The sequence below is a fragment of the Allobosea sp. 05L423 genome, assembly GCF_056397745.1.
Map to the genome: position 1 here is coordinate 1 of NZ_JBFTOA010000010.1, position 115082 is coordinate 115082.

Annotated in this window: 95 protein-coding genes, 1 tRNA gene and 3 pseudogenes (1 of these 99 running past the window's edge); 49 read left to right on the top strand and 50 right to left on the bottom strand. The window is 65.9% G+C overall.

What is annotated here, in order from left to right; all coding sequences use genetic code 11:
* Positions 1-350 precede the first annotated feature (350 nt).
* Positions 351-1217, bottom strand: a complete 867-nt coding sequence (locus AC1DNE_RS19910) for a LysR substrate-binding domain-containing protein (RefSeq protein ID WP_441473020.1) — start codon at positions 1215-1217, stop codon at positions 351-353.
* 202 nt (positions 1218-1419) lie between these two features.
* On the opposite strand from AC1DNE_RS19910, the gene ilvD reads away from it, so the two are divergent.
* The 3 genes from ilvD to AC1DNE_RS19925 all read left to right on the top strand — a co-directional run bounded on the left by ilvD (position 1420) and on the right by AC1DNE_RS19925 (position 5580).
* The gene (gene ilvD, locus AC1DNE_RS19915; RefSeq protein ID WP_441473021.1) at positions 1420-3261 is read left to right on the top strand and encodes a dihydroxy-acid dehydratase; all 1842 of its coding nucleotides are present in this window, start codon (positions 1420-1422) and stop codon (positions 3259-3261) included.
* A gap of 197 nt (positions 3262-3458) precedes the next feature.
* On the top strand, positions 3459-4565 hold the full coding sequence (locus AC1DNE_RS19920) for an HPP family protein (protein WP_441473022.1): 1107 nt from the start codon (positions 3459-3461) through the stop codon (positions 4563-4565).
* A 79-nt stretch (positions 4566-4644) separates the two neighbouring features.
* On the top strand, positions 4645-5580 hold the full coding sequence (locus tag AC1DNE_RS19925; protein WP_476765581.1) for a hypothetical protein: 936 nt from the start codon (positions 4645-4647) through the stop codon (positions 5578-5580).
* Between the two features lie 218 nt (positions 5581-5798).
* Here the strand turns inward: AC1DNE_RS19925 and AC1DNE_RS19930 are convergent, their stop codons facing one another.
* Positions 5799-6284 (bottom strand): hypothetical protein, encoded by a 486-nt coding sequence (locus AC1DNE_RS19930; RefSeq protein ID WP_441473024.1) that lies wholly within the window; start codon positions 6282-6284, stop codon positions 5799-5801.
* A gap of 232 nt (positions 6285-6516) precedes the next feature.
* On the opposite strand from AC1DNE_RS19930, the gene AC1DNE_RS19935 reads away from it, so the two are divergent.
* Together AC1DNE_RS19935 and AC1DNE_RS19940 are read left to right on the top strand one after the other, a co-directional pair.
* Positions 6517-6960, top strand: a complete 444-nt coding sequence (locus AC1DNE_RS19935; protein WP_441473025.1) for an Lrp/AsnC family transcriptional regulator — start codon at positions 6517-6519, stop codon at positions 6958-6960.
* A gap of 188 nt (positions 6961-7148) precedes the next feature.
* Positions 7149-8279, top strand: a complete 1131-nt coding sequence (locus tag AC1DNE_RS19940) for a saccharopine dehydrogenase family protein (RefSeq protein WP_476765582.1) — start codon at positions 7149-7151, stop codon at positions 8277-8279.
* 38 nt (positions 8280-8317) lie between these two features.
* Here AC1DNE_RS19940 and AC1DNE_RS19945 read toward each other — a convergent pair whose 3' ends face one another.
* On the bottom strand, positions 8318-8932 hold the full coding sequence (locus AC1DNE_RS19945; RefSeq protein ID WP_476841163.1) for an HAD family hydrolase: 615 nt from the start codon (positions 8930-8932) through the stop codon (positions 8318-8320).
* Positions 8933-9057: 125 nt separating this feature from the next.
* Between AC1DNE_RS19945 and AC1DNE_RS19950 the strand changes: the two genes are divergently transcribed.
* Both AC1DNE_RS19950 and AC1DNE_RS19955 read left to right on the top strand, forming a co-directional pair.
* Positions 9058-9930, top strand: a complete 873-nt coding sequence (locus tag AC1DNE_RS19950; RefSeq protein WP_476765583.1) for a protein-methionine-sulfoxide reductase heme-binding subunit MsrQ — start codon at positions 9058-9060, stop codon at positions 9928-9930.
* A gap of 79 nt (positions 9931-10009) precedes the next feature.
* Complete coding sequence (locus tag AC1DNE_RS19955) at positions 10010-11740, top strand: MFS transporter (protein WP_441473029.1); 1731 nt, start codon at positions 10010-10012, stop codon at positions 11738-11740.
* A 198-nt stretch (positions 11741-11938) separates the two neighbouring features.
* Here AC1DNE_RS19955 and AC1DNE_RS19960 read toward each other — a convergent pair whose 3' ends face one another.
* Entirely contained in the window at positions 11939-12736 is a 798-nt protein-coding gene (locus tag AC1DNE_RS19960; RefSeq protein WP_441473030.1) for an undecaprenyl-diphosphate phosphatase, read from the bottom strand.
* A gap of 258 nt (positions 12737-12994) precedes the next feature.
* Here AC1DNE_RS19960 and AC1DNE_RS19965 point away from each other — a divergent pair, with 258 nt between their 5' ends.
* The 3 genes from AC1DNE_RS19965 to AC1DNE_RS19975 are packed head-to-tail and all read left to right on the top strand — an operon-like array spanning position 12995 to position 15686.
* Positions 12995-13687 carry a glutathione S-transferase family protein gene (locus AC1DNE_RS19965; protein WP_441473031.1) on the top strand — a complete coding sequence of 231 codons (693 nt, stop codon included), beginning with the start codon at positions 12995-12997 and terminating at the stop codon, positions 13685-13687.
* The gene (queG, locus tag AC1DNE_RS19970) at positions 13585-14823 is read left to right on the top strand and encodes a tRNA epoxyqueuosine(34) reductase QueG (RefSeq protein WP_441473032.1); all 1239 of its coding nucleotides are present in this window, start codon (positions 13585-13587) and stop codon (positions 14821-14823) included. Before AC1DNE_RS19965 ends, queG begins: the two co-directional genes overlap by 103 nt.
* Positions 14820-15686, top strand: coding sequence for an SDR family oxidoreductase (locus tag AC1DNE_RS19975; protein ID WP_476765584.1), 867 nt, complete (start codon positions 14820-14822; stop codon positions 15684-15686). Before queG ends, AC1DNE_RS19975 begins: the two co-directional genes overlap by 4 nt.
* Positions 15687-15692: 6 nt before the next feature.
* On the opposite strand, the gene olsB is transcribed toward AC1DNE_RS19975, so the two are convergent.
* The 3 genes and pseudogenes from olsB to AC1DNE_RS19990 all read right to left on the bottom strand — a co-directional run.
* Positions 15693-16565, bottom strand: a complete 873-nt coding sequence (gene olsB / locus AC1DNE_RS19980) for a l-ornithine N(alpha)-acyltransferase (protein WP_441473125.1) — start codon at positions 16563-16565, stop codon at positions 15693-15695.
* A gap of 183 nt (positions 16566-16748) precedes the next feature.
* Positions 16749-18836, bottom strand: coding sequence for a hybrid sensor histidine kinase/response regulator (locus AC1DNE_RS19985; RefSeq protein ID WP_476765585.1), 2088 nt, complete (start codon positions 18834-18836; stop codon positions 16749-16751).
* A gap of 165 nt (positions 18837-19001) precedes the next feature.
* Positions 19002-19925 (bottom strand): annotated as a pseudogene (locus AC1DNE_RS19990) (YifB family Mg chelatase-like AAA ATPase); the annotation flags it as partial.
* 48 nt (positions 19926-19973) lie between these two features.
* On the opposite strand from AC1DNE_RS19990, the gene AC1DNE_RS19995 reads away from it, so the two are divergent.
* The gene (locus AC1DNE_RS19995) at positions 19974-21788 is read left to right on the top strand and encodes a recombinase family protein (protein ID WP_476841164.1); all 1815 of its coding nucleotides are present in this window, start codon (positions 19974-19976) and stop codon (positions 21786-21788) included.
* 645 nt (positions 21789-22433) lie between these two features.
* Entirely contained in the window at positions 22434-23741 is a 1308-nt protein-coding gene (locus tag AC1DNE_RS20000) for a hypothetical protein (RefSeq protein WP_476765587.1), read from the top strand.
* An 81-nt stretch (positions 23742-23822) separates the two neighbouring features.
* Here AC1DNE_RS20000 and AC1DNE_RS20005 read toward each other — a convergent pair whose 3' ends face one another.
* The 6 genes from AC1DNE_RS20005 to AC1DNE_RS20030 all read right to left on the bottom strand — a co-directional run bounded on the left by AC1DNE_RS20005 (position 23823) and on the right by AC1DNE_RS20030 (position 31680).
* Complete coding sequence (locus AC1DNE_RS20005) at positions 23823-25142, bottom strand: DNA cytosine methyltransferase (protein ID WP_476765588.1); 1320 nt, start codon at positions 25140-25142, stop codon at positions 23823-23825.
* A 998-nt stretch (positions 25143-26140) separates the two neighbouring features.
* Positions 26141-26452, bottom strand: coding sequence for a hypothetical protein (locus AC1DNE_RS20010; RefSeq protein WP_476765589.1), 312 nt, complete (start codon positions 26450-26452; stop codon positions 26141-26143).
* Between the two features lie 471 nt (positions 26453-26923).
* Complete coding sequence (gene nhaA, locus AC1DNE_RS20015; protein WP_476765590.1) at positions 26924-28729, bottom strand: Na+/H+ antiporter NhaA; 1806 nt, start codon at positions 28727-28729, stop codon at positions 26924-26926.
* A gap of 70 nt (positions 28730-28799) precedes the next feature.
* The gene (locus AC1DNE_RS20020) at positions 28800-29465 is read right to left on the bottom strand and encodes a trimeric intracellular cation channel family protein (protein ID WP_476765591.1); all 666 of its coding nucleotides are present in this window, start codon (positions 29463-29465) and stop codon (positions 28800-28802) included.
* Positions 29466-29559: 94 nt separating this feature from the next.
* Positions 29560-30840, bottom strand: a complete 1281-nt coding sequence (locus tag AC1DNE_RS20025; protein WP_476765592.1) for a M20 family metallopeptidase — start codon at positions 30838-30840, stop codon at positions 29560-29562.
* Between the two features lie 84 nt (positions 30841-30924).
* Complete coding sequence (locus tag AC1DNE_RS20030) at positions 30925-31680, bottom strand: SDR family oxidoreductase (protein WP_476765593.1); 756 nt, start codon at positions 31678-31680, stop codon at positions 30925-30927.
* A 165-nt stretch (positions 31681-31845) separates the two neighbouring features.
* Between AC1DNE_RS20030 and AC1DNE_RS20035 the strand changes: the two genes are divergently transcribed.
* The 12 genes and pseudogenes from AC1DNE_RS20035 (at position 31846) to AC1DNE_RS20090 (ending at position 41906) form a co-directional block, all read left to right on the top strand.
* Complete coding sequence (locus tag AC1DNE_RS20035) at positions 31846-32610, top strand: helix-turn-helix transcriptional regulator (protein ID WP_476765594.1); 765 nt, start codon at positions 31846-31848, stop codon at positions 32608-32610.
* A gap of 352 nt (positions 32611-32962) precedes the next feature.
* Positions 32963-33373 carry a DoxX family protein gene (locus tag AC1DNE_RS20040; RefSeq protein ID WP_476765595.1) on the top strand — a complete coding sequence of 137 codons (411 nt, stop codon included), beginning with the start codon at positions 32963-32965 and terminating at the stop codon, positions 33371-33373.
* Positions 33374-33423: 50 nt separating this feature from the next.
* Entirely contained in the window at positions 33424-33933 is a 510-nt protein-coding gene (locus tag AC1DNE_RS20045; RefSeq protein WP_476765596.1) for a sugar dehydrogenase complex small subunit, read from the top strand.
* 9 nt (positions 33934-33942) lie between these two features.
* Entirely contained in the window at positions 33943-35577 is a 1635-nt protein-coding gene (locus AC1DNE_RS20050; RefSeq protein WP_476765597.1) for a GMC family oxidoreductase, read from the top strand.
* Entirely contained in the window at positions 35574-36989 is a 1416-nt protein-coding gene (locus AC1DNE_RS20055) for a c-type cytochrome (RefSeq protein WP_476841165.1), read from the top strand. The genes AC1DNE_RS20050 and AC1DNE_RS20055 overlap by 4 nt, the downstream gene beginning before the upstream one ends.
* Before the next feature lie 1033 nt (positions 36990-38022).
* Positions 38023-38373 carry a hypothetical protein gene (locus tag AC1DNE_RS20060; RefSeq protein ID WP_476765599.1) on the top strand — a complete coding sequence of 117 codons (351 nt, stop codon included), beginning with the start codon at positions 38023-38025 and terminating at the stop codon, positions 38371-38373.
* A gap of 43 nt (positions 38374-38416) precedes the next feature.
* Positions 38417-38755 carry a hypothetical protein gene (locus AC1DNE_RS20065; RefSeq protein WP_476765600.1) on the top strand — a complete coding sequence of 113 codons (339 nt, stop codon included), beginning with the start codon at positions 38417-38419 and terminating at the stop codon, positions 38753-38755.
* Positions 38752-39153 carry a hypothetical protein gene (locus AC1DNE_RS20070; RefSeq protein ID WP_476765601.1) on the top strand — a complete coding sequence of 134 codons (402 nt, stop codon included), beginning with the start codon at positions 38752-38754 and terminating at the stop codon, positions 39151-39153. The genes AC1DNE_RS20065 and AC1DNE_RS20070 overlap by 4 nt, the downstream gene beginning before the upstream one ends.
* A gap of 85 nt (positions 39154-39238) precedes the next feature.
* A pseudogene (locus AC1DNE_RS20075) lies at positions 39239-39526 on the top strand (relaxase/mobilization nuclease domain-containing protein); the annotation flags it as partial.
* Between the two features lie 487 nt (positions 39527-40013).
* Complete coding sequence (locus tag AC1DNE_RS20080; RefSeq protein WP_476765657.1) at positions 40014-40274, top strand: hypothetical protein; 261 nt, start codon at positions 40014-40016, stop codon at positions 40272-40274.
* Between the two features lie 11 nt (positions 40275-40285).
* Complete coding sequence (locus AC1DNE_RS20085) at positions 40286-41449, top strand: hypothetical protein (RefSeq protein WP_476765658.1); 1164 nt, start codon at positions 40286-40288, stop codon at positions 41447-41449.
* 1 nt (position 41450) lies between these two features.
* Entirely contained in the window at positions 41451-41906 is a 456-nt protein-coding gene (locus AC1DNE_RS20090; protein ID WP_476765602.1) for a hypothetical protein, read from the top strand.
* Between the two features lie 393 nt (positions 41907-42299).
* Here AC1DNE_RS20090 and AC1DNE_RS20095 read toward each other — a convergent pair whose 3' ends face one another.
* Both AC1DNE_RS20095 and AC1DNE_RS20100 read right to left on the bottom strand, forming a co-directional pair.
* Complete coding sequence (locus AC1DNE_RS20095; protein WP_476765603.1) at positions 42300-42713, bottom strand: hypothetical protein; 414 nt, start codon at positions 42711-42713, stop codon at positions 42300-42302.
* 95 nt (positions 42714-42808) lie between these two features.
* Positions 42809-44128, bottom strand: coding sequence for an aminotransferase class I/II-fold pyridoxal phosphate-dependent enzyme (locus tag AC1DNE_RS20100; protein WP_476765604.1), 1320 nt, complete (start codon positions 44126-44128; stop codon positions 42809-42811).
* A gap of 136 nt (positions 44129-44264) precedes the next feature.
* Here AC1DNE_RS20100 and AC1DNE_RS20105 point away from each other — a divergent pair, with 136 nt between their 5' ends.
* Positions 44265-45353, top strand: a complete 1089-nt coding sequence (locus AC1DNE_RS20105) for a helix-turn-helix transcriptional regulator (RefSeq protein ID WP_476765605.1) — start codon at positions 44265-44267, stop codon at positions 45351-45353.
* 146 nt (positions 45354-45499) lie between these two features.
* Here AC1DNE_RS20105 and AC1DNE_RS20110 read toward each other — a convergent pair whose 3' ends face one another.
* The 6 genes and pseudogenes from AC1DNE_RS20110 to AC1DNE_RS20135 form a co-directional block, all read right to left on the bottom strand.
* Positions 45500-46327 carry a hypothetical protein gene (locus AC1DNE_RS20110; protein WP_476841166.1) on the bottom strand — a complete coding sequence of 276 codons (828 nt, stop codon included), beginning with the start codon at positions 46325-46327 and terminating at the stop codon, positions 45500-45502.
* Between the two features lie 380 nt (positions 46328-46707).
* Entirely contained in the window at positions 46708-48417 is a 1710-nt protein-coding gene (locus tag AC1DNE_RS20115; RefSeq protein WP_476765607.1) for an ATP-binding protein, read from the bottom strand.
* Positions 48414-49457 carry an SIR2 family protein gene (locus AC1DNE_RS20120; protein ID WP_476765608.1) on the bottom strand — a complete coding sequence of 348 codons (1044 nt, stop codon included), beginning with the start codon at positions 49455-49457 and terminating at the stop codon, positions 48414-48416. Before AC1DNE_RS20120 ends, AC1DNE_RS20115 begins: the two co-directional genes overlap by 4 nt.
* A 234-nt stretch (positions 49458-49691) precedes the next feature.
* Positions 49692-50333 (bottom strand): annotated as a pseudogene (locus AC1DNE_RS20125) (magnesium chelatase domain-containing protein); the annotation flags it as partial.
* A 116-nt stretch (positions 50334-50449) separates the two neighbouring features.
* Positions 50450-51106, bottom strand: coding sequence for a peptide-methionine (S)-S-oxide reductase MsrA (gene msrA / locus AC1DNE_RS20130; protein ID WP_441473036.1), 657 nt, complete (start codon positions 51104-51106; stop codon positions 50450-50452).
* Positions 51107-51188: 82 nt separating this feature from the next.
* On the bottom strand, positions 51189-51449 hold the full coding sequence (locus AC1DNE_RS20135; RefSeq protein ID WP_441473037.1) for a hypothetical protein: 261 nt from the start codon (positions 51447-51449) through the stop codon (positions 51189-51191).
* 231 nt (positions 51450-51680) lie between these two features.
* On the opposite strand from AC1DNE_RS20135, the gene AC1DNE_RS20140 reads away from it, so the two are divergent.
* Positions 51681-51770: transfer RNA gene (locus AC1DNE_RS20140), tRNA-Ser, on the top strand.
* A 180-nt stretch (positions 51771-51950) separates the two neighbouring features.
* Here the strand turns inward: AC1DNE_RS20140 and AC1DNE_RS20145 are convergent.
* Positions 51951-53402, bottom strand: a complete 1452-nt coding sequence (locus AC1DNE_RS20145; protein WP_476765610.1) for an aromatic amino acid lyase — start codon at positions 53400-53402, stop codon at positions 51951-51953.
* Between the two features lie 228 nt (positions 53403-53630).
* Between AC1DNE_RS20145 and AC1DNE_RS20150 the strand changes: the two genes are divergently transcribed.
* The 5 genes from AC1DNE_RS20150 to AC1DNE_RS20170 all read left to right on the top strand — a co-directional run bounded on the left by AC1DNE_RS20150 (position 53631) and on the right by AC1DNE_RS20170 (position 58235).
* The gene (locus AC1DNE_RS20150; RefSeq protein WP_476765611.1) at positions 53631-54500 is read left to right on the top strand and encodes a fumarate hydratase; all 870 of its coding nucleotides are present in this window, start codon (positions 53631-53633) and stop codon (positions 54498-54500) included.
* Positions 54500-55138: a fumarate hydratase C-terminal domain-containing protein gene (locus AC1DNE_RS20155; RefSeq protein ID WP_476765612.1), complete on the top strand. Its 639-nt coding sequence runs from the start codon at positions 54500-54502 to the stop codon at positions 55136-55138. The genes AC1DNE_RS20150 and AC1DNE_RS20155 overlap by 1 nt, the downstream gene beginning before the upstream one ends.
* Complete coding sequence (locus AC1DNE_RS20160; protein ID WP_441473041.1) at positions 55135-56118, top strand: NAD(P)H-quinone oxidoreductase; 984 nt, start codon at positions 55135-55137, stop codon at positions 56116-56118. The genes AC1DNE_RS20155 and AC1DNE_RS20160 overlap by 4 nt, the downstream gene beginning before the upstream one ends.
* Before the next feature lie 242 nt (positions 56119-56360).
* Positions 56361-57164, top strand: a complete 804-nt coding sequence (locus tag AC1DNE_RS20165) for a DNA-binding transcriptional regulator (RefSeq protein WP_441473042.1) — start codon at positions 56361-56363, stop codon at positions 57162-57164.
* A gap of 84 nt (positions 57165-57248) precedes the next feature.
* Positions 57249-58235, top strand: a complete 987-nt coding sequence (locus tag AC1DNE_RS20170) for a Bug family tripartite tricarboxylate transporter substrate binding protein (RefSeq protein ID WP_441473043.1) — start codon at positions 57249-57251, stop codon at positions 58233-58235.
* 193 nt (positions 58236-58428) lie between these two features.
* Here AC1DNE_RS20170 and AC1DNE_RS20175 read toward each other — a convergent pair whose 3' ends face one another.
* The 3 genes from AC1DNE_RS20175 to AC1DNE_RS20185 are packed head-to-tail and all read right to left on the bottom strand — an operon-like array spanning position 58429 to position 61105.
* On the bottom strand, positions 58429-59361 hold the full coding sequence (locus AC1DNE_RS20175) for a DUF6282 family protein (protein WP_441473044.1): 933 nt from the start codon (positions 59359-59361) through the stop codon (positions 58429-58431).
* 11 nt (positions 59362-59372) lie between these two features.
* Positions 59373-60293, bottom strand: a complete 921-nt coding sequence (locus tag AC1DNE_RS20180) for a cupin domain-containing protein (RefSeq protein WP_441473045.1) — start codon at positions 60291-60293, stop codon at positions 59373-59375.
* Between the two features lie 11 nt (positions 60294-60304).
* Positions 60305-61105 carry an HpcH/HpaI aldolase family protein gene (locus AC1DNE_RS20185; RefSeq protein WP_441473046.1) on the bottom strand — a complete coding sequence of 267 codons (801 nt, stop codon included), beginning with the start codon at positions 61103-61105 and terminating at the stop codon, positions 60305-60307.
* Between the two features lie 185 nt (positions 61106-61290).
* On the opposite strand from AC1DNE_RS20185, the gene AC1DNE_RS20190 reads away from it, so the two are divergent.
* From AC1DNE_RS20190 to AC1DNE_RS20225, 8 genes are all read left to right on the top strand, one after another.
* Positions 61291-62301 (top strand): amino acid ABC transporter substrate-binding protein, encoded by a 1011-nt coding sequence (locus tag AC1DNE_RS20190; RefSeq protein WP_441473047.1) that lies wholly within the window; start codon positions 61291-61293, stop codon positions 62299-62301.
* Between the two features lie 91 nt (positions 62302-62392).
* Entirely contained in the window at positions 62393-63484 is a 1092-nt protein-coding gene (locus AC1DNE_RS20195; protein WP_441473048.1) for an Ldh family oxidoreductase, read from the top strand.
* Positions 63485-64077: 593 nt separating this feature from the next.
* Positions 64078-65820 carry an alkaline phosphatase gene (locus tag AC1DNE_RS20200; RefSeq protein WP_476765614.1) on the top strand — a complete coding sequence of 581 codons (1743 nt, stop codon included), beginning with the start codon at positions 64078-64080 and terminating at the stop codon, positions 65818-65820.
* A 28-nt stretch (positions 65821-65848) separates the two neighbouring features.
* Complete coding sequence (locus AC1DNE_RS20205; RefSeq protein ID WP_476841167.1) at positions 65849-66316, top strand: hypothetical protein; 468 nt, start codon at positions 65849-65851, stop codon at positions 66314-66316.
* On the top strand, positions 66294-66995 hold the full coding sequence (locus AC1DNE_RS20210) for an ABC transporter ATP-binding protein (protein WP_476765616.1): 702 nt from the start codon (positions 66294-66296) through the stop codon (positions 66993-66995). The genes AC1DNE_RS20205 and AC1DNE_RS20210 overlap by 23 nt, the downstream gene beginning before the upstream one ends.
* Positions 66992-68293, top strand: coding sequence for an FtsX-like permease family protein (locus AC1DNE_RS20215; protein ID WP_476765617.1), 1302 nt, complete (start codon positions 66992-66994; stop codon positions 68291-68293). Before AC1DNE_RS20210 ends, AC1DNE_RS20215 begins: the two co-directional genes overlap by 4 nt.
* A gap of 179 nt (positions 68294-68472) precedes the next feature.
* Positions 68473-69405 carry an acetamidase/formamidase family protein gene (locus AC1DNE_RS20220; RefSeq protein WP_476765618.1) on the top strand — a complete coding sequence of 311 codons (933 nt, stop codon included), beginning with the start codon at positions 68473-68475 and terminating at the stop codon, positions 69403-69405.
* 45 nt (positions 69406-69450) lie between these two features.
* Positions 69451-70725, top strand: a complete 1275-nt coding sequence (locus AC1DNE_RS20225; protein WP_476765619.1) for a M20/M25/M40 family metallo-hydrolase — start codon at positions 69451-69453, stop codon at positions 70723-70725.
* A 3-nt stretch (positions 70726-70728) separates the two neighbouring features.
* Here the strand turns inward: AC1DNE_RS20225 and AC1DNE_RS20230 are convergent, their stop codons facing one another.
* The 5 genes from AC1DNE_RS20230 to AC1DNE_RS20250 form a co-directional block, all read right to left on the bottom strand.
* Positions 70729-71766: an aldo/keto reductase gene (locus AC1DNE_RS20230; protein WP_476841168.1), complete on the bottom strand. Its 1038-nt coding sequence runs from the start codon at positions 71764-71766 to the stop codon at positions 70729-70731.
* Between the two features lie 201 nt (positions 71767-71967).
* Positions 71968-72798: an ABC transporter permease gene (locus AC1DNE_RS20235; RefSeq protein ID WP_441473056.1), complete on the bottom strand. Its 831-nt coding sequence runs from the start codon at positions 72796-72798 to the stop codon at positions 71968-71970.
* Positions 72795-73631 (bottom strand): ABC transporter permease, encoded by an 837-nt coding sequence (locus AC1DNE_RS20240; protein WP_441473057.1) that lies wholly within the window; start codon positions 73629-73631, stop codon positions 72795-72797. Before AC1DNE_RS20240 ends, AC1DNE_RS20235 begins: the two co-directional genes overlap by 4 nt.
* A 184-nt stretch (positions 73632-73815) precedes the next feature.
* Positions 73816-74946 (bottom strand): ABC transporter substrate-binding protein, encoded by a 1131-nt coding sequence (locus AC1DNE_RS20245; protein WP_441473058.1) that lies wholly within the window; start codon positions 74944-74946, stop codon positions 73816-73818.
* Between the two features lie 15 nt (positions 74947-74961).
* Positions 74962-76029: an ABC transporter ATP-binding protein gene (locus tag AC1DNE_RS20250; protein WP_441473059.1), complete on the bottom strand. Its 1068-nt coding sequence runs from the start codon at positions 76027-76029 to the stop codon at positions 74962-74964.
* A gap of 171 nt (positions 76030-76200) precedes the next feature.
* Between AC1DNE_RS20250 and AC1DNE_RS20255 the strand changes: the two genes are divergently transcribed.
* Positions 76201-76716 (top strand): hypothetical protein, encoded by a 516-nt coding sequence (locus tag AC1DNE_RS20255; RefSeq protein WP_441473060.1) that lies wholly within the window; start codon positions 76201-76203, stop codon positions 76714-76716.
* A gap of 131 nt (positions 76717-76847) precedes the next feature.
* On the opposite strand, the gene AC1DNE_RS20260 is transcribed toward AC1DNE_RS20255, so the two are convergent.
* Together AC1DNE_RS20260 and AC1DNE_RS20265 are read right to left on the bottom strand one after the other, a co-directional pair.
* Positions 76848-78638 (bottom strand): chloride channel protein, encoded by a 1791-nt coding sequence (locus AC1DNE_RS20260; RefSeq protein WP_441473126.1) that lies wholly within the window; start codon positions 78636-78638, stop codon positions 76848-76850.
* A gap of 115 nt (positions 78639-78753) precedes the next feature.
* On the bottom strand, positions 78754-79233 hold the full coding sequence (locus AC1DNE_RS20265) for an Lrp/AsnC family transcriptional regulator (RefSeq protein ID WP_441473061.1): 480 nt from the start codon (positions 79231-79233) through the stop codon (positions 78754-78756).
* A gap of 100 nt (positions 79234-79333) precedes the next feature.
* On the opposite strand from AC1DNE_RS20265, the gene AC1DNE_RS20270 reads away from it, so the two are divergent.
* Genes AC1DNE_RS20270 through AC1DNE_RS20280 form a run of 3 tightly spaced genes read left to right on the top strand, consistent with a single transcriptional unit; the run spans position 79334 to position 82449 of the window.
* The gene (locus tag AC1DNE_RS20270; protein WP_441473062.1) at positions 79334-80521 is read left to right on the top strand and encodes a diaminopropionate ammonia-lyase; all 1188 of its coding nucleotides are present in this window, start codon (positions 79334-79336) and stop codon (positions 80519-80521) included.
* Positions 80518-81195 (top strand): glutathione S-transferase family protein, encoded by a 678-nt coding sequence (locus AC1DNE_RS20275; RefSeq protein WP_441473063.1) that lies wholly within the window; start codon positions 80518-80520, stop codon positions 81193-81195. The genes AC1DNE_RS20270 and AC1DNE_RS20275 overlap by 4 nt, the downstream gene beginning before the upstream one ends.
* A gap of 57 nt (positions 81196-81252) precedes the next feature.
* The gene (locus tag AC1DNE_RS20280) at positions 81253-82449 is read left to right on the top strand and encodes a multidrug effflux MFS transporter (protein WP_441473064.1); all 1197 of its coding nucleotides are present in this window, start codon (positions 81253-81255) and stop codon (positions 82447-82449) included.
* A 185-nt stretch (positions 82450-82634) separates the two neighbouring features.
* Here AC1DNE_RS20280 and AC1DNE_RS20285 read toward each other — a convergent pair whose 3' ends face one another.
* Positions 82635-84785 (bottom strand): transglycosylase domain-containing protein, encoded by a 2151-nt coding sequence (locus AC1DNE_RS20285; protein ID WP_476765622.1) that lies wholly within the window; start codon positions 84783-84785, stop codon positions 82635-82637.
* Between the two features lie 266 nt (positions 84786-85051).
* Between AC1DNE_RS20285 and AC1DNE_RS20290 the strand changes: the two genes are divergently transcribed.
* A complete protein-coding gene (locus AC1DNE_RS20290) occupies positions 85052-85444 on the top strand; it encodes a DoxX family protein (protein ID WP_441473066.1) in 393 nt (130 codons plus the stop codon).
* A gap of 234 nt (positions 85445-85678) precedes the next feature.
* Here the strand turns inward: AC1DNE_RS20290 and trxA are convergent, their stop codons facing one another.
* The 13 genes from trxA to AC1DNE_RS20355 all read right to left on the bottom strand — a co-directional run bounded on the left by trxA (position 85679) and on the right by AC1DNE_RS20355 (position 104104).
* On the bottom strand, positions 85679-85999 hold the full coding sequence (trxA, locus tag AC1DNE_RS20295) for a thioredoxin (protein ID WP_038366779.1): 321 nt from the start codon (positions 85997-85999) through the stop codon (positions 85679-85681).
* Positions 86000-86117: 118 nt separating this feature from the next.
* Positions 86118-86774: a DUF1345 domain-containing protein gene (locus tag AC1DNE_RS20300; protein WP_476765623.1), complete on the bottom strand. Its 657-nt coding sequence runs from the start codon at positions 86772-86774 to the stop codon at positions 86118-86120.
* The gene (gene addA, locus AC1DNE_RS20305; protein ID WP_476841169.1) at positions 86771-90271 is read right to left on the bottom strand and encodes a double-strand break repair helicase AddA; all 3501 of its coding nucleotides are present in this window, start codon (positions 90269-90271) and stop codon (positions 86771-86773) included. Before addA ends, AC1DNE_RS20300 begins: the two co-directional genes overlap by 4 nt.
* A complete protein-coding gene (gene addB / locus AC1DNE_RS20310) occupies positions 90268-93378 on the bottom strand; it encodes a double-strand break repair protein AddB (RefSeq protein WP_476765625.1) in 3111 nt (1036 codons plus the stop codon). The genes addA and addB overlap by 4 nt, the downstream gene beginning before the upstream one ends.
* Positions 93371-94075, bottom strand: a complete 705-nt coding sequence (locus AC1DNE_RS20315) for a nucleotidyltransferase family protein (protein WP_476765652.1) — start codon at positions 94073-94075, stop codon at positions 93371-93373. The genes addB and AC1DNE_RS20315 overlap by 8 nt, the downstream gene beginning before the upstream one ends.
* Positions 94076-94138: 63 nt before the next feature.
* Positions 94139-95695: a tRNA (adenosine(37)-N6)-threonylcarbamoyltransferase complex ATPase subunit type 1 TsaE gene (gene tsaE / locus AC1DNE_RS20320; RefSeq protein WP_441473070.1), complete on the bottom strand. Its 1557-nt coding sequence runs from the start codon at positions 95693-95695 to the stop codon at positions 94139-94141.
* On the bottom strand, positions 95692-98172 hold the full coding sequence (locus AC1DNE_RS20325; protein WP_476841170.1) for a sensor histidine kinase: 2481 nt from the start codon (positions 98170-98172) through the stop codon (positions 95692-95694). Before AC1DNE_RS20325 ends, tsaE begins: the two co-directional genes overlap by 4 nt.
* Positions 98173-98569: 397 nt before the next feature.
* The gene (ahcY, locus tag AC1DNE_RS20330) at positions 98570-99964 is read right to left on the bottom strand and encodes an adenosylhomocysteinase (protein WP_441473072.1); all 1395 of its coding nucleotides are present in this window, start codon (positions 99962-99964) and stop codon (positions 98570-98572) included.
* A 259-nt stretch (positions 99965-100223) separates the two neighbouring features.
* Complete coding sequence (locus tag AC1DNE_RS20335; protein ID WP_441473073.1) at positions 100224-100538, bottom strand: HPr family phosphocarrier protein; 315 nt, start codon at positions 100536-100538, stop codon at positions 100224-100226.
* 24 nt (positions 100539-100562) lie between these two features.
* Positions 100563-100964 carry a PTS sugar transporter subunit IIA gene (locus tag AC1DNE_RS20340; protein WP_149131162.1) on the bottom strand — a complete coding sequence of 134 codons (402 nt, stop codon included), beginning with the start codon at positions 100962-100964 and terminating at the stop codon, positions 100563-100565.
* A gap of 109 nt (positions 100965-101073) precedes the next feature.
* Positions 101074-101544, bottom strand: a complete 471-nt coding sequence (locus AC1DNE_RS20345; RefSeq protein ID WP_441473074.1) for an HPr kinase/phosphorylase — start codon at positions 101542-101544, stop codon at positions 101074-101076.
* Positions 101534-103333, bottom strand: a complete 1800-nt coding sequence (locus AC1DNE_RS20350; RefSeq protein ID WP_441473075.1) for a stimulus-sensing domain-containing protein — start codon at positions 103331-103333, stop codon at positions 101534-101536. The genes AC1DNE_RS20345 and AC1DNE_RS20350 overlap by 11 nt, the downstream gene beginning before the upstream one ends.
* A gap of 69 nt (positions 103334-103402) precedes the next feature.
* A complete protein-coding gene (locus AC1DNE_RS20355; protein ID WP_441473076.1) occupies positions 103403-104104 on the bottom strand; it encodes a response regulator transcription factor in 702 nt (233 codons plus the stop codon).
* 142 nt (positions 104105-104246) lie between these two features.
* Between AC1DNE_RS20355 and AC1DNE_RS20360 the strand changes: the two genes are divergently transcribed.
* The 3 genes from AC1DNE_RS20360 to AC1DNE_RS20370 all read left to right on the top strand — a co-directional run bounded on the left by AC1DNE_RS20360 (position 104247) and on the right by AC1DNE_RS20370 (position 107996).
* A complete protein-coding gene (locus AC1DNE_RS20360) occupies positions 104247-105008 on the top strand; it encodes a HugZ family pyridoxamine 5'-phosphate oxidase (RefSeq protein ID WP_476765629.1) in 762 nt (253 codons plus the stop codon).
* A 257-nt stretch (positions 105009-105265) separates the two neighbouring features.
* A complete protein-coding gene (locus AC1DNE_RS20365) occupies positions 105266-106876 on the top strand; it encodes a phosphoenolpyruvate carboxykinase (protein ID WP_476765630.1) in 1611 nt (536 codons plus the stop codon).
* A 109-nt stretch (positions 106877-106985) separates the two neighbouring features.
* On the top strand, positions 106986-107996 hold the full coding sequence (locus AC1DNE_RS20370) for an Lnb N-terminal periplasmic domain-containing protein (RefSeq protein WP_476765631.1): 1011 nt from the start codon (positions 106986-106988) through the stop codon (positions 107994-107996).
* 170 nt (positions 107997-108166) lie between these two features.
* Here AC1DNE_RS20370 and AC1DNE_RS20375 read toward each other — a convergent pair whose 3' ends face one another.
* The 3 genes from AC1DNE_RS20375 to AC1DNE_RS20385 all read right to left on the bottom strand — a co-directional run bounded on the left by AC1DNE_RS20375 (position 108167) and on the right by AC1DNE_RS20385 (position 112029).
* Positions 108167-109585: a sodium:proton antiporter gene (locus tag AC1DNE_RS20375; RefSeq protein WP_476765632.1), complete on the bottom strand. Its 1419-nt coding sequence runs from the start codon at positions 109583-109585 to the stop codon at positions 108167-108169.
* 15 nt (positions 109586-109600) lie between these two features.
* Positions 109601-111271 (bottom strand): TRAP transporter large permease, encoded by a 1671-nt coding sequence (locus AC1DNE_RS20380; protein WP_476765653.1) that lies wholly within the window; start codon positions 111269-111271, stop codon positions 109601-109603.
* A 158-nt stretch (positions 111272-111429) separates the two neighbouring features.
* Positions 111430-112029, bottom strand: a complete 600-nt coding sequence (locus AC1DNE_RS20385; protein ID WP_476765633.1) for a TRAP transporter small permease subunit — start codon at positions 112027-112029, stop codon at positions 111430-111432.
* 287 nt (positions 112030-112316) lie between these two features.
* Here AC1DNE_RS20385 and AC1DNE_RS20390 point away from each other — a divergent pair, with 287 nt between their 5' ends.
* Positions 112317-113105: a class II glutamine amidotransferase gene (locus AC1DNE_RS20390; RefSeq protein WP_476765634.1), complete on the top strand. Its 789-nt coding sequence runs from the start codon at positions 112317-112319 to the stop codon at positions 113103-113105.
* Positions 113106-113183: 78 nt separating this feature from the next.
* On the opposite strand, the gene AC1DNE_RS20395 is transcribed toward AC1DNE_RS20390, so the two are convergent.
* Positions 113184-113417, bottom strand: coding sequence for a hypothetical protein (locus AC1DNE_RS20395; protein WP_441473083.1), 234 nt, complete (start codon positions 113415-113417; stop codon positions 113184-113186).
* 281 nt (positions 113418-113698) lie between these two features.
* On the opposite strand from AC1DNE_RS20395, the gene AC1DNE_RS20400 reads away from it, so the two are divergent.
* Positions 113699-115082: the 5' portion of an acetolactate synthase large subunit gene (locus tag AC1DNE_RS20400; protein ID WP_476765635.1), read on the top strand. 272 nt of this gene lie beyond the right edge of the window; the window shows 1384 of its 1656 coding nt (coding positions 1-1384); it begins with the start codon at positions 113699-113701; its stop codon lies beyond the right edge, outside the window.

Genomic DNA, 115082 nt, shown 5'->3' on the forward strand with positions numbered 1-115082 from the left:
TCTTTCTGTCTTCAATTTTCAAACAGCGTGCGCTCTACAAATTCCGACAGGAACTCGCCCGGTGTCCCGGACGTCAGCCCCAGCCTCATCAGGAAGCGCAGAAGAGGCGCCGCTCAGCGGCGGCGCCGTCTCGATGGGTGGCTTATAGGGCGCGCCCCTTTTCGCTGTCAACGGCGATTTTGAAAGTTTTTCGACAGAGCCAGATTTTTTCGTGAATTCAATGAGTTATCCGGACTCCTGAGTTTTCCACAAGCCGGAGAGCGCCATTCTCGTCCGCTCCGGGGCCAATCCGGCGCCATCCGTCATCAGGCCAGGCGGAAGATGCCAGGAGAGCGCGAGGTCCCGTGCCTTCAGGACGCAGCCGGCGCATCGCTCAGGGCTTCGGCCAGGAAGTCGCTCAGCGCCGCCACCGCCGCCGTTGCGCGCCCCGGCGCCTGGTGCAACGCGATCTCGGAGGCAGGCAAAGCCGGCAGCCCCTGCTCCGGTCCCAGCAATTGCAGCTCGGGGCGAGCGGTGCCCGCCTTGACCACGGTCAGCGCCGCCCCTGATGCCGCCATCGCCTCGACGGCGCCGATGCTCGATGACGAGAACAGGACGCGCCAGCGCAGCCCCGCCTCGTTCAGCGCCTCGAGCGCCCATTCGCGGAACATGTTGGGCGCCTTCAGCAAGGCGAGCTGCAGCGGCTCCTCCAGCGCAAAGGCGGCGCGGTCCGAGCAGGCCCAGGCGGTGTGTTCCCGGCGCAGGACCTGACCACGACCATCACCGGCCTTCTGTGTGGCGAGAACCAGATCGAACTCTTCGCCGAGGCTGTTCAGCAGGTCGCGGGTGAAGCCCGTCGTGACCTCGAGCTCCACCTCGGGATGGGAGCGGGCAAAGCGGGCGAGCGTCTCCGGCAAGACGATCGTGGCGTAGTCGTCCATCACGGCGAGCCTGACGCGGCCGCTCACACTCTGCGCGTTGATGACGTCGAGCGCCTCGTCATGCAGGGCGACGATCCGGCGGGCATAGCCGAGGAACTGTTCGCCCGCGCGCGTCAGCAGCACTTCCTGCGGCGAACGCTGCAGCAGCGTCTGCCCGGCCAGTTCCTCGAGGCGACGGATCTGCGTGCTGACCGTCGACTGGCTGCGGAACAGCGCGGCCGCCGCGCGCGTGAAGCTGCGCAGCTCCGCGACGGTGACGAAGCTGCGCAGCAGATCGACGTCGATATTGCGCAGCATGGCGCAGCGCCCTCAGCTCATTGCAATCCAGCGGCAGCCGTTATGCCAATTCGGAAACCATCTGTCCCGCATGCAGGGGTGGATGGCCGCCATGCGCGGCGCCGATCATGGAAATCGAAGAATTCAATTTTGTCGCAAGGCGCGGCGACGATAGTTTGCCGCCCAACGGGACGCCAGGAGCCCGAGACCGGAGACGCATGAGATGCCCAGGCTGAGATCAGCAACCTCCACCCACGGCCGCAACATGGCCGGCGCCCGCGGCTTGTGGCGTGCCACCGGCATGAAGGACGGCGACTTCGGCAAGCCGATCATCGCGGTGGTCAACTCCTTCACGCAGTTCGTGCCGGGCCACGTCCATCTCCAGGATCTCGGCCAGCTCGTCGCGCGCGAGATCGAGAAGGCCGGCGGCGTCGCCAAGGAATTCAACACCATCGCGGTCGATGACGGCATCGCCATGGGCCATGACGGCATGCTCTACAGCCTGCCCTCGCGCGAGCTCATCGCCGACAGCGTCGAGTACATGGTCAACGCCCATTGCGCCGACGCGATGGTCTGCATCTCCAACTGCGACAAGATCACGCCGGGCATGCTGATGGCGGCGATGCGCCTGAACATCCCGACCGTGTTCGTCTCGGGCGGGCCGATGGAGGCCGGCAAGTTCATCGCCGAGGGCGTGCTGAAGAAGGTCGACCTCGTCGATGCGATGATCGCGGCCGCCGACGACAAGTACACCGATGCCGAGGTCGACGTGATCGAGCGCTCGGCCTGCCCGACCTGCGGCTCCTGCTCGGGCATGTTCACCGCCAACTCGATGAACTGCCTGACCGAGGCGCTCGGCCTCGCGCTGCCCGGCAACGGCTCGACGCTCGCCACCCACGCAGACCGCAAGCGCCTCTTCGTCGAGGCCGGCCATCTGATCGTCGATATCGCGCGCCGCTATTACGACCAGGACGACGAGAGCGTGCTGCCGCGCAATGTCGGCTCGTTCAAGGCGTTCGAGAACGCGATGACGCTCGACATCGCCATGGGCGGCTCGACCAACACGGTGCTGCACCTGCTGGCGGCGGCCCATGAGGCCGAGATCGACTTCACCATGGCCGATATCGACCGGCTGTCGCGGCGCGTGCCCGTGCTGTGCAAGGTCGCGCCCGCCGTCGCCGACGTGCATATGGAAGACGTCCACCGGGCCGGCGGCATCATGGCGATCCTCGGCGAGCTCGACCGCGCCGGGCTGATCGACACTTCGCTGCCGACCGTCCACAGCGCGACGATGGCCGAAGCTCTCTCGCGCTGGGACATCACGCTGACGCAGAGCGAGGCGGTGCGCTCCTTCTACAGCGCTGCGCCCGGCGGCGTGCCGACCCAGACCGCCTTCAGCCAGGACCGGCGCTTCGCCGAGCTCGACGACGACCGCGAGAAGGGGGTGATCCGCAGCGCCGAGCATGCCTATTCCAAGGATGGCGGATTGGCCGTGCTGTTCGGCAACATCGCGCTGGACGGCTGCATCGTGAAGACGGCGGGCGTGGATGCCTCGATCCTGAAATTCTCCGGTCCGGCCGTGATCTTCGAGAGCCAGGACGCGGCGGTCGAAGGCATCCTCAACCGCAAGGTCAACCCCGGCGACATCGTGCTGATCCGCTATGAGGGGCCGCGCGGCGGGCCGGGCATGCAGGAGATGCTCTATCCGACCAGCTATCTGAAGTCGAAGGGCCTCGGAAAAGCCTGCGCGCTGATCACGGACGGGCGCTTCTCGGGCGGCTCGTCCGGCCTCTCGATCGGCCATGTCTCGCCGGAAGCGGCCGAGGGCGGCGCGATCGGCCTCGTCGAGAGCGGCGACATCATCGCGATCGACATCCCGAACCGCTCGATCGAGCTCAAGGTTCCGGACGAGGAGCTGGCGCGGCGCCGCGCGGCAATGGAGGCCAAGGGCAAGGACGCCTGGAAGCCGGCCGCCCCGCGCAAGCGCAAGGTCTCGACCGCGCTCAAGGCCTACGCCGCGACGACGACGAGCGCCGCCAAGGGCGCTGTGCGCGTGGTCGACTGATCGTCCTCAGGTCGACCGGCCAACCCGGCCGGTCGACCTTTTTTCACAGAGATCAAATTTCCAAGGCCCGTCACGCGAAGAGCGATTTCTGCTTTTCCCATCTCCGGACTCGGGCGCGGCAGCAGAATCGCATTGTCCGGCCACCTTCTCGGGCGTATTGAGCCTGCCGAAATTTTGAGCAGCGCCAGCCGAGTTCAATGCCCCTCCCCGTTCTCGAACCACAGACCGGCCAGCGCCGGCGCGGCAAGCTCTTCGCGCCGATCCTGGCCGGCGCGACCTGGCGCGACCGGCTCATCGCCTGCCTGGGCGCGCTGATCGGCGTCGGCGCGACCGGGCTGATTTGCGGACTTCTGCTCGGCAACGACCCGCATTTGCCGCTGCTCGCCGCGCCGATGGGTGCCTCGGCCCTGCTCCTCTTCGCGATACCGTCGAGCCCGCTCGCGCAGCCCTGGTCGATCGTCGGCGGCAATACCGTCTCGGCCCTGATCGGGCTCATGGTCGGCCGCTATGTTCCCGAGCCTGCCATCGCGGCCGGCAGCGCCGTCGCGCTCGCCATCGCCGCCATGTCGCTGCTGCGCTGCCTGCATCCGCCGGGCGGGGCGGCGGCGCTGACGGCAGCGCTCGGCGGCCCTCTCGTCTCCGCCTATGGCCTCGGCTTCGCCTTTGTGCCGGTCGGGCTGAATGCGCTGGTGCTGACCTTGCTCGGCATCCTGTTCCACCGCTTTTCCAGCCACAGCTATCCGCATCGTCCTGCGGCCGCTGCCAATCCGCACGGAACGAACGACCCGCCGGCCAGCCAACGTATCGGCTTCAACGAGGCCGATATCGATGCGGCGCTCGGCGATCTCGGCGAGGCCTTCGACATCGACCGCGGAGATCTCGACCAGCTGCTGCGGCGTGTCGAGATGCATGCGCTCTCGCGCTCGCGCGGCCTGCCGCGCTGCGCCGACATCATGTCCCGCGACATCGTCCGGATCGACCGGCACGGTGAGATCGAAGCCGCACGTGCGCTCCTGCTCGAACACGGCGTTCGCGCCCTGCCCGTCGTCGATCACGACAACCGGCTGCTCGGCATCGTCGGGCTGCGCGAGCTGACGCGGCCGGGCCTGCGCGTCGGCGACGTCATGACGCCGGCCCATACCGCCAGCCCCGATGCGCCCGCCGTGGAGCTGATCGGGCCGTTGACGGATGGCCGCCACCACGCCGTGGTGATCGTCGACGAAACGCAACGCCTGCTCGGCCTGGTGACGCAGAGCGACCTGCTCGCCATGCTCCTCAAGCCGTTGCGGCAGGAAGCCGCCTGACCCCGGACTGCGCCAAAAAACGTTCCCCCTTTTGCCCGTCCTCCTTTAGCTTGCCGCCAATCTCATCGGAGGAACCACAATGCGGGCCGCGGCCGTCGCCTTGATCAGCCTTTTGTCGCTTCCCGCGGAGGCTGCCGGCCCGTTCGGCAAGATCGTCGTCGGCAACTGGTCGGGCGGCACCTTCACCAACGACCAGACGGGCGCCTTCTCGCATTGCGCCGTCAGCGCCCGCTACAAGAGCGGCGTGACGATGCTGACCTCGGTGACGGCGCAGTATTCCTGGCTGCTCGGCTTCACCAAGCCGGACTGGAAGCTCAGGACCGGCGAGACGCTCAATCTCCGGCTCGTTTTCGACCGCAGCTCGACCATCGACGTGACGGCGAACATCAAGACGCCGACGCTGCTGACCATCGCTATGCCGGCGCAATCCAACCTGATCAACGCCTTCCGCCAGGGCCGCTACCTCGAACTGATCGCCAATGACGCGCGCTATACCTTCGCGCTCACCTCGACCGGCGAGATGCTGCCGGCTCTGGTCGAATGCGTGAAGCAGAGCGCCAATGCGCGCGGCCCGGTGACACCCGGCGCGCCCGATCGGGCTCAGACGCCCGAGGCGACGGAGAGGGAGCGCGCGGCGCGGACCGAAAAGAAGGCGCTGCTGGAGAAGACGCGCGACCTGATCCGCAGCAAGATGCTGGCCTGCATCAGCCGGGAAGGCGCGCCGATGCTGCTGACCGACGAGAAGGCGGAGGTCGTGGCCAAGGCGGCGATGCTGTTCTGCAAGGGCGATGTCGACGCACTGACCAACGCCACGATCGAGCTGATCGAGACCGAGGAAGGCCGCCCCGCCAACCGCGGCGTCGTCCGCGAGGCCGCGGAAAAACGGGTTCAGGAGGTGGTGACGGCGCATATCATCCGCGCCCGCGGCGAGATGCTCGGCAGGGGGCAGAGGCCGTCCGATCCGCCGCCGGCGCGGCAGTCTGACCCCGCTTCTCGTCCGTCGCAGATGCTTTAGTTACCGCCGCTCGCACACGGAGCCGCGCCGCCATCCCGAACAAGCCGCGTCAGCGGCGCCGATCCGTGATCCATCGTCAGGCTTCGCTGCGCCAGGATGGATTCCGGGTCTGCGCTTCGCTCAGGAATGACGGTGCGATCCGGCACCGACGCAGCATACCCCGAAACGGAAAACGCCGCGCCCTGCGGCGCGGCGTTCCGAACAAGCCCGGAAGAGGTTCAGCTCTTGAGCTTGGTATTGCACTGGCTCCAGTAGCCGCCACCCTTCTCGATCCATTTCAGGTCGCCATTGGCGTTGGCCGCCTTGTTGGCGTTGTACTGGTCGACGCAGGTCTTGAGGCGCGCCTTGCCGGCGGTCTCGTTCGAATACTTCTGCGAAACGGCCCTGGGGAACACCGCCGCCTTGGCCTTGCCGGCAGGCATCGCAGCAGGCTTGGCGGCCGGAGCGGCCGTCGTCGCCGCCGTTGCGGCAGGCTTCGCCGGCTCGGCCGGCACCGCAGCCGCGGCCTCGTCGTCGGCGGCATCGTCGTCACCACACTGGGCCTTGCGGAAATCGTTCCACTTCTGGCCCTTGAGCGCATTGGCCTTCTTGGCGTCCTGATACTTGACGCTGCACTCCTTCATCGTCAGCGCCGAGGCCGGCGTCGCCGCGAAGGAAGCAAGAGCAAGGGCCGATGCGGATGCGAGAATGAATGTCCTGAACATGACCTTCTCCATGGCAAAGCGTGCTGCCGCCGGTCGGCATGCCACTCCGATTTGCGCCCCGAGGCAAGCCCTTTCCGGCGCGCCGAATTACCTTTCGCCTGCAAAATGTTCCTTTGTAGGCAAGCCCTTGCGCCGATCGCGGAGGGAAAGCCCGGCGGATCTTTCATGCCGGCCTTGCCGGGCTGCACGATTTCCCTGCTATATGACGGCCCATCTCACACCCGGAGACGATATGGCACGGCCCTCCGACGCCGCGAAGGACCGCGAGCTCATCCGCATTCTGACTGAAAATGCCCGGCTTCCCCTGTCCGACATCGCGAAGCAGCTCGGTGTCTCGCGGGCGACCGCGCAGGGGCGGCTGGCCCGGCTGGAACGCGACGGCGTGATCGCGGGCTACACCACGATCCTGGGCAAGGCGACCCGGCCGGCCACCACGATCTCCGCCCTCATCCTGATCGAGCTCGAGGTGAAGCAGCAGGGCGGCGTGGTCGCAGCCCTGAAGAAGCGCCCTGAAATCGTGCAATGCCACACGTTGAGCGGCCATTTCGACCTGTCCGTCAAGATCGAGTGCGAGACGGCGAGCGACCTCGACACCATCATCGACTGGATCGCCGAGATGGAAGGCGTCCGGCGCACGACATCCTCCGTGATTCTGGCCCGGAAGTTCGAGCGCTGACACTGCCGCGACGGCCCCGCCGGGGGCCCTCTCGTCCATTTCACATCGATCTGGCGCATATCCCTTCATCTTGAAGGCACATCGCTGCGCGCGGCGGCGATCCGCTCGTTAAAGCGTGCGCCGCCTGAAGCGATGCTTGGCGAGAGAGGGAGGTGCCTTGCCTGCCCGACCCGTCAGGAGATCGCGACATGACCATCCAGAAGCAGCGCATTGCCGTGCTCGGCGCCGGCCAGATCGGCGTCATCATCGCCGGCATGCTGGCCGAGCAGGGCCATGAGGTGACGCTGGCCGACGCTTCCGCGGCGCAGCTCAAGCATGCCGCCGGCGGCCGCTTCGCCACCGCGACCGTCGACGCCTCCGACCTCGCTGCGCTCAGCGCCTTCCTCAAGGACCGCGACATCGTCGTCAGCGCCTGTCCGTACTTCCTGAACAAGGGCATCGCCAAGGTCGCGGCCGAGACCAAGACCCATTATTTCGACCTGACCGAGGACGTCGCCACCACCTCCTACATCAAGGAACTCGGCGAGACCTCCGATGTCGCGCTCGTCCCGCAATGCGGCCTCGCCCCCGGCTTCATCTGCATCCTCGGCGCCGACATGGCGGCGCGCTTCGAGAACGTCCGGACCATCAAGATGCGCGTCGGCGCCCTGCCGCTCTATCCGACCAACGCGCTGCGCTACAACGTGACCTGGTCGGTCGACGGGCTGATCAACGAGTACTGCAACCCCTGCGAGATCGTCTTCGACGGGCAGCCGACGCTGGTTCCGGCGCTCGAAGGCATCGAGGGCGTCATGATCGACGGCGTTGCCTACGAGGCCTTCAATACCTCGGGCGGGCTGGGCACGCTGACCGAGACGCTGGCCGGCAAGGTGCGCAACATGAGCTACAAGACGTTGCGCTATCCCGGCCATGCCGAGATCATGAAGCTGCTGCTGCGCGATCTCGACCTCGCCGACGACCGCGAGACCCTGCGCCGCATCCTCACCCACTCCGCGCCCTTCACCCGCAAGGACGTCGTCGTGATCTTCGTCACCGGCGTCGGCGAGCGGCGCGGTCGCCTCGAGGAGGAGAGCGTCGTGCTGCGCTATGACGGCAATGACGAGCTCGGCGCGATCCAGCTCACCACCGCCGCCGGCTGCGTCGCGATGATCGAGCTCTTCCTCGCCGGCAAGCTGCCCGCCAAGGGCTTCGTGCGGCAGGAGGATGCCGTCCTCGCCGACTTCCTCGCGACCAAGGCGGGCACCCGGCTGCTGCGCGAGGCGCGCGGCGTCGATGCCGAAGGCCTCGTCCCCACCGTCGCGATCAAGAGCGCGGCCTGAGGGCTCGCGCTCCCTTCCGACAAGTCAGGCTCTGCCCGTCAGAGCCTGACGCCCAGGCCGCGCAGCTCGGCGCGCAGGTCGATGGGCTCGACGAAATGGAGGGCCCGCATGCCGACGTCGCGGGCCCCCACGATGTTTTTCTCGCTGTCGTCCACGAAGATGCAATCGCCCGCCTCAAGGCCATAGCGGCCGAGCAACACCTCGTAGATCGCCCGGTCCGGCTTCAGCAGGCGCTCGTGGGCGGAGACGACGACGCCGTCGAAGCTCTGCAGGAAGGGAAAGCGGATCAGGCATTCCGCCCATTTCTCGCGCGAGAAATTGGTGATGGCGTAGACCTTCTCGCCCTGCCCTTTCAGCTCCTCCAGCACTGCGACGCTGTCCGCGATGGCGTGCGGGATGCTGTCGTGCCAGCGCTCGTCATAGGCGCGGATTTCGCGCTCCCATTCCGGATGCCGGTCGACCAGCGACGCCACGGCCTCCTCCCAGGAACGGCCGCGATCCTGCTCGATGTTCCAGGCCATGGTGCAGACATTCTGCATGAACCAGTCCAGCCGCTCGGGATCGGGAATCAGCGCGCTGTAGATCAGCCGCGCATCCCAGCGCAGCAGCACGTTGCCGACATCGAAGACGACGGTGGGATTGCTGGTAGCCATCGTGAAACCCGCTTGAAATGGGCCGGCAGGACACCCCATTCACACGCTTGTGTCCAGACGTGCAGGACAGTGGCCGACCCTATCGTTTATGCCGGGGGCATGAGCGTTCGCATCGGAGACCGCCCGTGAAAGCTTGGCTGCCATGGACCGACCGACAGGGCCGCTTCTCGGCCTTGCGGGCCGCGACTTTCGCATTGCTGTTCGTGCCGGCGCTGCTGCTGCTCCACGCTGCCTGGATGCATCAGCTTGGTTCCAAGCCCTGGACCGAAGCGATTCACCAGACCGGCACATGGGCGGTGAGAATCCTCGTCGTGACGCTCGCCGTCTCGCCGTTCCGGCGGTTGTTCGACTGGGGCAAGCTGATCGGAATCCGCCGCATGCTCGGGCTCGGCGTGATGGCCTATGCGCTCGGCCATATCTCGCTCTATTGCATCGACATGGCGTTCGACTGGGGGCTGATCGCCTCCGAGATCGTCAAGCGCTTCTACCTCACCATCGGCTTCGTGGCGCTCCTCGGCCTCTGCGCGCTCGGCGCGACCTCGACCGACGGCATGATCCGCCGGCTCGGCAAGAAATGGCAGCGCCTGCACAATCTCGTCTATCCGATCGCGGTGCTGGCGCTGCTGCACTTCGCGCTGCAGTCCAAGATCGATGTCACCGAGCCTGTGCTGACGAGCGGGCTATTCCTGCTGCTGATGCTGTATCGCGGCCTTTATCGCTGGAAGCTGCCGGTCTCGGCACCGGTTCTGGCCGGGGTCGCGCTTCTCGCCGGGCTGCTCACAGCCGGCCTGGAAGCCGGCTGGTATGCGGCGACCTCCGGCGTCTCGGCCTGGCTGGTCCTGCAGGCCAATTCCGACATCCTGACCTATCAGGATTATGCCTCGCTGCGGCCGGCGCATTGGGTGGTCCTGGCCGGGCTTCTGGTCGCGTTCGGCCATGGGTTGCGCGCCCGCAAGCCGCGCCCGCCGCGGCAGGCACGCCAGCCCGCGGTGGCGTAGGGAGAAAAACTTTCCAAGTTTCGACATCTTCAAGATGGAAAGGATTTCCCCTCCCGCACTCATGCTCTAACCCTATGGCATGCCTGACGATCCGCACGCCCAGCCCACGGCCGATGTCGTAGAAGCCGAGCTCGCCTCGGAAGGCATCAATCCAGCGCAGGTCCGGGTCTCGCCCTTCGTTCCGCTGCAGCAGCCGATTTTCCGCGCCGTCTGGTTCGCCAGCCTCGCCTCGAATTTCGGCGGTCTGATCCAGGCGGTCGGAGCCTCCTGGATGATGGCTTCGATCTCGCCTTCGGCCGAGATGGTGGCGCTGGTGCAGTCCTCGACCACCCTGCCGGTGATGCTGTTCTCGCTGGCCGCCGGCGCCATCGCCGACAATTACGATCGCCGCCGTATCCTGCTGGTCGCGCAGGTCTTCATGCTGCTGGTCTCGATGGCGCTGGCTGCCTTCGCCTGGTTCGGCCTGATCACGCCCTGGCTGCTCCTGACCTTCACCTTCCTGATCGGCTGCGGCACGGCGCTCAACAACCCGGCCTGGCAATCATCGGTCGGTGACATGGTTCCGCGCCGCGACGTGCCGGCGGCGGTGACGCTGAACAGCGTCGCCTTCAACATCGCCCGCAGCGTCGGCCCGGCCATCGGCGGCGCGATCGTCGCAGCCGCGGGCGCGGTCGCAGCCTTCGCCATCAATGCGTTCAGCTATATCCCGCTGCTCGTCGTGCTGGCGCGCTGGGAGCCGCCCAAGGTCGAACGGCTCCTGCCGCGCGAGACGATGCTGATCGCGATGGGCGCGGGCGTGCGCTATGTCGCGATGTCGCCGAACATCCGCTCCGTCATCCTGCGCGCCTTCGTCTACGGCTTCGGCGCCATCGTCGGGCTGGCGCTTTTGCCGCTGATCGCGCGCGACCTCGTCCGCGGCGGCCCGCTCACCTATGGCGTGCTGCTCGGCGCGTTCGGCGCCGGCGCGGTGGCCGGCGCCTTCATGAGCGCGCGCCTGCGGCGGGCGATGAGCACCGAAGCTCTGGTTCGCTCCACCTTCACCGCCTACGCCGTGGGCGTCATTTTCGTCGCGCTCAGCGCGACCATGCCGCTGGCAATGGCCGGGCTTTTCGTCTGCGGCGCCTGCTGGGTGCTCGCGCTCTCGACCTTCAACGCCACGGTGCAGCTCTCGGCGCCGCGCTGGGTCGTCGGCCGCGCGCTCGCGACCTACCAGATGGCGGCCTTCGGCGGCATGGCAACCGGCAGCTGGGCCTGGGGCCGGCTGGCGCAACATTTCGGCGTCGAGAAGGCCCTGCTGATCTCGGCGGTCACGCTGCTGGCCGGCGCCGCGCTCGGGCTGCGCTACCGGCTGCCGCCGCTGGAAGAGCTCAATCTCGATCCGCTCAGCCGCTGGCGCGAGCCGAAGGTCGCGGTCGACATCGAGCCACGATCCGGCCCGGTGATCGTGACGATCGAATACATCGTCAAGCCGGAGGATGTCGTCGCCTTCCTGACCGTGATGGCGGAACGTCGCCGCATCCGGCGCCGCGACGGCGCCCGGCACTGGACCCTGCTGCGCGACCTGACCGATCCGACGCTCTGGATCGAGCGCTACGACAGTCCGACCTGGGTCGAATATGTCCGGCAGAACCAGCGCGTCACCCAGGCCGATGCAGAGATCGGCGAGCGCGTGCGTGCGCTGCATAGCGGGCCGAACCCGCCGGTGGTCCATCGCATGATCGAGCGGCAGACAACCTCCCTGCCGCAAATGCCGGCGACGAGGTCTCCGACGCTCGCCGACTCGCTGGCCGATACGTCGCGACCGGCCTGAACCCACGACGCTCCCACATCATCGGGGGAGCAATGTGCCCCAGTCTCCCCGGACGCGGCACAAATCCCAGTTGTCGTCATGCTCGCCCTTGTGGCGAGCATCCACGCCTTGAACCGCTTCGGCGAAGGAAGACGTGGATGGTCGGGACAAGCCCGACCATAACGTCGCGAGTTCGACGAACTTACGTGAGCAGCCCGTTCAACCGACGATCCAGAGGCCGGCGAGCCCGACCATGCCGACGATGATGCGCCACCAGGCGAAGGGGGCGAAACCGCGCTTCGAGACGAAGTCGAGGAAGCTGCGCACCACGATCAGAGCCGAGAAGAAGGCCGCGATGAAGCCGACGACGATCAGGATGCTGTCGTCGAAAGTCAGGTCCTTGTAGCTCTTCAGCAAGTCATAGGCGAAGGCGCCCGCCATGGTCGGCATGGCGAGGAAGAAGGAGAACTCGGCCGCAGCCCGCTTGCTGGCACCCAGCAGCATGGCGCCGACGATGGTCGAGCCCGAGCGTGAGACGCCGGGGATCATCGCCAGGCACTGGATCAGGCCGATCTTGAAATACATCGGCAGCGGGAAAGTCGTGGCGTCGGTGTGCTTCTCCTGCAGCTCCATCTCGTCCACGACGAGCAGGATCAAGCCGCCGGCGATCAGTGCACAGCAGACGATGAAGGGGTTGAACAGCACGGTCTTGATGAAGCCGTGCAAGGCGGCGCCGATGATCGCGGCGGGCAGGAAGGCGATCAGCACGCCGATGACGAAGCGCCGGGCGGAAGGATCGCTCGGCAGTCTCAGCGCGATGTCGAGCAGGCGGCGGAAATAGACCAGCAGAATCGCCAGGATCGCGCCGAGCTGGATCAGCACCTCGAAGGTCTTGCCGTTCGATTCGAAGCCGAGGAAATGGCCCAGCAACAGCAGATGTCCCGTCGAGGAGACCGGCAGGAACTCGGTGAGGCCCTCGACGATGCCGAGGACGAAGGCTTCGATCAGGTTCTGCATGCGGGAGATCCTCGCGCGAATCAGACCGCACCTGGCCGGGCGTCGGTCGTCGTCTCGTCGGCTTACGCCCAGCCCTTTGCAAATTGGTTACCACTTCGCGAAGGAGCCGGGACAAATTGTATGCTCCCGCATTGCCGCGGCTTGTGACGTTTTTCGGGCATGATTATAGCAAGCCCGGTCGCCCCTTCGGATCGCTTGAAAGTCCGGCGGCCCTGCTTCCGACGCATTTTGCCTGCTTCACAAGTCTTCATGAGTGCCATGGCGACCCTGTACCATTACCCGCTATGTCCGCATTCGCGTTTCATCCGTCTCGTACTTGGCGAGTTCGGCATGGAGGCCGAGTTGGTCGAGGAACGCGTCTGGGAGCGGCGACGGGAATTCCTCGAGCTCAACACGGCGGGGACGACGCCCGTCTTCCAGGAGCAGAACGGGTTGCCGGTGCCCGGCGCCGGACCGATCGCGGAATATCTCGACGAGACCCGCGGGCTTGCGCTCAGCGATCGCCGTCTCCTGCCGGAAGGCCCCGGCGAGCGCGTCGAAGTGCGCCGCCTGCTCGACTGGTTCAACGTCAAGTTCCATGAGGAGATCACCGGCCCGCTGGTGCTGGAAAAGGTGATGAAGCGGTTCATGAGCCGCGACGAGGGCGGCGGACCGCCGGAAATGAGCGCGATCCGCGCCGCCCGCGCGAATGTGCGCTATCATTTGCGCTACATCTCCTGGCTGCTGGCCAAAAGGAACTGGCTCGCGGGCGCGCAGCTGAGCTATGCCGATCTCGCGGCGGCGGCGCATCTGTCCTGCGTCGACTATCTCGGCGACGTGCCCTGGGAAGAGGATGAGGCGGCTCGCTCATGGTATGCGAGGATCAAGTCGAGACCGAGCTTCCGGCCGCTGCTGAGCGACCGCGTGCCCGGCATGTCTCCGAGCGCCCATTACGACAATCTGGACTTCTGAGCGGCGAGAAGCTGAAGCGCGCCGTCACCGAGCGGGCGCTCGGCGAAGGCTTCGCCGTGATGCGCGTCGCCGCGGCCGATGCCATCCCGGAGGCGCCGGAGCGGCTCGAAGCCTGGCTCGCCAGCGGCTATCAGGGCGAGATGGGCTGGATGGAGGAGCGCCGCGACCAGCGCGCCGATCCGCGCCGACTGTGGGGCGAGGTTCGCTCCGTCATCATGCTCGGCATGAACTATGCGGGCGACGGCGATCCCCTCGCCACGCTGGCTCAGCCCGACAAGGCTACGATCTCGCTCTATGCGCGCCGCCGCGACTATCACGACGTCATCAAGGGCAAGCTGAAGAGCGTGGCCGGGTTGCTCGCCGCGCGCGGCGGTGCCGACGTCAAGGTCTTCGTCGACACTGCCCCGGTGATGGAAAAGCCGCTGGCGCAGGCGGCCGGCCTCGGCTGGCAGGGCAAGCATACGGTACTGGTTTCGCGTGAGCACGGCTCCTGGCTGCTGCTCGGCGCGATCTACACCACCGCGGAGCTGCCCGCCGACGCGCCCGAGCGCGATCATTGCGGCTCCTGCCGGCGCTGCCTCGACATCTGCCCGACAGACGCCTTTCCGGCGCCCTACCGGCTCGATGCGCGCCGCTGCATCGCCTATCTCACCATCGAACATCCCGGCCATATCGATGCGCAATTGCGGCCGGGCATCGGCAACCGCGTCTTCGGCTGCGACGACTGCCTCGCCGTCTGTCCGTGGAACAAGTTCGCGCAGACCGCGCAGGAAACCCGGCTCGCCCTCAAGGACGAGCTCGACGGGCTGGACCTCGCCGCACTCGCCCGCCTGGACGATACCGCGTTTCGTGCACTCTTCGCCGGCACGCCGGTGAAGCGCACCGGGCGCGACCGCTTCCTGCGCAATGTCCTGATCGCCATCGGCAACAGCGGCCGGGCGGAGCTTGCCGAAAGCACCCTGCCCCATCTCGCCGATCCCTCGCCGCTCGTCCGCGCCATGGCGGTCTGGGCTCTCGGCCGGCTCGCCCCCGAACACGCCAGCAAGCTCGCTGCTGGAGGTCTCGGCGGCGAGAGCGACCTGCAGGTGCGCGCCGAATGGCTCGCGCTCACGCCTCAGACGGAAGACGCTGCATGAACATCCTGATCCTCGGCCTCGGCTATTCGGCCGGCTTCTTCGCGCGCGCCGCACTGGCGCGGGGATGGGAGGTGACCGGCACCGTCCGTTCCGCCGAGAAGGCGGTCCATCTCAGCCGCGAAGGCATCCGCACGCTGGTCTTCGACGGCTTCGCCGTATCGTCGGCGCTCGGCAAGGCGGTGGCGGAAGCCGACGCAGTGCTGGTCTCGGTGCAGCCGTCCGAGGATGGTGACCCGGCGCTCGGCCCGCTGCGCAGCGCGCTCGCTGCGGCGCCTAACTTGCGCTGGATCGGCTATCTCTCGACGATCGGCGTCTATGGCGACCAGGGCGGCGCCTGGATCGACGAGGCCACGCCGCCCGCTCCGACCAACGGCCGCACCCGCCAGCGCTTCGCGATCGAGGAGGCCTGGCTGCAGCTTGGACGCGACAGCGGCAAGCCGGTGCAGATCTTCCGTCTCTCCGGCATCTACGGTCCCGGCCGTAACGCCATCACCAAGTTGCGCGAGGGCAAGGCGAACCGGCTGGTCAAGCCGGGCCAGGTTTTCAACCGCATCCATGTCGACGACATCGCCGGGGTGCTGATGGCCTCGCTGGCGCAGCCCCGCAACGGCGCGATCTATAACGTCACCGACGACGAGCCGGGGCCGCCGCAGGACGTCATCACCTTCGCGGCCGAACTGACCGGCCTCGAGCCGCCGCCGGAAACCCCGTTCGAACAAGCGCAGCTCTCACCGATGGCCGCGAGCTTCTACGGCGAAAGCAAGCGTGTCTCGAATGCGCTGGTGAAGCGGGAGTTAGGCTATGCCTTCCGCTATCCGACCTATCGCGAGGCGCTGCGCGCGCTGGCGGCAGCCGGCGAATAGTTTCCGTCAGGCCGCGCGGCGCGGGGTCTCGCCGCCATAGTAGTCGGTGTAGCGCTTGTCGATGGCCGAGACCGGCAGCACGACGAGCACGTCGGTCGTGCCGAACTGGCGGTCGATCACGGCGCCGGTGCCGAAGCGCGCGCCGATCCGGAGATAGCCCTTGATCAACGGGGGCAACTCCTTGAGCGCGAGCTTGGCGTCGATCAGCTCCGACGGCAGGCGATCCATGCCGACGAAATGCTCGGGATGCGCAGTCGCGGCCCATTCGCCCTGCGAGCGAGCCTGATGGTGCAGGAAGCTCAACGGCAGGGCCAGCGAGTCGGGATCGGTCCCGTCGAAGGAAGCGCAGCCGAACATCGCATCGATGCGGTGATGCTGGAGGTAAGCCCAGATACCCGACCAGAGCAGCTCGACCGTCCGCTTGGTGCGGTAGGGCTTCAGGACGCAAGAGCGGCCGAGTTCGAGGAAGCGCTGACCGGGATGGCGCGCGAGCAGCGGCGCCAGATCGAATTCGCTCTGCGTGTAGAAGCCGCCGAGGCGTTCGGCTGCGCTCTGGCGCATCAGCCGGTAGGTGCCGACGACCTTGGGCTTGATACCGCCGAAGCGGCCGCGCGCCGCATGATCGATGACGAGGAGATGGTCACAGGCCTTGTCGAAGCGGTCGGCGTCGCGGCGGAACATCCGCGACACGACATCGGCCTTGGCCGACATCTCCTGGTAGAACACACGGTAGCGCAGGCGCTGCGCCCGCCAGATCTCGCGCGGGCCGCGCGCCAGCCGAACCTCGAGCGAGCCTAGCCGGCCGAGCGTTCCCGAAAGCGGGGGAGCCTCGCCGGGCTCGGCGCCGAAACGGCGCATCGGAGCGCCCGCGATCAGCATCAGTGGAGCGAACCTGGTGAACGGATTGCCGGCTGAAAATCGGGAGGGCAGCGCGTTCTTGCTGTCAGAAACGTGCAATGCCATTGCGAATCTCGGTCCCTCAGCCGCGTTCGGCCTAGAGGTAGGCTTGCCCGGAGCATCTTACAACTTCGCGACAGAACTGCGTCGATGGGATGACTACCGTCAAGCCGAGAGGCTGCCCGCCGGCGGTTGAGACAGGCGCTCGAGCCAGCGCAGCAATGCCGCGCGCTCCAGCGGCTTGGCGAGACAGTCGTCCATCCCCGCCGCTAAAGCCGCCTCCTGATCGGCCTCCGCGACATTCGCCGTGACGGCGACGAGCGGCAAGCCGGAGGCGCGCCCGAGCCGGCGCTCGAGCGCGCGGACGGCGCGTGCGCAGTCGAGCCCCGTCATCACCGGCATGCGCACATCGAGAAGGGCGAGCGCCAGCGGCGGAGCAGTGCCGGCAAAGCTCGCCTCGACGCGCTGCAGAGCCTCGCGCCCGTCGCGCGCCCAGAAAGCGATGCAGCCGAAGCGTTCGAGCGTCCGAACGACCAGCAGCGCGTTGATTTCATTGTCCTCGGCCACGAGCACATGGAGGCCCGTTCCGGGCACGTTGCGCGCGGATGCAGCGACATTCGCGATTTCGCCCATCGCCGGCAGCATGTGCGGGAAGTCGGCATCGAGCCGTTCATAGAGCGAGCGCGTCCGCACCGGCTTGATGAGAAAGCCGGAGAAGCCCGCCGTCTGCGGCGCACCGAACTGCCGCCGCTCCAGAGGCGAGAGCAGGATCAGGCAATCTCGGATGCCCGACGCAGCGACCGCTGCCGCAAGATCCTTCGCCGGCATATCGCCGAGCGCGTGGTCGATCAGAACGGCTGTCGGAAGGGTTTCGCCGATCAGCTTCACGCGCGCCGCCTCGACAGTCGTCGCGACAGAGACCGCCGCCCCGGTCACCCGGACCGCTTCCGCCAGAAAGCGCGCCGCGAACGGAACGGGCGAGACCAGCAGGATATGCTGATGCGGCCAATGCGGAATGCCCGGACGCGCAGCATCGGAAGCTGCCGCGAGCGGCAGGGTGACGCGGAAGGTTGCTCCTTCGCCTAGCCGGCTTTCGGCCCTCACTTCGCCGGCCATCAAGCCAACGAGGCGCCGGACGATCGCCAGCCCGAGGCCAGCTCCGGACTGCCGTATGCCGGCACCGTGCTCGACCTGTTCGAATTCGCTGAAGATGTCGTCGAGCCGGTCGGCGGGAATGCCGGGTCCGGTATCGGCGACGGTGATCTCGACATCTGCACCCGACAGACGCAGGCTAAGACCGACACCGCCGGCTTCGGTGAACTTCACCGCATTTCCGACGAGGTTGAGCAGAATCTGCCGCAGGCGGTCGCGGTCGCCGATGAGGCGCGTGGGCAGCTCGGGCGCAATATGGGCGGAGAGCTCGATGCCCTTCGCCTGCGCCCGCGGCGCCATCAGTTCCGCCACCGTCTCGACCAGCTGGACGACGTCGAAGGGCTCCTCGACCAGCTCAAGCTTGCCGGCCTCGACCTTGGCGAAATCCAAGATGTCGTCGACCAGGGCGAGCAAGGCCTCGCCGGAGGTCCGCAGCGCCGCGATGTAGGTTGCCTGCTCCGCGTCGGGGCCGGTATCCGTCAGCAGGTCGGCCATCCCCAGGATGCCGTTGAGCGGCGTGCGGAACTCGTGGCTGACGGTGGCGAGGAAGCGCGATTTCGCCTCGCTCGCGGCTTCGGCCCGGGCGCGGGCCTCGACGAGGGCGTCCTCGCCGGCGATGCGGGCGGAGATGTCGCGCCCGACGCGTTGGATGAGGGCCCTCCCGCCGTTTCCCGGAACCGCCGTCTCCACCCAGGAAATCCAGCGCTCGCCTTCATAGGTCGCCAGGCACTCATCGAAGCTGCGCGCTCCGCCTTCGAGCAGCTGCGCCGGCCGGCTGGCGAGTTGCGGCAATTGCATCTTGCTGCCGACGAGGTCGACCTCGCTCGCGCCGAACAGCGCCCCATAAGCCCGGTTGGCATAGACGATGCGCGCACCGTCCCGCCTGACGATCAGATCTCCCTGGGCCTCGATCAGGCTGCGATAGCGTTCCTCGCTGTCGGCGAGGGTCCAAAGCCGGTCATTGAGATTCTCGGTGTCGCGGAGCAAAGCGGCGACCTGCCGGCGCAGCTGTTCGCGCTGGAACAGGAGCCGAGCGATCAGCACGCATAGCGCGAGCGCTGCGCTTCCGACGATGAGCCATGACCAGAATGACGAAGCCATGCTCCTCGATCTAGCGCTCGTCCCTTGAGAAAGGCGCCTGCGAACTCCGCGGATTCGCCGCTCGGCCTTAAGGGTCGGTTAACCCCGCGGACTTCCAGCCCGTTGTTTTATCGCACTTTCTTCAGCCGAACCGGCGTCCGCTTCGCTCGAAAACGCGCCATGCGATCAGGCCGCCTGAACGAGCTCGCCCCCGCGCGCGCGATAGGACAGCGCCTCCGCCAGATGCAGCCGCCCGACCTTCGCCTCGCCATCGAGATCGGCGAGCGTGCGGGCCACCTTCAGAACGCGATGATAGGCGCGGGCGGTCAAGCGCATCGCCTCCGCAGCATCGCGCAGAAGGGCGAGCCCGGCATTGTCGGGCCGCGCGATCTCTTCCAGCACCGGCGGGGGGCAGGCTGCGTTGGTGGTGACGTGGCCCAGGCCGCGCTGAGGCAGCTCCAGCGCCTCGAAGCGCGCGCTCTGGATCTGACGGGCCGCAGCGACCCTTGCGGCGACTGTGGCCGAATCCTCTCCCGTCGAGGGCAGGATCAGGTCGGCAGCCGTGACCGCGGGAAGATCGATCGCGATATCGATCCGGTCGAGCAGCGGACCGGACAAGCGAGTCTGATACTGCGCCATGCAGCGCTCGTTCGGCTGTCGGCGGCAGGCGAAGCCGGGCTCTGTCGCCTTGCCACAGCGGCACGGGTTCATCGCCGCCACGAGCTGGAATCGGGCGGGATAGGAGACCCGGTGATTGGCGCGGGAGATCAGGACATCGCCGGTCTCCATCGGCTGCCGCAACGCATCCAGCACCTGCGGCTGGAACTCGGGCAACTCATCGAGGAAGAGCACGCCGTGATGGGCAAGCGAGACCTCCCCCGGCCTGGCATGAAGGCCGCCTCCGACGAGCGCTGCCATCGAAGCCGAATGATGCGGCGCCCGGAACGGGCGGCGATCGGTCAGTGCGCCGTCGGCAAGATGGCCCGCGACCGAGAGCACCATTGAGACCTCGAGCAGTTCGCGCGGAGAAAGCGGCGGCAGAATCGACGGCAGGCGGCTCGCCAGCATCGACTTTCCGGCGCCCGGTGGACCGTTCATAAGCAGGTTATGATACATTAATGAATTCCCAGATAAGAGTTCCGGGTGAACGAGGGTGTCATGCCGAAGGCCTATTCCTACGTCAGATTCTCAACACCTGAGCAGGCCCGCGGGGACAGCCTGCGACGCCAACTCTCAAAAGCGCATGAATGGTGTGAGAAGCGCGGCCTCGGCCTGGATGACAGCCTTCGCGACCTGGGCGTCTCGGCGTTCAAAGGCACACACTCGGCTATCGGCGCACTGCGGTCTTTCTTGGACCGAGTAGAAAGCGGCGAAGTCGAGCGGGGATCGTACTTGATCGTTGAAAGCCTCGACCGGCTTTCGCGCGAAGCCGTTTTGGATGCCGCCGCTCGTCTTTTCGATCTCATCAGGGCGGGCATCACCGTTGTCACGCTGACTGATGGTCAGGAGTACAGCGAAGAGCGATTGCGAGCCGACTGGACGCCTCTCATCATGTCCATAACGGTAATGGCTCGGGCCCATGAAGAGTCCCGGATCAAGGGTGAACGCGTCGGTGCTGCATGGGCTCGCAAGCGCGACGTCGCGCGTTCCGAGGGGGTACCTATAAGCAGTCGTTGCCCTTCGTGGCTGCGCCTGGTCGACCGGAGCTACGAAGTAGTCCCCCAACACGTCGAAATCGTGCGTCGGATTTTTGAGCTGGCAATCGAAGGGTATGGGCAGAGAGCTATCGTAATGCGCCTGAACCGGGATTCGATTCCGATCTTTCGCGGCTCAAAGAAATCAACAGGCGGTTGGCAAACCTCAACCATTCGCCGTGTGCTTACCTCTCGGACAGTGCTTGGAGAGTACCAGCCTCACACCGGCTCTCACAGGGCAGGGACGTGGAAGCCTGAGGGAGAACCGATCAAGAACTACTATCCGGCCGTCGTCACCGAAGATGACTACTGGCGCGCCCAGCGCTCGCTCGGAGGGCGTCGGGCTGGCGACGGCTCTCGAGGCGTTGGTGGCCGTCGCGGCAAGGGAGTCTCTCATCTCTTGATTGGTCTTGCCAAATGCACCCGCTGCGGCGGTGCCATGCACTTCATCAACAAGGGACGGCCCCCAAAGGGGGGCACATACTTCGAATGTTCGACTGCACGCCGCAAAGCCGGGTGTGAGAACGATCAGAGGTGGCGGGTCGATCAGGTCGAGCAACGGTTGCTCCGGGGACTGACATATCTCGATGTGAACGCGACGTTGACAGGGGATCGCCGTTCCGATCAAGGCGATCATGTTGCCGTTCTGCGCAGCCGCCTCACAGATGCGGAGCGACGCAGGGACCGACTGCTAACCCTCGCCACGGACAGTAATGATGATGCCGCCGCCGCCCGCTTTGCGGTCGTTGCCTCGGAGGTTAAGGTTCTCCGGAAAGACCTTGAGCGAGCCGAATCCGAGCTTGCAAAGGCTGCTGCGGACCCCGGGCTCCGAGCGCGGATGGCCAATGCCATTGATTTGGCAAAGGCGATGGCGGAGGCTGACGGCGAGGAAAGGACGGCGATCCGAGTTCGCTTGGCGGAACAGATGCGTTCTCTGATCCACGAGGTCCGCTTTGACCCCGAACTGGGTGCGCTCGCCATCCTGACACCTCAGCCTAGTATAGCACCGGAAGAGATTCCTTGGGTCGTTGGCTCGCGTGACGCTGTGCGTTGGCGCATCTGGCTCGACGGCGATCCGCAGGGGATGGAAATTGAGGACGAGCCAGACAACGGGCAGCGTCCGTTCCAGGTCTTCGGGGACAAACTGGCGCCGCGACAGCCGACAACACCTGCGTCGGCACCCACGCCTAAGGTCGCGGGCGACGATCGACGAGTTTCACCGCAACGCGCCCTTCTGAGGCCAGTACTCCGAAAAGCGCGAACACCTGCAAGTTCCTGAACTTCTATCCCTGCGGAGTCCGGACCAGGCGCGGAGACTACAATATCGTAGCGTTCGCCGGGTCGGTCGATTTCAGCGTGTCAGAATAGGCTGCTGCGAAATGACAGCCACCCCGTTGACCGAAACGTCGCGGACTATCCGTCCGTTGATCGTCACTTCGGTGGCGATCGAGCATCACATGCGCGCTGCCCATCAGTTGCGAAGAGCCGTGATACGCATGCCCCAAGGTCTCGGCTGGCTCTGCTGTTGTTGCGCAGGATAGCGCGCGCCGACGTCGCCGGACTGGCAGCCAGAGCCGAGGCCTCTCCGGAACCACATCTCCTGACCAAACCCCGCCGACCTAGCTTCGCCATGGAAAGTTCGGATTTCGAACAAACCCCTTCGAGATTCAAAGGAGCCTTGGTGTCTCCGATTAGGTCGCGTGACAATTCAATTTCAGATAAGATGAGCATGGTCAAGCAGTTACGGGATTCTGTCCCGTTTTCCCTTATTATAATTGGGAAGGTCCATTGACGGGCGAGCCGTTCAGCCGAACCCTCTAACGACAGGACCGCGCCGGGGCTGCAAACCCTTATGGCGCGGTCCTTGATCGGGTTGGATGAGGATGACGATGACCGGGGGCTCCGCGTCCGTCAAGCAATGCTCATGAGCATCGCTCCGGAGGCATTCGAATGGTTGAGGCACGAAACCTACGCCCATGCGCGAACCTGCGGCGACGCCGCGCGGCAATTCGAGCCGTTGCGCGCATGGTGCGCGGCGCGCTTGGCGACCTGGGTGTCCAGCCATCCTGAACGCGCCGAGATGCCCACGGGCCAGCTTCAGGCGACGGCCGCAGGCGTGGCGCGGTACGTCGCCGAGAACTATCGGCCGCACCGTCGCCGTGCCGCGCCGCGGCGGACCCGCGATCATCGGGCAGCGGACGAGCTGCTGATCACGGACTTCCGCGACGTCACCAGAAAGCCGAGCGTCCGAAACGTTGCGGCCGTCGCCGAGATGTCGAAGAGCAAGGCCGGACGTCTCCTCGCCCGGCAGGGTTTTGCACCGGGGAGGGCGGCGAAGGCCACGACGCTCAAGCCAACCGTGCGTCGGGTCTTGGACGTAGTCGAGCAGGCACTTGGCCGCGAGGGTGATCGCTCCTTCGGCCTGGACGACCTCGCCGAACAGCTTTGGCCGCGGACGACCCATGATGCTCTTCGACGCCAGCATCGCAAGCGTGTCCGGGACGCGCTCCGCGAGATCGCCGCCGCCGGGCTGGGTTTCCACGCCGAGCTTTCCACGACCCATGCAGTGATCCGCCGTGGACGTCGGTGGAAGCCGGGAGAAGGAGCCGCCGCACTCGCGGACGCTTCCAGCCGACCCTTGCGGCCCCTCCACATGGTCCTGGCCGATCCTGCCGTCGGCGGACCGTTCTGGTCCTCTCCCGAGATACGCAGCATCGTCATGGCGCTCCGGGTCGCGAGCGGCGAACGCCCGCCCTTCCAGGACCTTCATTTCTACATCCGGGCGCATGCGGACATTCGGATGATCGATACGTCGCCTCTGGCGCGCTTGCTCCTGCGCGCGTTCGACCCGTGCAACGGCGACGATTTCGCGGTCGAACAGATGTGGAGGGATTCCGCGCGGCTCCGACGGGAGGACGATCCAGTCCGAAAGCAACTCGGCTCGGATCTGCACCACATGTCGAACACCTTCATCCTCTTGCGCGAGGACGGCCGCTGGGGACGATGCGCCTACGATTGCCTTGGGACCGTGCTCCGGGAATTGGGGACACGGCGCGGCGCCGATCTCGCAGGCCAGCAACGCATCGATCACCTGCGAACGATTTTCGACCAGCTCTGGCACGACGATCCCGAGGCGGACGTCAAGGCCGCTTTGGCGCTCTGCAAACGGCTGGCCGAACAGGAGGCGAAAGGGCATTGGCAAGCCCCGGATTACTCGGACGCCCCATGCTGACCGGGGCGCCCATGATCATCGCGCGACCGGCGCTCGGCTTCGCAACCCAGCCCAGCTACGCCGCCCGACCACGCTGACGGCTCAGGTCCTTTCCCGGAGGCGCTCGGTCAGCCTCCGGAGAGTGGTTGGAGACTGATCCACCCTATCGTCGAAATCGTCGTTATTCATTGTGACGAGGGTACGAAGGGACGCCCGCCACTCGGCATGAAGGCCAAGCGCGCCGAGCAGATCGGAACGCACCGTCGTGCTCAGGTTCATGAACTTCTTCGTGCGTTGAAGGAGGACGCGCTCAGCGTCGGGATCGGCGAGGACGCGCCCCTTTAGGATGCGGCGGGCACGGTTCAGGTGGCTGCACCGGTTCCGGAGCGTAGCTCCGACATACCCCTTTTTTACGCTCAGCCATTCGATGAAGCCGATTTCGAGTTTCCCAATGCTCTCGCCTTGGTGTCGAGCGAGGATGGCGCGGCCGATGGCTTCAGCAAGGGGGACCGGCACTGCATTCGCGATCATCACGTCCCTGTCCTTCACCGTCGTAGCACCGCTCCAGTCCCATGAAGCGGGAAATCCCTGTAGCTGCGCGAGTTGCTGCCAACTCAGCGACGGAATCCCCTTGGCGGGAGCCAGATCCTTCTTGTGCGGATCGTATCCGGGAGAGGCACGATCACGGGCGCTGCGGATGATGGTTGGGCATGGGTCATCGATCGAACGAACTCCCTGACCGCCCTTAAACGGGCGCATGAAATACACCCTCGTGCGCTCTGGGTGTCCGCCTCCTGGGTGTACCCCCACATCATCTCCAAGGATGTCGCGGACGGATGTTCGCGGCGCTTCCTTCGGCTTCTCCAAGGTTGCGTTCAGGAAGCCGTCGACCTCCCCGATCCTCCCCACGACGATGAAACGTGTCCTCTTTTGGCCGGCGCCATGCTGGCTGGCATCCAGGAACATTTCCGACAGGCCATAGCCTGCACGTCGGAAAACCGACTTTGCGCGCCTCCAAGCCGTTGAATCCGCCGCATTCTCCACGTTCTCGAACAGAAGCCATTCCGGCCGGACCACGGCGATCAGCATAGCGAAGCCCAAAGTCATGTCCGCCCTTTCGCCCTCCTCCTGCGCTCCCGCCGGAGAAAAATCCTGACAAGGTGGCCCGCCAGCTATCATGTCGATCGCCATCGGCATGAGTGTCGGCACGAAATTCAACAGGTCGCCGAGGTTCGACGATCTTGCGTGATGTCCCCGCAGGCCGGATGGCGGGCGAAGCAGTGTCGCCTTCTTGGGGAAGTTGTCTCGATAAACGGCCAAGGCCTCCGCCCAGGTATCGTAAGCGGCTACGATGTCCATTCCGGCGCGCCGCAGGCCGAGCGACAGCCCGCCCGCTCCGCAGCAAATTTCGACGACTTGCATACGTCTCGATCCCCAACGCCAGTGTCACGAATAAATTCGTGATGGGTGGCCTTGGCCGAACACTGCGACATCGCTGGTGGAGACTAGCTTAATGCCACTGTTTCTGGGCGGCGTCGCAGATAACAACGTGCCGATCGATCCCGTCTGATCGGTTCCCGGTCGGCTGCGCAACCCCGACCAGCTTCGGCGTCCGGGAACCGATCAGACTGGCGTCGGAACTCGGCTGGCCCCGAAAGCAAGATGGGGTGGCCTTACGGCCACCCCATCCCTCGGTCATCCGCCTAGTCGGCGGCCGACTTCCTGGCGAAAGCAAACCGGTCGAGACCGAATTTCCTTTCCTCAACCCAATCACGGGCTTCAGAGCCGCCTATGCCTTCAGAGCCACCTGTTCGGCGGTCAAGGTCAAATCTGCGTTCGCAGATGAGCGCTCGCTTGTTTCAATCCACCCTGCCGAAGCAGGGACAGGAAACGGCCCGTGGGCCGTTTCCTGAACCGCCTGTTCGGCGGTCGACATCCTCGCCGAGGCGGGGAACCCCCCAAAGGGGACCGATCACAGGGAGAAGCGGCCGAGGCCGTTTCTTTTTCCTGACCCCCAAGAGGGAGTGATCACATCCCCGCGTGAGCAAGGAATAACCCTGCGTATGCAGGGAACGCTTGGGCTACTCGATGCTAGCGGTTCCGTACGTAATCGCCCTAAGAGCTCCTACGACATCGGATGACCCCTGCGAATGCAGGGAACGCTCGCTTTCGCCTTCAACGTATCGGCGGCGTTGCCGCCGTCGATAGATAAATCCTGGATCGATACCCAGATGAAATCAACATCGAAAAGAGAGTCGTGCTTAATAAGGTCTTTTTGACAGTAAACTGTCGCAATGTTGCATAATAATCCCAAGTCGGCACTTTAAGATCATCATGCAACATCAATCTGCAAGACCTGAGACGCGAACAGGGCCGCCGGAGGCCGCCCCGTTGGTTCATTCCCATGATTTCGAGCTCAATTAGGCTGCCCGGATCGCGCGATATCTCACAGCGTCATCGAGCACTGCCGCGGCAGCCGCTTCTGCAAGGTCCTGAGCTTTCGAAAGGGAGGGAGCGTACCCGCTCCGCACGATCACATCCCCATCGATGTCGTCATCCCATTCACCGATCATCCACCACCAGCAGTCCTCAGCCTCAGGTCCGACTTCCAGGCTCGCGCTGATCGTTCCGCTGGGCAGCTCCGCGCTCGCTTCCGTGATGTGGCGACCGTCATCGGCATTGCACCATCTGCCGATGTCTACGCCGGGTCTGATCTGATGAACCGTGCCCATTTCGTCGTCTCCGATCGCGGCGGCCTGCCGCGACGCTTCTCATGCCGGGATCTGGCGCCTCCGGGAGCCCCTGACCTCCGACCAGAGTTAATGCCCCGGGCGCAATGCTCGGCTCAGGCCCCCAGGGGACTCACATGCCAGGCAGGGGCGACCGCGACACGCCCGGATCGTTCGGACAAGCCGAACTCGCCAGGCGCGGGACTTTCCGGAGGCGAGGACACCAACACGGATCGCGCACCAACGTACGAGTGCGACCCAAGTGAGACATTCGCGGCGCGCTGACCGATGTCGATGGGTGGCCCATTGCCGACGTTCGGAAGGTCTGTTTTCGGGCGGCCCACAGAAGGCCCGGAGACGCGCTTCTTCCGGTGTCTCCTCGTCGAGGACAAGAAACCCGCTAATCGGGAAAGCGCGGCACGCCCCCCGGGGCCCGTATCGACGAAGCAGTGATATCTTCTTAGCCCGCCCCGCCTACTCTTGACTGGGCGATTGGGCGCTCCAAAGAAGGAGTGCCCCCGCGATCCCCGCCACCACCGATGCCGAAAGAACCGCAATCTTCGCCGCTTCGAAGTCCCTGTAGAGCGGGAAAGCCTGACCGGCGATAAACAGCGACATGGTGAATCCGATGCCGGCGAGGATGCCAGCCCCGGCAAGTTGCCGCCAGGAATACGTGTCAGGCTTTTGAGCGATTCCGACCCTCACGGCGAGAGCGGACGCGGTAAAGAGCCCGAGTGGTTTACCAACGACCAGACCAGCCATAATCGCAACCATGAGTTCACCATGCCCAGCCAGCACATCCGCATTCAGCGCGACCCCGGCATTTGCGAGGGCGAAAATCGGTAGCACCACGTAGCTTGACCGTGCCCCGGCGTGGCGGAGAAGACGATCGGCTGGAGATTCCAGTCGGTTGTGGATTGTATCGAGTGCGCGCAACGCCGGAAGTGATGGGCCATGATGAAGCACCTCGTCACCGCGGCTCGTCTCCCTGCGCAGGATGGAGTTGGCCTGCATCGTCAGGGCGGGAAGGTTGGGTGGCGGTCGTGTCGGGATGAACAACGCCAGCAGGACGCCTGCGAGCGTGGCATGCAGTCCGCCCGCATGAACGAAGGCCCACAACAGGATGCCGACGATCACGTAGGGGGTCACGCGGTAAATATGCGATCGATGGAGAAATCCGAGCGCGATGACCGCAGCCACGGCTGCGATAAGATACCCGATCTGAAAACCACTGGAGTAAAAGAATGCGACCACGAGGATAGAGCCGATGTCGTCCACGATCGCGGCTGCCGTCAGAAACACTCGAAGTTCCAGGGGAACCCGGCGGCCCATCGCGGCCATCACCGCGATTGCGAAGGCCGTATCAGTGGCGATCGGCACGCCCCACCCGTGCTGCCACTGGCCGGGCGAGATGATGGAAAGATACAGAAGAGCCGGAGCCACCATGCCGCCGATCGCGGCGGCTATCGGCAAGGCAGCCGATCGTCGGTCCGCCAGATGGCCCACGGTGAATTCGCGTTTTATCTCGAGACCAACGACCAGAAAAAAGATCGTGAGCAAACCATCGTTCACCCACGCCAGCAGTGACATGCTGAAACTCCAGCCGCCCAGCGCGATGCCAAGCCTCCACTCCCAAAAGTCTGCGAATGCTGGACCAAGGGGTGAGTTGGACAGGGCGAGCGCCAGCAACGTTGCCACCAGCAAAAGCACGCCAGCGGAAGGTCCCCAGCGCACGAACTGGAACGCGGCGACCCGCACCCGATGCCCCATCTTGTCGAGCATGGCATCGCTGAGGGAACTCTCGTCCCATGGTCCCTTATAGCGTCGGCCATTGATGAAGAAGGTCGGAGTTAGCTCTACGCCGCTCGCTTTTGCACTCTGTTCATCGTCGTCGACACGCTGATGCGCGTCTTTCGACTCTTCCGACGGGTCAATACCAGCGGAAGCGGCGACCCTGTCGAGATCGCCTTCAGTTAGCGCGTCCGAGCGCGACATGAGATCGACATGGACCTTCCAGAATTGGTCGCGATCCGCCTGCTCCGCCAGCTCGGCGGCGCGCCAAGCGAGATCGTTGCCCGGAAGCGGACGATGGCGAAAGACGTAGCGCATCTGATCGTCGAACCGGTCGCGAAGTTTCGCGATGACGTCATCGACGGCGCTGCAACTCTCGTTCGCGTAGCTGCCATACTCGACCAGCGTGATCGGCGCGTTTCCAGGGCCGAGGACATGATCGCGGCTCTGCTCGACCGCAGGGGTCAGGTAGTCAGCTTCTGCGCCCATTTACATCTGCCTTTGTCGGCGTTGCCTGTCGGATCCCTACGTTCGGTCATTCCTCATGCGCATCGACAGTTTAGCGCCGCTTCTTGTTCGAGGTGTCCGCTTCAGCGCGCCCTCTTGCAGAGAGGCGGGCGACCGGCAAATGCCAGCCACGTCTGATGGCCATGAACCGAAGGCCGAAGCAGGCGGCCGCTCCGGCCAGCGCTGAGACGCCATAGGACAGGCCGACCATATCGCCGATAACCACGAGGGACGCGGCGGTCAGGGCTGCGACGGCGTACAAATCGGAGCGCAAGACCTGCGGAACCTCTGCAAGCAGCACATCGCGCGTCATGCCGCCGCCGATGCCGCTCAGCATGCCCAGAAGCGCGGACATCACCGGATTCAATCCGAACTCGATGGCCTTGTGCGCACCGACGACGGCGAAAAACGAAAGTCCGACCGCGTCGAACAGGAGGACGGGGCTACGCAGCTTGTGGACGCCGGCATACCAGTAGAAGGTGACGAGCCCGGCCAGGACTGAAACCAGCAGATACCGCCAGTCCGTCAAAGCGGCCGGTGGAATGGCGCCGATCAGCACATCCCGGGTGATGCCGCCAACATTACCCGTCACGAACGACAGGACCAGGATGCCGAAGATGTCGAGACGGCCATTGACCGCGGCAACCGCCCCGCTGATCGCGAAAACGAAGGTGCCGCCCAGGTCGAGAAGTCGCACGAGGGTCTCGATGGCGATCATGCCGGTCCCGCCTGCTAAAGCCTGCCGCATTTAGACGAACGCACCGAACGGCATTCGAAAGAGACCGATCTCAGGTGCAATCGGGCAAAGCAGTTCATTTTGGTGTCGCGCCGAGCCAAGCGAGCGCGCCGACGACCAGCGCCTCGACGCCCGTTTCCAGCGTGGGATGGAGTACCGGGGCGAATTGCGGACTGTGATTGACCGGCAGTTCGTTCAGCTTGCCGGCCGCCTTAGCCTCGGCATAGACCTTGGGATCGTTGCCCCCCACGAACCAGAACACTGATGGCACCTGCCATGCGGTGCCGAAGCAGCCGAAATCCTCGCTGGCCGGTGCGGGACCGGTATGCTTCACCCGGTCGGGCGAAAAATGGCCGCGAAACGCTGCGGCGATACGGTTGCTGGCGGTTTCGTCGTTGACGTTCAGCGGATAGCGGTCGAGCGGCGTAATCTCGGGCTTGCGCGGCGCGCCAGAGGCTTCGGCCTCGGCATTGACGATCCGCTCGATGGCGGCGAGCACATGCTTGCGCACGCCTTCGTCGAACGTGCGCACATTGAGCTTGATAACGGCGTCGTCGGGAATGACGTTCTCCTTAGTACCGGCCTGCAACACGCCAACCGTCACCACCGCCGCGTCATTGGCGGCAACCTCCCGGGACACGACGGTCTGGAGCCGCAGCACGACGGCGGCCGCCATGACGACGGGATCGATGCTGGCCTGCGGCATCGACCCATGCGCGCCTCGCCCGAACAGGCGGATTTGCAGGCTGTCCGCCGCCGACGTGATGGGCCCGGCGCTGCCGGCGACGGAGCCGGAGGGACCGACCATGACGTGCTGGCCCAGGACGACATCGGGCTGCGGGAAGCGCTTTAGCAGGCCATCATCGATCATCGCCTGGGCGCCTTGAGCAGTTTCCTCGCCAGGCTGGAAGACGGCTAGCAACGTGCCCGTCCAGGCATTGCGCGCCTGCGATAGCAATGTCGCTGCCCCAACCAGCCAAGCGACATGCATGTCATGACCGCACATATGGCCCACTGGGACGGTATTGCCCTCTCCGTCCTTGGCAGTGACCTTGCTGGCATAGTCCAGTCCGGTGTTCTCCGCGATTGGCAGCCCATCCATGTCAGCGCGCAACATCACCGTCGGCCCCTCACCGTTGCGAAGCACTCCGACCACGCCCGTCTTGCCCAGGCCGGTCGTCACCTCGAAGCCAGCCTTTTTGAGCGTGTCTGCGGCGATCCCGGCGGTTCGCGTCTCCTGCATCGATAATTCGGGGTGGGCGTGGACATCCTTGTAGAGTGCCTCGAGATCGGGCAGCAGCTTGTTCAGATCGCTCAAGACAACGGATGCGCTGCCGGAAGTGGTGTGCTCGGCCACGGCGGTCTCCTTCCTGTGCTTAACCGCGGATCGGCCGTTCCTCGCGGGGCATTTTTCGCCCCTGGGAGCTGCACGGCGCCGGGTTCAGTTTCGCTGCATGTCGCCATCTATCGGCATGATCTGACCGGAGATCGACTTGGCGGCGTCGGAGGCAAGGAAGACGGCCAACGCTGCGATGTCCTTCGGATCCACCATGTACGGGAGCGACTGGTTCGCCATGGCCTCGGCCTCGATTGCGTCGAGCGATTTTCCCGTCGCATCTGCACGGGCCTGGAAGACCTTCTCGATCCGCTCGCCATCGACGGCACCGGGCAGGATGGCATTCGCCCGGACGTTATGAGCACCGAGTTCCATCGACAGCGTCTTCATGAAGCCGATCAGGCCCCATTTCACCGTCGCATAGGGGCTCCGGTTGGGGTAGCCGAAACGTCCGGCCACCGACGACATGATCACGATCACGCCATTCCCCGACGCGATCAGGGGCGGAATCGCGGCTTTCGTGACTAGGAAGGTCCCGGTCAGATCGACTTTCAGAACCGCTTCCCACTGGTCCGGATCGACATCTTTGACCGGAGCGGTCGGCCCGGCGATCCCGGCATTGTTGATGAGGATATCGATACCGCCGAGTTGCGACACCGCGTCAGCGACCATCGCGTTGATCTGGTTGCGGTCGCCGACATCGCATAAGCCGGTTTTCAGCCGCGGAAGCTCTCCTGCCGTGGCGTCCAGCGTGGTCGGGTTGATGTCACAGGCATAGACGCTGTCGCCGGCGGACAGGAAGGCCGCGGCGATCTCCTTGCCGATGCCCGAAGCACCCGCCGTGACCAAAACCCTGCGCATGACGTGCTCTCCAAATCCTGCGGACACAGAGTATCGGAGTCCGACGGTCGACAGGCCACCGACCTGATCAGAGGATGTCCCGGGAACCCACGCGTCCGTGACGGACGGAACAATTTCGGGCTCAAAATCGCTTCTTTCGACTGCCTTAGTGGCGATCGAAGTCGTTTGGAGAAATGGCCGATGTCAGCGTTTCCCGCCCTTCCATCAGATGCATTCAAGGTCGCAGCGCAAGGAATCGTGTCCGCACTTGCCGAAGCCGGGAACTGTGCCGAACTCGACCACATTTTCGCGGGCCGGATCCAGGGGCTGGGATACCATAGCGCCGGCTATCTGCGGGTCTTCGGCGAGGGCCAGTTCCACGAGGCCGGATGTCTCTTCGGGCGGACGATGCCCGGCTGGGCCGAACGATACCAGAGCCAGCACTATGCGATCGACGATCCCGTCGTGACGGCGGCTTGCCATATAAGTGGAGCCTTCACGCTCAATGAGGTTGCGGCTCCCACACGCCAGGGCGCAACGATCCTGGCGGAAAGTCGCAAGCATGGCTTAATTGACGGCTTTTGCGCGCCGATCCGCGCCGGATACGATGAGGTAGGCTTCGTGCTCCTGGGAGCTGATCATCTGCTGGAGCTCGCCGATTATGAGCGTTTCCTTCTGCACGGCATGTGCGAGGCCTACGCGCATGTCGGTCTCTCACTTCATCTCGCGCACACCGCGCCACCGTCGCTCACCCGGCGCGAAGCCGAATGCCTGAGATGGGTTGCGGTGGGACGCAGCGACCCGCAGATCGGAATGATCCTGGGCCTGTCGCCGAACACGGTCCACGCTCATGTCGAGGCGGCGAAAACGAAGCTCGGCGCCAATTCTCGCGCGCAGCTCGTCCTCCGCGGCGCGATGGCGGGCATCCTGAGCTCGGACCCTTCGCGATAGGCAATGGTGCCGCGCTCCTCACTTCCGATGAGTGAACTCACCCGATCAGGTCACTACCGCGTCACTGCTGCAAGTCCGAAGCTGGACTGGTCCAAGACACGTCTGGATGCTGGCAGACATGGTCGGAGGCCTATGTGAAATGGTCTGAGATCGATTTCTGGGTCCCAACCGTGTTGATCTCCGGCGCTGCTGAGGAATCCGGACGTGCGATCGCTTGTGCGTCCGCTCGCGCATCGGTTTTGTTCGGCAACGTCAATCCGTGAGAGGCCACCGCGAGCGATATCGCCGCGGCGTTCGGGAAGGCAGATGTAAGCAACAACTTTTGGGTTGAGACCATCGTCGGAGCTTTTTGATGATTGATACAACCACTGCGCCCTACGCGATCCTGCTGTTGCGGCTGTGTCTCGGCCTGATGTTTATCGCCCATGCGATGTTGAAGGTCCGTGTCTTCACGATCCCGGGTACGGTCAGCTACTTCGTGTCGCTCGGACTACCAGGCTGGCTGGCCTATGTGACGATCGTGGCGGAGCTGGGTGGAGCGGCCTGTCTCATCTTGGGCATATATCCGCGTTACACAGCATTGCTTCTCGTACCGCTTGTACTCGGCACGATCGTCATGGTGCACGGCAAGAAGGGCTGGTTGTTCAGCAATGCCGACGGTGGCTGGGAATACCCGGCGTTCTGGACCGCAGCACTTTTTTCCGTTTTTCTCTTGGGTGACGGCGCAGCAACCCTACTATCTTCGCCGTATTTTGGATTGTGACGAGCCGACGAAATGCCTCGATTGCGCAATGCAATTTGTGGGAGCTGTTCGTGGAAAACCTTATCGATCCGCTTCAACCGCCGGCTTCCGGCCGTCGTCTGTTTTTGTTTGGCGTCGTCTCAGCCTATACGGCGTCGTTGATCCCTTGGGCACTGGCCCAGCAAGTGGCGAACGTAGACAAGGCCACGTTTCTGGCACTGTCGGCGATCCTGGCCGGCCGCCAGTCGCTCGATCCGACACAGGCCGAGCATCTCCATGCGGCGCTTCTCGCTGATGACCCAGGATTTCCAGCGGCTGCAAAATCGCTCCTCGACATGATCGAGCAACGCAAAATCGATCCGATGCAGTTGCAGAAAACCCTGGATGACGAAAAATCGCCGGTGGCATCGTTGCCGCCGCGAATCCTGACGGCGTGGTACTTGGGCATCGTTGGAGACGGGGCCAAGGCACGCTGCCTGGCCTTTGAGACGGCGCTCAACGCACAAGCCGTTGCCGACATGCTCAAGCCTCCCACCTACGCCTATGGCGCCTACGGTAGTTGGGCCAGACAGCCGATCTGAGGACACATCATGGCCGACGCGCTGTCAGCGGATTTCGTCGTCATCGGTTCGGGGATTATCGGCTCGCAGGTAGCGCGCAAGCTCGCGCTCTCCGGTGCGTCGGTGATTATTCTCGAAGCCGGCCCGCGCGTGACACGCGGCGAACTGGTCGCACGCTTCCGTAATTCGCCGCGCCGCAGCGACTGGATGTCGCCTTATCCGTCCGCGGCCTGGGCACCGCACCCAGTCTATCAGCCTGAGTCCAACAACTATCTCATTCAGGCTGGGCCCTACCCCTACCCCGCCGAGTATATTCGACAGGTCGGCGGCACGACCTGGCATTGGGCGGCGCAAGCCTGGCGCAACGTGCCCAACGACTTCAAGATCAAGAGCCTCTACGGCGTCGGTGTCGACTGGCCGATGAGCTATGACGATCTTGAGCCCTTCTACCAAGAAGCTGAGGAGATCATGGGCGTTTCGGGCGCGCCCAATACCGGCTCGCCTCGCAACAAGCCCTTCCCGATGGAGCCGGTCGCGGAACCATTCGCCATGCGCCGTCTGAGGGAGCGGCTCGTCTCCGAGTATCCGGTCGTAAGCAACACCACGGCGCGCAACAGTCGCCCCTTTGACGGGCGGCCGGCCTGCTGCGGCAATAACTCGTGCCAGCCAATCTGCCCGATCGATGCGCAGTACCATGGTGGCCTGGCAGCGCAGGCTGCTGAAGCGGCCGGTGCAAAGCTGCTTCCGAATGCCAATGTCTACAAGCTTGAACATGACGAGAGAGGCCTGATCGCGGCGGCACTTTACTACGACCCCGACAAGGGATCGCATCGGGTGATGGGCAAGACCTTCATCGTCGCCGCCAACGGCATCGAGAGCCCGCGTCTGTTAATGTTGTCGGCCAGCGACAAGTTTCCGAACGGCCTGTCCAACAGTTCCGACATGGTCGGCCGCAATCTGATGGATCACCCGAGCACCTCGCTGACCTTCGACGCCGACGAGGATGTGTGGCTGGGACGAGGACCGCAAAGCCCAAGTTCGATCAACACCATGCGCGACGGCGCGTTCCGCTCTGAACACGCGCCCTACCGGCTCGATTTCACCAACATCTCGCGCGTCGACGGCGCGACGAAGAGCCTGATCGCGGCGGGCGTCTACGGTGCGGAACTGGAGAAGCGCCTGCGCTACAGCGCGGCCCGCGAAATGAATGTGAAGAATGTGCTGGAAGTGCTGCCGGACCCCGAGCACCGGATCACACTGAGTTCCGAGAAGGATGCGATGGGGATTCCGAAGCCCGAGGCGCATTATGCGATCGCCGACTACACCAGGCGCGGTCACGAGCGCTCCCAGCAGGATTTTAGCCGCATCGCCGAACTGATGGGCGGCACCAACCTGCGATTCAGCAAGGATGGCGACTTCGCGAACAACCAGCATATCTGCGGCACGCTCAGCATGGGCAACGACCCGAAAACCTCGGTCTGCGACCAATGGGGGCGCGCGCACGACCACGAAAACCTCTTCCTTGCCAGCACCGGCGTGTTGCCGACGTCCGCGACCTGCAATTCAACGGAAAACGGACTGGCGGTCGCCCTGCGCTCGGTCGCCCATATTCTGGGACGGAAGAGCGCCGCGCTCGGCACGCCTGCAAGCGGAACGAAGACATGAGCCGCGCGATGGGCCTGCTCGTTCCCGGCTTCGTTCTCGCCCTGGCGCTGTCGGTTCCCAGTGCGGGCATCGCACAGCAACCCACCCGGGTCACGGCAGATCAGATCGCGCGCGGAAAATACATGGCCACGGCCTCCGACTGCGTGGCGTGCCACACCGCGCCTGGCGGCGCGCCCATGGCCGGCGGCCTCGCCCTCTCGACCCCTCTCGGCGCGATCACGTCGACCAACATCACGCCGTCGAAGCAAGGCGGAATCGGCAATTATACGCTGGAGCAGTTCGACGCCGCATTGCGCAAGGGCGTGCGTGCCGACGGCAACCAGCTTTACCCGGCCATGCCCTATACAGCCTATGCGCTGCTGTCCGACGATGATGTCGCCGCCCTCTATGCCTATTTCATGAACGACGTGAAGCCGGTCGAAACGCGCCCGGTAAAGACGAAGCTGCCGTTTCCGTTCAACATCCGCCTGTTGATGGCCGGCTGGAACTTGGTGTTCCTCGACAAGGGGCCGTTCAAGCCGAATCCGGCGCGGGACGCCGAATGGAACCGTGGCGGCTATCTGGTCCGCGGGCCGGCGCATTGCGGCACCTGCCACACGCCCCGCAATCTGTTGATGGCGGAAAAGCCATCCAGCGAATTGGCCGGCGGCGAGGTTGGCTTCTGGCGCGCGCCGAACATCACCTCCGATGCGAACAGCGGCGTCGGCGGATGGACCGTGGAGGACCTGATCGCCTACATGCGTGACGGCCACGCCACGGGCAAGAGTCAGGCGGCCGGTCCGATGGCGGAAGCGGTTGACAACAGCTTGCGGTTCCTGACCAGGGACGACCTGAAGGCGATCGCGGTTTACCTCAAGACTGTTCCGCCTGTGCGCGAGCGGGCCGACACGAAGCCGGTCTTTGCCTGGGGCGGACCGTCGGACGACCTGGCGAGCATCCGCGGCGTGGCGCTGCCCTCGAACCCGGACGCCATGAGCGGCCCGCAGCTTTACGACGCTTATTGCGCAACCTGCCACCAGGCGCAGGGTCAAGGCAGCTTCGAGGGCAGCCTGCCGTCGCTGCTGCACAACACTGCGCTGGGCCGTGAAAACACCAACAATCTGGTACTGGTGATCCTCGAAGGGCTGCGGCGGCAGCCGGACGTATTTATGCCGGGCTTCGCCAAGGAGCTTTCCGATACGCAAGTCGCGACCCTAGGCACCTATCTGATCCAGCATTTCGGCAATCCTGCCGGGAAGGTTACCGCAGCGCAGGTTGCCGATTTGCGGTCCCGTAATCCGTCCGTTGAGTGGCTCGTCTGGGCTGCTAGAATCGGTCTTTTCATTGCTGGGTTGGTTATCGTTGCAGCGCTGGTCTACCTGTTCGCAAGACGCAGGCGCTCAATTGAAAGGCCGCATGAAGTGAGAGGGTGAGAATCAGAATGGCGCGGCCGGGCACGCGAAAATGAGTGACCTATTCTCGTCGTGCCGCACCGTACCGGCTGGCTGCTCGCAGATGGCGCGCTGCACAAGGTCGATCCCGCCACCGGCAAGGCAACCTCCGTCGGCAAGATCACCGGCATTTTCGTGCGTGGCGCGTGACATCGCAGTCCTGCCGGCTATGTACTAGCGCTGGAGTATTGGACGCTCGCCATCCGGCGGGCGTCCCAATCACTTCTCACCGGGCAATCCACTGTTTCAAATGTCGCCTTTCTGGCAAACGAACGATGTCGGCTCTTGGCGCGACCCAGCCCCTTCGGCCGGCCTGGAGGAACGTCAGCAGACCACCCATCTCCGACATTCGGCAGGTCCGTTTCCGGAGCGGCTGCTTCACCACGCGGAGGCGGACAAGCGGGCAATGGCGCGTTCCGCCGTGCGCATGGCCTCAATCAGGGACTCTCCTGCATCAATTTCGTCGTCGTGAAGCCATCCCTGGTGAATAAGTCGTGACGCGAACCCGGTCCATCGCCCAGATGCGCTGCGCCTCAGACGGGCATGGGCGCAGTATCCGTGCGTGAGGACTGTCAGCCACCAGCTATCGCGACCGCCGTTCCGCCATCGAGTTTCACCGGCGAGCTCTTCCCTATCCGCCCTTGCGACCGGGTCCTGCGCTGTCCAGGAGGGTCGGATGCTGCGTTCCGCCATGTCTTGCTCTCCTGCCGTAACATCGTTGTGTCGATGCGACCTTCCTGGAGAGCTCCCCTGGACTTGGGAGCCCCCGACCTGGAGCCAAGGTTAAATATCTCGCTGGCGTCGTGGTCGGTCTCGGCTTCCACAGCTTAAGCCCGTCTCCAATTCCACCGGCATCCTCTCCGCGCGGCTGAAATCACTACGGGTTGCTGGAATTCCGCCGGCGCCGGATTCTTAGGAAGCCAGCCGTGGTGATTTCGCCTTCGGCTCATCCCCAAGCTGGCAAGGGGACGGGAAACCCGCCCCCGTTGACCCCCACCCGAGGAGGACGACGACCATGACGGATAGCAAGCCCGAGCCGCTCAATGTCGGTGCGATCTACGAACAGATCAGGCGTCGAATGGCTGACCCGATGTACGTGCAGATTCGGCAGAAGGTCGAGGCGGTCGTTCGAGGCAAGATCACGCCGGATCGGATCACAGGCTCGACGACCGTTCGTCTCGCCGTTGGCCTGATCCTCGATGATCTGCCCGCGACGAATCCCGACCTTCCCGACGATCCCGCCGCCGCTCGAAGCTGCCTGGACGAGATTCAGACGGCGGCCGTTCGTGACCTCCGACCGATCTTCTCCCCCCTCTGGCATGAGCTCCGGATCAATACCGGGCATCGCCCGGCTCGGGCGCTCTGATGAGCGGTGTCCGCAGCAGCGAGTCCCGAGGAGGCCGACGAACATGATGTACGCGGATAATCTCGTGACCTCGGGCGTCGGCTCACCTGTGCGAATCGGCCATGCGGCCCAGGTAGAGGGGTATGGACTGCTCCTGGACGCTGTCTGCGTCGGTGCGGCGCAGGCGGCCGATGGCTCTCCGGTTCACGTCTGGGTTTGCGTAGCGAGCGACCCGAAGGACCCTACGGAACCTTTGCAGGCTTATTGCGGACTCATTCGCACCAACGCTCGCTTGGACATCCATGCCGAGGAAAATGATGTCTGCGACCAGATGATCGCCTATCTGGATCGCCTTGGCCCCGATCTTACGCGGATCTGGCGCGGCGCGAGGACCGTGCAATGAGCAGCGCCCGCGCCAGCGAGTCCCGAGCAGCGGGCCAAGTATTCGTCCGCCTGCGCTCGGAACTTTCTGTCGCTCTCGATGCAGCAGCGGCGGAAGCCGGTCTTTCCCGCGCTGGCTGGGTCCGTCGCGAGCTTGCTCGCGCCCTCCCGGAAGGCAGTGAAGCCGCTCCACTGCCGCCATCGCCGCCGCGCCGACCGGTCACGATCCCGGCTGCCGACCTCGCCGAAGTCTCCCGTCTGTCGGCGTCGCTCTCGCGAACCGGCGGCACCGTGGTCCAGCTTTGCCGGGCGTTCCGGGAAGGTGGCCATCCCCTTCACGCCGACGCCGAAGCCGTGCTCACCGAGCTCCGGGCTACTCAGGCCGAAGTCGGGCACCTGGTCGCCCGATTGGCAGGTTGACGTGATCGCAGGCTCAACCCGAGGCGCAGGCGGCCCCGCACTGGCCCGCCATCTTCTGTCCCGCAAGGGCGGCCAGGAAGTGCGCATGCTCGACGCCCGCCACCTCGCTGCGGCCGACCTTTCCGGCCAGCTCCGCGAACTCGTGTCCGCGTCCCGGCATGGTCGGACTGACCGGCCGGTGCATCATATCCATGTCGATCCGCCCCCGGATGCCGACGCAGTTTCCGTCACGAAATTCTTCATGACGGCATATGAGGAAGAATTCGACCTTCAGGACGTGCCCTACTGTGCCGTGCGGCACGTCAAAAACGGCCGTGAACACGAGCATCGCGTCTACAGCCTGGTGAAGCCGAACGGGAAGGTTGTTTCCCTCAGTCACGAATACGCACGGCGTGAAAAGGTCAGCCGGATCACGGAATTTGCGTTCGGCTTGCCCTTCACCAAGGGCAAGCACAACCGCGCCGTCATCGCCGCCCTCCGGAAAGAAGGGCGCGACGACGTAGCCGAGGCAATGACAGCGGCCGGGCTCCATGACGGCCGCCGCCCCGTCGCCGTGCAGACCCCGCGGGAACGCGCGCAGGCGGAACGTACCGATATCCCCGTTGCCGATGTCCGCGCTGCCGCGCTTGCAGCATGGCAGGCGTCGGATTCCGGCGCCGCGTTCGAGGCCGCCCTTGCCGAACGCCGCCTTCGGCTCGCGGCTGGCGATCGCGGCCCGATGCTGATCGATCACGCGGGCGGGGCTCACGGCCTAGCCCGCTCCCTATCCGCAGCCGCCCGCGCCGAGGGTAGCCGGATCACAGCCGCCGATGTTCGGAAGCGGCTCGGCGACATCGACTTGCCCAACCTGGAGGACGTACATGACCGACGCACCAGCGCCCGAGCGCTCGCCGAATCCCGCGGAGGCGATCTTCCGGGAAGCTCGGGGAGCTCACGAGGCCAGCAGGACCCTTCTCCCCCTGCTCGCCCTTCTCGAGGAGCCCGAGGGCTCCGGGGCGCTCGACGAACTCAAGACCTTGCTCTCGACGATCGTGCAGATTCTCGGTCAGCACTCAGCGTCCCTGGAGCAGATCAAGGCCAGCGTCGGCAACGGACTCGGTGGGGCGAGTCCGACCGCGTAGCGATCGGGCGCTTGCGTTCACTCGAACTCGCACCGCTCCGGGCTCAGGTGAATTCGATCCGTCTCGCGCACGCCCGCAAGGCCGCCCAGGATCGGGCTGCGGCCCTTGCTCTGTCGCGCATTGATGTCCGCGACGCCCACGAATCTGCGCGTCGGATCGTCGCCGGCGAGCATGTTGCGCATATTCAAATTACCAGGGAGGGAACCACGATGAAGGGATTCAAACGCATCCACTCGCGCAAGCAGGATTACAAATCCGGGCTTCTCGAAGAACTCGCGCCGGGACTCGACGCTTCGCGATGGGCCGACGATCTCCATCGGATCGATCGAGATCGTCCCACCCCTAGAATCCAGACACGCGATCGGGGCTTCGTGGAGCTCGATCAGAAGGCCGGGATCGTCAGGACTTGGGGCCGCCCCGGCCGTGCCGCCGCGCTGGCCGAGGCTATTGCTGAGGCCCAAGGCTGGCATGTCGAATCCCTTCGTCCAGCCGGTGACATGCGGACTCTTCTCGACCGCGCTCCTTCCAGCCACGCGCCCCCCGACATTGCGGCATGGTGGCGCGAGCGTGGCTACGATGCTGTGCCCGGCCAGGACGGAGTTTGGATCGATGCAGGCAACGCTCGGCTCCAGGACATCGGCGACCAAGTTCGGCTGCACGGCCCGCTCACCCCCGAAGCTGCCCGTGCCCTGGTACTCAAGGCGTCGGAGGCCTGGGGCGGTGAAGCTGAGCTGTCAGGCTCCTGGTCGCAGCAGGACAAAGACTCGCTCTGGCTTGAGGCCCAACGTGCAGGCGTTCGCTTTGGCGCATGCGAACCCTCCGCCAAAGCGCGAGCCGTGTGGGAAGCCGAAACCGCCGAGGCTGCCCGGCGCGCGGATACCCTCAGTCTCGTCAAGGCGTCCACCGGCCCGGCCCGACTTCTTCTCGACGCCGCGGCGGGCGACGTTTCGGCGCTGGCGAAACTCGATCCCGATCTGAGAGCCTTCGTGAGTTCCTACCTGGACGACGAGCAGCGCTCGTTTTTCGCCAAGGCAGAGCTTGCCGACATCGTTTCGGAGATGGCCCATTTTCGTGAATTCGGCGCCGAGGAGCTCGCCCGCGCCGACAGCGAGCGCAACCTGAAGCCCACAAAGGTGGTCGATCCGCTTGAAATGGCACCGACCCCGGGGCTCTGAGATGGATCGCGACGCCTCGCTTCTTCTCCGCCGCTACGTCATCCGCCGTTCTAGCGGCGCTTATCCATGTCCCGAGTACGCGCGCCGCATTCCGATCGACGGCGTCGGCTTCGCGTGGCAGCGTTGCGACGAGCACGCCGCCCACGCCGCCGATCGATGGCGTCGCGTTCGAATCCGGGGACGCCCGTGGTGTCTCGTTCTCGGTCCGACGCTCGACGTCGCGCAGGACGTGGCGTTGCAGAGCTTCTTCGCGACCATGGATGACGCCGAGTGGTTTCGGCTTGAGCAGCAGGTTCGTCACCATCCCCGACGCTGCCTCTCGGACTGGCGCGCGGCCGGTCAACGTCTGATCGAAGCCGCCCAGGCCGCCGCGGCCGGGCATCGCGCGCCGGGCAAGCTTTCAGGTTGGCCCGCCAAGCGTGGAACGGGCGCACGCTCGCTCGTCCCAGATCGCTGATCGCGATCCGAATCCCATGAGGGATTGCCCCAACTGCCTTCGACTTTGGTCTGTACGGGCTTCCTATCGCCTCGTTTCAGGCCGATGAGCCTCCGGGACTCGAATTCTTCGATGCTTTGAGAATGCCTGCGTTCAAACGGACCAGGGCTGCCACGGTGCTCGCTTCGGGCAAGAGGGTTGGTCCTCGCCATGCTCACCTCCGGCTGCGCGTGGCTCCGGTCCCAAGCCCCTTGCCCTCCGTTGCGCGCCGTAGCGCCAGAGAGGCATCGGGACGGAGGGCATCGCCTCCGTCCCTCGCACTGCGAGGGGTTCGATCTTCCCTCCGGGAGGATCGAACAGAGGGCGGTCGGGATCATTCGATCGCGATGTCGAGCACGAGTTTCGAGTTGGGTCCTAATCAATCCTGATTGTGGAAGCCGAAAACTTGCACTCTCGGCCAACTCTAGTAGTAAGTTTTCTTAAATCCATCGTGCAATCCGCATAGACATAGGCATCAATCTTGTACGGAACTGCCATTGTAACTTCTTTTCCACTTGGAAGTTTTACGGGTATTTTTCTTTCGTGAACCTTTTCAATCCTGCAAATCCCCTCACCAAAGATCGAAATCTCTTCGATGCGGGCCGTTTCCTTATCGAAATATCGATCCGGCGTCGTTTCAAGGGCCGCGTAACGCTTATATTCTTGCCCTGGTTGCGTACAGGTATGATTCCCTGTGTCTACGACAACGGATACCTGCTCTTCTGCTGCGAACGCAGCGATGTTACCAAAAATAATACACGCAGATAGACCCAGATATAAGCTTTTCATTGCTTCCTCCCGCGCATAAGAAATTGGCGATTTTCAAATTCTTTACGATCTAGATGGAGTTTACATCGGTAATTCGCCCACATCGAAACTTGAGATCAGGCCAAGACGCCATCAGCCTGGACATCCATCCATTGTTCGCGCGCTTTGGCCTGTTCTCTTGCTGAAACCGCGACATCGACCATCGACCGAATATGGCTTTCCGTGTGATCGGCCATTACCTGCATGCGCCAGCGACAGGCGTTCCGGGCGACGGCCGGGTACTCGACCAGATTGACGATGCCGCCTTCCTCGGCCGCGTATTTCGTCATGAGCCGCGAGATCGAGGCGTTGCCGAGGATGACCGGAACAATCGCGCTGGGCTGCCCCATGACGGTGAAGCCCTCGACCGCAAGCCCGCCCCGGAGCAGCGTCGTGTTCGCCAGCAGGCGTGCCCGGCGCTCGTCGCCTTCCTGGCTGTCAATGATCGAAAGCGCAGCGTCGATGATTGCCGCCTGGATCGGCGTCATCGCATTGGTGAAGGTCGATGGTCCGCAGCTCGACCGCAGGGCGAACTTCAAGCCGAGATCGTTGCAAGCGACGAAGCCTCCTGGCGAGGCGAAAGTCTTCGAGAACGAGCCCATCAGGATATCGACCTTGCCGACCATGTCCTGGGCATGAAGGACACCGAGCCCGCGTTCGCCGAGAGCGCCGAGGTCATGGGCGCAATCGACCAGTAGCGTCGCGTCGTATCGATGGCAGAGAGCCTGAAAGGCTGCGATATCCGGGATATCGCTGTCCATGGAGAACAGGGTTTCGGTCACGACCAAGATGCCGGCCCGCGGGTCGCTGCCCCGAATCCGCTTCAGGCGCTTCTCGACCGCTTCGGTCGACAGATGAGGGAAACGGCTGACATGGGCGGTTGCGGCACGCGCGCCTTCCTGAAGGCAGGCATGGGCGAGGATGTCGATGACGACGTGATCGGTTTCGCGAACGAGCGTCTTGATGATGCCGTAGCCCGCGGCCCAGCCGATCGGGAACAGCGTCGCATCGGCATAGCCCAAGTACTCAGCCAAACGACGTTCCAGCTCTGTCGAAAGCGCCGTATTTCCCATCAAGATCGCGGAGCCGGCGCTATGAGCACCATATCGCTCCACCGCCGTTGCTGCCGCTTGGGCAATTTCCGGATGCCCTGAAAGCGACAGGTAATCCTGGCTGGCGAAGTTCACTCCCCGGAACGGTCTACCGTTCCGATAGGCGCCGTGAATTTCAGGGCCGCACTTTCCCAATGATGTCTTTTGGTAGGGGTCAATGCCGGCTTCGCCTCGGGCCAGAAACCAGTCGTTGATCGGCCGCCAGCGCGCGATGAGATTCCTGATGTTCAGGTCCGGATCGGGAATCGAGGAAAATCGAACGTCGCGGGAAATATACTCGGTCATTCATGACTCGGCAGGACGATTGAAAGCAATGTTCACAGTGCAAACATGGCATCTGGCGCGCATCACCCCGTAGGGTGACGATTGACGAATATTTCATGGTGCCGCATCAGCAGAGAGCGGCTCGGGGCGGTCTAGAATGTTGGATGCAGGCGAATTCAGCGATGCGGTGGCGATGCTCTACGAGGCCGCCGCAGTGCCGGAGGTATGGCCTACTGCAATCGCTCGCATAGCCCAGATTGCCGGCTGTACCGGAGGACTCCTATTCGCCCATTCCGATCTCGGCACCAATTGGGTGACCTGCAAGGAATTCGAGCCGGTCTTCCATCGCTTCATGGAACAAGGATGGATGAACCGGAATGACCGCATGGCGGGGCTTCTTGCCCACGGCCGCACGGGGTTCATCACCGACCATGATATCTTCTCCGATGAGGAGATGGATAAGACCCCGATGTATACGGACTTCCTCCGCCCGGAGGGTTACGGCTGGGGAACGGCAACTCATGTCCGGGCGTCGTCCGGCGAGAACATAGTCTTCACTCTGGAACGTAAGTTAGAGCTAGGACCGGTATCCCGACGGGAGGTCGAGGTCCTTGACGGAATCCGTCCTCACCTGGCCCGAGCGGCAGTGCTTGCTTCCAAGCTTCAGATGCAGCGGGCGCAAGCCAGCCTGGACTCCTTCGAACAGGCAGGATCGCCAGCCTCACTCATCGGCCTCAAGGGCAGCATCACGGCGATGAACCCCGGTTTCGAGGCTCTTCTTGGGCAAGTCATCATCCGCGCCCGGGACAAGATCGCGCTCGATGACGATCGCGCGAACGCGCTTCTCCAGAAAGCCCTGCAAGACCTTGCTCAAGATCGTCTTGGCGATACCCGCTCGATCCCCGTTCCCCGGAAGGATGACAGCCCAGCCTTCGTCATCCATGTCCTGCCGATCCGGCGGCAGGCGTTGGATATATTCTCGCGCGCGCAGGCGATGCTGGTCGTCACGACGTCGGACCGGAGCCTGCGGATCGAAGCGTCGCTCCTTTGCGAACTGTATGATCTGACGCGCGCCGAGGCGGCCGTGGCCAACCGCATCCTCGAAGGCCTTTCCGTCAACGAGATCGCCGTCGAACACCGCGTCTCCCGGGAGACCGTTCGATCCCAGGTCAAGAAAATCCTCGCGAAGACGGGATGTCAGTCGCAGGCGGATTTCATCCGGCGGCTGGCTCCATTGGCGATGTGACCGAACGAGCTGCCTCGCCCAGAACTCCGGGCGATTGGACGGTCATGGCCGTCGCCATCTGCCGCTGGCGTCGATATTCGACGACCAAGCCCGGGCAACGCCCGTCGATAACGGGGGGCTGCTTTCGAATTCGTAGCCTGCCGCGGTCATTCGATCGCGATATCAAACACGAGCTTCGAGTTAGGTCCGACCGATGTGTGGCCGATGATGTCGCACGAGGTCTTGGAACGCATCGGAGCAGCGCCTTCCAGCGTGAGCTTGCTGATTCCGAACATCGAATGGTAGGTGCCGCGGGCCTCATACGCCGCCGCCTGGCAGCCCTTTTTGAAGACGTAGGCCGTGCCTTTGATGACGATATCGGTATCGCCATCCTTCCAAGGTTGCCCCCGAAAAAGGACGGTACCGGGCTTTACCGTGGCCGCTATGGATTTCTTCGGCCGGTCGTAGACGATCAGCCCCTTCGCCGCATCGACGATGACGATCGACCCGTTGTGATCGTAGGGCGGGCCATCGAGCTTAGCCTTGTTGATCTCGACGGGAACCTGCGTTCCGATACTGGCAGGTTGAGTTCCTGTAGCCGGGCCGGATAGCTTGACTTCGACAAGGCGGCCGTTCTCGCACCTTTTCCAGATGTCGTAGCTACCTGTTCCTTCCTGCATTCTCCAGATCGGAAAACAGAATCCCGGGCCACCAACCTCGATGTCGGGCCAAGCTTTGTCGGCCCTCGTGATGAAACTCAGACCGCCAGCGGGAACGCTCAACGCGGTCCGCCATCCTCCTGCGCCATCCGATACGAAGAGAGATATCTGCTGCCCAACCATCCCGAAGCAAATGCTCGCTCCGGCCGTACCGGTTTCAATCAGGATGATTTCATCAATGCCGTCGCCGTTGATGTCCTTGACCTCGGTTGTCTGTTCGAGCTTTCCGCCTCCAATGCGCAGGCATTCGCTGTATTCCCGGGAACTCTTGGCCACGGTGGTGACAGCAGCCTTGATCTCGGGCTGAGTCAGTGAAAGCGCACCTGTAGCTGACAGGAAAGCTGCTGCAATCGTAGAAACGCATAAAATTGAACATAGTCTCATTGAGCACCCCCATGGCAGAGGTGACGTTACTGAATGACATGTTGAGGGTGGGTGAATTGATACCGATCGAATCGATGCGACAGGCATCTTGTTTCAGTAGCTTGGCCTGCTGCGCATAACTCAGGTGTAGACTAGCGCGGCGACCGCGACTGAGAGCACGCTCAGCCGCAGAGCTTGGGTGAGGCGCCAGCAAACCCTGTCCAAGGTGCACCGCTTTCGCCGGGCAGTGTTCGACCGAAACTCTGCTCGCTGAGAAGCTTCCTTCGATACTACTAGACCTTCTGGTTCCGCCAAGCGGTCAGCACGGCTGGCATGTCGAGATCGGTTGGCGCCTTAGCCCAGCTCTTCGCAAAAGACGCGTCATCACTTTCCGGTTCGGGATTCGGACGATCAATCCGAATCCGCGTTGGCATCATCACGGAATCCCCGAGCAGAATCGCCTCTCCGCGCCTAAGCGTCGAGAACATTGCAGATATGCCCCTAACCGAGTCTGGCAGCAGGTTGCGGACATACGCTTGATCGTCAGGATTGGAAATCCTGAGGCACAAGAAGCTGCCGCATTGTGATAGGATAGTGCTTGAGAGTTCGCGAGGACGCTGACTAATAACGGTTAAGCTGATCCCGTACTTGCGTCCTTCTTTCGCGATGCGCTCCGCCGAGGTGCGTGCGGCCTCGGTGGCGGGATCGTGGTCCGAGAGATATATATGAGCTTCGTCAGCAAAAACCGCGATCGGAAACTTCTCCTTGTGAACGCGGCGGTACCAGTAGGAAAAATCAAACAGGCAGCGAAGAATCAGCGATATGACCGAAGCCCGCACATCGAACGGTACCGTGCTCAGATCGACGACGACCACCTTCTTGCGATTCCCGACCGTCTCACCCAGTAACCGCCTGAATAGATCATCCATAGAGGCGCTTGATGCATAGGTCGTAGGATTGAAGATCAGGTCATAGCGCCGGTCGTTCATGCGGGAGTCGATCCGCATCAGGAGCCGCGTGAACTGACCATGCAATGGGCCCTTGATGTCCTTGCTGGAGCCGGGAACCATCTGGGAATCGAGAGCGCGGAAATCGTCTATGAGTAGATTGAAATCAAAATAGACTGGCGTGTCGATCGTAATCTTAGGGATGCCAAGCTTTTTGTTCTCAGAATGATTTTCCTTTGCGGCCTGCAATAGTTCCTTGAATTTGGCTATCTGGTTTGGGGCAGCCGCCTCGCTCCGGTCGACCATTAGCCCGAGCAACTCTTCCGAATTCATCAACCAGTAGGGAAGCTCCAGATCTGATGCCGTGATCACGTCAGCATAGGGGCCAAACGACGAACCGTATTCGCCGTGTAGATCGAAGAGCACAATCGTCGATTGCGGGAAGGTGCACATCTTCTGAACTACTGAGGCGACAGTCCATGACTTGCCACCACCGGTTTGGCCGAGAATGGCCGCATGGCGTGTCAAAAAAGCATCGAGGTTGATCTTGGCGGTTTGACCGGGAATCAACGAGAGTGTCCCCAGTGAGAAATCGCCTTCGGCATAGCCCGCATAGATACGGTCAATGGTTTGTGCATCGACCGCGAAAGTTGGCGCGTTCACAGTGGGCATTGTGTCGGTGCCGCGCTCGAACACCCCCGCCGCATCAAGTGTCCCTACCGGAACCGTCGAGAGGCTGCGCGACACGCGATCGATGAGCAGCATGGTATCCTGATCTGCCTGCTTGATCTCGCTCGCCGAGATGCGCTCCTCCTTCATTTCGATGCCGGTGACCATGCACAGCAGATAACCGGCCGGAAGAGAGACCATAACAAAAGTCCCGGGCTGCCCGATGAGCAGGGGCGCCGGTCCCGCCTCGCTCGGGATGTCGACTGTCATGCTGGCTGGGACGCCGGAGGGCGGCTCCTCGCCATTGAAGTCAACCAGCGAGACGAACACCTGATCACCCGTAACAGCGACTACCTTCCCGATTCGATAGGCAGCGGTTGTGCTCATGCGAACAGCTCCACGAATTTGCTGAATTTCCAAAGATCGGTGCCGGTCACATGCGGGGTCCCGCCGCTAATACCGCCAGTAACGAAGCCCGCGCTGAACGCAGGCGCCGCCTTGAGGTTGGCCATCCCTACCGTTTCGGAAGCGCTCAACGCAAAGAGGCGAATCTTGCCGCTCGTGAGCGCGGGCACGATCAGATTGGCGTTGATATGATCATCGCCATAGCTGAAGCCGCAGCTCACCATGTACTTGCAGTCACTACCCAGAGCTCGACTGGTGACGGCAAACAGAGCGTCATGCGGGTACAAGAGCGTGTCCATGACCTTGCCCCGGCGGGGGAGCACCATAACCCGCTTCTCTGCCGCGCTGATCGAAGTAGGGTGGCGCTCGAACACCTTGCTGTCGCGCGTGAACCAAGACACTGATCCGTGAAGCTTGATCAGACGGATAGTTAGGACAGAGCGCTCTTCGAAACGGCGGTTGGCCTGCATCGCACCGCAGGCGGTTACAAAGCGCTGGTGGTCAAAAAAGCGCTCAACGGAACCGATGAACCCCGTCTCAACAACTACACCTGCGATCGCGCCAGCCAGCTCGAACAAGACGTCGTAGTTCGTCGTAAGAATGTAGACACAGCAGGCCCGCCCAAAAGCACGCGCCTTCAGCAGCTCAAGAAAGCGCACATGATAATCAAGCTTAGGGTGCGTAACTCCAAGGATTACGTCGGTCACGAGCTGCCGAAGGCGGGCCTCCAAGTCCACGAATCGGGGGCCGCCCGAATTGATCGCGTGAGCCATGACGGCATCGGCAATCAACTCGATGTTCGGCTCAGCGGTCACCGAATCGTAGGCCAAACCAATTGCTGACAGCGCTTCATCGAGCGCCGCGCGCTCTGTCGTACTGAGCGCACCCACAACGTCTTTGGTGAGGCCGGCCATCATTGGATAGCCAGCCTCAAGCGAAGTGCCCGAGCCGAATAAAAAGCCCGTATTCTCGAGGCCGCTGCTTATGTTCGGCAGCATTGCCCCCAAGTTATAAAACGTCATCCCGGCTTATCCCCCGGGCCGATATACAAGTGATTCTTGCGGCCACGCAATCAGACCGAAGGCGCCCATGACAACGTTGCGCCATGGGCGCCCGACTTCTAGCGCCAGCGTAACGTTAACCCAGGGCGCACCTGATCGAGCGGTATCGGCTTGGACCGCCTATAATGAAACGAGCAGCCGCTCCGGAGCGTCGCAGAAAGAGGCTTCGCCTTCGTAGTTAATGTAGCACAATCTCAGGAGATTGTGCCCGCCGGCCGCAGCGATTTCGAGCGCGCGGCGCGCGCTCTCCTGCCCCTTGATATCGACGAGATCAGGCAGAAATCCCCCTTGACGGGCCACTGCCGGCTCCGGCCGCGCCATCACCTGCGTGCCCTTGAAATGGTTGGCGAGCTGGATAAGGGAGCGCGGCGCGAGGATGTCGATATCGGCGGCCGCCCAGGCTGCTTCCGGGCCGGAAGCGGCAGGACAGATCAGACCCTGCCCTCTTGCATAGGCTGCGATCGCTGCCGGCAGGACACCGGCCACCGGAGTGATCGAGCCATCGAGGGCGAGCTCCCCGAGCACGGCATAGCCGGCGAGCGCATCGGCCGGGATCGCGCCGATTGCCGCCATGACGGCGAGCGCGATCGGCAGATCGTAGTGGCTGCCCTCCTTGGGCAGATCGGCTGGCGCCAGATTGACGGTGATGCGCCTGGCCGGCAGGGCAAGCCCCGAGGCGATGAGCGCGGCGCGCACCCGTTCGCGGCTCTCGGCGACGGCCTTGTCAGGCAGCCCGACCAGAATGAAGGCGACGCCGCCGGCCGCGACCTGCACCTGAACATCGACGGCGCGCGCTTCGATCCCCTCGAACGCCACCGTCGCGACCCGCGTCACCATCTCGGCCTCGCCCCATTCCCCATAGGAACGCTAGCGGAGCTTCAGCGACAGCGCAAGAACATATCAAGAACTTAAGGCGAGACAGGGAGGCGATCGCCTCCCTGCCCGGACAACGCTCAGGCTTCGACGCCCAGGCCGATCTGGCAGGCGACGCCGGTGCCGCCAAGGCCGCAATAACCCGCCGGGTTCTTGGCGAGGTACTGCTGGTGATAGTCCTCGGCGAAGTAAAGCGTCGGCGCCTCACGGATCTCGGTCGTGATCGGGCCGTAGCCCTTGGCGGCCAGCGCCTTCTGGTAGTCCGCACGCGATCGCTCGGCGGCGGCCTTCTGCTCTGCATCGTAGGTGTAGATCGCGGAGCGGTACTGCGTGCCGATATCGCCGCCCTGGCGCATGCCCTGAGTCGGGTCATGGTTCTCCCAGAAGATCCTGAGCAGATCCTCATAGGAAATCTTGGCGGGATCATAGACCACCAGCACGACCTCGGTGTGCCCGGTCAGGCCGCTGCACGCCTCCTCATAGGTCGGATTCGGCGTGGTGCCGCCGGCATAGCCCACGGCCGTCACCCAGATCCCCTCGCCGCTCTGCCAGAACTTGCGCTCGGCGCCCCAGAAGCAGCCGAGCCCGAACAGCGCCTTGCGCGTGCCTTCCGGATAAGGGCCGGCCAGAGCGCGCCCGTTGACGAAATGGGTTTCAGCGGTGGGAATCGCAGCAGGGCGGCCCGGCAGGGTCTCGGCCGCCGTCGGCATCTCGGTCTTCTTGCGCAAAGAGAACATTCCTCGCTCCGTTCGTTCGAGCTTCGGCGCCTATGTAAGCCTCCGGCGGCCCTTCGCACAGGGGGCTTCGCGCACACGGGCTTCACCGACGCGTGACGATGCCGATCTGCGGCTCCGGCTGCCGCCCCAGCCATAGCAGCGCGAATCCGAGCAGAAGCGCCGCGAGCGCAGTCGGCATCCGCATCACCGACAGCAGCACGGGATCCCAGAGCAAGGGATGGATGTTGCGTTCGACAGCTGGCTGGAGCTGCGCGTAGCGCTCATGGATCAAGGCGGTCAGGGTTTCGCTCAACGCCGTGAAGCGCAGGGCGGAGTTGGCGATGGAACGGGCGCCGTCGATCACGAGCGCTACGAATCCGGCCGCAACGGACAGATATCCCAACAGTCGCAGAAGAAACCTCACCTTGCTCCCCGTCTCAGTTTGCCACTCGCGTATCTGACTGCGGCCCCAGCTCCAAGATGTGCTCATCCCAGGGGCTCAGCGCAACCGGACGCGCAGGTTTTAGGGGATTGTGCAAAACCCTTCATCTCGGGCCTTGAAAGATGCTGGCCCGGCAGTCATAAGCAGCGCGCCGGACAGGTGGCCGAGTGGTTGAAGGCGCACGCCTGGAAAGTGTGTATACGGGAAACCGTATCGCGGGTTCGAATCCCGCCCTGTCCGCCAGCAATTCCCAAAAGATGATTTTTGAGAGCGCTCAACCGCCTCAAGAGCTCGACCGGCTCCGCGAGTGTTTCCGGATGGGATCCAGAAGCTCGTCAGCAAGCCGATGGAGAGACGCAGCCTGGCAGCGCGCCAGCCGCTGGAGGTCGGCGCGGCCTGCTTTCGGATCGGCCCCTGGAGCCATCAGCCGAGAGTGAGCATGCTCCGGATCTCGGCGTCGCATTGGCCGATATGCTGCAGCAGCGGATCGATATGGGGCACCCTGTCGCCAGCCGCGGCGAAAGGAGCGGCCTCGCGAACCAGCGCATGGAGCCTGCCCGTCACGGCGCCGAGCGGGGCGGCCTTCCGGATATCGAGGGCTTGCGCGGCGACGAGCAGCTCGATCGTTGCGATCGAGCGGCACAGGCCCGCCACCTCGGCCGTCTTGCGGGCCGCCAGCCCGGCCATGCCGGCCCGGTCGAGATTGCCGTTGGAATGGCTCGAGCTGGCGAGCTCGTGCACGACGGGCGCCGTGGCGAGCCGTGCCTCGGACGTGATCGCCTTGTGGAACTGCGCCAGCCCGTTGAAGCCGGGAAGGCCCACGCCATCCTCCTCGATCAGCCCGACGGTGAGGCCCGACCAGAAGGAATCGACCAGCTTCGCGACACGTTCCGCCGAGCTGGTCACGACCGGGGCGAATCCCAACCGGGCAACGTCGAGCGCCATCGACAGCGAGACCGTGTCGAAATTGGCGACGGAAATGAGCGCCTGCTCCTCGATCGAGACGATCGGGTTGTTCTGGCTCGCCCGCAGCTCGGTTTCGACCTGGCCATAGGCGAACTCCAGGCTATCCGCCGCCGTGCCGTGGAGCAGCGGCAGCGAGCGAAAGCTCAGCGGGTCCTGCAGATGACGCGGCCCGCCCTTGGCGAAGAGATAGCTTCCTGCGAGGTAGTGGCGGATCCGCGTACCATGTCGATTGAGCCCGGCGAAGGGGCGCGACTGCAGCGCGGCTTGCGAGACGATCGACGGGTTGGCGGCGAAGCCCTCCATGCTCAGCGCGGCGATCAGGCTCCAGAGGTCGAGGCTATCGCGCAGATCGGCCATGGCCAGCGCCGCGGTGCCCAAGGCGAGCGCGCTGGAGTTGAGCAGCGCCAGGGCTTCGCCGGCCTGCAATTCGAGGTCGCCATAGAGCGCCAGCGCCAGATCGGTGACCGGGGCCATGTCGCTCTGGCCCATCGAGCCCCATATATGCACGTCGATCGTGCGATCCTCGTTCAGCGCAGCAGCCAGCCGCTCGGCCAGCAGCGGCCGAACGCCGAGGCGCCCGCTCGCCATAGCGTTGAGCAGCACCGTCATCATCGCCCGGACAGCCTCATGCGGGGCGAGAGGCCCGTGTGCGACATTGTGGGTGAGCAGCAGGCGGCGGTTGAACTCGGCGATGCGATCGGGCGCGAGCGGCACGCCGGTCTTGGCGCCGACGCTGGTGGTGACCCCGTAGACCTTTTCGCCGCGCGCCACCGCATTGTCGACGATGGCGCGAGCAGCCTTCATCCGCTGAACCGCATCCGCCGTGACCGAGACCTGAGCCTTCCCCCTGGCGATGCGGACGAGCTGGTCGATCGTAAGGTCGAAACCGGTAATATCCACATGGCTCATGGCAGATCCGTCCCCAGCAAGGCTGCCCAGTGTTCGAGGCGTTCGATGCCCCCTTCACCGGGCTCGTTCTTCAGCGTGCGCAAGCACCTCTGACCGATTCCGTGCTTATCGGGAAGCGGGCGGGCGCGGCGGGCAAAGACCTCTGTTTCATGCATTGAAATGCCGCATGCACAGCCCGCCATCGCCCTGGGATCGGCTAGTTTCGCGCCGTCGAAACGGGCGCAGCGCATGGCCATCACCTACGATCTGGTCAAGGAAGTCACCGCCGATCTCTATGATCGGTCGCTGCGCCGGATTCCCGAATCCTCGAAGGCCGCGTTCCGCGAAGCGCTCGCGACGGAAACCGAGCCGCAGGCGCGGCAGACGCTGGCCTTCATGCTCGACAGCGCCGAGCGTGCCGAAGAGACCGGCAAGTTCCTGTGCTCGGATGCCGGCGTGCCCAGCTACACCATCAAGATCGGCTCCGGCGTGCGCATGGAAGGCGACATCCGCAAGGCCATCGTCGACGGCTTCGCCGATCTCGTCCGGACGATCCAGCCGCCGATCCTGCGCTTCGTCACCAACCCGCTGACCAACGAACGCAGCTATCACGGCAAGGACATGCCGCTGGTTTCCTATGAGCTCGTCGGTGATGTCGACTATCTCGACATCACCTGCGCGCCGAAAGCGCTCGGCGGCGGGCGCTGGGCGGCGGTCGAGACGCTGGTCAGCCCGAGCCTCGAGGAGATCGAGCGCTGCATCCTCGAACTCGTGCTGCGCGCGGGCGGGCAGCATTGCCCGCCGGTCGTCGTCGGCGTCGGTATCGGCGGAACCTTCGACCACGCCGCCAAGCTCTCCAAGGACGCGACTTTGCGCCCCTTCGGCGAGCGCAATCCCGAGCCGATGGTCGCGGATATGGAGGAGCGCCTGACCCGCGCCGTCAACCAGATGGGCTTCGGCCCGATGGGTGTCGGCGGTTCGACGACAACCTTCGGCGTCCATGTCGAATACGCCTCGGGCCACGGCTTCACACCGGTCGCGGTTTCGTTCAACTGCTGGATCAATCGGCGCACCCGAGCCCGGATCTACAACTCCGGCACGGTGGAGCGGATCGAGTGATGAGCCCGTCCCTGCCTCGCATCACCTTGCCGTTGACGCCCGAGGCCGCGCGGGCGCTGAAGCTCGGCGATGTCGTACTGCTCGACGGCGACGCCGTCGCGACCGTCGGCATGCCCACACAGAAGCGGATGGTGTCGGAGCTCGAAGCCGGCCGCGAACTGCCGCTGCCGCTGCGTGGCGGCTCCTTCTTCCACATGGGCGTCAGCTATGAGGAGGCCGCGACCGGCCCCGGCCCGCTCCACTACGTCAATCCGACCACGTCGAGCCGCTTCGACCACCTGATGCCCTCCCTGATCCGGACGCTCGGACTCAGCGCAACCGGCGGCAAGGGTGGGCTCGGAGCGGAAAGTGTCGCGGCGATGCGCGAGGTGGGCTGCGTCTATTTCTCCTTCGTCGGCGGCGCTTCCGCTTTGCTGAGCCAGGGCGTTCAGGCCGTGACGGATTGCGCCTGGACCGACCTCATCATGCAATTCCGGCTGAACCGAATCCGGCTCGACGGCTTCGGCCCGGTCATCGTCGCCATCGATGCTCACGGCAACTCGATCTATGAGCGCCTGATGAATTCGGCCCGCGAGCGGATGCCCGAGATCCTGCAGTCGCTGCGCCCCTCTCCAGACGACACAGAGAGACCCCAATGAAAGTGATCGAAATCACCCGGCCGGGCGGCCCTGAGGTCCTGGCCTTCGGCGAGCGTCCGCTGCCGCAGCTCGGCCCGGCCGATGTGCTGATCCGCGTGCGCGCGGCCGGGGTGAACCGTCCCGACATCCAGCAGCGGCGCGGCCTCTATCCGCCGCCGCCCGGCGCGACCGATCTTCCGGGGCTGGACGTTTCCGGCGTGGTCGAGGCGGTTGGTGCCGAGGTTGCGTGGCCCAAGGTCGGCGATGCCGTCTGTGCGCTCGCCAATGGCGGCGGCTATGCCGAGCTCTGTGCAGTTCCGGCCTTGCAGTGCCTGCCCTTGCCTGATGGATTCTCCTTCGCCGAGGCGGCCGCGCTGCCGGAGGTGTTCTTCACCGCCTGGAACAATGTCATCTGGCTCGGCCGGCTGGCTGAGGGCGAAACCCTGCTGGTTCAGGGCGGAACGAGCGGCGTCGGTATGGCCGCGATCCAGATTGCGAAGCAGTTGCGCGGCGCGCGCGTGATCGCGACCGCCGGCTCGGCCGAGAAGCGCGCGGTCAGCCTGGAGATCGGCGCCGATTTCGCCATCGACTATCGGGCAGACTGGGTCGGGGAGATCGAGGCTGCGATCGGCAAGGAGAAGGTCGATGTGGTGCTCGATTCGCAGGCCGGCCCCTATACGGAAAAGCAGCTCGGGTTGCTCGCGCCGGATGGGCGGGTCGTTCTGATCGCCAGCCATCTCGGCCAGACGGCGGAGGTGAACGTCCGCAACATCGTCCGCCGCCGGCTAACCCTGACCGGATCGACGCTCAGGCCGCGCGATGCCGCCTACAAAGGCCGGATCGCGGCCGAACTGGTCGAACAGGTCTGGCCGCTGCTCGCCAGCGGCAGGGTCCGCAGCCATATCTGCGCGACCTTCGACTGGGGCGATGTCCGCGATGCGCATGCGCTGATGGATGCGGGCGAGCAGATCGGCAAGGTGGTTCTGACCATGCCGGCCTGAACCTTTAGGGTGCGTGAAAGACGGCGTCCTGCGCAGCCCATTCGGCTCCATGGCGGCTTTTGATCGGGTTGAAACCCTACCCGTCATTGCGAGGAGCGAAGCGACGAAGCAATCCAGGGGGACTGGGTGGGAGGCTTCAGCCCAGTCCACTGGATTGCTTCGCTACGCTCGCAATGACGGTTCTGTCGGGCCGAAAACCACTCTAGAGTCGGCGTTCGTCTTCGTCACGCCGGACCCGCAGAGTGTTCTCGTTCGCGCCCGTTCAATCCGTCCTCAAGGCACTCAGGCTGCTGACCGAGGTCAATCGCTGCAGTGCGGCCACCGTCGGCGAGTTGCACCGCCGCACCGGCCTGCCGAAGCCGACCATCGTGCGCCTGCTAGAAACCCTGATCGACGCCGGCTATGTGACGCGCGATGAGCGCGTGCGCGGCTATCTCGTCACCTCGAAGGTGGCGCATCTGAGCTCGGGCTTCCATGGCGCGCCGATGGTGATCGAGGCGGCACGCCCGTGGGCTACGGCGCTGACACGGCAGATCAAATGGCCCTGCGCCGTGTGCCTGCTCGACTATGACGCGGTCATCGTGCGCTTCAGCACAATTCCGGACAGCCCGATCTCTCCCTTCCACGCCACGCTCGGCTACCGCCTGAGCCTGGGTGGCCGGGCGCTCGGGCGCGCCTATCTCGCCTTCTGCCCGGACGAGGAGCGCGCCGTTCTGCTCGCGGCGATGCGCGCCTCCTCCGATCCCGAGAACAGCAGCCTCACGGACGAGGATATCGAGCGGCTGATCGCCCAGGCCCGCTGGCGCGGCTATACCGAGAGGGACGCTTCGACCGAGCCCCGCAATTCGACGACGATCGCGGTGCCGATCAGGCTCGGCGAGCGCTTGCTCGCGACCTTCGGCGTCACGTTCTTCCGCTCGGCCGTGGCCACTCCCGAGGACAAGGCGCGGATCATCCACCCGTTGAAGAAGGCGGCGGCCAGCATCGAGGCGCAGTTGGAGGCCCTGTCGCAATCCATGGGCGTTGCGTTTCAAGGGGAGAAATAGCCGGCCTTTTCCGCAGGCCGCCTGCCGCTCGCCCCTAGTCTCCGGCCAACACGTCCGAAGAGGCGTTTTCCGGAGGAAATCTCGATGGTGCGACAGCTCTCACGCCGCAATTTCATGGCCTCGGTCGCCGGAGCGGGCCTTCTGGCCGGCCCGCGACAGGCCTTCGCCGACACCTGGCCGAGCCGTCCGACCAATATCGTCGTCCCCTTCCCGGCCGGCGCCTCGACCGACGTTGTCGCCCGGCTTCTGGCGGAGCGGCTGCGCGGCGAATTGGGGCAAGGCTTCGTCGTCGAGAACAAGACCGGCGCCGGCGGCAACATCGCCGCGACCAGCGTGGTCCGGGCCGCCGCCGACGGCTACACGCTGCTGTTCTCGTCCTCGGGGCCGCTCGCGACCAACAAGCTGCTCTACAAGACCATGCCCTTCGATCCGCTCGCCGATTTCACGCCGATCGCGCTGCTGGGCGATGTCCAGGGCATCGTCGCGGTGCATCCCTCGCTGCCGGTTTCGTCCTTCGCGGAGCTCGTCGCCTATGGGAAGGCCAATCCGGGCAAGCTGACTTTCGGCAGCCCCGGCTTCGGCCTGATGGGGCACATCACCGGCGAGCTGATCCAGCGCAAGGCCGGTTTCCAGATGACTCATGTGCCCTATCGCGGCTCGGCGCCGCTCGCGACCGACCTGCTGGCCGGAACCGTGAATGTCGCGATCGACTTCATCCCGGCCTATATCCCGCTTGTCAAAAGCGGCGCGATCCGCGGGCTCGCGGTCACCAGCGACCAGCGGGCGCCGCAACTGCCGGAGGTGCCGACGCTGTCGGAGGCCGGGCTGCCGGGCGTCAATGCGACAGGCTGGTTCGGGCTCGTCGGCCCGAAGGGTTTGCCCGAGCCGGTCGTGGCGCGGATCGCCGCGATCGCCCGGGCCTATGTCGAAAGCGCGGAGGGGCGCGAGAAGCTCAGCGTGATCGGCGTGCGTGCGCGCAGCGGCGATGCGGCGGCGCTGCGGACCGCCCAGACGCAGGAGATCGCCAGATGGGCCGATGTGATCAAGGCCGCGGCGATCTCGCTCGATTGAACGGTGTGTCGAGAGCCTGCTCCAAGAAGCAGAGCGGCCCGGGGAAACCCGGGCCGATTTTCGTTTCACTCTAACTGGTGTCATCCCGGACGCAGCGAAGCGGAGATCCGGGATCCATGCCTGAATCGTTCCGGCATCGATCCCGGGTCAAGCCCGGGATGACGGCGTGGTTCGGAGCTAGAGCGAGCGCGCCTTATGCCGCGGCGTCGAGCGCGAGCAGCTCAGCGGCATGCCCACCGGTCATCCGGCGGATTTCCGCTTCAGTGAATTGCAGGTCGAGCAGATGGCCGACGATCTCGCGGTAGCCATCGACGGGACGCGGCGAGCCGACGAGCCCGAGATCGGAGCAGAGAACCGTCTTCTCGACGCCGGCGACCTCGATCACGCGGCGCAGCTCCGGCGGCTCGAACTTCTTCGACTTGCCCTCGACGAACATGCAGATCGAATGCTCCATCACCGCGCCGAGCGAAACGAGATGGCGGATTTCCGCGTCGCTGCAATTGTTGACCATGTAGGTCGGGTGATTGACCAGGAGCTTTTTCACGCCGCGGGCCTTGGCCTCCTCGAACACCGCGAAGAGCTCGGCAGTCGAAAGGTGCCCGCCGGCGAGAATGATGTCGCCGGCCGCGATCAGGTCGAGGATCTGCTTGACCTCGTCCAGAAGCTTGCCGTCGGAGCCGAAGGCCGTGAGCGGGACGGGATCGAGCATCTTCTGCGCGGTCTTGGGAAAGGTCTTCACCGCCCCCGAAGCCAGCACGTCGATATGGTTCTTGGCCGAGAGCGTCGGCATCCAGACGATCTTGCCGCCGAGCTTGATGGCATGGTCGACCGCATGCGGGTTGAAGCCGCCCGACGCATTGTTGAGGGCGATGCCGGAAAACAGCCTGACGCCGGTATCCGGCACGAGCTTCTCAAGCAGGATCGCATGGGCCGTGCCGAGGTAGAAATGGTCCTTGTAGACGACGGCGCGAAACCCGGCTTCGGCGGCGTCCAGCATGGCCTCGTGATGGTCGAGGATGCGCGGCATGGCGGCCGGGCCACTATGGCAGTGAAGGTCGACGGCGCCGACCAGGAGATCGGCGATCTGGCGGCTGCGCGCGTCGGCATTCGCAGGAGAGGAGTTCATGTCCGTGGCCCTCACGCGGTTTCGCCGGGCATCGGATAATCCGCGGCGTTGATGACCCAGCCGGGCTTCTGCGAGAAATCCAGGCGGGGTGGGGAGAAGATGTCGATCATCTGGTTCAGCCCGGGCAGCACCGAGCGCGAGGTGTGGATCGACGGCGGCGGGATCACGGTGAGCGAGGGCGCCGCCATCAGCTCGTGCTCGTCCTCGCGCCAGATCCGCATGTCGGGCGTCCAGGGCCAGCGGATGTCGTGGATGTAACCGCCGTCGATGACGAGCGAGCCCTGCTCGAAATCATCGTGGTGATGCGGCGAGAGCGCCGTGATGTCGCGCAGGCCGCTCCGCGGGTCGAGGATGTTCACCATCAGCGTCGTGCAGCGGAAGATGCGGCCGAAACGCCCCTCACCGCCCCCTGCATCCAGGCTGTAGGCGCGGATCTTCCAGCCACCTGATGGTTCCGGCCAGGGCGTCAGCAATGCGACGTTGGCGTGGGGCTGCGCGTAGGAGGCCGCGTTGGAGCAGGCTGCCGCGAGATCGGGCGCGGCGCTGGAGAAGATGCGGATGAGGCGGCCTGTGCCCGTCGTCGTGATGCGCGATGCGCCCGGCGGGATGAAGGCGATCGAGCCGCCCGCTACCTCGACCGTCTCGCCTCCGGCCGAGACCGTCGCACTGAGCGTCTTCTCGGGCAGGATCAGGCAGTATTCGTCGGGCTGCGATGCCCGTTCCAGTACGGCTCCGGTTTCGGCGTCTGAATAGGCGACGATGAAGTTCTGGCCGCGCGCGAGCCAGGTCCTGAACCCATCGCCGGCCTGCTGCGGTGCCTCCGCATAGAAGCGGGCGTAGTCGGCGCCGGCATAGGCCTTGACCGGAGCAGCCTTGGCCGCGGGCTGCGCCGCCAATTGCGAACGGGGATCGCTGGAAGGGTAGTTAGACACGAATGGTTCTCCTATCGCGCGCCGGATGCCTCGACGCGGCTCCGGGCTGCCTGCATTTGCGAGAGCGCGTCGCTCGCGGCCTTGCGCAGGAAGCCCTGGTCCGAGGAGAGGATGAAGGCGCTGGCGCCACGGTCGGCGAAGGCGGCCGATTCCTCGCCATTGTCGGTCATCACGCAGACCGGTTTGCCGGCGGCCTTCGCCGCCCGGAAGATCGCGTCCACCGCGTCGCGGACGATCGGAGCGTCGCGGCTGGGCGCGCCGAAGGCGACGGTGAGATCGCCGCGCCCGATGAAGACGGCGTCGAGCCCCTCGACGGCGAGGATCGCGTCGATCCGCTCCAGCGCCGACGGGTCCTCGATCATGGCGATGGTAGCGACGGCCGCGTCGGACGCATCGACGAGGTCCCACATCTTCGACCCGCCATAGCGGCCGGCGCGGGTGACACCGGAGAAACCGCGCCGGCCGCCGCGATAGCGGCAGGCGGCAACGAGCGCCTCGGCATCGGCCACATCAGCGATATGAGGGGCGAGGACGCCGACGGCGCCGCAGTCGAGCACCGACAGGATGGCGTCCGCCGCCAGCGTGGGAACGCGGACGACCCCGGCGATACGGGCGGCACGGGCGGCCAGCAAGGCGATATCCGTGGCGTTGCGGTCGAAGGGCGCGTGTTCCTGGTCGATGACGATGAAGTCGTAGCCGCAGAAGCCGAGAATCTCGGTCGCATGGGCGGTCGGCGTCTTGATGAAGCTCCCCGCCAGGAAGGCGCCGCCGAGAAGGCGCTGGCGGAAGCTGTTCGGTGTGGGAGCCTGCATGATGCGACCTGCCGGTTTTCGATGGCCACGATGATGGGCATCGCCGCAGCCGCACGCGGCCGGAATTGGTCTCGTTTCACTTGACGAAATGCACCAATGCGCAACTGCCCCTGGGTCAGAAAGGCGGCAGGATCGGGCCGGGTTCAATGAAGCGGCGGATCCCACCGTCTGAAAGGCCATCCCAAATGAAGAAGCGCCTCCTGCTGATCGCCGGCCTCCTGGCCGCCTCCGCCCTGCCTGCCGCTGCCGGTTCGCTCGAAAACGTCAGGAACCGCGGCGAACTGGTCTGCGGCGTCAGCCCGGGGGTGGCCGGCTTCTCCGTCCCCGACGAGAAGGGGCGCTGGGGCGGCTTCGATGTCGATATCTGCCGCGCGGTCGCGGCCGCTGTCCTCGGCGACGCCGGGAAGGTGCGCTACACCCCGCTCAGCCCGAAGGACCGCTTTGTCGCGCTGCAGACCGGCGAGATCGACATGCTGTCCCGCCAGGCCACCTGGACCCTGTCGCGCGATACCCAGATGGGCCTGCGCTATGTCGGCGTCGCCTATTACGACGGGCAGGGCTTCATGGTCCGCAAATCGCAGAACATCGCCTCGGCCAAGGACCTGAACGGCGCCTCGGTCTGCGTGCCGACGGGCACCACGACGGAGCTCAACATCGCCGATTATTTCCGGGCGAACGGCATGAAATACGAGGGCGTCGCCTTCGAGGCCGGCGACCAGGTCGCCAAGGCCTTCGAATCCGGCCGTTGCGACGTGTTCAGCAACGACGTCTCCGCGCTCTCCGCCTACCGGCTCAAGCTGGTCAACCCGGCCGAATACGTCATCCTGCCGGAGCTGATCTCGAAGGAGCCGCTCGGTCCGGTCGTGCGCCAGGGCGACGAGACCTGGACCAGCATCGTCCGCTGGTCGCTTTACGCCATGATCAATGCCGAGGAACTCGGCGTCACCGCCGCCAATGCAGACGAGCAGAAGCGCACCGGCTCTCCCGAGGTGCAGCGCCTGCTCGGCGGCAACGGCAATTTCGGTGAATCGATGGGGCTGAAGCCCGATTGGGCCCTGCAGATCGTCAAGCAGGTCGGCAATTACGGCGAGGTCTACGAGCGCAATGTCGGCGCCGGCTCGAAGCTCGGCATCGGGCGCGGCCTCAACAAGCTCTGGACCGCCGGCGGCCTGCAATACGCTCCCCCGGCGCGCTAAGCGAGATCGTCCCGACCCGGCTCCGCCGGGGTTTGAAAAGTGCCTCGTACGCCCGGTCATCGCGCCGGGCGTGCTGCATCGAGGGGAGCCGATGTCGGTTTCGGATGTCTACCCTGCGGAAATCCTGAAGGGCTTCGCCGTCGCGCTGCTCGAAGCGGCCGGGGCGCCGCCCGACAATGCGGCCGTGGTGGCCGAAGCTCTCGTCGACGCGGATATCGAGGGACTGGCCTCGCACGGCTTGCTGCATCTGCCGATGTATCTGGACCGGATCGCAGGAGGCTCCGTCGATCCGCGCGCGAGGGGCGAGATCGTCGCGGATCTGGGCTCGCGCCTGACGATCGATGCCGGGAACGGGCTGGGGCAGGTCACGGCCGAGCGGGCCTGCGAGATCGCGACGGCCCGAGCCGCCGCGCATGGCGTTGCGGTGGTGGCCGTCCGCAACGCCTTCCATTTCGGCGCCGCCGGCCGCTTCGCGCGGAAGATCGCGCTGACCGGACAGATCGGCATCGTCATGGCCAATACGCGGCCGATGCTGCCCGCGCCCGGCGGTGTCGAAGCCGTCGTCGGCAACAACCCGCTGGCGATCGCGGTCCCGACCGGCGGCGAGCCCATCGCGCTGGATTTCGCGATGAGCGCCGGCGCGATGGGCAAGATCAGGCTGGCCGCAAGCAAGGGCGAGCCGATTCCGGAAGGCTGGGCGCAAACGGCGCAAGGCGAGCCGACACGGGACGCATTCGAGGCGCTGCGGGGTACGCTCCTGCCTGCCGCGGGGGCCAAGGGCTTTGGGCTCGCCGTCATGATCGATCTTCTGGCTGGCGGCTTGTCGGCCGGCGCTATCGGCGAGGCCGTGCAGCCGCTCTACGGCGATGCCGCCCGCCCCTATGCAAGCGCGAACCTGTTCATGGCGATCCAGATCGAAGGAATGCGGCCGATTGCGGAATTCGAGGCGGCGGCTTCCGGATTTTCCGATCGGATCCGGAGCTCGCGGACAGCTCCCGGGGGAAGCCCCGTACGGCTTCCGGGCGATCGCGCGGCGCAAGCGCGGAGCCGTTTCGACGGTTTCTGCGCTCTGGGAGCGGAAACGCTCGAGGCACTCAAAAGCCGCGCTCGCCGCCTCGGCGTCACGATCCCCGTCGCGCTCGCGGACGAAGGCAAAGGCCGATCAAATCACGACCCGCACTGATCGCGATCGTGCGCTCCCGGCGCAAAGGCTCCCGCCCGGCCATTCAAGGAAAGAAAAAGAAAAGCGAACGGCTGGCGCGCCATTCCGCTTCAAGCTTCGGCCTTCGGGCCTCTGACCGCCATGAGCATCGCGTAGCCGAGCAGGCTGAACGCAACAATGCCGAGGAGGTTGAGAGCAATGTCGATCATCTTGGCGGCCTGGCGCAACGTAAGGTAAATGATTCCTTACCTGCATCCGCTCGACCGCGCCAGACCCGGCTGCCCGATACTTAGGTCACGCTCTCCGTCGCCAGCTTGAATGCGTAAGCCAGCGCGGCGAAGCTGATTAGGCCCAACATGCTGAAGATATCCATGCCTTCTCCTCGGTGAACAACCGGCAGCATGACTCGCTTCCCCTAAGACCGGGGCCGCTTTTTCCTTAAAATTGTCTGCAACGCCAATGGAACACAGGCCCCGCCCTGGCGCTGCCGGGCCTTGAGGCCGGGCGATCGACGGCTCCTCAAATCGCACCGGCCAGTTCGCCAGTTTGATTAAACTGTCACATTCCGGACTTAGGCGGGGGGCCGCAGGCACGAGCCTTGGCGGAGAACCACAATGCGCGCATATCACTGGCTGGCGGCGGTCATCGCCGCGGGCGTAGCGGGAGGGTCCGCCGCTGCGCAGACCATCTATCCGATCGACCGTGCCGAGATCCTCGAGGGCTCGCGGTTCGACTTCAAGGTCGAATTCCCGAACGCGCCGACCTCCGCCGACGTGAACGTCACCGTCAACGGCAAGCCTGCCGCCGAAATCTTCGGCCGTCCGACCAACTTCATCCAGAGCGAGGAAGGCCAGAAGCACTCGGCGCTGTGGCTGCGCGGCGCTTCGCTGCCGGCGGGCCGCTATGTGGTGGAAGCCACGCAGGGCGGCAACAAGGCGACCGTGAACTGGGATGTCTTCGCCACCGCCCAGCCGCGCCGCGCCAGGAACGTCATCCTGTTCATCGGCGACGGCATGTCGGTCGCCAACCGTACCGCCGCCCGCATCCTCTCCAAGGGCTGGAAGGAAGGCAAATACGATGGCGAGCTCGCCATGGACGACATGTCCAACATGGCGCTGATCTCGACCTCCGGCACCGACTCGATCGTCACCGACAGCGCCAATGCCGCCCATGCCTACACCACCGGCCACAAATCCTGCGTCAACGCGCTCGGCGTCTACTGCGCCAAGAACGCCCTGACCCTCGACCATCCGAAGGTCGAGACCATTGCCGAGCTCGCCAAGCGCCGCACCGGCATGGCCGTCGGCGTCGTCACCAATTCCGAGATCGAGGACGCGACCCCGGCCTCCATGGTCGCCCACACCCGCCGCCGCTCGGACTTCAACGACATCGTCAAGATGTTCTTCGATGTGAAGCCCGACGTAATCATGGGCGGCGGTTCGCCGAACTTCCTGTCGAAGGCGACGCCGGGCTCCAAGCGCACCGACGAGCAGGACTTCATCGCGAAGTTCAAGGACGCCGGCTACACCCTCGCCACCACCAAGACCGAGATGAACGCGGCCGTCGCCGCGGGCCGGAAGAAGCTGCTCGGCCTCTACAACACCGGCAATATCGACGGCGCCTTCGACCTGCGCCTCACCAAGAAGGGCACGGTCTCGAAATTCCCGGACCAGCCGGATGTCGTCGAGCAGACCAAGGCCGCCATCGACATGCTGAAGGGCAATCCCGACGGCTTCCTGCTGATGGTCGAATCCGCCCGTATCGACAAGTACAGCCACTCCCTCGACTGGGAGCGCTCGGTCTTCGACACGATCATGCTCGACAACGCGGTCAAGGTCGCCAAAGACTTCGCCGGGGACCGCAACGACACGCTGATCATCGTCGTACCCGACCACGCCCATCCGATCTCGATCATCGGCACCTATGACGACGAGCGCCCCGGCCAGCAGCTGCGCGACAAGCTCGGCGTCTACGCCGACTCCGTGCCGCCGAACTACGGCCCGCTCGATGCCGAAGGCTATCCCACCAATGTCGACACCTCGCGCCGGCTCGCTGTGGTCTACGGCTCCTATCCCGACACCTGCGACACCGGCCGCCCCACCATGGATGGCGAGCGCGTTCCGGCCGTGAAGGGCCCCGACGGCAAGGCCAATATCGCCAACGAGAAGGACTGCACGGGCCCGCTCGCCACGCGCAAGGTCGGCAATCTCCCCCTCGACGCCAATAGCGGCGTCCACTCGGCCGACGACGTCATCCTGACGGCGATGGGTCCCGGCGCGGAGCGCTTCCGCGGCCACAAGCCCAACACCTTCGTGTTCCGCGTCATGTCCGAAGCGCTGGCGCTCGGCGGCAAGTGAACCGATGATCGGGGCTACGGAGGCATCCATGCGCCAGCGAAACCCCATTGCGACCATCACCCGCCGCGGGGCCGTGCTCGGCCTCGCGGCGGCGAGCCTTGGCGGGCAGGCCCGCGCCGCCGCCGAGATCGAGTCGATCTCCTTCGACGGGCTCTACAAGTCTTTCGGGGTTCTGGGCTTCCAGTTCTCCGACCGGGTCACGGCCCTGCGCGGCAAGGGCGTGCGCATGGTCGGCTACATGGCGCCGCCGCTGAAGCCGGAAAGCCATTTCTTCGTGCTGACGCGCGAGCCGCTCGCCATCTGCCCTTTCTGCCAGTCCGATGCCGACTGGCCGGTCGATATCGTCGTCGTGTTCATGAAGAACGAGACGGCGATGGTCAGCGCCGGCCGCAAGGTCGTGGTGAGCGGGCGGCTGGAGATCGGCTCGGCGACCGATGCGGAGACCGGCTTCGTCAGCCAGATCAGGATTGCCGATGCCGGCTTCTCCCTCGCCTGAGGAGGGCGCGCAGCGGCTCGTTCTCGCGGATATCGCACTGGATCATCGCGACGGCGACGGGCAGCCCTTCCGCGTTCTCGATATTCCCGCGCTGGTGATCGAGCCCGGCGCCGCGCTCGGCATCAGCGGCCCGTCCGGCTGCGGCAAGTCCACGCTGCTTCACCTGATCGCCGGCCTCCTGCGTCCGGGCAGCGGCTCGGTACGCTGGGGCGGCACCGAGGTCTCCGGGTTGCCGGAAGCGCAGCGCGACCGCTGGCGCAGGCAAACCCTCGGCTTCGTCTTCCAGGATTTCCATCTGGTGCCGGAGCTCGATGTCGCCGGCAACATCGCCTTGCCTGCGAGCTTCTCCTCCTGGCGCCTGGGCACGTCCGGCCGCGAACGCGCGCTCGCGCTGGCATCCCGCGTCGGGCTGAAGGACCCACACCGGAGGGCAGCGGTTCTCTCGCGCGGCGAGCAGCAGCGCGTCGCGATCGCCCGCGCGCTTTTCAACGCTCCGCGCCTGATCCTGGCCGACGAACCGACCGCCAGCCTCGACGCCGATCACGCCGACGGCGTCTCGGACCTGCTCGCCGAGACTGCGCAGGAGAGCGGCGCCACCCTGATCTGCGCTTCGCATGACCCGCGCCTGCTCGCCCGGCTGGCGCAGCGGCTCGATCTCAGGACGGGATACGCGGCATGAACCCCTGGCCGATGGTGCTCGCTGACCTGCGGGCTCTGCGCTGGACTGCGCCGGCCATCATGCTGCTGGTCGCGCTCGCGGTCGCCACCGGGATCGCGATCGGCGCACAGGAGCGGGCGCTGCGCCAGGGTTCGGCCAGGGCTGCCGACGATTTCGACCTGATCATCGGCGCGCCCGGCAGCCAGACGCAGTTGCTGATGTCGGCCGTCTACCTGCAGCTCGAAGCGCTGCCGCTGGTCGACGGGCAGGTTCTCAAGGCGCTCGCGCAGGACGAGCGCGTCGGGAACTTCGCCCCGGTCGCCTTCGGCGACGTCAGCCGCGGCTATCCCGTCATCGGCACGACGGCCGATTTCGCGGGTCGCTGGGGCCGGATCAAGACGAGTGAAGGCCGGCTCTTCTCTGCGGAGGGCGAGGCCGTGCTGGGCGCCGATGTCGCCTACCGGCTGGGTGACACGATCGAGCCCTCCCACGGCGTCGCCGGCCACACGCCCAAACCCGGCCAGGTCGACGAGGAGGAACTAGGCCATAAGCATGAAGGCCATGGCTACACGGCCGTCGGCCGGCTGCCGCGGCTCGGCTCTCCCTGGGACCGCGCCATCCTCGTGCCGATCGAGAGCGTCTGGGAAATCCACGGCCTCGGCAACGGCCATGCCACTGAGGAAGCCCGGAGCGATTCCCCGTTCCGGCAAGCCGGCTCGAACATCAACGACGGTCGCCGTCCAGAGGAAGCGCGGATCGGCCCGCCCTTCGACGCCAAGCGCGTGCCCGGCGTTCCGGCGATCGTGGTGAAGCCCAAAAGCGTAGCCGGCGCCTATGCCCTGCGCGCGCAATACCGGCAGGGCGGAACCATGGCCTTCTTCCCTGCCGAGGTGCTGGTCTCGCTCTACGGCGCGCTCGGCGACATGCGGGACATCCTCGTCGTCGCCTCCGCTTCCAACGCGGTGTTGATCCTCGCCAGCGTCGTGCTTCTCCTGATCGCCGTGAACGGGTTGCGCCGTCGGCGCTATGCCACGCTCAGAGCGCTCGGCGCCCCGCGTTCCTACGTGCTGCTGGTGACCTGGATCGGCACGATCGTCCTGATCGCCGCGGGCTGCCTCGCCGGGCTGCTGCTCGGCGTGATCGCGACCCATGCGATCTCGGGCCTCGTCGCGGCCCGCACCGGGCTTTCGCTCTCGCCTGCGATCGGCGCGGGCGAGCTCACGCAGGCGGGCCTGCTCTGCGTCGTGGGAAGCCTGCTCGCGCTGCTGCCGGCGGCGATTTCCTATCGAAGCCCGATCATCCAGGGCTTGAGAGACTGAGACCTTCGCAGGCGGAGCCCTGCGCTCCTGACAGCCGGCAACGGCACGCGAGCCTGACGCAGGGCGCCCCTTCGCCGGCGAGCGCTTCTCATGCGACGGGCGAGCCCCTACGCTCCGGTGCGCCAGGCGGTCGACGCCCCGGCCACGATATCGACGCGAACCTGCTCCGGAAGGCTTTCATGGCGCGCCATCACTTCGTCCCGACCCGCTATTCGAACGTGATCGGCACCCTGCCGCCGGTTCTGGAGATCGCCAGCGGCGACAGCGTCGTCACCACCACGCTCGACGCCGCCGGCTTCGGTAGCGACGGCGTGCAGCATGCCCCGCGCGGCAACCCGATGACCGGTCCGTTCTTCGTCACCGGCGCCGAGCCGGGCGATGCTCTCCTTGTCACCATCGAGCGGATGACACCGAACCGGAAGACCGGCTGGACCTATTCGCCGCTGGCGCCGGGCGTGCTCGACCCCGGGATGCTGCACGAATTGCCGAAGCGCGAGCGCTACGAGTGGGCTGTTGATGCCGAGGCCGGCACGGTGAAGCTGCTGGAGCCCTCCGCCCGCATCAAGGACTGGAGCTTCCCGCTCGCCCCGATGCTCGGCTGCTTCGGCGTGGCGCCGGAGCGCGGCCAGGCGATCTCGACCGCGACAAGCGGCGCCTATGGCGGCAACATGGACTACCGGTTGTTCGGGCCGGGCGCGACCATCGCCTTCCCGGTCTTCGCGGACGGCGCGCTGTTCTTCCTCGGCGACGGCCATGCCTGCCAGGGCGATGGCGAGATCGCCGGCACGGGCGTCGAGACCTCGTTTGAGGTCGAATTCTCGGTGAAGCTCGTGAAGAAGCTCGGCCTGCGCTGGCCGCGCTGCGAGACTGAAACCGACCTGCTGGTGATTGCCGCCGGGCGCCCGCTCGACCAGCCCCTGCAATTCGCCACGACGGAATTGCTGCGCTGGGTCGGCGAGGATCTCGGTGTCGATCCGGTAGAGGCGAGCCATCTGCTCGGGCAGGCGGTGCGCTACGACATCGCGAACGTCTTCAACCCCGCCTATTGCGTCGCAGCCCGGCTGGAGAAGACCGAGCTCACTCGCCCGATGTCGCTGCTCGCCCGCGCCTGAGCACCTCTCAGCCCCTTTCGAAACGCCGACCAAGAAGATCGAGTCATGTCCAAGGATACCGCCGCCCTGAAGGCCGAGCTGCTTCAGGCGATCGATGCGCGTCGCGACGAGATCGTCGAACTGCTGCGCCGCTTCCTGCGCATCAAGAGCGTCAACCCGCCGGGCGACACGCGCGAGGCCGCCGCCTTCGTCCGCGAACTTCTCGACGCGGCCGGCGTGCCGCATCGCACGGAGGCCTTCGTGCCGGAGATGCCGAACATCATCGGCCGCTGGGAGGCCGGCAATCCCGGCCGCCATCTCATCCTCAACGGCCATATGGACATCTTCCCGGTCACCAACGAGAAGCTCTGGGAAGCCGAGATCGTCGACGGCAAGATCATGGGCCGCGGCGCCTCCGACATGAAGACCGGGACGCTCGCCTCGATCCTCGCCTATTGCCAGCTCTATCCCCATCGCGAGAAGCTGAGCGGCGCGCTGTCCCTGACCGTGGTGTCGGACGAGCAGTCGGGCGGACGCTACGGCACCAAATATCTGTTCGACGAATTCGCCGACGAAATGGCCGCCGATTGCTGCCTCAATGGCGAGCCGAGCGGCCTCGCCAATCTGCGCTTCACCGAAAAGGGCACGCTGCGCTTCTCGCTCTCGGCCAAGAGCATTGGCGGCCATGGCGGCTACGCCCACCGGGCGCGCAACCCGATCGCGGATGTCAGCCGGCTCGTGACTGTGATCTATGACCGCTACCACCTCAAGCTCGCAACGTTGCCGCCGGAGATCGACGCGGTTCTGACCTCTGCGGAAACGATCGCGGCGGCCGACCTCAATCTCGGCAAGGGCGCGGGCGATGTCGCCCGGCGCATCACCGTCAATGTCGGCATCCTGCAAGGCGGGCAGAAGGCGACGCAGATCCCGACGCATTGCATCGCCCATTTGGACATGCGCATCCCGATCGGCTCCGACCGCGATGCGATCCGCGCCGATCTCGAAGCGCTCGCCCGCGAGGCCGATTGCGAGATGGTCGTCAATGAGGACCACAGCTACCCGGCGAGCCTCACCGATCCCTTCAGCGAGATGGCCAATATCCTGCGCGGCAACATCCGCGAGCTGCTCGGCCATGACGCGCCGCCGGTGTCGAGCCTGGGGGGCACTGACACCCGCTACTGGCGTTGGCGGGGCGTCCCGGCGCTGATCTGCGGCCCCTCCCCGATCAGCATGGGCACCGACGAGGAGCACGTCACCATCGAAGAGGCTATCGCGGTGATGAAGCTGCACGTCGCCTGCGCGGTCGACTATCTCGGTTCAACCGGCGCGCCGGCCGCGTAAGGCTCAGGCCTCGGGGACCGGCGCCTCGGCGGCGAGCAGGCCCTGCGCCTTGAGATCACGCCAGAGCGCGGCCGGCACCGGCCGCGCAACGAGGTCGAGATTACCAGCGACCTCCTGCGGCGTGACGGCGCCGAGCACGATCGTCGCCACCGCCGGATGGGCGGCGCAGAAGGCGAGCGCCGCCTGCGGCAGCGCAACGCCATGGGCGGCGCAGACCGCCTCGATCCTGGCGACGCGGGCCAGGATCTCCGGCGGCGCGGGCTTGTAGTTGTAATGGGCACCGGTCTTGGCGCCGGTGGCGAGGATGCCGGAGTTAAAGACGCCGGCGAGCATCACCGCGATCTTCTTCTCAATGGCTAGCGGCAGGAATTCCGTCAGCGCGCCCTGCTCCAGCAACGAATAGCGGCCGGCCAGCATCATCACGTCGAAATCGCCTGATCGCGCGAAGCGCGCGCACATCTCGGCCTCGTTGACGCCGACACCGATCGCCTTGACCGCCCCGGAGGCGCGCAGCCTGTCCAGAGCGCGGTAGGCGCCGTCCATGGCCTCCGTGAAGCGCTGTTCCATCCTGTCGCCATGGGTCCAGACATCGACATCGTGGATCAGCAGGATGTCGATATGGTCGGTACCGAGCCGGAGCAGGGACTGCTCGAAGGAGCGCATCGCGCCGTCATAGGAATAGTCGATCACCGCGGGGTGCGGCAGGCCGCCGGCATAGCCCGAGCCGTCGCCTTTCGGCTGGCCGGCCTGCATCCAGCGACCCACCTTGGTGGAGACGATGACGCTCTCGCGCGGCACGCCGCGCAGCGCCGCGCCGATGCGATGTTCGGAGAGGCCGTGGCCATAGAGCGGCGAGGTGTCGACGAGGTTGATGCCGGCGGCCAAGGCGGCGCGGACTGTACCCTGCGCCGTCACCTCGTCGAGATGACCGTAGAGATCGCCGAGCGGCGCGCCGCCGAAGCCGATCAGGCTGGGTGAGAGACCTGCGAAGGAGCGGCCTTTCGGCAAGGTCCCGGGGGTGGAAACAGCGCCGTTCGACATCAGTGATCCGCCAGAGGTTGTAGCCAGTTTCCGTCAAGCCGAATCGTCATTGCGAGCGAAGCGAAGCAATCCAGGTGGACTGGGTCAAAGGTCTCACCCGGTCTCCCTGGATTGCTTCGTCGCTTCGCTTCTCGCAATGACGGCATGGCGAGGAGCGGCAGATTTGCGGATCGCCCTCAGGCGCGCAAGCCCGCCCTCGCCTCAGGCTCCGACCTTGGCGAGCACATCGGCCCGCAGGAAGCGCTCGATGAACAGCATGAACAACACCGAGGGCACCAGCAGGATCAGCGCCGTGATCGAGGCGACCTGATAGTTGCCGCCCATCGCCGCATTGTAGAGCAGCAGCGGCAGCGTGGTGACCTGCGGCACGCCGACGAAGAAGGTGCCGGTGAACTCGTCGAGCGATTCCAGGAAGACGAAGATGCCGCTGGCGATGATGCCGGGGGCTGCGAGCGGCAGCGTCACGGAAAAGAAGGTCTTGAGCGGCGGGGCGCCGATGTTGCGGGCCGCCAGCTCGAGATCGCGATCGACCGCCGCGAAGGCCGCGGCCGCGATCCAGACCGAATAGACCAGGCCGTGCGCGGCGTGGACGAGCACGACCGCGAAGACCGTGCCGTTGATGCCGAGCTGATAGAAGATGCGCGCGACGTTGATGTAGATCGCGACCGAGGGAAAGGCCTGCGGCAGTAGGAACACGACCATGAAGAGAGCGCGCGCCGGCAGCTTCAGCCGCGCTAGAGCGTAGCCGGCCGGGATCGAGAGCACGAGCGCGACGATGACCGTGAGCACCGCGATCCAGACCGAGGTGGCGAGCGAGGCCATGGCGTCGCCGGTCGGGCGGAAGACCTGTTCCCAGTAGCGCGTGCCGTAGACGACCGGCAGCTTGTAGGGCGTGTACCAGCGCTCGGCGACGGACCACAGCGCCAGATTGACCAGCGGCCCGATCAGGAAGAAGGCGAAGGCCGCGAGCGCGAAGGCCGCGAACAGCATGCGCAGGCCGGAGCCGGCGCGGGTCATGGCGTGCGCGGTCATCGTGCGCCTTCCTGCGACATGCCGCGCTTGAGGTAGATGATCGCCGCGCCGGCCGAGATCAGATAGGTGATGACGCCGAGCGCATTGGCCGTGGCGTAGTCGCCATAGGCATTGATGCGGAAGGCCATGTCGACGGTCAGCATGGTCGGCTGCGAGCCCGCCACCATCATCGGCACCGACAGCACCGAGAGCATCGTCACGAAGGAGAGGACGAGCGCGACGAGAAGCTGCGGCATCACCTGCGGCAGCGCGAGCTCGATGAGGACGCGCATCCGCGAAGCCCCGAGATTACGGCCCGCCTCCAGCGTGGCGCGGTCGAGCGCGGCGAGCGCGCCGGCGAGCAGCAGCGCGACGAAGGGCGTCTGCTTCCAGACGAAGGTGGCGATGATGCCGCGCCAGTCGAGGAAGCTCACCGCCTGCAGCGGTTCCATCAGTCCCATGGCGACGAAGGAATTGTTCATCAGCCCGTTCTTGGCGAGGAAGGTGCGCATGCACTGCGCCGCGACGATGAACGGGATGAAGAGAGGCCAGCGATAGAGCGCCTTGAGCGTGCCGACGATGAAGCGGTTCTCGCCCAGCGTCAGCGTGCCGGCGATGACGATGGCGGCGAGCCCCGTCAGCAGGCAGGAGGCGAGCACGATGACGACGGTGAAGAGGATGTCGCCGGAATAGAGCTCATAGGCCTTGGCGAAGGCCTGGAGCGAGAAGCCGCCGTCCGGCCCGGTGAAGGCCGAGATCAGCGAAAAGCAGAGCGGGTAGAGGAACAGCGCCGCGACGAGGGCGAGCCCGGGCGCGATCAGCAGCAGAGCGAGCTGGCGTTGGGAAAGAGACATCGAACCTGCCGGCTATACGCGAAAAGGAGAAAGGCGGTCATGGCCGGGCCGGAGAGGCCGTCATGGCCGGGCTTGACCCGACCATCTCAGCAACCAGAGCGAGCTGGTCACGAGATCCTCGGGTCAAGCCCGAGGATGACGGCGGAGGCACTCCGCGAATGACGGCCCTTCGAGAGAACGAACCTCAGTTCGCGACCTTCTTCTCGTAGCCCTCGAGGATGTCGTTGAAGTAAGGCGCGATCGGGAAGGGCTTGCCGTTCTTGGCGAGCTCGGCCGGCGTGACGTCGGTGAAGAGCTTGTCCCAGGCGGCCTTGTCGAGCTTCCCTTCGAGGTTCTTGGCGTCGATGCCCGGATACCAGTTGAACTTCTTGACGATGCCGTCGGCCTGGACCTGCGGGCTGGTGGCGAGCGCGATGAACGCCTCGGCCAGCTTCTTCTGGGCCGACTTCTCGGGAACGGCGTAGTACATCGGCTGGCCGGGCATGCCGGGCGAGACGAGCTTCAGCTTCATGTTCGGCGGCAGCTTGCCGTCGGCCTGCCAGGAATAGAACATGTCGACCCAGACCGGGCCGATCGCGATCTCGCCACGGTTGAGCATGTCGAGCGTGCCGGCGTTGCCGGGGGTGATGACGGCGTTCTTGTTGAACTCCTTCAGCTCCCCGAAGGCCTTGTCCCAGCTCGCCTTGGTGTTGGCGTCATAGGGGCCCTGGATCAGCTTGTCGGCGTCGCCGCCGAAGGCATAGACCCAGCCGGCGACGAAGGAGACGCCGGACATGCCGCCCTTGATGCCGTTATAGCCGAACTGCTTCGGGTTCTTCTTGGCCCAGTCGGCGAGCTCGGCGAAGGTCGCCGGCGGCGTCTTGACCATGTCCGCATTGTAGGCGAGCGCGGTCTGCGACTGGAACATCGGGATGACGTAGCCGGTCACGTCGGTGCCGAGAGCGTTCTTGGCGGCGTCGCCGGTGGCGAGCTTGGCCGTATCGACATTGGCCGTGTACTTGTTCAGCAGCCCTTCCTTGACCATCTGGCCGGCGGCCTTCTGGTGAATGACGAGCACGTCGAAATCGGTCGCGGCAGCGCCCTTCTGGGCGTCGAGCTTCTCGTAGATCTTCTGCGAGCCGGAATCGCCCGGGCCGGTGCCGACCGAGACGACCTTCACGCCCGGATGGGCCTTCTCGAACATCGGCCCGAGATAGTCCTTGACGTAGTCGACCATGTTCTGGTCGCCGGCGGAGGCGACGTTGAGGGTCTGCGCGGATAGCGGCGAAGCCACGATCAGCGCAGCGAGCGAGCAGGCAAGCGTGATAATGCGCATGTGTCTGACTCCCTGTCAGGCGGCGATCCCGGCCTCGGTCGCCGGGAAGATGTGAAGGCGCTGCAGCGGAATGCGCAGCCCAACCTTCGTTCCGAGTTCGTGACGGTCGGCGTCGTCGACCGTGATCTGGCGGCCGGCGGCTTCGACCTTGTAGCGATAGACGCCACCGGGATAGGCGCGCGCGGCGATGGTGCCGGGAACGACGAGCTGGCCGCCGGCAGCCGGGGCATCGAGCGCGTCGAGGCTCGCGACATCGTCGCGGAAATAGGCGAGCGTCTCGCCGGCCGGCAGCGCGGCAGCTCCTTCGCCCGCAAGGGTCGCGCGGGCTTCGCCGGCAGCGACGGAAGCCTGTCCCTCGCCGCGTTCGATGCGCAGCGGCAGCACGTTCTCCGCCCCCATGAAATTGGCGACGAAGGCGGTGGCCGGGCGATCATACACCTCTTCCGGCGTCCCGACCTGCGCAACGCACCCGGCCTGCATGATGACGAGCCGGTCGGCCATGGTCATGGCCTCCTCGCGATCATGGGTGACGTGGACGGCGGTGAGACCGAGCCGCTGCTGGATGGCGCGGATCTCATGGCGCATGGTCATGCGGATCTTCGCATCGAGGTTCGAGAGAGGCTCGTCGAGCAGCAGGATGCCGGGGTCGATCGCGAGCGCACGGCCAAGCGCAACGCGCTGGCGCTGGCCACCGGACAAGGCCGTGACCTTGCGGTTCTCGTAGCCGGCAAGCCCGAGGAAGTTCAGCATCTCGCCGACCTTGGCGGCGATCTCGGCCTTCGACTTGCCGCGCAGCTTGAGGCCGTAGCCGATGTTCTGCAGCACGGTCATATGCGGCCAGAGCGCATAGGACTGGAAGACCATCGCCATGCCGCGCTTCTCCGGCGGCAATCCCGCGACATCCTTGCCGCCGACGACGATCGAGCCGGAGTCGACCGGCACGAAACCCGAGAGCGAGCGCAGAAGGGTCGTCTTGCCGCAGCCGGAAGAGCCGAGCAGCGCCGTGAAGCTCCCCGGCGCGAAGTCCAGGTCGATGCCGTGCAGCACGCGCGTGCCGCTATAGGAGACCTTGAGCGCGCGCACGCCAATGGCCGCGCCACTACCCGCTCTGGCTTGCGTTTCTGGCTGCAAGGCGCCCACTCCCCACCTTCGTTTTTGTGTCCAGTGAATGGAATTTTTCTTCCATTCACTGGAGCGATTGAAATAAACATTACGTATGGGGCGCACTATGTGCAAGAGCTTTGTGAAACTTGGATGACAGCGCAGATACATTCTCTCTGGCTCATGGCGTCTCCCTCCGACGAGGCGATGCTGAGCGGTCTCGTCGGCGATTTGTCGGGGCGTTTCGGCACCCCGCTCTTCGCGCCACATCTGACATTGCAAGGTGACACGGCGATGCCGCCAGCCGCGCTGGCGCAAGCCATTGCAGCTGCGGCGGAAACGGTCTCAGCCTTCTCGGAGCCCGTGGCGTGCGTCGAGGGGAGCGAGGCCTTTTTCCGCTCCTTCTATGCCCGCTTCGTGGTCTCGCAGCCGCTGGCGAACCTCAAGCGCGCCCTCGATCCCGAAGGCTTCGACAGCTTCATGCCGCATGTCTCGCTGCTCTATGGACCTGTCGAGGCTGCGGCCAAAGCAGCTGCGATCGCGAAGGTGCACGCGCGACTCGCCGGCCGCGCGATCCATTTCGACCGCATCGGCATCGTGACCTCGGGGCAGGATATCCCGATCGCGGAGTGGCGGGTCGTCTCGCAGACAAGGCTGCGTTCGAGCTGAGTGACGGATTACCGCCGCCCGCCGTCATTGCGAGGAGCGAAGCGACGAAGCAATCCAGGAAGGACTGGGCTGAACCGTTCTGCCTAGTCCCCTGGATTGCTTCGCTCCGCTCGCAATGACGGTGCGCGGCGCTACTCGCCGGTCAGCTCGCGATTGCGGCGGCTGACCTCGTCGCTGTAGCGCTTGATCGCATGCGCCTCGCTGAGGATGCCGACGAGACGGCGGCTGTCGCGGTCGGCGACCACCGGCAGCGCCTCGCTCTCCGACTCGTCGAAGAGCTTCAGCGTGTCGCGCACCGACATGTCGGTCAGCAGCATGCGATCGCGATTGCGCAGCAGATGGCGGACGGTGCGCGGGGCCGGCTCGGCCGCCGCCTCTTCGTCGAGCCCCGGATCGGGCTCGTAGAGCGCGCCGGGCGGCACCATGCCGGCATAGGCATCGCCGGGGCCGATCGCGACGAGGTAGTTGGTGGAACCCGGCGGGTATTTCAGCCGCGCCTCGGCGATGGTGGCGTCGGCCGCGATTTTCGGCACCTCGATGCGCATCATGCTGCCGGCGGTGAGGTCGCGCATCCAGCCGATATCATGGGCGCCGCGGATGCTTTCGCCACGCAGGTGGAAGCGCCATGTCGCGAAGGAGAAGCCGAAGAGCCGGCGTGTCACCAGCGAGGCCGCGCCGGCCGCACCGACGACGGCGAGCGTCAGCTTGAGATCGCCGGTCATCTCGAGGGCAAGCAGGGCCATGGTCATCGGCCCGCCGACGACCGACACAGCGAGCGAGCTCATGCCGACCAGTGCAAACAGCGTCTCGTGACCGGCGAGGTTGGGGAAGGCCAGCGACAAAACGCCGATGAAGAGGCGCCCGGTCAGCACGCCGAGCAGCAGCGAGGCGAAGAACAGGCCGCCACGGAAGCCTGAGCCGATCGAGATCGAGGATGCCAATGCCTTGGCGAGAAGGACCAAGGCGAAGAACGCAAGATTCGTGTCGACCCCGAGATAGAGATTGATCGCGCCGTGACCGGCCGAGAACACCGACGGGCTCCAGATCGCCAGCGCACCGACGAGGAGACCGCCGAAGGCCGGCCTCAACCAGGTCGGGATGCGCGAACGCCGGAAGCCGGCTTCGATGAAGGCGGCGGCGCGCATGACGACGATGCCGGCAAGCCCGCAGGCCGCCCCAAGCATGACGACGAGAGGCAGGTCGGAGACGATGATCGGCCCGATCGGCGGCACCTCGACCGCGAGCAGCGAAGGCGCGAGCAGACTGTGGGTCACGGTCGCCATGAAGGTCGCGGCCATCACCGGCGCAAAGGCGGCGATCGAGTAGCTGCCGAGGATCAGCTCGAAGGCATAGAAGGCGCCGGTCAGCGGCGCATCGAAGGCTGCACCGATGGCACCGCCGGCGGCACAGCCGACCATCAGGCGCATATCGGCCCGGCGCAGGCGCAGGCGGCGGCCGATATGGGAGGCAAGCCCGCTCGCGGCCTGCGTATAGCCGGCTTCGAGGCCGACGGAGGCGCCCGCACCGCTGGAGCCGATGGTCTGGAGCGCGACGAAGACACTGTCGCGCAGCGACATCCGCCCGCCATGCAGCGCATTGGCCTCGATCGGGTCGACCGGCTGCTTGCGTCGGCGGAAGAACAGCCAGGACGCCACGCCAATTCCGAGACCGCCGAGGACAGGACCGACGAGCGCCCGCCAAGTCGGAATCGTCGTGGTGATCGACAGACGCTGGCCATGCGCCAATCCGAAGATGAGCTCATGCAGGAGCTGCGTCGTGAACGACATCGCCAGCACGATCAGCCCGGCGAAGACGCCAACCACGGAGGCCAGCACGACGACGCCGATATCGCTCGAGCGGATGAGCGCGCGCAAGCCCTGCGGCGCATCGCCCGCTCCGGCAGCTGCTGGGGTGGCTTTCACTGTGATCAAGGCAAGGCCCGTCAGGCTCGTTCGTCACATCCGTCCGCGGTCGCATATCGTCGCGGCCAGAACAAGACGCGCCGGCGATGCCGCGCCTGCGCCTGCTGCGGGACCGCTACGAAACGGGCACCGCAAGCCCCGTCTTCACCCGGTCCATCGCGACGAAGCTGCGGAACTTGCGGATATTGGGGTTAGCGAAGAAGAGGCGCCGTGTCAGCGCCTCATAGGCCGCCATGCTCGGCACCAGCACGACCAGCATGAAATCGACCTCGCCGGTGACGTAGTAGCACTGCTGCACCTCGGGCGCGGCGAGGAAGGCGGTCTTGGCGGCGTCGATGTCGACAGCCGTCTCGCTGACCAGTTCCACTTCGACGAAGAGCGTGATCGGATGGCCGAGCGCCGCCGGATCGACCACGGCGACATTGGCGCGGATGACGCCGCTCGCCTCCATCCGGCGGATACGGCGCTGCACGGCCGGCGCGGAAAGGTTGACGCGCTCGCCGATCACGCGCTGCGGCGTGGTGTTGTCCTGCTGCAGGACAGCGAGGATCGCGCGGTCGAAGGCGTCGAGATCGTAGACGGCTGCCTCGGGCATGGCGCATCCTGAGAAACAAACTTGCATAGGCCTGCCCGAAATCCAGCGCCTTTTTCGCCTCGCTTGCAATATCCATTCGTGAGCAAGCACCGAGGTCGCCATGTTCCTGCTCAACCACCACCCCGACTATCGCTCTGCCCTCCATCCCGACGATGTCGAGACGCTCGGCCCAGCCGGGGCCGATGCGATCGAGGCGCATCTCGCCCAGCGCCAGAACCATGTCCCGACGCCGCTGCGCAGCCTGCCCGGCCTCGCCGCCGCGCTCGGCATCGGAGCGCTCTTCATCAAGGACGAGGGCCAGCGCCTCGGCCTCGGCAGCTTCAAGGCGCTCGGCGGCGCCTATGCGGTGATCCGGCTCGCCTTGGAGGCGGCCTCCGAGAAGCTCGGCCGCCGCCTTGGCGATGCCGACATGAACGACCCTGCGGTCCGCGCCGTGGCGGCTGGGATGACCTTCGCCTGCGCCACCGACGGCAATCACGGCCGCTCGGTGGCGCAGGGCGCGCAACTGCTCGGAGCGAAGGCGGTGATCTTCGTCCATGGCGGCGTCAGCGACGAGCGCGTCGCCGCGATCGCCCGCTTCGGCGCCGAAATGGTGCGCGTCGCCGGCACCTATGACGATTCCGTCGTCGAGGCCGCCCGTGTCGCGACCGAGCGAGGCTGGACCATCGTTTCCGATACGTCGTGGGAAGGCTACGAGCGCATCCCCGGCCTGGTCATGCAAGGCTACACCGCCATTGCACGCGAGGCGCTGGCGCAGATGCCGGCGCAGCCGAGCCATGTCTTCGTGCAGGCCGGCGTCGGCGGCATCGCTGCCGCGCTCGCTGCGCAGATGCAGACCCGTTTCGGCGATGAGCGACCGTTCTTCACCGTGGTCGAGCCGTCGCGGGCAGCCTGCATCTTCGAGGCGGCGCGGCAGGGGCGGCCGGTCAAGATCGCCCATGGCGCGCCGACCGTCATGGCGATGCTCGAATGCTACGACCCCTCGCCGCTGGCCCTGCGCGTGCTCTACCGCGCCGCCGACGCCTTCCTGACGGCGGAGGATTCCGATGCCGTCGAGGCGATGAACCGCCTCGCCCGCCCGGCCGCGGGCGATCCAGCCATCGTCGCCGGCGAAAGCGGGGCGGCTGGGCTCGCCGGCTTGCTTGCGGCCCTGCGCAACCCGGAAACGCGCGCCGCGCTGAAGCTCGATGCCTCCTCGCGCGTCTTCCTCGTCAACACGGAAGGCGCGACCGACCCGGCGCGCTATGCCGAGCTCGTGGGCCTCGAACCGGCCGAGATTGCAGCATGACCGCATCGGCGCACGCCCCGTCCGAGCGGCTGACGCTCTATTCGCAGAGCCATTCGCCCTATGCCCGCAAGACCATCGTCTTCGCATATGAGGCTGGCATCGCCGATCGTCTCGACATCATCGACCACGAGACCAGCCCGACGAACCGCAACGCCGCGGTGTTCGCGGTCAATCCGCTCGGCAAGGTGCCGGTATTGATCACGCCGGAGGCAGGCGCGGTCTTCGATTCGCTGGTGATCTGCGACTATCTCGACGGGCTGCATGCGGGGCGGAAGCTGATCCCCGCGGCCGGGGCCGAGCGCTGGCAGGGGCTGCGCCTTCATGCCGTCGCGCAAGGGCTGTGCGATGCCGGCATCGCACTGCGCTGGGAGATGCTGCGCCGGCCGGAAGCTCTGCGCTACCCGCCGCTCCAGGAAGGCCAGACCGCGAAGCTCCTCGAATCCTATGACCTGCTGGAGCGGCAGGGGCCGTTCGACGGCCCCGCCGATATCGGGCAGATCGGATTGGCCACGGCGCTGGCCTGGCTGGAGTTCCGCGCGCTGCCGGATTTCCGGGCCAAACGCCCCCGTCTGACGCGCTGGTACGAGGAATTCTCGCAGCGCTCCTCGATGCGGGCGACCGCCTATCATGGCGAGACTCAGGACGGCCCGGCGCCCGTCGCCATTGCCGGATGACCGGCTGACGTCGTAGCAGGGGCGCGCGGCCGGTTCCGGCCGCGCCGGAGGCCGCCCATGAAGCTTCGTCCCGATACGCTGGCGATGACCGCCGTCCTCGCCATGCTGACGGCGCTCGGCCCACTCTCCACCGATTTCTACCTGCCGTCCCTGCCCGAGATCGCGCGGGTGATGGAGACGGATGTGGCCGGCGCCCAGGCGACGCTCTCGTCCTTCCTGTTCGGCTTCGCCGCGGGGCAGATCTTCTGGGGGCCGCTTTCGGACCGGCTCGGCCGCAAGCCCGTCCTGCTCGCTGGCCTTGGCCTTTTCACGCTGGCGACGTTGGCCTGCGCGCTCGCTCCCTCGATCGGAGCGCTGACATTCGCGCGGGCGCTGCAGGCGCTCGGGGCATCGGGTCCGATCGTGCTCGGCCGCGCCATGGTGCGAGACCTCTATGACGGCGCGCGCGCCGGACGCGAGCTCGCGCGGATGGGCATGATCATGGGCCTCGTCCCCGCCGTGGCACCGGTGATCGGCGGCGTGCTGCAGGTCGCCTTCGGCTGGCGCTCGACCTTTGTCGCCTCCCTCGCCTTCGGGCTGGCGCTGGCCATCGTCATCGTAACGGTCATGCCGGAGACGCTGCGCGTGCGCTCGCCGCAGCCGCTTTCGCCGATCGCGATCTTCCGCGGTTTCGGCGTGCTGCTGCACAACCGCGCCTTCCGCGTCTATGTCGCGCTCACCGCGCTCGCTTATGCCGGGCTCTTCGCCTTCATCTCCGGCTCATCCTTCGTGCTGATCGGCGTCTACGGGCTCACCCCGGTCGAGTACGGCTTCTCCTTCGGTTTCGGCGTGCTCGGCTACATCACCGGCACGATCATCGCCCAGCGGCTCGTCGGTCGGCGCAGCATGGACGAGGTGATCTCGCTCGGTGTCGCCTGCCTCGCCGGGGGCGGGCTTGCCATGCTGGTCGGCGTCCTCACCGGCTTCGGCGGGGCGGCAGGCGTCGTGGTGCCGATGGCGCTCTATGCCTGCGGCGTGGGGCTCACCATGCCGCAGGCTCAGGCCTCGGCAATGATGCCCTTCCCGGACCGGGCCGGTGCGGCCTCGTCCTTCAACGGCCTGTGCCAGATGCTGCTCTCGGCCTGCGTCGGGCTGCTCGTCGGCCATCTGCTCAAGAACGCGGCGCTGCCGCTGCCCCTGGTAATGTCTACGCTCGGCGTCGCCGCCCTCGTGCTGTTCCGGGCGACGCGGGCCATCCGCGCGGCGAAAGCTTAGACCGCCCTGCGTTGCAACAGCACCACGCCGTCTTTCCGGCGCTTCGCATCAGCGAGGAGCCCGGAACCATAACCAACGGTTCGAGCAGGATGACGCGGCTCGTTCGCAGGCTTTTCCTGAACCGCCTGCGGATATGGGTTCCGGGCTCGGCCCTGCGGGCCGCGCCGGAATGACGGTGCAGTTCTTCAGCCGCCGAAGAGCCGCTCGAAGAAGTTGCGCTCCTGCGGCGCCGGCTTCACCCAGGCGCGATCCGAACTGGCGGGCTGGGCCGGCGCGGGGGTGCCGGCATCGGCCACCGGCGCACCGTCGCCGAAGATCGTCTTCGGCGCGCCCTGCCAGAAGCCGCCGGGCAGCGGAATGGGCTGGGCGCCGGCATGGGCGGCCTTCATGTACTTGCCCCATATCTCGCCAGGCAGCCCGGCACCGGTGACGCGCTTCATCTTCGAATTGTCGTCATTGCCGACCCAGACGGCCGTGACGAGTTTGGCGGTGAAGCCGACGAACCATGCGTCGCCGTAATCCTGCGTCGTGCCCGACTTGCCGCCGACCTGCCAGCCCGGGATGTTGAACTTGCTGCCGGTGCCGCCGTTCATCACGCCGTTGAACATCGTATCCATCATCGCGAGATATTGCGGCTGGATGACCTGACCGAGGCCCGCGGCCTTGCGGGCATAAACGACCTTGCCGCTGGTCTGTCGCACTTCGCGGATGACATAGGGCAGCACCGACTGGCCGCCATTGGCGAAGGTCGCGTAGGCAGCTGTCATCTCCAGCGGGGTCACCTCCGACGTGCCGAGCGCCAGCGACAGGTTCGGCTGCAGAGCCGAGCTGATACCGAGGCGCTGGGCGGTGCGGACGACCTCCTTGGGCGTCACCTCCTGGATCAGCCGGGCGGACACCGTGTTGAGCGAATGCTGCATCGCCGTCGCGAGCGTCACCGGTCCGCGGAAGGTGCGCGAATAGTTCTCCGGTTCCCAACCCTTGATCGAGACGGGCGAGTCGTCGCGGATCGTGTCGGGCGTCATGCCCTTCTCCATCGCCGTCAGATAGACGAAGGGCTTGAAGGAAGAGCCCGGCTGGCGCCGCGCCGCCGTGGCGCGGTTGAACTGGCTCTTGGTATAGTCGCGCCCGCCGATCAGCGCGCGGATCGCGCCGTCCGGCGCGAGCGAGACAACCGCGCCCTGCGAGGCATTGAGCTTGGCGCCTTGTGCCGAGAGCGCATCGACCAAGATCGTCTCTGCCGAGCTCTGCAGCTTGGTGTCGAGCGTGGTGAGCACGGTCACATCGCCCTCGACCGCGCCGATGAAGTCGTCGAGCACGTCCATGACGTAGTCGGCGGCGTAATTGACCGAGCCGGCGCCGACACGCTCCGGCACCTCGGCAGGCGCGGTCAGCGCGGTCTTGGCCGCAGCCTGCGTGATGAAACCCTGATCGGCCATCGCGGCAATGACGAGCTGGGCGCGCTTCTCGGCAAGATCGGGATTGCGGTTGGGCGCGAGCCGCGACGGCGCCTGGACGAGGCCGGCAAGCATCGCCGCCTCCGCGATCGTCACCGAGCGCGCCGACTTGTTGAAATAGCGCTGCGCCGCGGCCTCGACGCCATAGGCGCCGGAGCCGAAATAGACGCGATTGAGATAGAGCTCGAGGATCTGGTCCTTGGTGTAGGTGCGCTCCAGCCAGAGCGCCAGGATCGCCTCCTGGATCTTGCGGGCGGCGGTGCGCTCCTGCGTGAGGAACAGGTTCTTGGCGAGCTGCTGGGTCAGCGTCGAGCCGCCCTGCACGCCGCCGCGGCCGCGCAGATTGGTGACGAGAGCGCGGCTGATGCCGATCGGATCGATGCCGAAATGCTCGTAGAAGCGCCGATCCTCGATCGCGACGAAGGCCCTGGGCAGATAGGGCGGGATCTCGCCGATGGTGATGGTGCGCCCGCCGGTCTCGCCGCGATTGGCGAGCAGCGAGCCGTCGGCGGCGAGGATCGCGATGTTCGGCGGCCGCTTCGGCACGGTGAGCTGATCGATCGGCGGCAGCTGCGAAGCGTGATAGGCGATGAAGCCACCAAGACCGATGGCGCACCACAGGCCGAGCACCATCGTCCAATAGAACAGCCCGCCGAGCAGCGAGCGCCGCCGGCGGCCGCGGCGCTTGCCGCCACCTCCTCCGCCGCTGCGCTTGTTGCGCACCGGCTGGCTGCGCGGCTGCGGACGCGGCGCAGCGCGGTGACGGTGAAGCGGGCGATCCTCATCAGAAACGCGCATGTCGAAATCATCGCGGCTTGCGCCGCTCTCGTCGTCGAAGGACGGCTCGCGCCGCTCTCCCCGTTTGATCCGGTCGTTCATCCTGTCCCGTTTCGGCCGACACACCGCCTTCGCAATGCGGTCAGGTCACACAGGATTCAAACATGGCGCTTTTAAGGGACGGTTAAGGGTGCGATGCGGCGGCGAAGGCACAGTCGTCGCGAGAACGTGATCAAACTTGCAAATGCGCAAACGAAATCGTCATCGAGCGGGATATTGCGCAAAATCGGAAGCCCTGCCTAAAACCCGGACGGGAAACGCGCAGGAACACATCGCCACTTATTCGTTTTCGTCGACAGAGGACCCAGATGAACTCGCTCAATCGCTATGCGCCGCATGTGCTCGGCCTGCTGCGTATCGTCACCGCACTGATCTTCATCCTGCACGGCACGCAGAAGCTCCTCGGCTTCCCGGCCCCGCCGGCCGGCGGCGTGCTGCCCCCGGCCTTTACGCTCATGTGGTTCGCGGGTGCCCTCGAACTCGCCGGCGGCCTTCTGATGCTCGTCGGCTTCCAGACCCGGATTGTCGCCTTCGTCCTCTCCGGCCAGATGGCCTTCGCCTACTGGATGGCGCATGCGCCGAAGAGCCTCTACCCGGCACTCAACGGCGGCGACGCGGCGATCCTCTACTGCTTCGTCTTCCTCTACTTCGTTTTCGCCGGGGCGGGTGCCTTCGCGATCGACAAGGAAAGCCGCGCCTGAGAACCTGAATTCAAAAGCCGTCGAGCCCCTTCCCACGGAGCCATCCCGGCAGGAACGGCGTCTCGAAGGATGCTCCAGGAAGCGATCGAGACATCAGGAGCGCCCTCCGACACGGCCTTTGATCCCCTCAGGACGAGGTCTTGGCCCCGGCCAAACCACCGGTCCAAATCGACGAATCGAAAAGGCCCGCTTTCCACCGAAAGCGGGCCTTCTTCATAGGGGACGCGAAACGGCTCAGACTGCCGCCGAGATCCAGCGCGACAGATCGCTCTTCGGCGCAGCGCCGACCTTCTGCGAGGCGAGCTTGCCGTCCTTGAACAACATCAGCGTCGGGATCGAGCGGATGCCGAACTGCGCCGGGATCTGCTGATTCTCGTCGACATTCATCTTGACGATCTTGACCTTGCCGTTGAGCTCGGTCGCGATTTCCTCGAGCGCCGGGCCGATCATGCGGCAGGGGCCGCACCATTCCGCCCAAAAATCGACGACGACCGGCTCGGACGACTTCAGGACGTCGGCCTCGAAGCTCTGATCGGTTACCTTGCTCGTTGCCATGACTGGCCGCCTTTCGGTTTTCAACGGGCGGCAATGCCGCCCTTCGCCAGCGAAGCTATGAACGCCCGCCCCTCCGGTCAAGGCGCGTACATCGCAGGGCAGAGCCGAGGCCGGCGCGTCACGACCCGGCTGAGACCAGACTTGCCCCGACATTGATCGCCATCGCCAGGATCGAGGTGTTGAAGACGAAGGCAAGGATGGAATGCAGCAGCACGACGCCGCGCGCCTGCCGCGTCGTCACGCCGATATCGGAGGTCTGCGAGGTGCAGCCGATCGTGTAGGAGAAATACAGGAAATCGACATAGTTCGGATCGGTCTTGCCCGGGAAATCTAGACAGGGCTTGGACTTGCCGCCGCGATAGTAGATGCCGGCATAGTGCAGCGTGAAGAAGGCGTGCAGCAGCGTCCATGAACACAGGATCGTGACGCCACCCAGCGCGAGGTGAATCCCGCGTCCGCTGGCCGGAACCGCCCCAATGCCGCTGAGCTGAACCACGATGGCGACCAGGCTGGCGCTCGCCGCCAGGCAGGCGATGGTAAGAATGGCGAAGGCACCCTCGTCCTGCCGCTCGGCCCGCGCCCTGATCTCGTCGACCGACTCGGTGAACATGGTCGCGCCAAGCAGGCCCAGATAGAAGATCGCGCCAGCATCCCAGGCAACCAGGAAGCGCGTCGCCCACCGCCAGTCGCCGGGCAGCAGCGCCGCCAACCCCACGCCAGCACCGAGAGCCGCCAGAAGGCGCGGGCGCAGCAGCAGGGATGGCAGGAGCTTCATGGCCGGGACGATCCGTCGGAGCGGCCGACGCTAGCGCCCGCCGCGGCGCCTGCCAAGGCGAGGAGCGCCGCGTCGAGCTGCGCGGCAGCAAGTTCGAAATGGGCGAGGTTCGCGGTGTAGACGACCAGCGCCCGGATCGCCCGGTCTGGATAGATCTCCTGCATCAGCGCGGCGTAGGCCGCGAGCTGCACCAGAGTCCCGACAGGAATCGCATCGGCCCGCTCCGGCGGCCGGGCTGTGGTCTTGAAATCGGCAATGACGACGCTTTCGGCGGTGACGGCCAGCCGGTCGATCCGGCCGGAGACCGCGCGCACCGCACCGTCCGGCAGGCGGATGGCGCCTGCGACGGGCACCTCCGCCAGCGCCCCTTCGGCAAAGAGCGCGGTAAGGCCCGGCTCGGCCAGGAGAGCGAGCGCCTGCGCGACGATGCGGGCCCGCCGCTGCGGCGGCAACGCGCCGCCGCGTGCCTGCGCCAAGGCGTCTGCCGCCCCGGTGCGGCGCTCGGCCGGAAGATCGGGCAGGAGCTGGAGCAGCAGATGCGCCAGCCGGCCGGCGGCAGCCGCCTCCGCGAGGAAGGGTCCGTCGCCCGGCCGCTCCTCGCCATCGGCTGCCGAGAGGGCGTTCGACGGCTTCAGCGGCGGTGCGGGCTCGGCCTCGCGCGGGGCGGGCTTCGTCAGCCAGGCGGGCGGCGGCAGAACCGGCTCGGCCGGCTGCACCTGCGCCTCTTCCTCCGCCGGCCTCGGAGGCGTCACGGAGAAGCGCAGGATCGCATCCTCGCCCTCCCCAAGGGTGGCGAGGCCGGCCTCCGACTGCGCAAGCCCTTGCGCAATCATCGCGTACCAGCTTCCGGCCGGCGGGTCGCCTTTGGCCTGCGCGCCGCAGACGATCAGCCGGTCCTCGGCGCGGGTCATGGCGACATAGAGCAGGCGATGATGCTCCTCGACCATCTGCGCGACGACGGTCGCCTTGGCTGCGGCCGTCGCCTGCGTGTCCTCGGCGCTCGCCGGTGGCCAGATCGGCACAAGGCCAGCGCGCGCCGTCGATACGGCGAGTATCTTCGGCAGACGCTTGGCGCCGGGCTCGACGCCGAGATCGGCGAGGATGACGATCTTCGCCTCCAGACCTTTCGAGCCGTGGACGGTCATGACGCGAACCTCGCCGGCGCTGGCCGAGAGATCGCGCTTCACGTCGGCGGCGCTGCCGGTGACATGCTGCAGGAAGCCGGCGAGCGAGGGGCCGTAACGCCGTTCATGATCGAGCGCGGCATTGAGGAAGGCATCGAGCGCGTCGCCCGCTTCTGCGCCGAGCCGGGCGATGGCGAGGTTGCGCCCGCCGCCGGGGCCGAGCAGCCCGGCAAAGAAGCGGAACGGGCCGGAACGGCCAGCCTCGCGCGCCCAGTCAACGAGCCTGGCTTCGGCAGCGGCATAGCGCGGCTCGCTCGCCGCAGCTTCCTGCAGGGCAGCTCGGAGCGAGCCCTTGCGGCCGGGCGCGAGGCGCAGGAGATCGTCGTCGTTCAGGTCGATCAACGGCGTCTTCAAGGCGGTGGCGAGCGTCAGGTCATCGTCCGGCAGCAGCAGCGCGCGGCCGAGCACGACGAGATCCTCCACCGCCGGATGCTCGGCGAGCGTCAGCCGGTCGCGGCCGGTAACGGGCACGCCGGCATCCTTCAGCGCCTTGACGATCGCCTCGAAGAGCGCGCCGCGCTGGCGCAGCAGGATCATCACGTCGCCGGCGGCGAAGGGGTTGCCGCGATCGTCACGGCGGTCGCGGTGCCAGCGCTGCAAGGTCCGCGCGATGCGTTCGGCGAGCTTTACCGTGCCGCTGCGGCGCTCGGGCGCGTCGACCGGCGTGGTCCAGGCGTCCGGCGGCTCGCCGGTATCGTTGGCGGCGAGCGGCCAGAGATCGACCGTGCCGGGCGCGCTGCGTCGAACCGTGTCGTGCATCTCGGGACGCGCCGCGCCGTCGAAGACGAGACCGCGCGCATGCTCGGGCAAGGCGAAGACGGCATCGACTGCCTGCATGATGTCCGGCGCCGAGCGGAAGGAGGTGTTGAGGCTGATCGCCTCGAAGGCGAGTTCGGCCTCCGCGATGCGCCGGCCGAGCGCACGGCGCTCCTCGCCGAAGGCGGCCGGCGCCGCCCCCTGGAAGCCGTAGATCGACTGCTTCTCGTCGCCGACGACGAAGATGGTGCGTGGCTTCGGCCTGAAATCGCCACCGCCGGTGAATTCCTCCGCGAGCTTGCGCAGGATCGCCCATTGCGCCTCGCCGGTGTCCTGCGCCTCGTCGAGCAGGATGTGGTCGATGCCGGCATCGAGCTTGTAGAGCACCCAGGCCGCCTCGACCCGCTCCAAGAGCGAACGCGTCCGCGCGATCAGGTCGTCATAGTCGAGCAGCGAGCGCAGGCTCTTCTGGCGCTGATAGGAGGCGAGCATGCGCGTGACCAGCAAAGCGAGCGCTGCGCTGCGGTCGCGGATGGCGACGGCGTTGATCGCATCGGCCGCCGTCAGCAGGCAGGCGGCGAGCGCCTCCAGCGTCGCCAGCGTGGCACTCTCGAACTCGGATTTGCCCTTGCCGCGGATATTGGCGTTGATCGTTCCGGCTTCGGTGATGAAGCCGCGCCGGCAGAAGGCGATCGGATCGCCATCATCCTGACCGGCGAGCAGCGTGCGCAGGGTCCCGGCGAGGTTCTGGCGCGTCGCGCTGCCGGCGTGGAGTGCCTCGATCAGGGCCTGAAGGCCAGGCAGCGCGGCCAATTCGGCGCGAAAGGCCCGCTTCACCGTGTCGGCATCGAGATCGGGGTCGATGCCGAGGAAGGCGGCGATGCCGGCCAGCATCTCCTGCGGATCGCGGGCGCGGCCGTTCTCGTCGCTGAACAGGGCCCGCTGGCGCAGCGCCTCCTGCACCATGGTCTCAAAGGAATCCTGCGCCGCGAGCTGCGCCAGCAGGTCGAGCGCGCTGGCCTCCGCCCCATCCGGGTTCGCGGCGACCAGGGCCAGCAATTCGCGCCGCGCCTCGCGCAGCATCTCGGCCTGGGCGAGATCATCGGCCACCTCGAAGCGCGGCGGCACGTTGGCCTCGAAGGGCGCGGCCTGCAGCACGCGGGTGCAGAAGGCGTGGATCGTCTCGATGCGCAGCCCGCCCGGCGTCTCCAGCGCCTCGGCGAAGAGGCGGCGCGCCTTGGCCCGCTCGGCGGCGGCCGGCGCGCTGCCGGTCAGATTGGTCAGCTCCTTGGCAAGGGCGGCCTCATCCAACGTCGCCCAGGCGCCGAGCGCCTTGAAGATGCGGTTGGCCATATTGGCCGCGGCCGCCTTGGTATAGGTGATGCAGAGCATCCGGCTCGGCTGGACGCCGTCCAGCAGCAACCTCAGCACGCGGTTGACCAGCACATGGGTCTTGCCAGAGCCGGCATTGGCCGAGACCCAGGCGGAGAGGCCGGGATCGGCAGCCAGCGCCTGGCGCTGATTGGTCAGCGACGGGACGATCCAGCCCGGCTTCACGGCTCGCCTCCTTCGTCGCCACCGGGCGCCGCCGACCATTCCTTGACCCGGGCGAGATGGTCGTAAGGGCTGGCGTAGCGGGTGTAGTCAGGTGCCCGCCGCGAGACATAGGCCTCGCGACCGGTGCGCAGCGCATCGAGATGTTTCAGCAGATTGTTCAGGTGGCGCGCGGCGACATCGGCCAGCGGTTCGCCATCGAAGTCGAGCGGCTTGTCCTTGGCCCAGCCCTTCGGGTCATGGTGGAGCTTCATGTAGATGACAGCCTCGACCGGCGTCGGCCCTGCGAGCCCCTTGAAGCCGGAACGCGCCGCCAGCTCGGCTTCCAGCGTCAATTGCGGCGCGAAACCCTTCTCGACCTGCGCCTTGCTGGGCGGAGCCCCGGTCTTGAAGTCGACGATCCGCAGCGCCGGCTCGCGCGTCAGCTCGATGCGGTCGGCCCGCCCGCTCAGGCGGAATTCGCTGCCGTCGGCCAGCCTGAAGCTCGCGCCGGTGAAGAGCTCGACGCCGATGCGGGCGATGCCGGGCCGCCTGCGCTCCTCCCAGCGGATGAAATGCCCGGCCGTCAGCAGGAAGCGCGGCCACCAGAAAGCGCGGACCTCAGGCACGTCATCGAAGTCGCGAAAGAGTCTGTCGCCGATGGCGATCAACTGCCCCAGCGCGTCGGCAGGCAATTGCTCGGGATAGGTCGTGGTGAAGCTCTCTACGATGTTGTGCAGCAGCCGGCCACGATCCTGAGCCGTCGGATCCTCGATCAGCCCGTCGAGGGCGTCGAGCTTCAGGATCTTGCGCGCGTGGATCTGATAGGGATCGCGATAAAGCGTCTCGACTTCGGTGACGCTGAGGGATAGCGGCTGGATTTCGCGCGGCGGGCGCGGTTTCGGCCGCCCAACCGGCCTCGCATCGGCGGGCGCGCTCAGCAGGGCGGCGAGCCCGCGCAGGCGACGGCCTTCGTCGAGCGCCTTGCTCCATGCCTGCTTCGGCGTCACCGCGTGCAGCCGCTGCCAAAAGCGCGAGGCGATGGTCTCGGCCTCGCCGACCTTGCGCGGCCGCGTCAGCGTGACCTCGCGCGCCGCCATCAGCGCCTGGGCGAAATCATGCGCGGTCTGGCCGATCCGGCGCTCCGGCGGCGAGAGGCCGAGCTCGGCACGCATCGGCCGGTTGATGAAGGAATCGGTCGTGGTCTGCGGCGGCCAGACCGTCTCGTTCAGGCCGCCGAGCACGATATGGTCGGCTTCGAGCAGGCGCGCCTCAAGCAGGCCCCATATGGCGACGCGCGGATGGCCCGGCGTCGCCCGCTTGACCGCGCGCTCGGCGAGCAGGCCGTCGAGAATCGCGACGAAATCCTGCGGCCGGCCGCCGGGCGGCATGACGTCCTTCGCCGCGACGAGATCGTCGAACAGCCCGGCCAGCGCCTCGCCATCTGGGCCGATGAAAGCGAGCGGCGTCCCGGCCTCTGTCGCGCTGACGGCGGTAACGGCCGCCTGCGCAGCTGCAGCGACGGCTCCAAGCGACGGCTCGCCGAGGAAGAGCGCTTCGAGCAGCGACGCGCAGGCTGCTTCCAGCGCGTGGAGCACGGCCGCTGCCGCGGCAGCATCCTCCGCCGTCAAGCGCCTGCGCGGGCCGGGAACGTGACCAGCCTCGCGCAGCTCGCTCCATTCGCCGAGCGCCAGATGCAGGCCCGCCAGCCCCCTGCCGACGGCATTGCCGCGCCAGCAGCCGATTTCCAGTGCCGCGGCTCCCCGCGCCAGCGCTTCCCGGCTCAAGCCAAGCCGGCAGAGCGGGTGGGCGAAGAGCGGGACGAGCGAGGCCGGCGTCATCTGCGCCAGCGCCGCCTCCAGGATCAGCCGCAGCAGCGAGCCTGCCGGCCAGCGCCCGAGCGGCTGCCCGGCGGAATCATCGACCTCGACGCCCCAACGCGCGAGCTCGACGGCGACGCGCTCGGCCAGGCCGCGATCGGGCGTCACCAGCGCCGCCCGCGCCTGCGGTCGCTCCAGCGTCTCGCGCAGCGCGATCGCGACAGTGAGCGCCTCCTCGCGCTCGTCGGCCGTCTCGACGATACGCAGGCCGGCGAAGCCTGCCTCCGCCTCGCCGGGCGCGAAACGTTGGCCGAGGTTCGCCCAAAGTTCGGTCACCGATGCCGGCAGCATCGCCTCGCGCAGCAGCTCTCCCCGCGTATGGCGTGCGGCATCGGGCACAGCCAGTTCGCGGACATCGGCGCGCTCCGCGCCGAGCGTCTCCATCAGCTGACGCAGCGCCGCCTGCGGATGCGACGGCGCGGGTTCCTTGGCGATGGCGTTCCAGGCGCGCTCGTCCAGCCCGAGATCGATGCCGGGCAGGACGACCGCCCCGTTTGGAAGCCGCGCGATGGCGGAGAGCAGCCGCGCCGTGGCCGGGACGGTGCCGGTCGAGCCTGCGGCGATGATCGGCCCCCTCGCCCCGCCCGCCAACAGCCGCTCGCGCTCCGCCGCCAGCATCCGATTGCGAAACTCGGCCGGGTCGATGGCGCCCTGATCGGCGAGAATCTGCGGCCAGGCTTCGCCGAGAATGGCGAGAAAGCTCGCATTGAGCTGCCAGACCCTGTCGAAGCGCGCGGCGTCGAGGCCGGCGAGCTTCTCGACCGGCACGCCTTCGGTCTGCATCTGATCGAGCAGGTCGGCGAGGTCGCCAGCCAGCCCATAGGCCTCCGCCAGCGTCGCCGGCACCAGGGACGGCTCCGACGGATCGAGCCTGAGATGGCTGCGGTTGGCGGTGCGGCCCCAGGCGTCGACGAGCCGGGTCAGCAGCATGCGGCGCGGCAGCGGCTCGATCGGAACAAGGCGCTCGCCCGTCCAGGCTCCGGAGCCGATCAACGCCGTCTCGGCCTCGTCGACATCGCCAAGCGGGACGATACGCGGCAGCAGGCGCGGTTTGCCGCCGAGCTTCTCGGCCAGGATCGCGGTGAAGGCGCGCGCGGCGCGGCGCGTCGGCAGGTAGAGCGTGGCGCGCGCCATCGCCGCCGGATCGCCGGGGTCGTGGATCGCCCCCAGGCGCCCGTCCAGCATCGCTTCGGCCAGCACATCCAGAAAGGGCGCGCCGGCCGGTGTGCTGAACAGATTGAGTTCAGGCATCGACCGGCTGCGCAGCGAAGGCGGCTTCCGCCGGCGCGATCGCCTCGGGCGTGCCGACATGCAGCCAGCGCCCCTCCAGCACTTCGCCGAACAGGCGACCTCGGGCGATGGCGCGGTCGAAGAGCAGATTGAGCGAGAATGGCCCTTCCGGCGTGTCGGCGAAGAGCTCCGGTTTCAGGATGGCGACGCCGGCATAGATCCAGGGCGCGCGCTCAGCCGCGCCGCGCCGGGTCAGGCGGCCATCCTCTCCGAGGAAGAAGTCACCGGCGCCGTCGAAGCCGAGGCTGGTCTTACGCTCGGCGAGCAGGAGCAGCATGTCCATCCGCGCCGGATCCCAGGCTTCGGACATCACGTGCATGGCTGGTCGGCCGGTCTCGCGCCAGAGCGCGTCGGAATTGACGTGGAAGAACGGCGCAGCTCCAAGCAGCGGCAGGGCCTTCTTCACGCCGCCGCCGGTTTCCAGCAATTCGGCGCGCTCATCAGAGATGGCGATGCGCGGCCGGGCGCGCCCGGCGACATGCGCCTCGACCTGCCCGGCGAGATGGTGGACGTTGACAACGGCGTCCTCGACGCCGGCATCGGCCAGCCGGTCGAGCATATGGTCCAGCATCGCCTTGCCCCCGATCTTCACCAGCGGCTTCGGCAGCGTGTCGGTGATGGGGCGCATGCGCTGCCCGAGCCCGGCCGCCAGCACCATCGCCCGGCGGATCGGCGGCGAAGCGGTTGAGGTCACGCGAATCTCCGTATCGATCGGATCAGACTAGCCCGCGGCGTCCGTCTCGAACAGCTTGGGCATATGGGCCTGATACCAGCCCTTCAGCTCTTCGAGGGCGGGGTGTTCGAGGTTGCGGCGCAGATAGGCCTCGATGCGCGGCAGGTGCTTGAGGTAGTCGGGCTTGCCGTCGCGCTTGTCGAGCCGGGCGAAGATGCCGGCGATCTTGGTGTTGCGCTGGGCGCCGAGGATCGCATAGGCACGGGCGAAATCGGCAAGATCGAAATCGGGCGCATCAGCGCGCCTCGCCGCGCCATAGGCGGCGAGCAGCCTCAGCTCCAGCGAGGCCGGCACATCGATGCGCGCATCCTGGCCGAGCGACGCCAGGTCATAGGCCGGGTGGCCGAGCACCGCATCCTGGAAGTCGATCAGGCCGAGCTTGGCATGGCCCTCCCGCTTCTCCAGCCAGATCAGGTTCGGCGAATGGAAATCACGCAGCGTCCAGGTGCCGGGCTGGGCGAGGATCTCGTCGAGGAGCCTGTTCCAGATGCGGGCGAATTCCGCCTGCGTCACCGCCGGCAGGGTCACGCCCGCGATATGCGGCGCATACCATTCCAGGATCAGCTCTGTCTCGATCGCCAGCGCCTGCCGGTCGTATTCGGGAATCGCATGGTCGCGCCCCTCGCCCACCGGCAGAATCGACGGCAGGGTGTGACGGTGGAGGTCGGCGAGCAGCCTGGCCGCCGCCTCATAGCGTTCGGCGATCGGTCGACGCTCGGCGTCGATCACGCCCTCGTTGCCGAGGTCTTCGATGACGAGCAGGCCGGTGGTCAGATCCTCGGCGAGGATTTCCGGCGCCGAATAGCCCAGCGAGCGCAGGCCGCGATCCATCGCGACGAAGGCCTCGACGTTCTCGGCGAGGTGAGCCAGCGTGCTGTAGGGCTTGCCGAGGCGGATCGGCGGGCCGTCCGGCCGCGGCGGCGAGATCATCAGGACCGCCGTCTCGCCGGTCGGCTGCGTCAGCCGTTCATAGGCGCGCGTCGATGCGTCGCCGAGCATGAAGTCGCGGCGCGCTCCGCCCCAGCCGGAGGCGTCGAGCAGGCGGCGCGAGGCAACGGCGATGGCGAGCCGCTGCTTCCAGAGCACGCCGCCGGAGAGATCGGCAATGCGGCCGGTCTCGGGACTGTCGGGGTCGACATCGAGCACGATATCGAGCCTGCGCCCCGCCGGCAGGCGCGTGCCGGCGCGGTCCGGCCACTCGACCAGCGTGATCAGCCGTTCGACATCCTCGATCAGGCCGATATCGTCGAGCTCGTCCGGCGAGCGCACGCGGTAGAGATCGGCGTGCAGCACAGTGCCGCGCCGGGTGTCGTAGCTCTGGACCAGGGTGAAGGTCGGGCTCGGCGCCTCCAGCGCGGGGTCGTCCGCGAGCTCGCGCAGGATGGCGCGCGCCAGCAGCGACTTGCCGGAGCCGAGATGGCCGGAAAGCGCGACGATGTCGCCCGGCTTCAGGATGGCGGCGATGTCGGCGGCGAGGCGCAGCGTCGCCGCCTCGTCCACCAGCATGAGCCGGTGCAGGCCGGCCTTGCGGGCTTCTTCCGTCATTCAGCGGCGTCCGAGAGCGGCATGCCCTGCGCGGGGAACACGGCGGAGACCTTCGTGCCGCGACCCGGCGCGGAATCGAGCTCGACATGGCCGCCGTGCAATTCGACGATAGAGCGGACGATCGACAATCCAAGGCCGACGCCGCGATGGCTTGAGCCGAGGGAATGGCTCTCGAAGCGCTCGAAAACCTTTTCCATGACCTCCGCAGGAATGCCGCGGCCGTGATCGGCCACGGTGATGCGGACGTCGCTGCCCTGCCGCGTCGCGCTCACGGTCACGGTCTGGCCGGGCGAGGAGAAGCCGATCGCGTTGGAGAGCAGGTTGAACAGCACCTGCCGCAGGCGCTTGCCGTCCGCCCGCAGCGGCCCGGTGCGCGGATCGATATCGACCTTGAGCTCGAGTCTGCTGTCGGTCAGCCGGTCATGCAGCCCCGCCGCGGCCTGGGCGATGGTGTCGGCGACATCGACATCCTGGATGTCGAGCGTCAGCGCACCGTTGTCGATGGTGGCGAGGTCGAGAATGTCGTTGATGATCGCGAGCAGGGCGCCGGAGGAGCGCACGATATGCGAGGCATAGTCGCGCTGCTTCTCATTGAGCGGGCCGACCGTCTCGGTGCCGAGCAGCTGAGCGAAGCCGATGATGTTGGTGAGCGGCGAGCGAAGCTCGTAGGAGACATGGTGGACGAAATCCTCGCGCAGCCGCGAGACCTTCTCCAGCGCCTCGTTCTTCTCGGTCAGCGCCCGCTCGACGTTCACGCTGGCGGTGACGTCGGCGAAGGAGATCAGCGTCGCGCCGTCCGGCAGCGGCGCGGCCGCCATGTCGAGCACGGTGCCGTCGCGCCGCTCCATCCGGCTGCGGTAATCCTCGCGCGCATCGCGCACGCCGGTGACGACGCTGTGAAGCTCGCTCCAGACCTCGTCCTGCGGGAAGAGCGGCCGGCACAGCCGGATGACCTCGTCGATATGCGGGGCGCTGGCGGCGAGGTCGCCGCCCTGAATGCGCCAGGACTGGGCGAAGGCGGGGTTGGAGAGCTTGAGCCGCCCGTCGGAGCCGAACACGGCAACGCCCTCGCGCAACGAATCCAGCGTCTCGCGCTGGGTGCGGGAGAGCGCGTTGAAGCGCGATTCGAGGGTGAAGCGCTCGGTCACGTCATCGTAGAGATAGGTGACGCCGCCCTGCGGATTGGGGCTGGCGACGACATGGATGGTGCGCCCGTCCGGCAGATACCACCAGTCTTCGCTCGCGCGCGTCGCGGTGTAGGCAGCCTGGGCCGCCGCCTTCCAGCTGCGGTAGTCGCCGAGCTCAGGCAGGCGCCGCTCGGCCCGGAGCCGGTCGAGGATTTCGCCATCGGTCGGCAGCCCATCGAGGAAGCCGGCGTCCAGCGACCAGAGCGTGTCGAAGCCGGAATTGCGATAGACGAGGCGCTGCGAGCCGTCGAAGACCGCGACCGCCGTCTTCAGCCGGTCGAGCGTGCGGACATGGGCATCCATCTGGCGCTGAAGATCGGCCCGCACCGCTTCCAGCTCGCTCATATCCGTGGCGAACCCGGCAAAGCCCGTCGCAGCCGGCACCTCGACGATGTCCAAGGTCCGGCGCTGGCCCGCGACCACCGCTGGCGCCCGCGCCGCAAAGGAGCGGCCTTCGCGCCGCGCCCGCGTCGCCGCCTCGCGCTCGGCCCGGTCGAGCAGTTCGAGACCGCCTTTCACCGCGGTCGTCGTATCGCTGGCCTCCACGGCCCGCGCATAGGCGGCGTTGACCCATGTCAGGCGACCATCGGCGTCGCGCATCCAGGCCGGGTGCGGCAGGCCCGCGAGCAGATGGGCGAGCGCCGCGTGATCCGCGGTGACACGCTCCAGCTCTCCACGCAGCGTCATGACCTGCGCCCGCTCGCCGGTGACCTCGCGGAAGCGGATCACAGCCCGGCCGGCAACGGGCCGGCCCTCGATGTCGATGAAAGGTCCGGCCTTGCTGCGCAGCGTGACGTTGAAAGCCTCGCCGCGCTCCTTCAGTGCATCGGTCGCGAGCTCCAGCCGCTTGGCGTCGGCGGGGGCGGCCCAGCTGCCATAGGCCAGTGCGAGTGCTGCCCCGGGGGCGCCGAGAAAGCCGCTGTCGCCCTCGAAGACCGGCTGCGCGTCGCGGCCGTTCCAGCTGACCACGACCTGCGGATCTGCTCCCAGAAGGATCGAAAGGCGCTCCTGATGGCTGCGCGCGGCTTCGAGATCGGCTGCCAGCTTGGCTTCGCGCTTCTGCCAGCGGGCGCGTTCGCGCACATAGAGGAGCGAGGTCGTCGTGGCGAAGACCGTCAGCCCGGTAAGAGTGAGCGAAAGCGCGCCCGTGCTCATGATATCGAGCCGCATCGGCACCAGCCATTGATCCTGCGCGATGGCGGGGGCCGAAGCAATCGAAGCGGTCAAAGCAGGCAGCAATGCGCGCGGAGCCCAGTCCCCAGCTCGCCTCTGTCGCCTCAACCGTCTCATTCTGCGCCCATCTTCTCGCGGCGGCCGCGGCCGCCATATCCGCCACACTCGTCGGAATCGGCTTGGAGAGCCGGCGAAAACCGCCGTCTCGAAGGCCGATGCACGCGCACCACCACGCCAATCACATCAGAGCTTTGATCCGTTCCGCGCCATAGCGGGGAGCCCGAATCACCCCCACTGTAATCATCCGTGGAGTCCGTCAGGAAGTGCTTAATCGCCGGTAAATGGTGAGATTTTCAGGCGGCTCGATTTACCGGGAGCCAAACATCAAGAAGTAGTTTCGAATTCAGATCGACCTACAATTTGTAGTATCTCACTGCGTGATTCCATAATGGCACAGGGATAAAAAAAGGCCCGGCAGGTGCCGGGCCTTTAAGAGATTGCGCGTTGGCGCGTGTCAGTAGCGGTAGTGCTCCGGCTTGAACGGGCCGGCCTGCGACACGCCGATGTATTTCGCCTGGGCGTCGTTGAGCTTGGTCAGCTTGGCGCCGACCTTGGCGAGATGCAGCGCGGCGACCTTCTCGTCGAGGTGCTTCGGCAGGGTGTAGACCTTGTTCTCGTACTTCGCGTGGTGGTTCCAGAGCTCGATCTGGGCGAGCGTCTGGTTCGAGAACGAGCAGGACATCACGAAGGACGGATGGCCCGTGGCGTTGCCGAGGTTCACGAGGCGGCCTTCCGACAGCAGGATGATGCGCTTGCCGTCGGGGAACTCGACCTCGTCGACCTGCGGCTTGACGTTGTCCCACTTGAAGTTCTTCAGGCCCGCGACCTGGATCTCCGAGTCGAAGTGGCCGATGTTGCAGACGATGGCGCGGTGCTTCATCGCGCGCATATGGTCGACCGTGATGACGTCGAGATTGCCGGTGGCGGTGCAGAAGATGTCGCCGCGCGGCGCCGCATCTTCCATGGTCACGACTTCGTAACCTTCCATCGCCGCCTGCAGGGCGCAGATCGGGTCGACCTCGGTGACGAGCACGCGGCAGCCGGCCTGGCGCAGCGAGGCGGCCGAGCCCTTGCCGACGTCGCCATAGCCGGCGACGACCGCGACCTTGCCCGACATCATCACATCGGTGCCGCGGCGGATGGCGTCGACCAGCGACTCGCGGCAGCCATAAAGGTTGTCGAACTTCGACTTGGTGACGCTGTCGTTGACGTTGATCGCCGGGAACGGCAGGCGGCTCGCCTTGGCCAGTTCATAGAGGCGGTGGACGCCGGTGGTGGTCTCCTCGGAGACGCCCTTGATCGCGGCGCGGGTCTTGGTGAACCAGCCCGGGTTGGCCTTGAGCTGGCGCTTGATCAGCGCGAAGAAGATCGTCTCTTCCTCATTGCCCGGCTTGTCGAGGAAGGCGGCATTGCCGGCCTCGGCCTCGGCACCGAGGATGATCAGCATGGTCAGGTCGCCGCCATCGTCGAGGATCATGTTCGGCGTGCCGCCGTCGCCCCAGGTGGCGGTCTTCAGCACGTACTCCCAGTACTCCTCCAGCGTCTCGCCCTTGATGGCGAAGACCGGGGTGCCGGTCGCGGCGATCGCGGCGGCGGCATGGTCCTGGGTCGAGAAGATGTTGCAGGAGGACCAGCGGACATCGGCGCCGAGTTCCTTCAGCGTCTCGATCAGCACCGCCGTCTGGATGGTCATGTGCAGGCAGCCGGCAATGCGCGCGTCCTTGAGCGGGGCCTTGCCCTTGTGCTCGGCGCGGATGGCCATGAGGCCCGGCATCTCGTCCTGGGCCATGTTGATTTCCTTGCGGCCGTAATCCGCGAGGCTGATGTCCTTGACGATGTAATCCGACACGGGGGAGCTCCAATCCTGGCACCTGAAACGTGCCGGCTCTCTAGCAGCGACCGGGACGGAAGGCAATCAAAGATATAAAGATGTCTTTATGTGCTGCCGTCACGCTTGCCCTTGTGGCGGGCATCCACGTCCTAACCACCGCATTCGGCCGGTACTGACGTGGATGGTCGGGACAAGCACGACCATGGCAGGCGGCCTTGGCGGCCACCTTCGCTTTCGCTCACAATGACGGGAATGCGGACCCCGCCCGCTAGCCGGGTTACTCGCCTTCGCCGAACCTGTCGGCGATCAGGGCGGCCAGCGCGTCGAGGGCGGGCTGGGCCTCGGCGCCCTTGGCGACGATGGTGATTGTCGAGCCGATGCCGGCGCCGAGCGTGAGCACACCCATGATCGAGGTGGCGCCGACGGTTTCGCCACAGCGGCTCACCGTGATGTCGGCGTCATAGCGGGCCGCGCATTGCACGAATTTCGCCGTGGCGCGGGCGTGCAGACCCTTTTTGTTGACGATCTCGAACTCGCCGTAGAGAGCGCCGTCGGGAACCTGGATCTCGGGGCAGTCACAATTCTCGTCCAAGCCGCCCTCCCCGGTCGCGTGCGCTTACTTGCCGGCCAACACGCGGCTGGCGACGGTGATGTACTTGCGGCCTGCATCCTGCGCGCTGGTCACGGCCTCGTCGAGGGTCTTCTCCTCGCGAACGCTGGCGAGCTTGATCAGCATCGGTAGGTTGATGCCGGCGACCACGTCGACGCGGCCGGGCTCCATCACCGAAATCGCCAGGTTGGAGGGGGTCCCGCCGAACATGTCGGTCAGGATGATGACGCCATCGCCGTTCTCGACCTGCTCCACGGCAGCGATGATGTCGCGGCGGCGACTTTCCATGTCGTCATCGGGAGCGATGGCGATCGTCGCCAGATACGCCTGGGGGCCGACGACGTGTTCGAGGGCGGCGCGGAATTCCGTCGCCAGATGCCCATGAGTCACAAGGACCAGTCCGATCATTCAATCCAGCACCGGAGAGCGCCCATCGGCGCCCGGACAAGGTCGCGGTTTATGCGGCAGGTGCGAGACAATCGCAAGGTGTCAGCCGTTAAACTTGTCAAAATCGTGGTTACAACTCGGGCTCTGTGAATAAGTCGAGGGCGGTCAGGACGAGCCGTTCGTCGCCGACGCGGCCGAATATCCGCAGGCGCGGCAGGTCCAGCCCCGCAAGATTATCGACCAATTCCTCGGGCTCAGGCATCCGGGCCGGCTCTTCGCCGATCAGATCGACGAGCAGACGGACGACGGCGGCCCCGGTGAAGGGTTGGGGCGTGAGGCCTAGGCCACGTCGCTCGACAACCCCTTCCAGCGGCGCGACCGGCCGGGCCAGCAGACGACCGCCAGCAGCCGTCAAGGCGACGCGATCGTCGGCGACCAGTCGAGCGAAGCGACCGGAGCGCTCGGCGAGGCCGACAAGGGCCAGCGCGAGGGATGACTTGCCGCTGCCGGAGGCGCCGCGCAGCAGGATGCCTGCCTCGCCGATCGCTATCGCGGTGGCGTGGATGCGCTCGCTCGTTTTTGCGTTCGGCTCAGGCGGCATGCGAGTACGCCGCCGGCAGACAGACGATGAAGCGAGCGCCGATCCGGCAGGCTTCGCCGTCCGGTCCGACAGGTCCCAGCCGGTTCTCGGCCCGGATCGAGCCGCGATGCGCCTCGACGATCTGGCGCGAGATCGAGAGGCCGAGGCCCGAATTCTGGCCGAAGCCCTCATTGGGACGGTCGGTGTAGAAGCGCTCGAAGATCCGCTCCAGCGCATGCGGCTCGATGCCCGGCCCCTCGTCCTCGACGGTGACCAGCACGTCGTTGGCGACGCGCGAGAGCATGACGCGCACCGGCTTGTCCGGCGGCGAGAAGGAGCGGGCGTTGTCGATGAGGTTGACCATGACCTGGCCGAGCCGGGAGTCGTGGCCGAGCACGAGGAAAGCATCGTTGCCGGCGCGCTGGCTGCGACGGTCGGCCACCAGTTCGATCATGGCCTGGCCCTCCCGGCGGGTCTCGTTCTGGATCGTCACGACAGCTTCCAGAACCCGCCCGATATCGACCGGCGCAGAATCGTTGCGCGCGAGTTCGGCATCGAGGCGCGAGGCGTCCGAGATGTCCGAAATCAGACGGTCGAGACGACGCACGTCGTGCTGGATCACCGCGAGCAGACGCGAGCGCGAATCCTCGGTCTTGGCGCGAGGCAAGGTCTCGACGGCGCTGCGCAGCGACGTCAGCGGGTTCTTGAGCTCATGCGCGACGTCGGCCGCGAAGCTCTCGATCGCCTCGATGCGGCTGTAGAGAGCCTTGGTCATGTCGCGCAGCGTGCCGGAGAGATGGCCGATCTCGTCGTGCCGGCTGCTGAAATCCGGGATCTGCTCGCGCGATTTCACGCCCTTGCGCACGCGCTGCGCGGCATCCGCGAGCTTGCGGATCGGCTCGGCGATGGTGCCGGCCAGCAGGACCGACAGCACGATCATCACGCCGGCCGCGACGGCGAAAACCTGGAAGATGGCGAAACGCTCGGCGGCGATGACGGCATCGATGTCGCCGCCCTGCGTCGACAGCAGCAGCGCGCCTTTCACGGTGCGGAAACGCTGCACCGGCACCGCGACGGAGACGATGGTCTGTCCCCGCGTGTTGACACGCACCACGCTCGCCGGCGAGCCGCTGAGGGCGCGGGCGACTTCGGGATAGGACTTGCCGTTGGCGTTCTCGAAATCATCATAGGTCGGCACATCGGCCTTGCCGAGCCGATTGCGCAGCATGTTCCAGGTGCGCTCCAGGAGCGGCGGCTCGTCGGGCTCACCGACGCGCGGCAGGTCGAGGCGCAACACGTCGCCGCGCGAATAGAGGCTGCGCGAGTCGAGGGTGAGCAGGCCGTCCTTGTCGTAGACCCGCGCGCGGGTCTTGGTCGGCGTCACCAGCCGGCGCAGCAGCGGCGCGACCTTTTCGGGGTTGATCGAGAAGTCGAGCGGATCCTCGGCGATGCCCGCGCTCTCGCCGGCCTGGAGCTGCAGCAGCTTGTCGGGATCGATGGTGATCGTATCGATCTCGACCGTGGCGGAAGAGGCGATCGCGCCGGCGATGATCTCGCCTTGAGTGAGCAGGCTCTGCACGCGGGCCTCGATCAGGCCCTCGCGGAACTGGTTGAGGTAGAGGAAGCCGAGCAGCAGCGCCACCAGGCCGCCGAGGTTGAGGACGAGGATGCGCCGCGTCAGGCTCGAGGCAGCGCGTGCCGAGATCGCGCGACCCATCCGCCGCCAGACGAGGCCGACACGGCGGCGCAACGCCCCGCGCCAGCCGGCGGCTGGCTTTGACGGCCGGGCCTGGTTGTCGACGGTTGCCATGGCTTGCGGCTGACTTTCCGCTCAGGAGACGATGGGTGCGCCGGAGGCGGCGCGTCCCGCCTTCCTGCCTCAGACTTCCTTGAAACGATAGCCCACGCCGTAGAGCGTCTCGATCATGTCGAACTCGGGATCGACCTGATTGAACTTCTTGCGCAGGCGCTTGATGTGGCTGTCGATGGTGCGGTCATCGACATAGACCTCGTCGTCATAGGCGGCGTCCATCAGCGCATTGCGGCTTTTCACCACACCCGGCCGCTGGGCCAGCGACTGCAGGATCAGGAACTCGGTGACGGTGAGCGTCACCGGCTCGCCCTTCCAGGTGCAGGTATGGCGCTCGGGATCCATGCGCAGCAGGCCCCGCTCCAGGGCCTTGGCGTCCTCGGCACGGGCGGTGGCCGTGACGTCCTTGGTTCCGGCGCGGCGCAGGATTGCCTTGACGCGCTCGACCAGCAGCCGCTGCGAGAACGGCTTCCGGATGAAGTCGTCCGCGCCCATCTTGAGGCCGAAGAGCTCGTCGATCTCCTCGTCCTTCGAGGTCAGGAAGATGACCGGCAGATCGGACTTCTGGCGCAGGCGGCGCAGCAGCTCCATGCCGTCCATGCGCGGCATCTTGATATCGAAGATCGCGAGATCGGGCGGGTTCTGCTTCAACCCGTCGAGGGCCGAGGCACCGTCCGTATAGGTCATGATGCGATAGCCCTCTGCTTCGAGAGCAATCGAAACCGACGTCAGGATGTTGCGGTCGTCATCGACCAGCGCAATCGTTGGCATAAGGCTTTCGTCTCTTGGTCTCGTTGCAATAAACGGGTTCCCCTCTCGCGGGAGAGAGGCCAAAGCGTGGCGGCAATCTAGCCGGGCCGTGGCGATTTGCCTATGTCCCCGTATCACAAGCCTGAAATCGGAGAGAGGTTCCATGGCCAAGGACCCCAAAGACGTGATCCAGCCGATGGACGATGCCGTACGCACCGAGGCCAAGGGATTGCTGCGCGGCGCCCGCTCGGCGGCTTTTGCCACGCTCGGGCCCGATGGCCATCCCTCGGCCAGCCTGGTCGGGCTCGCCACCGACATCAATGGCACGCCGATCATCCTGATCTCGGGCCTGGCCGCTCATACGGCGAACCTTATCGCCGATCCTCGCGCTTCGCTCCTGATCTCGCCCGGCGGCAAGGGCGATCCGCTCGCTCATGCGCGCATCACGCTCAAGGTCCGCGCCCGCAAGATCGAGCGCGAGACGGAGGAAGGCCTGCGCATCCGCCGCCGCTATCTGGCACGCCAGCCGAAATCCGCGCTCTATGCCGACTTCCCCGATTTCGGCTTCTTCGCGCTGACGATCGAGGGGGCCAGCCTCAATGGCGGCTTCGCGCGCGCCTTCGCACCGACGCCGGCCGATCTGATGAGCGACCCGGCCCATGCCGCCGCCCTCGCCGATGTCGAGGATGGGGCGGTGGAACACATGAACACCGACCATGCCGATGCGATCGGCCTTTATGCGACACGGCTTCTCGGCGCCAAGGCGGGTGACTGGAGAGCGATCGGCCTCGACCCCGACGGGCTCGACATGACGCTCGGCAGCGCCGCGCTGCGTCTGCCCTTCCCTGCCTCCGTGGACGGCCCTGCGGCGTTGCGCCGAACCCTCGCCGAGCTCGCCGGAAAGGCGCGCGCGCAGTCCGCCTGACCCGTTGGACAGCAGCCGCGGCTAGCAAGGCTCCGAAGGCACCGTCCGCCGATTCACCACAACCGTATTTCAATCGATTTAGCGAAAGCCGCGAAGAGACCGGGCATTTCCAATGACTTGAGCCCGAGCGATCATGGCCGTAAAGACCGGGCGTGGCCCAAGTGCCTTGCCTCGACGCCCGGACCTTTCGACCGGCCCGTGCGTATGTGTTTCGACAACAGGCTGCCCTGGCAGGGGCCAGCCTCCGGAGGAATTCAGTGGACAATATCGGTCAGTTCAACGCCGCCCATGGTGCCGAGGCCTTCGGCTTCCGCAAGCTCAAGGCCGTGCGCTGGAACCTGGAAGCGCCGCAGCTTTACGAAGAGTCGCTGCGCCGCGGCGAATCCCAGCTGGCGCGCGGTGGCGCGCTCTGCGCCGATACCGGCACCCACACCGGCCGCTCGCCCAAGGACAAGTTCACGGTGCGCGACGCTCTGACCGAGAATACGGTCTGGTGGGACAACAACCAGGCGATGTCGCCTGAGCATTTCGAGACGCTGCTCGGCGACTTTCTGGCCCATGCCGAAGGCAAGGAGCTCTTCGCGCAGGATCTCTATGGCGGTGCCGACCCGGTTCACCGCGTCCGTGCCCGCGTCTACACCGAGATGGCCTGGCACTCGCTGTTCATCCGCAACCTGCTGATCCGCCCGCCGCGCGACGAGATCGACGGCTATGCGCCCGAGATGACGATCGTAGACCTGCCGAGCTTCCGCGCCGATCCGGCGCGCCATGGCTGCCGCAGCGAGACCGTCGTCGCCATCGACTTCACCCGCAAGATCGTGCTGATCGGCGGCTCGGCCTATGCCGGCGAGATGAAGAAGTCGGTCTTCACCTATCTGAACTACGTTCTGCCGACCAAGGGCGTCGTGCCGATGCACTGCTCGGCCAATGTCGGCCCCAAGGACGATTCCGCGATCTTCTTCGGCCTCTCCGGTACCGGCAAGACCACCCTCTCGGCCGATCCCGAGCGCACGCTGATCGGCGACGACGAGCATGGCTGGTCGAAGGAAGGCATCTTCAACTTCGAGGGCGGCTGCTACGCCAAGACGATCCGCCTCTCGGCCGAGGCCGAGCCGATGATCCACGCGGCATCGCTACGCTTCGGCACGGTGCTCGAGAACATCGTCATGGACCCGCTGACGCGGGAGGTCGATTTCGACGACCAGTCGAAGACCGAAAACACCCGCTCGGCCTACCCGCTCGACTTCATCCCCAACGCCTCGCGCACCGGCCGCGCGGGCATCCCGAAGAACATCGTGATGCTGACGGCGGACGCCTTCGGCGTGATGCCGCCGATCGCCAAGCTGACCCCGGCAGAGGCGATGTACCACTTCCTCTCCGGCTACACCGCCAAGGTCGCCGGTACGGAGCGCGGCCTGACCGGCGTCGAGCCCGAGTTCTCCACCTGCTTCGGCTCGCCCTTCCTGCCGCGCCACCCTTCGGAATACGCCAACCTGCTGCGCGACTTCATCGCCAAGCACCATGTCGACTGCTGGCTGGTGAACACCGGCTGGACCGGCGGCAAATACGGCACCGGCCGGCGCATGCCGATCCGCGTCACCCGCCGCCTGCTCTCGGCTGCGCTCGACGGCTCGCTCAACCGCGCCGATTTCCGCCGCGATCCCTATTTCGGCTTCGCGGTGCCGAGCTCGGTGCCCGGCGTCGAGCCGCACATCCTCTATCCGGTGAAGACCTGGGCCGACAAAGCCGCCTTCGCCGAGACCGCGAATGATCTCGTCGGCATGTTCGCCAAGAACTTCGCCAAGTTCGAGGCCCATGTCGACGACGCCGTGAAGGCGGCGGCCCCGACGAACTCGCTCGCGGCCTGAGAATTTCCGGCGTTGCATCGCCTGTCATCCCCGACAAGCGGCTTCGGCCGCGCCGATGCGTGATGACTGCGTTTGGGACGGATCGAGAAATCGGTTACGAGAGGCGGCCATGGGCCGCCTCTTTTCGATTGTGCTGAAGCTTCTCCTGACCCTCGTCATTCTCGGCGCCGCAACCTGGGGCACGGGCTTCCTGCTGTTCCGGCTCACGGGCGCGATCGCGATCGTCGGCGCGATCGGCTTCGGCATCGCTGCATTCGCCGGCCTCATCGGCGTCTGGACGAGCGATGCGCGCCTGCCGCTCGGCTTCGCCATGGTCTTCGTCGGCCTGCTCTCCTGGTGGAGCAGCTTCCAGCCCTCGCATGATCGCGACTGGATTCCCGAGCTCGCGAGGCTGCCGACGATCGCACGCGAGGGCGACGTGCTCACCGTCTCCAACCTGCGCCATTTCCGTTGGCGCACGGAGGAGGATTACGACCAGCGCTGGGAAACGCGCCGATACAACCTCGCGGCGATCAGTGGCGCCGACGTCTTCCTGACCTATTGGTCGGGCGAGGCGATCGCGCATCTCCTGGTCAGCTTCACCTTCTCGGATTCGGTGCCGCTGACCTTCTCGATCGAGGTTCGGCGCGAGAAGGGCGAGGAATGGTCGGCCCTGGCCGGCTTCTTCCGCAGCTACGAGATGGCCTATGTCGCCGCCGACGAGCGCGACATCGTCGGACTGCGCACCCATGCCCGGCGCGAGGATGCCAGGCTCTTCCGCCTCAGCGCCTCCGCCAGCCAGGCCCGCGACCTGCTGCTCGCCTATATCGGCGACGTCAATGACCTCACCGCCAGGCCGCGCTGGTACAACACGCTGACGACCAACTGCACCACCGTGGTCTACCACCTCGTCGGCAGCGTCGCGCCCGGCTGGAAGTTCTCACTGCCGCTCGATCCGCGCGTGCTGCTCTCCGGCTATCTGCCGGGCTATCTGCAGCAGATCGGCGCGATCCGGCAGGACATCCCGCTGGACGAACTGGTCCGGCTCGCCCGCATCGGCGACCGCGCTCGCACGCTCTCGCTCGACGACCCGGATTTCTCCGCAAAGATCAGGGAAGGCGTTCCGACCGGACGGCCGTGAGGCTGCGCGTCATCGCCGGGCACGAGGCCGCGGGCCGGCCTCCCCCTGCCCTGAAGCTCTCAGCGTCATGCTCGCTCTTGTGAGAGCATCCATGTCTTGATCACCGCTCTGTATCGACGAAGACGTGGACGGTCGGCACAGGCCGACCATGACGGATCGGCTCGGCGCCCCTACCTGAAGAACAGGAAGGTCAGCACCACGAAGAGCGGGATCAGGATCGCGCCCGACCAGAGCATGTAGCCGAAGAAGCTGGGCATCGCGACCTTCCGGTCCTTGGCGATGGCATAGACCATGAAGTTCGGTGCGTTGCCGATATAGCTGTTCGCCCCCATGAAGACCGCGCCCGCCGAGATCGCGGCCAGCGCCGACGCGCCGTTCGTCATCAGCGCCTTGGGGTCACCGCCCGCGAGCTCGAAGAAGACGAGATAGGTCGGCGCGTTGTCGAGGAAGGAGGAGAGAGCGCCGGTCAGCCAGAAATAGGCGGTCGTGTTGGCGCTGCCGTCGGCGTTGGAGACCAGCGCGACCAGCGGCGCGAAGGCGCCCTCCCGCCCCGCCTGCAGCATCGCCAGAACCGGGATGATGCAGATGAAGATGCCGGCGAAGAGTTTGGCGACCTCCTTGATCGGCCCCCAGGAGAATTCGTTGCCGGCACGGACGGGGCCAGGCGTGAGCTTGAGCGAGAGCCCGGCGAGGGCGAGCAGAATGAGGTCGCGCAGCAGGTTCTGCCCTTCGACGGCGACGCCGTGCACGGTGAAGGCGGTGCCCGGCTTCCAGTTCGCCGACATCAGGATCGCGCCGATCACGCCCGCCAGCAGCAGGATGTTGACCTTGCCCCAGAGCTTGATGGCGCGGTCCGGCGTCGGGTCCTTGAGCGTCGGGTAGCCCTTCTCCTTGCGGAAGAGGAGGCTGTCGAATGCATAGAACAGCGCCAGCAGGGCGATGACGGAAAAGCCTGTCTCGGGCAGCAGATGCGTCGTGGTCCAGAAGAAGTCGACGCCGCGCAGGAAGCCGAGGAAGAGCGGCGGGTCGCCAAGCGGCGTCAGCGAGCCGCCGATATTCGAGACCAGGAAGATGAAGAAGACGACGACATGGACGTTGAAGCGCCGGTCGTCATTCGCCCGCAGGACCGGGCGGATCATGATGATCGAGGCGCCGGTCGTGCCGACGAAGCTTGCGAGCACCGTGCCGATCGCCAGCAGGGTGGTGTTGGTCAGAGGCGTACCGCGCAGGTTGCCGCTGATCAGGATGCCGCCGGCGATGGTGAAGAGCGCGAAGAGCAGGATGATGAAAGGGATGTAGTCGAGCAGCGCCGTGTGAAGCAGCGCAGCGAGCGCCGGGTCGAGCCCTCGGAGAAGCACCAGCGGAGCCAAGGTGAGCACGGCCCAGAAGGCGGCGAACTTGCCGTAGTGGCGCTCCCAGAGATGCGGGAACACCACCGGACCCAGCGCGATCGAGAGCAGCATGCCGGCGAAGGGCAAAGCCCAGCCGGCACCCATCGTTGCCCCGCCGATATCGCCGGCGGCCAGCGCCGGGCCAGCGGCCAGAATGGCCGGCACCGCCGCGATCAATGCTCCCCCGCGCCGCATCATCTCAGAGACCGGCCGTCAGGGCTTCGGCGCCTCGATGACCGGCGGCGCATTCAGGTCGAATCCGCCGGGCAGGCCCGGCCCGCCCAGGCCCGGGATCTGGATCGAGTCGAACTGCTTGTCGATCGCCTTCTGGTCGAGCTGCACGGCCGATGCCTTGTAGTGCATCACCATCTGCGGGAAGAGCACGACGAGCGCGACCATGATGCACTGGATCACCACGAAGGGCACCGCGCCCCAATAGATCTGGCCGGTGGTGACGGGCGCCATCATCTTGCCGGTGACGCGATCCTTGTAGGGGTTCTTCGGCGCGACCGAGCGCAGGAAGAACAGCGCGAAGCCGAAGGGCGGGTGCATGAACGAGGTCTGCATGTTCACGCCGAGGATGACGCCGAACCAGATCAGGTCGATCCCGAGCTTGTCCGCCGCCGGTCCGAGCAACGGCACGATGATGAAGGCGAGCTCGAAGAAGTCGAGGAAGAAGGCGAGCAGGAAGACCATCACGTTGACGACGATCAGGAAGCCCGTCGCGCCACCGGGCAGGCCGACCAGCAGGTGCTCGACCCAGAGATGGCCGTTGACGCCATAGAAGGTCAGCGAGAACACCCGCGCGCCGACCAGGATGAAGAGCACGAAGGCCGAGAGCTTGGCGGTCGATTCCGTCGCCTGCCGGAGCAGCTCGAAGGTCATCCGCTTCTTGCCCCAGGCGAGCAGGATCGCGCCGGCAGCACCCATCGCGCCGCCTTCCGTCGGCGTGGCGACGCCGATGAAGATCGTGCCGAGCACCAGGAAGATCAGCGCCAGCGGCGGCACCATCACGAAGATGACCTGCTCGGTCATCCGCGACAGCAGGTTGAGCTTCAGGAACTTGTTGATCAGCGCGATGACGAAGGAGACCCCCACCATCAGCGACATGGTGAGCACGACGAAGTCCGAACCCGCCGTCACCTTCGTGAACAGCTTCATGTAGGCATAGGACAGGGCGAAGGCGATGATCGTCACGACCAGCAGCGAGAAGCGCCGCGTCTTGCCGTCGGCATCGCGCAGCGTCTGTGCCTCCGGCGGCAGCCCCGGCGCGCGCTGCGGGTAGACGATGGTGACGAGGAAGACGTAACCCGCATAGAGGCTCGCCAGGACGAGGCCGGGGATGAAGGCGCCCTCATACATATCGCCGACCGAGCGGCCGAGCTGGTCGGCGAGCACGATCAGGACGAGCGAGGGCGGGATGATCTGCGCCAGCGTGCCCGATGCCGCGATGACGCCCGAGGCGAGGCGCCGGTCATAGCCATAGCGCAGCATGATCGGCAGCGAGATCAGGCCCATCGAGATCACGGACGCCGCGACGACACCGGTGGTCGCCGCCAGCAGCGCGCCGACGAAGATCACCGCATAGGCGAGGCCGCCGCGGACGGGGCCGAAGAGCTGGCCGATGGTATCGAGCAGATCCTCCGCCATGCCGGAGCGCTCGAGAATCAGGCCCATGAAGGTGAAGAAGGGGATCGCCAGCAGCACGTCGTTGTTCATCGTGCCGTAGATGCGTTCCGGCAGGGCCTGCAGGAAGTTCTCCTGGAACATGCCGAGATCGATGCCGATCAGCGCGAAGAGCAGTCCGTTGGCGGCGAGCGCGAAGGCGACGGGATAGCCGAGCAGCAGGAAGACCACGAGCGTCGCGAACATCACCGGCGCCATGTTGACGCGCAGGAAGTCGCCGATGCCGCCGCCCGCCGCGAAGGCGTCGCCGGTGTGGAGGCCGAAGAAGGCGAGGACGGTGAGCGCGAGCAGCAGGCCGGCGACGCGCGGAAGGCGATGAGCGTGCATGGGATCGTTCCGGACTTCTTGCGGGCCGCTCACGAAGCGAGGCCCTGTTCCTTGGCTTGGTCGAGCAGGCGCTGGGCTTCCGCCTCGGCCGCGGCCGCATGGCCGGCGGCGGCCTCCTGATCCTCAAGGTCTCCGCGTATGATCGCGATCTGCTTGATGATCTCGGAGACGCCCTGGAAACTCAGCATCACGAAGCCGACCACCACGAGGCCCTTGGCGGGCCATTGCGGCAGGCCGCCGGCCGAGAGCGACTGCTCGTTGATGGCGTAGGAACGCAGGAAGAACGGCCAGGAGTGGTAGACGATCAGCAGGCAGAACGGCATCAGGAACAGCACGTGGCCGAGCAGCTCGATCCACTGGCGGACGCGCTTCGGCAGCATGCTGTTCACGATGTCGATGCGGATGTGCTCCTTCACCTGCATCGTCCATGACGCGCACATCAGGAAGACCGCACCGAACAGCATCCATTGCAGCTCGAGCCAGGCATTCGACGAGACGTTGAAGATCTTGCGGACGATCGCATTGACTGTCGCGACGATGACGGCCGCGAGGATAAGCCAGGCGATTTTCCTGCCGATGAAGCCGTTGACCGCGTCGATGACCCGGCTGATGGCGAGGAGGCCCTTCACATTCCCGCTCCCGTCGAGGCGCTACGCGCCGGATATGCATGTCCGGGCATTGATTATGCGCCGTTTACGCGCTGGATCGGTATAGGAGCGTTGCGCCACACGCAAGACTATGCCGTTCTCATCCCTTAGACGAAAGATGGATGTGCGCGGCCCTCGCATTTCGCGCCAGCAGATTGCGAGCAGCATCCCGCAGGATGCGCCCACAGAGAAAATTCGTTATGTCCGCGTTCATCTTCGGGGAACAATATTCCCCGTGATCATTCCCCACCGGCTGATTCGAGGCCGAGATGTGTCGCTTCCTCGCCTATTCAGGCGTCCCCGTCTTTCTCGAGGATTTCGTCGCCTCGCCCTGCCATTCGCTGATCCACCAGTCGCTTCACGCCGAGGAGGCCAAGACTGGCACGAACGGCGACGGCTTCGGCGTCGGCTGGTATGGCGAGCGGGCCGAGCCGGGGCATTACCGCGAGGTGCGCCCGGCCTGGTCCGACGAGAACCTGCTCTCGATCGCCCGGCAGGTGCGCTCGCATCTGTTCTTCGCCCATGTCCGGGCCGCGACAGGCACCGCGACGACGCGGGCCAACTGTCACCCCTTCGTCCACGGCCGCTATCTCTTCATGCATAACGGCCAGATCGGCGGCTACGGACTGATCCGCAGGCAGCTGGAGGCGTTGATCCCGGATTCGCTCTACGGCGCCCGCGCCGGCACCACCGATTCCGAAGCCCTCTTCCTGCTCGCCCTTGCCCATATGGCCGAAGGGATGGCACCGGGCGAAGCGCTTGCCGCCGCCCTCTCCGACGCGCTCTCCCTGATGGAACGGACAGGTGTCCGCGAGCCGCTGCGCTGCGCCGCCGCGCTCGCCGACGGCGAAACGATCCATGCGATCCGCTGGTCTTCAGACGCCAGGCCGCCTAGCCTCTATGTCTGTCCGCGGCCCGACAGCGTCGTCGTCGCCTCAGAGCCAGTCGACGCCGCCCGCGAATGCTGGCAGGCCCTGCCCTGCAACACGCTGGCCACGGTGCAGGCCGGCAACGTCACCTTTTCGCCCTTCCTGGTCGGTTTGCGGCAGGCAGCCTGACCCCAGCGCGCGGCGCCGGCAAGGCGGCGGAAAAAGGGGCCGTTGTGTGCGGCCCCTCTCCGGGCGTACCGCCAGATCTCAGTTGTGATGCGGCAGCACGCCGGTGTTGTCGCCCGACTGGTTGTATTGGTCGGACGGGGCCCTGAAGTGGTTGTGATAGGCCATGTACTGGGCCTGCTCCGCAGCAGCCCGCTGGCTCTGGCTCTGTTCGCGCACGATGCTCGCGGCGCCGAGCTCGGCGGCGTAGGCCATCGATCCGGCTCCCAGGAGAAGCAGCGCAGCAGCGACGGCAACGATCTTGCGTGAAAGCATGGCAACCTCCTGAACTGTGTCGCCCGCCCCGTCTAACTAATCATCGAGCACCGATTGCCAATCTTCTTGCCTGCCTGCTTGGCCTCACTTTCGCGTGAATTTCGGGAAGGCGGCCGATACATGCGCCCTTCAGTAATCGCCGCCGTGCAAGGAGCAGCAATATCCTCAAAGGCGCGGCGGGCATGCGCCACGCGCCCTGACGCATACCCTGTTGCCTTCCTACGTCGAAGGCCTAGCCTTGCCGGTCTGGCGAGGCCGCTTCCACTGAAAGGCGACGGGCGATGAAGAAGGGTTCCGATCTTCTGGTCGAAGCGCTTGAGAACGAAGGTGTCGACCGCGTCTTCGGTGTTCCGGGCGAGGAAAATCTCGACGTCGTCGAGTCCCTGCGCAAATCCAAGATCGAGCTGGTTCTGACGCGGCACGAGCAGGCCGCCGCCTTCATGGCCGCGACCCATGGCCGGCTCACCGGCAAGCCCGGCGTCTGCATCGCGACACTCGGCCCCGGCGCGCTCAATTTCTCGACCGGCGCGGCCTATGCCCATCTCGGCGCCATGCCGATGATCCTGATCACCGGGCAGAAGGCGATCATGACCGCCAAGCAGGCGCGCTTCCAGATCGTCGACGTCGTCGCCTCGATGCGCCCGCTCACCAAGATGACGCGCCAGATCGTCAGCCCCGGCAGCATCCCCTCGGTGGTGCGCGATGCCTTCCGCGTCGCGATGGAGGAGAGGCCGGGCCCGGTCCATCTCGAGCTGCCCGAGGACGTCGCGGCCGAGGAGATCGAAGACATTCCGCTGATCCCGGTCCACCCGCTCGACCGGCCGATCGCACCGGACGCGCCGCTCGACCGCGCGGCCGAGATGATCCTCGCAGCCAGGCGGCCGCTGGTGATGATCGGCGCCGCGGGCAACCGGCCGCGCCTGGTCGAGCCGCTGTCGGCCTTCGTGCGCCGCACCGGCCTGCCCTTCTTCAACACCCAGATGGGCAAGGGCGCCGTCACCGGCGGCTCCAATCTCTATATCGGCACGGCCGCGCTCTCCGAGGGCGACTATGTCCACGAGGCGGTGGCGCTCGCAGACCTGATCGTCGCCGTCGGCCACGACACGGTGGAGAAGCCGCCCTTCCTGATGCGCAATGCCGGCGGGCCGAAGGTGATCCACATCGGCTACCAGTCGGCCAATGTGGAGCAGGTCTATCACCCCGACGCGGAGGTGATCGGCGATATCGGCGCCACGGTCACCGGGCTGGCCGACAGGCTCGAGGGCAAGCTGCCCGAGCAGAAGCAGATGCTGGAGCTGCGCCAGAAGGTCCTGACCAAGATCAATGCCCGCGCCGAGGAGGACCGCTTCCCGGTGACGCCGCAGCGGCTCGTCCATGACGTGCGGGCGGTGATGCCGGAGGACGGCATCGTCTGCCTCGACAACGGCATGTACAAGATCTGGTTCGCGCGGAATTACCGCACCCATGTCGCCAATACGCTGCTGCTCGACAATGCGCTGGCGACGATGGGGGCCGGCCTGCCCTCGGCGATGATGGCGGCAATGCTGCATCCCCGGCGGCGCGTCATGGCCGTCTGCGGCGACGGCGGCTTCATGATGAACTCGCAGGAGATGGAGACGGCGGTGAGGCTCGGCCTCAACCTTGTCGTGCTCGTGCTGAACGACG

Bases quoted from the DNA above. Each gene is read 5' to 3' on its own strand.
- AC1DNE_RS19910 (WP_441473020.1), bottom strand. From the start codon at position 1,217: ATGCTGCGCAATATCGACGTCGATCTGCTGCGCAGCTTCGTCACCGTC.
- ilvD (WP_441473021.1), top strand. From the start codon at position 1,420: ATGCCCAGGCTGAGATCAGCAACCTCCACCCACGGCCGCAACATGGCC.
- AC1DNE_RS19920 (WP_441473022.1), top strand. From the start codon at position 3,459: ATGCCCCTCCCCGTTCTCGAACCACAGACCGGCCAGCGCCGGCGCGGC.
- AC1DNE_RS19925 (WP_476765581.1), top strand. From the start codon at position 4,645: ATGCGGGCCGCGGCCGTCGCCTTGATCAGCCTTTTGTCGCTTCCCGCG.
- AC1DNE_RS19930 (WP_441473024.1), bottom strand. From the start codon at position 6,284: ATGTTCAGGACATTCATTCTCGCATCCGCATCGGCCCTTGCTCTTGCT.
- AC1DNE_RS19935 (WP_441473025.1), top strand. From the start codon at position 6,517: ATGGCACGGCCCTCCGACGCCGCGAAGGACCGCGAGCTCATCCGCATT.
- AC1DNE_RS19940 (WP_476765582.1), top strand. From the start codon at position 7,149: ATGACCATCCAGAAGCAGCGCATTGCCGTGCTCGGCGCCGGCCAGATC.
- AC1DNE_RS19945 (WP_476841163.1), bottom strand. From the start codon at position 8,932: ATGGCTACCAGCAATCCCACCGTCGTCTTCGATGTCGGCAACGTGCTG.
- AC1DNE_RS19955 (WP_441473029.1), top strand. From the start codon at position 10,010: ATGCCTGACGATCCGCACGCCCAGCCCACGGCCGATGTCGTAGAAGCC.
- AC1DNE_RS19960 (WP_441473030.1), bottom strand. From the start codon at position 12,736: ATGCAGAACCTGATCGAAGCCTTCGTCCTCGGCATCGTCGAGGGCCTC.
- AC1DNE_RS19965 (WP_441473031.1), top strand. From the start codon at position 12,995: ATGGCGACCCTGTACCATTACCCGCTATGTCCGCATTCGCGTTTCATC.
- queG (WP_441473032.1), top strand. From the start codon at position 13,585: ATGGTATGCGAGGATCAAGTCGAGACCGAGCTTCCGGCCGCTGCTGAG.
- AC1DNE_RS19975 (WP_476765584.1), top strand. From the start codon at position 14,820: ATGAACATCCTGATCCTCGGCCTCGGCTATTCGGCCGGCTTCTTCGCG.
- olsB (WP_441473125.1), bottom strand. From the start codon at position 16,565: ATGCTGATCGCGGGCGCTCCGATGCGCCGTTTCGGCGCCGAGCCCGGC.
- AC1DNE_RS19985 (WP_476765585.1), bottom strand. From the start codon at position 18,836: ATGGCTTCGTCATTCTGGTCATGGCTCATCGTCGGAAGCGCAGCGCTC.
- AC1DNE_RS19995 (WP_476841164.1), top strand. From the start codon at position 19,974: ATGCCGAAGGCCTATTCCTACGTCAGATTCTCAACACCTGAGCAGGCC.
- AC1DNE_RS20000 (WP_476765587.1), top strand. From the start codon at position 22,434: ATGAGCATCGCTCCGGAGGCATTCGAATGGTTGAGGCACGAAACCTAC.
- AC1DNE_RS20005 (WP_476765588.1), bottom strand. From the start codon at position 25,142: ATGCAAGTCGTCGAAATTTGCTGCGGAGCGGGCGGGCTGTCGCTCGGC.
- AC1DNE_RS20010 (WP_476765589.1), bottom strand. From the start codon at position 26,452: ATGGGCACGGTTCATCAGATCAGACCCGGCGTAGACATCGGCAGATGG.
- nhaA (WP_476765590.1), bottom strand. From the start codon at position 28,729: ATGGGCGCAGAAGCTGACTACCTGACCCCTGCGGTCGAGCAGAGCCGC.
- AC1DNE_RS20020 (WP_476765591.1), bottom strand. From the start codon at position 29,465: ATGATCGCCATCGAGACCCTCGTGCGACTTCTCGACCTGGGCGGCACC.
- AC1DNE_RS20030 (WP_476765593.1), bottom strand. From the start codon at position 31,680: ATGCGCAGGGTTTTGGTCACGGCGGGTGCTTCGGGCATCGGCAAGGAG.
- AC1DNE_RS20040 (WP_476765595.1), top strand. From the start codon at position 32,963: ATGATTGATACAACCACTGCGCCCTACGCGATCCTGCTGTTGCGGCTG.
- AC1DNE_RS20050 (WP_476765597.1), top strand. From the start codon at position 33,943: ATGGCCGACGCGCTGTCAGCGGATTTCGTCGTCATCGGTTCGGGGATT.
- AC1DNE_RS20055 (WP_476841165.1), top strand. From the start codon at position 35,574: ATGAGCCGCGCGATGGGCCTGCTCGTTCCCGGCTTCGTTCTCGCCCTG.
- AC1DNE_RS20060 (WP_476765599.1), top strand. From the start codon at position 38,023: ATGACGGATAGCAAGCCCGAGCCGCTCAATGTCGGTGCGATCTACGAA.
- AC1DNE_RS20065 (WP_476765600.1), top strand. From the start codon at position 38,417: ATGATGTACGCGGATAATCTCGTGACCTCGGGCGTCGGCTCACCTGTG.
- AC1DNE_RS20070 (WP_476765601.1), top strand. From the start codon at position 38,752: ATGAGCAGCGCCCGCGCCAGCGAGTCCCGAGCAGCGGGCCAAGTATTC.
- AC1DNE_RS20080 (WP_476765657.1), top strand. From the start codon at position 40,014: ATGACCGACGCACCAGCGCCCGAGCGCTCGCCGAATCCCGCGGAGGCG.
- AC1DNE_RS20090 (WP_476765602.1), top strand. From the start codon at position 41,451: ATGGATCGCGACGCCTCGCTTCTTCTCCGCCGCTACGTCATCCGCCGT.
- AC1DNE_RS20095 (WP_476765603.1), bottom strand. From the start codon at position 42,713: ATGAAAAGCTTATATCTGGGTCTATCTGCGTGTATTATTTTTGGTAAC.
- AC1DNE_RS20100 (WP_476765604.1), bottom strand. From the start codon at position 44,128: ATGACCGAGTATATTTCCCGCGACGTTCGATTTTCCTCGATTCCCGAT.
- AC1DNE_RS20105 (WP_476765605.1), top strand. From the start codon at position 44,265: ATGTTGGATGCAGGCGAATTCAGCGATGCGGTGGCGATGCTCTACGAG.
- AC1DNE_RS20115 (WP_476765607.1), bottom strand. From the start codon at position 48,417: ATGAGCACAACCGCTGCCTATCGAATCGGGAAGGTAGTCGCTGTTACG.
- AC1DNE_RS20120 (WP_476765608.1), bottom strand. From the start codon at position 49,457: ATGACGTTTTATAACTTGGGGGCAATGCTGCCGAACATAAGCAGCGGC.
- msrA (WP_441473036.1), bottom strand. From the start codon at position 51,106: ATGTTCTCTTTGCGCAAGAAGACCGAGATGCCGACGGCGGCCGAGACC.
- AC1DNE_RS20145 (WP_476765610.1), bottom strand. From the start codon at position 53,402: ATGAGCCATGTGGATATTACCGGTTTCGACCTTACGATCGACCAGCTC.
- AC1DNE_RS20150 (WP_476765611.1), top strand. From the start codon at position 53,631: ATGGCCATCACCTACGATCTGGTCAAGGAAGTCACCGCCGATCTCTAT.
- AC1DNE_RS20155 (WP_476765612.1), top strand. From the start codon at position 54,500: ATGAGCCCGTCCCTGCCTCGCATCACCTTGCCGTTGACGCCCGAGGCC.
- AC1DNE_RS20160 (WP_441473041.1), top strand. From the start codon at position 55,135: ATGAAAGTGATCGAAATCACCCGGCCGGGCGGCCCTGAGGTCCTGGCC.
- AC1DNE_RS20170 (WP_441473043.1), top strand. From the start codon at position 57,249: ATGGTGCGACAGCTCTCACGCCGCAATTTCATGGCCTCGGTCGCCGGA.
- AC1DNE_RS20175 (WP_441473044.1), bottom strand. From the start codon at position 59,361: ATGAACTCCTCTCCTGCGAATGCCGACGCGCGCAGCCGCCAGATCGCC.
- AC1DNE_RS20185 (WP_441473046.1), bottom strand. From the start codon at position 61,105: ATGCAGGCTCCCACACCGAACAGCTTCCGCCAGCGCCTTCTCGGCGGC.
- AC1DNE_RS20190 (WP_441473047.1), top strand. From the start codon at position 61,291: ATGAAGAAGCGCCTCCTGCTGATCGCCGGCCTCCTGGCCGCCTCCGCC.
- AC1DNE_RS20195 (WP_441473048.1), top strand. From the start codon at position 62,393: ATGTCGGTTTCGGATGTCTACCCTGCGGAAATCCTGAAGGGCTTCGCC.
- AC1DNE_RS20200 (WP_476765614.1), top strand. From the start codon at position 64,078: ATGCGCGCATATCACTGGCTGGCGGCGGTCATCGCCGCGGGCGTAGCG.
- AC1DNE_RS20205 (WP_476841167.1), top strand. From the start codon at position 65,849: ATGCGCCAGCGAAACCCCATTGCGACCATCACCCGCCGCGGGGCCGTG.
- AC1DNE_RS20210 (WP_476765616.1), top strand. From the start codon at position 66,294: ATGCCGGCTTCTCCCTCGCCTGAGGAGGGCGCGCAGCGGCTCGTTCTC.
- AC1DNE_RS20215 (WP_476765617.1), top strand. From the start codon at position 66,992: ATGAACCCCTGGCCGATGGTGCTCGCTGACCTGCGGGCTCTGCGCTGG.
- AC1DNE_RS20220 (WP_476765618.1), top strand. From the start codon at position 68,473: ATGGCGCGCCATCACTTCGTCCCGACCCGCTATTCGAACGTGATCGGC.
- AC1DNE_RS20225 (WP_476765619.1), top strand. From the start codon at position 69,451: ATGTCCAAGGATACCGCCGCCCTGAAGGCCGAGCTGCTTCAGGCGATC.
- AC1DNE_RS20230 (WP_476841168.1), bottom strand. From the start codon at position 71,766: ATGTCGAACGGCGCTGTTTCCACCCCCGGGACCTTGCCGAAAGGCCGC.
- AC1DNE_RS20235 (WP_441473056.1), bottom strand. From the start codon at position 72,798: ATGACCGCGCACGCCATGACCCGCGCCGGCTCCGGCCTGCGCATGCTG.
- AC1DNE_RS20240 (WP_441473057.1), bottom strand. From the start codon at position 73,631: ATGTCTCTTTCCCAACGCCAGCTCGCTCTGCTGCTGATCGCGCCCGGG.
- AC1DNE_RS20245 (WP_441473058.1), bottom strand. From the start codon at position 74,946: ATGCGCATTATCACGCTTGCCTGCTCGCTCGCTGCGCTGATCGTGGCT.
- AC1DNE_RS20255 (WP_441473060.1), top strand. From the start codon at position 76,201: ATGACAGCGCAGATACATTCTCTCTGGCTCATGGCGTCTCCCTCCGAC.
- AC1DNE_RS20265 (WP_441473061.1), bottom strand. From the start codon at position 79,233: ATGCCCGAGGCAGCCGTCTACGATCTCGACGCCTTCGACCGCGCGATC.
- AC1DNE_RS20270 (WP_441473062.1), top strand. From the start codon at position 79,334: ATGTTCCTGCTCAACCACCACCCCGACTATCGCTCTGCCCTCCATCCC.
- AC1DNE_RS20275 (WP_441473063.1), top strand. From the start codon at position 80,518: ATGACCGCATCGGCGCACGCCCCGTCCGAGCGGCTGACGCTCTATTCG.
- AC1DNE_RS20280 (WP_441473064.1), top strand. From the start codon at position 81,253: ATGAAGCTTCGTCCCGATACGCTGGCGATGACCGCCGTCCTCGCCATG.
- AC1DNE_RS20285 (WP_476765622.1), bottom strand. From the start codon at position 84,785: ATGAACGACCGGATCAAACGGGGAGAGCGGCGCGAGCCGTCCTTCGAC.
- AC1DNE_RS20290 (WP_441473066.1), top strand. From the start codon at position 85,052: ATGAACTCGCTCAATCGCTATGCGCCGCATGTGCTCGGCCTGCTGCGT.
- trxA (WP_038366779.1), bottom strand. From the start codon at position 85,999: ATGGCAACGAGCAAGGTAACCGATCAGAGCTTCGAGGCCGACGTCCTG.
- AC1DNE_RS20300 (WP_476765623.1), bottom strand. From the start codon at position 86,774: ATGAAGCTCCTGCCATCCCTGCTGCTGCGCCCGCGCCTTCTGGCGGCT.
- addB (WP_476765625.1), bottom strand. From the start codon at position 93,378: ATGCCTGAACTCAATCTGTTCAGCACACCGGCCGGCGCGCCCTTTCTG.
- AC1DNE_RS20315 (WP_476765652.1), bottom strand. From the start codon at position 94,075: ATGGTGCTGGCGGCCGGGCTCGGGCAGCGCATGCGCCCCATCACCGAC.
- tsaE (WP_441473070.1), bottom strand. From the start codon at position 95,695: ATGACGGAAGAAGCCCGCAAGGCCGGCCTGCACCGGCTCATGCTGGTG.
- AC1DNE_RS20325 (WP_476841170.1), bottom strand. From the start codon at position 98,172: ATGAGACGGTTGAGGCGACAGAGGCGAGCTGGGGACTGGGCTCCGCGC.
- AC1DNE_RS20340 (WP_149131162.1), bottom strand. From the start codon at position 100,964: ATGATCGGACTGGTCCTTGTGACTCATGGGCATCTGGCGACGGAATTC.
- AC1DNE_RS20345 (WP_441473074.1), bottom strand. From the start codon at position 101,544: ATGCCGCCTGAGCCGAACGCAAAAACGAGCGAGCGCATCCACGCCACC.
- AC1DNE_RS20350 (WP_441473075.1), bottom strand. From the start codon at position 103,333: ATGGCAACCGTCGACAACCAGGCCCGGCCGTCAAAGCCAGCCGCCGGC.
- AC1DNE_RS20355 (WP_441473076.1), bottom strand. From the start codon at position 104,104: ATGCCAACGATTGCGCTGGTCGATGACGACCGCAACATCCTGACGTCG.
- AC1DNE_RS20360 (WP_476765629.1), top strand. From the start codon at position 104,247: ATGGCCAAGGACCCCAAAGACGTGATCCAGCCGATGGACGATGCCGTA.
- AC1DNE_RS20370 (WP_476765631.1), top strand. From the start codon at position 106,986: ATGGGCCGCCTCTTTTCGATTGTGCTGAAGCTTCTCCTGACCCTCGTC.
- AC1DNE_RS20375 (WP_476765632.1), bottom strand. From the start codon at position 109,585: ATGATGCGGCGCGGGGGAGCATTGATCGCGGCGGTGCCGGCCATTCTG.
- AC1DNE_RS20380 (WP_476765653.1), bottom strand. From the start codon at position 111,271: ATGGCGCCGGTGATGTTCGCGACGCTCGTGGTCTTCCTGCTGCTCGGC.
- AC1DNE_RS20390 (WP_476765634.1), top strand. From the start codon at position 112,317: ATGTGTCGCTTCCTCGCCTATTCAGGCGTCCCCGTCTTTCTCGAGGAT.
- AC1DNE_RS20395 (WP_441473083.1), bottom strand. From the start codon at position 113,417: ATGCTTTCACGCAAGATCGTTGCCGTCGCTGCTGCGCTGCTTCTCCTG.